A 115,343-nucleotide genomic window follows, 5' to 3' on the forward strand; every position below is an offset into this window, starting at 1 on the left:
GATAGCTGCTTTTCATTTCATTTGAATGACACATGCGTTATAACATTTGCATCATGATTGGCTTTTTATGGTCTATTCATACATGGCAATCTTATATAAAAAATGGTCAAATGAATCACGTATAAAAGTATGGATTCTTAAGTGGATTCATATAAAATAATTTCACATAACGTATTGATTTTATTGTGTTTTTTGATATTATATCTTACATTGTCTGTCCGATTGATTGGTATTAGTGCTGGTATTAGCTATGGACCACTCGGGGCGACGCATCATGCCATTTCTGATTTTGCTTCGCTTCGCGCTATTCCTAATATACATGTCATGGCTCCTGCTGATAATAAAGAAACAGAAGCTGCAATTCTTTATACTCTAAATAATCCTATGCCTGCTTATATACGTTTAGGAAAGCATGCTGTTACAAATATTCATAGTGATGCTTCAAAAATCGATATTCGTAAAGCTTCTGTGATAAGAGAGGGAAAAGATATTCTCTTGCTTGCAACCGGAGAAATCGTCCAGATTTGTCTCGATTCCGCTGAAGAACTCCAAAAATATGAAGTTATGCCAACAGTTGTCAGTGTACCAACAATACGACCTTTAGATGATGCATCTGTACTAAAGCTATGCCAATACCACCGATCTGTTGTTGTCTGTGAAGAACATAGCATAAATGGGGGACTTGGAGATGCAGTTGCAAAATTGCTTATGGAACGTAGCATTGCATGCAGATTTGTATCACTAGGAATACCGGACGAGCCAATTTGCAATGGAAGCCAATTAGACGTTTTAGCAAATTATGGAATCAGTAGAGATGGTATAACGAAAACCGTGTTAGCAATGCAGTAATATACAAAGAATAGCAGACTACATTCTAATGTACATCAACTAAAAGCATTACAAATCATTGAGAATCTAACAAAGATAAAACATACAAACACATGAAATCACACTCTTTCCATATTCAATAAACAAGATTCTTTTTTCAAAGGGATAAGTAAGTACAGATACATCTCCTTCATTGAATAAGAGCATCTGTACTTGCTAAACTCTCGCGTGTAATTTCTTTAATTGCGTGCACCCCAGTCAATGTCATAGCCACCCGCATTTCATTAGCAAAAAGATCAAGAAGATGAGCAACACCTTTCTCACCCGCTGCTGCAAGTGCATATACAAAAGCACGACCAATCATAACGGCATCCGCACCTTGTGCTATCATGCGTACAACATCAAGCCCAGAACGAATACCAGAATCAACTAAAATGGTCAAATTACCCTTTACCGCCTCCACAATTGCCGGCAGTGCTCGTGCAGTTGATAATACACCATCAAGTTGCCGCCCACCATGATTGGAGACAACAATACCATCAGCACCAAATTGCACCGCTTCTCGCGCATCTTGTGGATCGAGAATACCCTTCAGAACCATTTTTCCCTTCCAAAAATCTCGAATCCATTGCAGATCAGACCAACCAATTGAGGGATCAAAATTTGCCCCAAGCCAACCAACATAGTCTTCCAATGTTATCTTCTTTTGAAGATAAGTAGAAACATTTCCAAGATCATGCGGACGCCCCATAATACCAACATTCCAAGCCCAATGCGGATGGAGAAAAGCTTGTAAAATCCGGCGCAATCCAGCATAAGGCCCTGACATCCCTGAATGCGCATCACGATAACGCGCACCAGGAACCGGCATGTCAACTGTAAAAACCAATGTACGCACACCAGCTAACCACGACCGCTCTAATACATCACGCATGAACCCACGATCCTTGAGAACATAAAGTTGAAACCAAAATGCATTTCCAACCGCTTCTTGCACTTCTGCAATAGAACAAACTGAAACCGAAGATAATGTAAAAGGAATGCCTTTTGAAACTGCCGCACGCGCGGCCTTTACCTCACCACGACGCGCATACATACCAGTTAACCCAACTGGTGCAAGCACAATTGGCAAATCAAGTGTTTGATCAAAAAGCTGGGTTGAAAGATCAACTTCACCAACCTGCCTTAGAATCCTTTGACGCAGTGCAAGTGCTTGAAGATCTGTACAATTGCGCTGCAAGGTTTCCTCAGCATAAGCCCCACCATCAATATAATGAAAAAGAAAAGGGGGAAGCCGACGTTTTGCTGCTTTGCGATAATCACATGTTGAGCAAATAATCATTATGGCACCATTGTTCCTCAATGAAAAGAAAAAACACCCTAAAATCAATAAGCCCTAGCCCGCCGTTTCTTATTAAATGTTCCAAAAGAACACTCCGCTCAGTAAATGCAGACAACAGAGATTGCAACTTAAAAAAAATAACAGATAGAAACAACGTTTTTATTTCTCTTTCCAAAATTAAAAACTTGGTAAATGCAAAGCCTTAATAAATAATATATAATCCCATACTTCACGTGTATCTAAGTGAGGTCTTATACCCCGTTATGATTGATGCCCTCCCAAAAGGTATCACTTTAGTTATTCATTTCAATTTCAAAGCAATTCCATCTCTATAAAGAGGTATCACATTACAATCTGCAAGAATATACAACCAACCATATCCCCCCTTTTATAAAAACAAAAAAGCTATTAATAGAGCTAAATCAAACTGTTAAATGCATCTGACAATTTTCTCATATTGACATTCAAAATCTCGTATATTTATTGCTAACAATTCGGATTTTAAATATTAGTTGCCTCAACAGAAAAATTTTCACTTTTTTGAGCAATGTTGGTCATACTATAAATTACTTTATACGCAACAAGAATTGATTCAATAAGATCATCAACATGACATTTGAATCAGAAATGAGATACCTTAAAAAAGAATTATGGACAATATCAATTGAAAAGCACTGCAGTTTTTTTGAAAAAACTGTTAATGTATTGTATTTGAAAGCTTGTATATTTTTCTTTAGTGACATTTTATACAAAATAAAATGTACGATGTTGTTATTTAAATTCTCAGGAATCGAACGCGTAGTGGCAACCAATCTCATATATTCAGTTTGAAAAAGTAACAAACTAATGGTGTATCGTATTTGTAAGAATACTAAGCTTTCCTTTTAAGTAATAATATATTTATTTATAATAATAATTTATTATTTTGCATATTAAATGAGAGACTCAAATATCCTAAGATTCTCTCATTTCAAATCTCGTTACGTTGAATCAATCAAAATCATTCGCTTGCACATCACAAGCGGGGCTGGCGTGTGGGTAAAAATTGTATAAGAAAGGAATAAAAATGGCTCTTATGAACTGCCTTAATGCAAGGGCTGTAGCAACATTGGGAGCTGGCAAATAGTATGATGGTGCCGGCTTGTTACTCCATAAACGTAAAGATGGTGGTGCTCGATGGATTTACCGTTATACCATTCACGGGCGGCGTCGTGAGATGGGCTTAGAAGCATTGCGAGATGTCTCTAAAAAAAAGCCCGTGAATCTGCAACTGGGTGGCATTCTGTTTTGTATGAGGGGCGTGCTCACATTAAAGAACATAAGAAACAAAAACATGAGATAATGCGTAATCTCCATTATTTAAAAGACATTACTTTGGACACTTTTGAAAGTAGCTGAATTAAAGAATGATGCTAAAGATAGGAAGTGGTTTTCACCGTTACGGCTTTATATTCTTGCCAAATTAAGCTGCCTCCTCGTTTCAGAAATTATCCAAACCGATATACGCAATACGCTTGCCCCTATCTAGCAGCTGCAACAACGAATAGAGCTCTTATTCGCCTTAATCTTTGTCTCAAACATGCTGCTAGGTTGGAATTGGATGTTGATCTACAGGCAATGGCGAAAATGAAAGCTCTTTTAGAAAACAACGCCATAAAACGCAAAACTTACCAGCTATGGATTGGAGGGATGTGCCGGATTTTTACAAAACACTTTGCCAAACATCAATCATAACACAACTGGCTTTACGTTTACTTATCCTTATAGGGGTTCGTACATATCCTTTGCGTCATATTCATAAAGATCAGATTGATGGAGATATATGGACAATCCCTGCTGAGAATATGAAAGGACAACGCGATGCTACAACAGAATTTCGCGTTCCCTTATCATCAGAGGCATTAGAAATCTTAAAACAAGCGCGCCTGCTTTCTCGTAATGATTTCTTTTTCTCTGCTAGAGGTCGTGGTCCTCTTTCACATTCGATGATGGCTGCGTATATGAGAAAAAATAAACTTGAAGCCTGCCCGCATGGATTTCGTTCTAGTTTAGGCGATTGGCTCGCTGAAACAACCGATGCCCCCTATGAGGTTGCTGAAACAATTCTAAGTCATGCGGTAGGAGGACAAGTAGAGCGCGCTTATCGTCGTACTGACTATTTAGAACAGCGCCGTGTCTATATGGATAAATGGGCAGCTTATGTCACCGGTCAATCTTAAGATATGGGGTGTAATACCCCATTATCTGTGGATAACTTCCTCTCTCTTTTCTCATACAGTCTCTATAAAACTCCTAAAGTGTTAAATGAGAAAATATATGGTAATTGACTATTTTTATTAATAAAGTTACTTTTTAATGATTCAAAAATATGGTTAATAAATGCTTATGATTTGTTTCCATTTTTTATTATTGAAAGAATTTTATAATGACAGAAAATGATATTCTTCTTACAGACTGTGAAAATGCAAAATTGCTTTATATAAGTGTTTCAACTTTCCGCCGTCATGTGACCAATGTCTCTTTACCAAAACCCTTGAAATTTTGTCTTTGATCGCGCTGATTACAATCGGATTTGATAAATATAATTGAAAAAGCTAAAAACCAACGTCAAAGTGATGCTGCATAAAAAACCTTGTCATATAAATACGGACAAGGCTTTCCGAAATTGCAATCGAACAATAGCAAAACCTTTCCTGTGACGCAATATTACAGGATTACAAAGTGCATTTTCCCTACGTCATATTGCTTCACAGACAGTATTTTTATGAAAGATTGAGAAACAATTCCACCATTCTAAACGAACGCAAAGATAGGGATATTGTTATTAATTATCAGCAACGACACTTAAGGTTGGCATTCCGGTTGAGCTTTATTCTCTTTACAATAAGGACTATTTAAGCGTCTCTCAACACTTCGCTGAGGAATAACAGCATCAGGTTGACAAATGGGAAGATTATAAGCTTTATACTTCTCATCCTCACACCAATTAGGCTCTCCAAATTCATGATGAAATCCCGCTTGGATCATACAAGCATCAACAGATGCATCCATATTAAGCCTTTCACGGATGATCGATTCGCTTTCTGAAAAATCATCAGAAAAGGTCGTTCCACATTCCAACAACGCTTTTTTTATCTCAAGCTTATCTGCACCAGACTTTTTCCATACATCTACAGCCGTTCGAGGAGGCTGATCTTCAAAACACCCAGATATAACGAACAAAGCTATTCCGCTCAATAATTTTAAAATTTTCTTCATTTTATTCTCTATAAATAACTTTTCATACTATGAGATAATTCATATACTTTTTTACATCTTAGGTTTTCACTTCAAAAACAAATATGGATATTGCCGACGGTTATATAGGAAAATCCATCCTGTGATGCAATACCATAGAATGGAAAATGTTATCTTACTTCGAAAATGCTCAAAGCATTGCTTATGCCTTGCGTTGTATTTGATATGGGCATTATGGAATTGCCCGTTGTCCAGCCCATGATGATCGATTGCCTAGTCTATCTCTTTCTAATGATAGGCGTCGGTTGCTTTATTGATATGCTGGCTGTCCTTTTAGAGAAATCATACAAGCACTTACAAAAATAGGTCTTATCAGTCACAAGCTTTTGTTTATAAAGTATATGATCATAGGCTCTCTTTCTCAAAACAGTTTTGTTCTGATCTCAAACAAGCAAAACAGAAAGCAGAGAGAGCAAAGATTTGGAACCAAAGCCAATCAATCAAAAATACCTTAGTAGAAGCTTATTTACGCATTGCGGAATACCACTTGTGTCTTGCCTCCCGATTTTCGCCTTTCATAACAAATGTCCGCACCCTTTAGGGATTACACTACCCGCGTTGGTTGCTCTGGTTAAGGGCGCCTACTCCTTTGCAATCCATAGGATCTTTTCAAAAGCCAATGGATGCAAAATAGATCTATCCCCAGCAAAGACCATGTTAGATTCTGTGGTAGGCGGTGCGGTGCATTTAAGTCAAGCCAATGGATAGCATCTTGTTATTTGTGAGGGCGTTGAAACCGGTCTGGCTCTGCTATCTGGTTTGTTACCAAAGCCTGTGAGTTTGTGGGTATCCCTTTCAACCAGTGGCATGATGCGCGTGAATTTTCCAATATTAATACCAAAACACGTCTCACCATTGCAATGGATGGAGATGAAGCTGGTTGTAAAGCAGGTTTTACCCTAGCAACGCGTGCATACAAACACGGCTTTGATGTCTCTATGATGCAAGCACCTAAAGGAAGAGACTTTAATGATTTTTTATATTCTCAAAGGAGAGCAATATGAAACAAGATAAGAAGGCTGATTTAGCCCATAACACTGTAAATGATAACGATTAAGTGCTCTTTAAACGAAAATGCTTGTTTAAAAGCCATTCCTTATGAAGTAGTAGCAACAAAACGGTTGGGGGGAAATACAGCCAATCAGTGCTGCTCTGTTACCGGTCGAGCCTTTTCACCCTGCACAAATGCCTTTAACCTTAAGTCGCTATATTTATGACGTTGCCGATTGCCAATAATCCTCTCTCGATTTTATTGCTGTCTCTACTTTATGTGGTTTAGCTGCCATGATTGGCAATGAGGTTCGTATTGCTTCAAAACAGCATGATGATTGGCAAATTGTCCCTAATCCTGGGGGCCCCCTTATTGAAAACCCTTCTGCACTAAAAACACCTGCCATGCGCGCGGCACTTGCTCCACTTTATACACTTCAAAAGGAAAGGCGTAAAAATTGGCAACAACACAAAAAAACAAACGAAAGTTCATGATGCTTTCGAGATTTTGCGTAAAAAAGAAGAAAACAAAAAACAGAAAAAGCTTTCAAAAATGGCGATTATGAAGCAGCACGTGCCTTTTTAGCGAAGACCATGGACAAGGATAAAAAGGAAAACCGTAAAACTTCAATGCCGCGTCTTATTATCAATGATGCAACGATAGAAAAGCTTGGCGAATTATTACAAGAAAATCCGCGTGGCTTATTACTGGTTCGTGATGAATTTGCTGGATTTTTCGCAAAAATGGAAAACAAAGACTATGAAAGACCGTGCTTTTTATTTAGAAACTTTTAATGGGGATGGGGAATTTATTTATGATCGGATAAGATGGGGTACCCTTCATATTGAAAATGCAACTTTATCTAACATTGGAACAATCCAACCTTCACGCATTGCTTCTCTTATCCATGGTACTCTTTCTCATAAAAATGATGATGATTTAATCCAGCGTTTCCAAATAACGGTGTGGCTGGAGGATACAAAAGAGTAGAAATGGATAAACAGATCTCCAAATCATGATGCAAAAGAAGCTTATGAAACAGTTTTCCATTCCCTTTATGATAAACCGTTAGGCTCTCCTGATCACCCGATTGTGATGGCTTTTTCTGCCTATGCGCAAGAGAGGTTTCGTGAATGGATGGAAAGATTTTTACACAAGCAAAAGCAGAGAAAATCGTTTCAAGGGCTTGAGAATCGCATGTTTTAAAGATGCCCAAAACTATAGCAACCCTTGCTTTGATTTTTGAACTTGTCAAAGGCGGGCGTTTTGAAATCACTTTACTCCTCTCTTTCCATGGCATTGCGCTGATCAAACTATCTATTAAGTCATGCGAAACATCTTTATGCCGCTGGGGATACACTGGTAGAAGAACGTGCAAATTTGATTGTAGAGCGTTGTGATTGTCTACAAGATATTTTTACGGCAAGGGATATCTATAATAGACGGTGTTGAGCTCATTTAAAAGACAACAAAGCTGTCAAGCAAGCTTTAGAGCTTTTATGCCGTTCCAATCATATTTGTGAAATCTCTGAAAATAATAATCAAAAAGGAGATCGACCTACGATACGCTATGAATGGCATCCTTTAGTGAAAAATAACACAACAAAACAATGAACGAATTCTAAGTTCTTATAAAGCATTAAACCATTAGTTTTAAGGGGTTTGGAGATTTTGGAGGTGCTTTTTTCACCCTCTTTTAATTTTTTTCAGTAAAAAAATAAAAATCAATATATTTCAAATATGTTAAGATTTTTCAAATTCTTTAAAAACAATCTGTATTGACAATACAACATATAAATACAACCCATGAAATATGTTTTGAGGGGTTTTGAAGTTTTTGAAGGTGTCATAACCTCCTTCTATAAAGTGAGTGATTAAAACCTATCAAAATACTCTTTTTGATATTTTAAAGCACATATTGAATTTGTCTTTATCAATGCATAAAATGAACAGCAAATTCCACTCTTTTGCTGTTAATAAAGAGCTATGACGAGCGGGCACAAGAGCACGGGAAAGATGGGCGTGATATCAGCATTGATTTGGTCGCTAAAATCCGTGATGAAGGAGGTTATGCTGCTATTCAATGTAAGTGCTATGAAGCCTCTCACTGCATTAAAAAAGAAGATATTGATAGCTTTATTGCTGCCTCTGGGAAAAAGATTTTCACCCGTCGTATTCTTGTCGATAGCACCGAAACAGAGTGGAGTGATAATGTTTCTCATACCTGTAAAAGACAAGAAATCTTCATTCAACGGATTAATCTTTTTGATCTGAAAAACAGTTGAAATAGATGAGGAAACTTTTGAATCGAAAAGAGAGGCTGTCCTTAAAGAAGAAGCTCCCTTTAACGCGTCAGGAAGCAGCTATTAGAAATGTTTGTGAAGGTTAAAAAGCAGACCGTAGCAAACTTATTATAGCTTGTAGAACGAGGAAAATCTTTACCAGCTTAAGATAGAAAAATAAATAGCTGGTCAAGACAAACGTGTTTTGTTTCTGGCATCTTCTCTTGCTTTACTATGCAGACACTTTCCACACACTTTATCAAAATCTGCGTTTTAAACTCACTTAAAATGCTTAGATAATTTTAATCCCTGCGCTTGATAATGTGAGCCAACATCGTGCCCATAAAGTGCTAAAGGTCGATTAAGCATGTGCTCATACACTAAACGACCAATAATTTGCCCATGCTCCAAAATAAAGGGAACTTCATGGCTGCGTACCTCCAAAACTGCCTTTGCCCCTTTTCCACCCGCCTCCATATGCCCAAATCCCGGATCAAAAAAACCTGCATAGTGCACCCTAAACTCACCAACTAAGGGGTCAAAAGGCGTCATTTCAGCTGCATAAAGCGGAGGAACATGAACAGCTTCTCGAGAGACTAAAATGTAAAACTCATTAGGATCAAGCACCAATTCTCTTTGACCACGGTCAAAAAGAGGTTCCCAAAAATCTAAAACGTCAGCAACAGCACGCTTATCAATATCAATAACACTTGTATGACGTTTACCACGATACCCTACAAACCCGTTTTCGTTTCCTTTCAAATTAATAGAAAGCCCAATACCACCATCGCTAATATTAGGAAAATCATCCGATATAAGTGTTTCGTCCTTATGCAAAGCATATAGCTCAATTTCATTTAAGTAACTTTGCCCTCTGCGAAACCGAAGTTGAGATAAATGCGAACCGGTGCGTACTAAAATTGGAAATGTACGTGGACTAATTTCAAGATAAAGTGGACCATGATAACCTGCACAAACTTTATCAAACTCCTGTGCATTATCCGTAATCACACGCGTAAAAATATCTAATCGTCCTGTAGAACTTTTTGGATTCGCAATAGCAGATAAAATTTCTGGTAAAGCCAAACTTTCCAAAAGAGGAACAATATAAACACAACCCGTTTCTAAAACTGCCCCATCCCGCAAATCAAATTCGTGCAACTTTAACCGTTCGAGCTTATCTAAAACTTTTGCATCAGATCCCGGCATGAAAGAAGCACGGATACGATAGGCTTTCTCCCCTAAACGCAGATCAAGACTTGCAGGTTGTATTTGGGTTGCATCAAATGGCCAAAGAGCCTTAAGAACACCATTGTCAATTAAAGCCTGTATATCACTATCTGCCAAAATACCGCTCACACGTACCATATGATCTTGCCTTCCTCTTTACTTTAGACTTTAGTTATTTGGTCACCCAGATAATTGGTTGATGCAAACTGTTTTAAGATGATAAAAATTATTACCCTCTGATCTTTCCAGTCAATTTGCTTTCATAATCAATAATGGAATCTCACAAACAATGAAACAGTGCTTGATAAAACATTCTTTGAAAATAAATACAACTTTTGAGAATTATACCTTCACATTCTCTCATCCTTGAATGTTGTGTAAATGATGTTATCATAATTCGAAGTTTCTTTAGAGTCCGCAAAAATTCTGCTAGAATTTATCATGATCATACGCCATCTCAGCGAAAATATTATTAATCAGATTGCCGCCGGTGAAGTTATTGAACGGCCGGCAAATGTTGTCAAAGAACTGATTGAAAACGCTATTGACGCTGGTGCAACCCGTATTGAAATCGTTACAGCCAACGGGGGGAAAAATTTTATAAAGGTGAGTGATAATGGCTGTGGTATTCCTTCAGATCAGTTAACTTTAGCGGTTTCTCGCCATTGTACATCAAAAATTACGGATGACGTACACAATATCTGCTTCCTAGGGTTTAGAGGAGAAGCTTTACCCTCTATTGGTTCTGTTGCTAAACTTAAACTAACTTCACGAACGCAAGATGCTGAGAATGCTGCTGAAATTACTGTCACAGCAGGAAAAATTGTAGGACCCAAACCAGCTGCTGCCAATCTTGGTACTATCGTTGAAGTTCGTGACCTCTTCTTTGTTACACCAGCACGGCTAAAATTTATGAAAACCGATCGTGCTGAAACGAATGCTATCACCGATATGATTAAACGAATTGCTATCGCATTTCCACATATCCGTTTTTCTCTTTCTGGACCAGACCGGACTTCCCTAGAATTACCTGCCACGGAAAATAATACCCAAGGACAATTACAACGTATTACGCAGATCATGGGAAAAGAATTCGCTCCCAACAGCATCACACTTGATGCTGAGCGCGAGGCTGTTCGCTTAACCGGATTTGCTTGCTTGCCATCTTTTAACCGTAGCAATAGCCTTCATCAATTTGCTTATGTTAATGGGCGTCCAGTGCGCGATAAATTACTCTGGGGTGCAATTCGAGGAGCTTATGCCGATGTCATGGCTCGAGATCGCCATCCCGTATCCATTCTTTTCATTGATTTGCCGCCTGCTGATGTGGACGTCAATGTACACCCCGCAAAAGCTGATGTTCGATTCCGTGATCCAAGCTTAATCCGCGGCTTAATCATTGGGGCCATCCGTGAAGCCTTGCATCAAACTGGAATTCGCCCTACTTCAACAGGTTCTGAAGCAATGCTGGCTGCATTTAAAACACAACCGTTGGAAACTTTTAAAAGTACACACCGTCCTTTTTCTTACAAATCACAGCACCATCATCTTGCATCTGGATCAATGGTTCATCAACCATTAGACGCTACGAGCTCATTTAATTTAAGAGAAGAAAGCACGCCACTTATGGAGTGCCTAAATACACCCAGCGCTGATGTACGCACCGCAAGTACTACATCATCAACAGAAGAATTATCTTATCCCTTAGGAGCTGCTAGAGCACAAATCCATAAAAACTACATTATTGCTCAAACCCAAGATAGTTTGATCATTGTCGATCAGCATGCCGCTCACGAACGATTGGTTTATGAAGCACTCAAGAATGCGCTTTATTCTAAACCGCTTCCTTCACAATTATTGCTTATCCCTGAAATTGTAGAACTCTCTGAAGAAGACGCAACATGTCTTTTAATGCATAAAGATGCTTTGCAGAAATTTGGCTTGGGAATAGAACCATTTGGACCTGGTGCAATCGTTGTGCGTGAAACCCCCTCCATGTTAGGAGAAGTCAACGTACAAGCCCTCATTAAAGATCTCGCAGACGAAGCTGCTGAATATGATACAACAGATAATCTCAAAGCAATGCTTGATTATGTTGCAGCAACGATGGCTTGTCATGGCTCAATACGGTCTGGACGTCTTTTACACCCTGAAGAAATGAATGCACTGTTACGACAAATAGAAGCAACACCCAATACAGGTACATGTAACCACGGTCGTCCTACTTATATTGAACTCAAATTGGCTGATATAGAAAGGCTTTTTGGTAGAAAATAAGTCACCCCGTACTAGTTTGGCAAAAAAAATATTTTTTTAATTTATTCTCGACTTTATAATACACCTTATGGCACTTTACTTATATTATCTCTCATAAAAATAGAAAGGGAGTATAAAGAATGTTTTCCAATGATGAACGCGAAGCAAAAATTCATTATTCCAATAATGGATATAAAATTGTAGAATATGGAACGTATACTCTTTGTGCTGTTAGTGGACAAAAAATCCCAATAGACGATTTACAATATTGGAATCATCATCGCCAAGAAGCATATGCTAATTGTGAAATTTCCTATCATCGCGAGCTCGAATGCAATCCGTACCTCAGCCAATTGCTAAAAATGCAGAAAAATAACCAATTAGAACTGATAAAGCCCAAGATTTGCTTTTAAGATTGCATCTTAAAGAGAGGAGTGCGTTCTCTAAAACGTGTCATAACCTCCTTAAGGATCTTACGACAAAAATCTTTTTGAGCAAAATCGATGTTGACATCAAAGATAACAAGATTTTTTAAATCTTTTTGCACGCTACTTGTCTGTATGCGGACGTAATCCTTAGCCGTTGTAGCCAACCATAAGTTTTGCATTTTAGCCTTTTGTGCAAGATTTTTTAAATCAGTATCAGTAAAAAAATAGTGGTCAGGATAAGAGTAAGCTTGCACAACATAACCAGAGAGTTCTTTAATGGATTGAAAAAATTTATCTGGATTGCCAATGCCTGCAAATGCCAAAAATGATTTTCCTGCAACCTCATCAGATGCTAGTGATTTAAGGTGTGCATGATGCAAAGCTTTTCCAGTCCGTGTAACAAGAAAGGCAATCTTATCACACGCATCCGAATGCCCAATCAATAAAACACTGTCCATCAAAGAAAACTGTGTTTTTAAGGGTACACGCAAAGGCCCTGCTGGAAAAACAGCTTCGTTACCCAAACCACGCATTGCATCGACAACGAGCAACGCATAATCCATGTAAAGACGACGGCTTTGAAATCCGTCATCCATTAAAATGAGATTACATCCTTCTTGCTTGAGTTGTTGTGCCGCTGCATAACGGTCTGGTGATATAGCAACAAAAGCATGCCTCGCTAGTAAAAGTGCCTCATCACCAACATCGCGCGCATTATCACATTTCTCATTCACAAGATGGACCCCCTTAACCGCCCCACCATAACCACGCGATACAACGCCCGGCACAAAACCAAGCTCTTTAGCTATTTGCGCAAAAGCAATGACAACAGGCGTTTTTCCGGCACCGCCCAATGTAAAATTGCCAATACATAAAACCGGAAGATCAATAATAAGCGGTCGTCTTGCCATACGGCAACGAGAAAAATAACCATAACCCCACGAAACTGGAGCAAATAAAAAACGTAAAAAGCTTCTCTCTTTCCACCAAAAATGAGGTGCGCTAATACGCATATCTACCTCGATGCTGGCTTAAACTTGTCTGTATTACAAGAGGTTGCAAAAATGGATCAAGAACTTTTAGTGTGCGCTCGAGTGCTCCTGCCATACCTGTCGCTACTTCATGAGCCTTATCAACCATTTCTTGCCGTAATGCTTCATTTGTTAAAAGCCTATAAACCTGAGTAGCAAGCTGCTTTGTATCTTGAACCATACATGCTGCATCACGCTTTAAAAATTGTTCAAACATTTCTTGGAAATTTGAGACATGCGGTCCCGTTAAAATAGCTGAACCTAGCAAAGCCAACTCCAATGGATTGTGTCCACCTTGTCCACATAACGACTTCCCAAGGAAAGCAACCTTCGATAAACGAAGAAAAAGTCCCATTTCGCCAATCGTATCTCCCCACAAAATATCTGTTTTCGCATCTGGAACAGCATTTTTACTTCTACGAATAAAACACAAATCATTGTCACATTTTTTGATAAGATCTTCTAAACGTTCAGGATGACGAGGCACAATGATTGTCAATAAATCTGGCAAATAATTTTTAAGAATCTTATGAACCTCAAAAGCAATTTGCTCTTCCCCTTCATGGGTTGAAACAGCTGCCCAAACTGGACGGTTACCAATAGCATCACGATAACGCGCAAACACTGTTTTATCTTCAACCAGAAAAACATCAGCCTTCAGATTGCCAGAAAGCACAACAGATTTTACCCCAAGCGCATGGAAATAAGCTAAATCCCTTTCGTTCTGAGCAATAGCCAGATCAATATGCTTAAAAATATGTCTCGCAAGAACATGCCGTTTCTGCCAAGCTTTAAAAGAACGTTCAGACATATGCGCATTAACTAAAATCTGCGGAATACGCATTCTGGCAAGTTCTCTAATACGTAAAGGCCAAATTTCCGATTCACAAATCAGTGCTAAATCAGGCTTCCAATGGCTGATAAAACGGTGTACTGCCAAGTCTAAATCCAACGGAGCATATTGATGGATTAACCGACTCCCAAAATGCTTTTTCACAAGCGAAGAAGATGTTACAGTGCAGGTTGTGAGTAATATATTGATTTTCAATGATAAAATATAATTAATGAGCGGAACAAGAGCAAGTGTTTCTCCAACACTTGCTGCGTGTAACCAAATTAATGGACTTGGAGGACGTGCTTTATGGCTTTTACCTAGACGTTCTTTTTGGCGACTACGCTCTTCTTTTCCACGGACAGCACGTAAAAACAAATAAAAAGGGATCACAGGACGTAAGCAAAAACCAATCATTCGATAGATTAAAAGAGCTGCCCGTGCCTTTAGTTCCGACATTGAAAATCACCCCTGTTGCCTGTTTTGAGACATTTATAAGCTTCTTTTGTTAAACAATTCATCAACTCTGTTCTATCCATTGTATTTATTTTTTCTCATGAAACACTCTTTGCATTTTGGGCGACAAAAAATTCCTCACCTCTGAGATCAATTTGATATCCCAAAAGAAAAAAATCACAGTTTTATTCCATATTTTTTCAAGAAACTCTCCCCATAAAAATGCATGTACATAAAATATGATAGAGCAAGTCAATAATTTAGCGAATAAAATAATTCCTTTCTTATTTTATACGTTTTTCCCTATGAAATATCCACAATCATAATTATATTTTCTCAGACTTGAAAGCCTTTTAGTTAATAGCAGCCTTCTCCATTATTTTTATTCACATCATGCGTTTCATCTCGTCCCTACAAACCACACACAAAAATTTAAACCCTCACTTTTTTGCAAATTACGGATTTATTCCTAGATTAGCAGAATGAGAAAACATGGGAACAACTTCTTCACTTTGAGAACGAAAAAAGGTCTGATGATATGCCACTCATGCAAAAAAATGATCATAAATTGATTATAAATGCTCTGTGCCTTCGCAACATTATCTAAGCTTCTCAATCGTGGATTTATCCAATAAACAAAATCCAGATAATCCACCCATACAAAAAACTGTGCAAACCATGTCTTTATCGTTGAATGCTTCTCTTACCAAAAGCACTTTAAAGCGCACTGCTTCTTTTTCTGAATTATTTCACTCATCCTGATATTAAATTGAGAGAATTCAATCTCGCTACACTCGCATAAACCAAGAAAATAACAATCGAATATTCCAATTTTACTCTGTAGCACCCATTTCAAGATCAAGAAGCTTATGCAAATCTATGATATAATAACGTTGTAATGCGTTATCTACACTGCTTTGCGCTTTCGCCTGCCATGCTTCTTGCGCTGATTGGTAATCTGGAAAAATACCAACAACATCTAAATCATTGGGATTCTTAAACTGATTACTACTAAGATTTTTCAATTCCCCACCAAATACAAGATGTAAGTATTGTTTTTTTTCATTGGTTTCAATCATGTGTGCCTCCATATCATTCAGAGATTTTAGCGCGCTTGTATGTGATTAAACTAACTTTGCTTGACGAACAACATCTATCATATTTTGACAGCAATTATTTTTACCAGCAATTAACAGTCCATATTGATAAGGTTCAATCCCATACGATATAAAAGGCGCATCAAGTGATAGAAAACATCCCCCGCATTCCTGCAAAATAAGATCAGCAGCGGCAATATCCCATTCATGACAATTCGGACGAACCAACACGATATCGATCTCATCTTGAGCAACAAGAACAATACGATAAGCGAGAGAGGGAATGTATTGGTAAAAAATAACCTGATTACAAAAATCATCCGGCAATTTTTGAGCTAATGATTTATCAAGTGAAACTTTATATTTTCGATTAACCTGAGGCGCCAAAAGAGGAAGTTCTATGCCGTTTAATGTTGCCCCTCTACCCGTAACAGCTGCATAAACATCCCCCTGAGCCGGACACTGCAAAACACCTACGATAGGACGCCCATTCTCAATAATAGCAATCGAAACACACCAATAGATACTGCCAGAAAGAAAACCACGAGTCCCATCAATAGGGTCAACCACGAAATAACGTTCATAAACTCGTTGCCCGCGATTATCTCTTGTTTCCTCTGAAATCCATCCATAATCTGGGCGTGCTCCAAGAAGCTTTTCCTTTAAAAAGTGATCAACTGCAAAATCCGCCTCACTGACTGGTGAATTGCCATCTTTGATCCAAACATCCAATTCACATCCAAAATACTTCATTGCTAAATCCCCCGCCTCTCGACAAACATCAAGCAAAAGATTGAGATCAGAAGAATGATGGGTATTATTTTCCTGCAAGTGTCATCCCTTCAATTAACAATGTCGGAGCAGCTGTACCATAACGTCGATCAATATCGCTCGCAGGTGTTAAATGTGCTAACATATGAAGCAAATCAGAACCTAGCGTTACTTCACTCACCGGATAAGCAATTTCGCCATTTTCAATCCAAAAACCGGAAGCGCCACGACTATATTGTCCAGTAATAAAATCAATGCCGTGCCCAAATAATTCTGTAACATAAAAACCACTCCGCAAACTTTTTATCATATCATGAGGCGATACCAAACCCGGTTCAATAGCAAAATTTGTACTCGCCGGCTGAACTAACGACCCCGAACGCACACCGTGACCATTGGTTTTAAGACCCAGTTCACGCGCTGAAGATGAGGAAAGAAGCCAGTTTTTTAAGATACCATTTTCTATAATATTTAATGTTTGCCCCTCGACTCCCTCTCCATCAAAAGGACGAGAAGCATTCCCACGCAATCGCAAAGGTTGATCTGTCACATTAACATCCGGTTTCATCACCGCTTTTCCCAAAAGATTTTGTAAAAGACTCGTTTTGCGCGCCACGGATGCTCCATTCACCATAGATGCAATATGCCCAGCGACTCCACGAGCCGTACGCGTGTCAAAAATAACATCAACACTCCCAGTAGCAGCACGAACCGCTCCCAAACGTCTAACCGCCCTTACCCCCGCATTTCTTCCCACATTTTCTGCAGCTTCCAAATCAGAAAAATGTAAGGCTGTGGTATAATCATAATCCCGCTCCATCGCAGTCCCCTCACCAGAAAGAGCACTACAAGAACGTGAAAAATAACTAGAGCGATAAGCCCCACAAAAACCACCGCTTGTAACAAGAACAAATCCACTACGGCCATAAGTTGTCGCAGCTCCACCAGAGTTGCTTACCCCTTTAACATCAAGAGCCGCCGCTTCCATTTTTAAAGCATCTTCTGTTAAAAAATGACTGTCCGGAACAAAATTATCAAAAAGATCAAGATCTTTAGGATTCGTAGCTAAATACTCTTTCTCTGCCAAACCTTCAAATAAACTGTCTGGGGAAGCTTTAGCCATCGCAACAGCACGTTCTGCTAGTTCCTGCGGATAAGCCGCTAAATTAGCAGAAACACTCGCTACTTTCTTGCCAACAAAAACCCTCAATGCAAAATCATCGCTCTCTGAAGCTTCTGTCGATTCAACTTTTCCTAAACGAACCGATACACTGGTAGAATGCGCACGAATAATAACAGCATCAGCAGCATCTGCTCCAGAACGCTTCGCCGATTCAATCAACAAAGTGGCTTTATCAATCTGGCTTTTGTCAGTCATTATAGCTCCCTCAAATATTAATCATTTACATTGATAAACAATTTGGCAAAGATGTCACATCTCATATGCTCATTAATAAAAATTATGCACCATTCATGCACTCTGTTCTTTTAATGAGGCGAGAATTTTCTCTTTTAACTTCTTTTTAAAAAAACACAATATGTTGCATTTTTTGGCTTCAACCTTTTTAATTCGCTTTTGTTATTCCACAAACTCAATCCGCATGTACAATCGGATCAATAGAAGATTATGCAGTGATACTAGCTTTAAGCCCAATTTTTCAAGTGCTCAAACAACCAAAGAATGACCTAAACTTCCTGTTCATCTGCTACTGAGCGCTAAACCAATTTTCATGTTAGTCTGCCCAATTAGCATTCTCTAATTTGCAAGTAAGCATGAGAAAATGCTTCTCTCTCTATGGAACACTCCTTTGCTTTTGCGAACTCTCTTATCACGAACAAAAACCTTGTGAATGAAATAAATCTTAGACAGAATAAAAAATATCTTCTTGCGTTATGATTTTACCAAAATCAGCAGCCATAAGTTTTTTAGCTCCAAATGGGTATGAATAATGCCATCGCCAATTCTTTCTTTTATGACTGTCGAAAATAAGTCGCGATTGCGGCATTCTTTCTTGATGCTACTAGGTATAAACGATAAGATATTGTCTCTTTTTGTGCATCATAGTGAATTATCCGCTTTGTTATTAAGCCTGATCAACTGCCTCTTCTCGAAACACAAACCCGAGAGGACTGGAAAAATCTTGATTTTAAAATTGATCCGTTTTCCCTTAGCCTTTTACTGAAATGATAGTGCATAGTGCTATGCTGTCATAAGATAGCGCCATTATTATATTTTTATATTTACCAGCGCTCAATGCTGCGACAACTCTTGCATTGTAATGGCTCATAAGAGATATATTCACTCCTTCCATAAATGTTTTTTCCCCTTGTGACGTGCAAGAGAATGGTTGTTATTGATTCAAACATAAGGGGGATTGAAATGAGAGAATCTTACAATATTCAGGGGGGCTGATTTAATCCGAAAATGATCAATTATAAATCAACGTGTTGCAATAAATGGACAATAGTGAATTGAAACTTTTAGAAGAGTCTCAAATATTATTTCTCTCTTCCTCAATTCAATTTGCAAATTAGAGCTTCACCCAACTCATTTGGGGAAAATCATAGTCCATAATTTTTAACCTCTATAGAGGTATTTGCCATTAACGAAACATCTGTGCGTGTAAAAAACAATCATTTTTTGAACAAATATATTTATTGGAGGTAGGTTAGTTACTCTTTATGGTATAGTTATTTAGCTTATTTTATCATCTAGAACCTTTTAAATCGTACTCTTTAAAAGCAGAAAAAAAGACGTTTTTTGGCTTTACAAGCCTCTGTAGAACAATAATCAGCGGTAATTAGCAGTCTGCAACTCTCTTATTTCCAGCAAAAGAAATAGTTTATAAGCTTTATATGATAAGGTAGAATTCAGTAATTTCTATAAGAGCTTTAGTGTAGAATTAAGCCCATATTATAGTTTCATTAGACTTTAACGAGTTGTTGCAAAATACTCCGCGGATAATATAATCGGTTTGTCCAATACCAACAGTTCAAAGACATTCATTCTAATGTGGGCTATAATTCTTGCATCGTCTCTTTTTGAAAAAATCTGTTTTTTTCGTAAGTGAACGTAACTAAAGAAGCGTTTTATTTTTAGTAAGAGCACGGCGACTCATTTCCATCATTGCATCACGAAGATGCAATTTAATTTTTGATCCAATAATGACTCCAAATAAGGGAGAAAGTAAGCCAGACATTGTTACCGTATGACGAATTTTATTATTGGAAGAACCAGATTTCGTTGAACCAATATACTCATGATCAAAAATCATGCGTGTAAAAGGAAGTTTAGCATAATCAGAAAAGCAAACGTTTTTTATAACTTTATCAAGTGTAAAAGTTACTTTCGGTCCTTTTTTAGGCTTCATTTGTCCTACAGCTCCTGCTTTGAAAGCACCAGAAAGTTCTACCCACTCAAGTTCATGATCCCAACAAGGCCATGTTGAAACATCTTCCCACATGGCCCAAATTTGCTCAGCTAGAAATCCCCATTGCTTCACGAATTCTAACCGCATCATAAGCCGTAATTTCAAAAAAACCCTGTCGCGCTAACATTCCCCAATGAGGGTTGGTAAGAAATTCAAGTCCTTGAATCTCTTTTAAAACAACAGGTTGTGCTTGTTTATTAAAAACAACATCTTTTCGAAAAGGTGTAAATTGAGGTGCTTGTTCCACTTGATAAATATGGTTATCTTTAAATATACACTGAAATTCTATTGTTTGAAGCACCTTCCCAGCGCGCATTTCGCACCGCGGGCAGTAAATGAAGACTTCATCTCCCTTAGATGTTTTTCGAAGTGCTCCAGCTTTGCCGTGACAAACTTGTAGAAAGCCAAATTCAGCTGCAAGCCGCGCATGAGCTCTAGAAATCACCGCTATCGAATGTTTCATTTTATATTCACTCTTTCACAAGATAGGTAATCTTTTCTACAATACCTGAAATATCTCTTTCAAATTATCCAACAAATAAAGGTGAGAACAGTACACTGTTGAAGATATTAAGCTCCCTTCTAGTGTATTCTAAAAGCGATACATTCCATCACCACCAACCCTCTCGTTCTAAGCTTGCCATACCTTTAACGCATATGACCTAGAAAGTCTGATACGAAAAATAACAATACATGAGAAAATAATTTTATCTGGTATGATCGCAAAACCCTTGATAAAAAGATAAAGTTTTTATGGTTTCTTGTTCCGTAATTTACGTTCACAAAGCAAATCACTTTAAAAGAGAAGTACAATAAAGTTGTACAGAATGAATTATCCTATTGGATAAAAATCAGAACTTTCTCAACATCAAACCTGTGATCGCAGTTTATAAAAACGTATTGCCGTATCACCATAAAAACGTTCATCATCTAAATAAAACACATCAGGTAGATGAATAATTGTGTCTTTCTTTTCTTCAAGAACAAAAAGTGCATCAGATTTTGCCCATCCTCCATTTAGAGCCTCTACAAAAGCACGCTCACCTAAACAATAGCCGTAGGGAGGATCTGCGCAGATGATATCAAATGGAAACATTGTCCCAATACTACCAAGTTTGGTTGCATCACGACGCAAAATCCGTCCAATTCCTTGCAATTCAAACGATTCAATATTTTTTTGAATTAATCCGCGTCCTTCAACCGAATTTTCAACAAAAACAGCAGCCTTTGCACCACGCGAGAGTGCCTCAATGCCTAAAGCACCAGTACCAGCAAAAAGGTCAAGAATACGCTTATCTGTCCAAAATTGTTCTTCTCGGCTCGCAAGAATATTAAAAAGGCTTTCGCGCGTACGATCACTCGTTGGGCGAATCGACTGACCAGTAGGTGCAAACAAAACACGCCCAGCAAATTTACCGCCGATGACCCGCACGCGGCCCTCCAAATGGCTTTGATGTTTTTGCGCCACCACCATATGATTTGGATTTTTTCATGGCACCACCAAATGATTTCGTTTTTTGCTTATTCTCAAAAGAATGCCCATCATGATCGCCTTTCATAAACTTCCCTGCTTTACTAGAAAAATGATCATTCTTGCCAGAAACACGCGCCTCACCGTAAGATACTTTGCCCCGTTTTTGATCAAATCCCACACGCCTCTCTTTTCGCAATTGTTCTTCTGGTAGCTTTTCCTGACCTCTATTGAAAGACCTCTTACCAACCGAACCGCTCTTATGGTCATGAGGATTATCCTCACTATAGAAAGACTTCTTACGCGTACTCTGCGGGCGTGCACCAGGAGCCATCCAAACATTAGAACGGCGAGAACGTGGCAAAGAACGCTCTGTTTTTTCACCCTCGTTCTTATCTTTGCGCATAAATTTCTCATCAGGTTTTGTGTTCAACCGTGACCGACTATGCTCAGACGAACCGCCTCGTTGTCTGCGCTGTACTTCTCTTCCACTCGAACAAATCCAGCCATCATTTACGCCAGAAAAATCTTTACGACTTTGTTTTTCTGCAAAAACTGCAGAATTTGAAAATGGCTTAAGAATAGGAGCATCAAAATCTGCATTGGCTTGCATAATCAAACGCTCCCCCAATTGCTCACGTAACATCCGACCTTTTAGCTCACGAACTGCCCCTTCTTCTAAGTCAGATAACTGAAATGGACCATAAGATACACGAATTAAACGATTGACCGATAATCCTAATGCGCCAAAAATGTTTTTTATTTCACGATTTTTTCCTTCACGCAAAGCTACAGAAAGCCATACATTCGCCCCTTGTTCACGTTCAATCGATGCCTCTATCGAACCATAGAAAATACCATCAATTGCAATGCCATGTTTCAGCTTATCAAGTGCGCTTTGTTTTATTCTTCCATGAGCACGAACCCGATATTTTCGTACCCATCCTGTTAACGGAAGCTCTAATACACGTGCTAATCCACCATCATTGGTTAATAGCAAAAGCCCTTCTGTATTAATGTCAAGCCTGCCCACAGAAAGGACACGAGGCATTCCTTTCGGCAAATTGTCGAATACGGTCGGTCTGCCTTCGGGATCACGGTTAGTGGTAACAAGGCCTGCCGGCTTGTGATAGAGCCATAACCGCGTCCGTTCTATAGGAGACAAAGGTTTACCATCAACTGTAATAACATCAGAGCGGGTAACATTAAAAGCAGGCGTTGTCACAACTCTACCATTAACAACAATGCGACCTGCAACAATCATCATTTCTGCGTCACGCCGCGACGCAACACCAGCACGCGCTAATCTTTTGGCAATCCGTTCACTCTCACTCTTTTCATTCATTTGCTTTCACACCAATCTCTTCCAGCACGTTCAGCAAATTTTTCACACGCACTACATCGCTTATTCTGAAAGGATGGAGTAGCACAATCGTTTAGCATTTTCTATCCTTTGACAGCAATAATCTACCTATTTACTTGCAACTCATTTTTAAACACTTTAAAAAGCCATGTTATCCTCTGCACGTAATAATAGATTACCCACTTTACAAGCATCTCTCTATAAGCAAAGAGTCTTCTGACTCTTTAGGTTTTAAGTAGAAAAGGCACTATGATTTTGACTCCCATGGAAATAGCTCTTTTAGAAGCGCAATTAGCAGAAAAAAAAGAGGAAGTTCCTGTGGGAGCAGTTATAATCCGTGGAGCAACAATCATTGCACGCGCTGGTAATTACACAAAAACTGCACATGATCCTACAGGACACGCAGAAATGCGTGTTATCCGTATGGCCTGTGAAACGCTCCAAAGCGAAAGACTTCCTGATTGCGATCTTTATGTAACGCTTGAACCTTGTGCTATGTGTGCAACAGCTATTTCATATGCACGCATACGGCGCCTCTATTATGCAACAAGCGATCCCAAAGGTGGTGCTATCGAACATGGTCCACGCCTCTACCGACAGCCAACTTGTCATCACAAACCTGAAGTCTATTCTGGTTTTAAGGAAAAAGAAGCTGCTCAGATGCTTAAAGATTTTTTTACACAAAAGCGGCGTTAAAAAATATTGCTCTTTCTATTCAAAACACCTTCAACAATATTAAGTCTCCTTAAAAAGGCCACCAACTTTTTTTACCAGCAGCCTTTTTCGAAGCACTTTTTCTCTCACGCTCTTTTAATGCTTCGTCTTTACCCTGCTGACCAACAGGTGCAGTCTTGGCCGGCTGACGATAACTTAAAGGCGGCTCAGTGAGATACCGACGATACTCCGCACTTCCAGCTTGTGCTCTCTGACGACGCAAATATTCCTGCCGTTGCTTCGCATTCAACCGTGAAACATTTTCTGAACTATCAATAGATGATACTTTTTTTGGAAAAACAGGACCCCTGCTTCTATCAGGATGTTGTAGGGCATCCTGCGCTAGATCTTGTTGAGGTAGTGGTAAAATTACCCGCGAGCCAAGGCTTGGCACCACAAGTTTTGGACGAGGTTTCATAACAAGCTGACTAGCATTGTTTGTCGGTGTTAGAGAGGTAATGTTAGCGACATCTTCAAAAAACTGTAACGACGCCGGTTTACCTGTACCATAGGTAGGAGCAGATGAGCCACATCCCGTTAAGACAAGGCACATACCCAAAATGCTTGTTGAAAATATTTTTACTTCACGTTTTTTCACTGCTTATCCATTTTTCTAAGTATATGGCTGATAGATATTCCCGCGATTTATTGGAGATCAACCCCATACAAAAAATTACCCCCAAAGACAAAATAAACGGGACCCATCTCTACCATAAAAGACCCTACGCATCAATGACAGAATTCAAAGGTGAAAAATGCCATTTAAAATCTTGGATTTTTCTCTTCTGATCCAAAGTTTTTAAATTTTTCCAAGCATCTGCAATTCCCGCAAAGTAGCTGCATCGCGAGCAGATACATCAGGATAAGCAGGATCACTCCCAACATCTTGCGTATAACGCCATGATCGAGCACATTTTGTACCAAAAGCCTTACTCGGATATACACCAACGCCTTCAACATCGATGAGAGTAAAAGCATCTGAAGGCGGTACATCCTGAGTAATTGTTAGAGCACTGGTGATACAAATTTCCGCCATATCCAAATTTTCCAATGCTTCCAGTAAAACCGGATTAGAAATAAAAACAATAGGCGCTGCTTCTAACGATGATCCAATACGCTTGTCAGCGCGTTCAAGCTCTAAAGCTCCCGTCACAACTTTACGAACCTGCCGAACTTTTTTCCAGCGTTCAGCCAAAGATTCATTCTGCCATTCCCTTGGAGCAGACCGAAATTGTTCCAAATGCACTGAATGACTTTCTGGATAACGCTCCAACCAAGCTTCTTCCATGGTAAAAGGCAACATCGGAGCAAGCCATGTTACCATTCGCTCAAAAGTCTCACGGACAACTTGCAAGGAAGCCTTGCGCTTTTTTGATGAAGGCGCATCGCAATAAAGAGAATCTTTCCGGATATCAAAATAAAATGCCGATAACTCAGTAATCGAAAAATCCAATAACGCACGCATAATCTTCTTGAAATCAAATTCGTCATAGGCTCGATTAATCAACTGATCGAGTTCAAAAAGCCGATGCAATATAAGTTTTTCAAGATCTGGCAGTGCACAATAAGCTATTTCTTCTCCTTCATCATGTGCTAGCGTTCCAAGCATCCAGCGAATCGCATTACGCAATTTACGGTACGAATCCACATTCGTCTGAAGAATTTTTTTTCCTAAACGCTGATCTTCCCAATAATCAGTGGTCATCACCCAAAGACGAAAAATATCAGCACCAGATGTTTTAATGATCTCTTGCGGAACAACTGTATTCCCTAAAGATTTAGACATTTTTTTGCCATTTTCATCCAAAGTAAAGCCGTGTGTAATCACCGCTTTATAAGGTGAAGAAGCACGCGTACCACAACTTTCTAAAAGAGAAGATTGAAACCATCCACGATGTTGATCAGATCCTTCAAAATAAATATCAGCGGGCCATCTCAAATCATCCCGATCTTCCAACACAAAACTATGGCTCGCCCCAGAATCAAACCAAACATCAAGAATATCACGGACCTGAACCCAAGACTCATGCGCACGGTCACCTAAAAAACGTTCACGCGCTCCTTCTGCAAACCACGCATCCGCCCCTTCTGCTTCAAAAGCTCGTAAAATACGTTCATTCACTTTCTCATCTTTAAGAACGACACCATCTTCATTCGCAAAAATACAAATCGGAACACCCCAAGCCCGCTGACGAGAAAGAACCCAATCAGGACGATCCGCTATCATAGAAGCCAAACGATTTTGACCAGAAGAAGGAACAAAACGCGTCTTTGAAACAGCCTCTAAAGCTCGACTGCGTAGAGTTGAACCATCGCCAAGATCTTTATCCATCGAAATAAACCATTGCGGTGTATTGCGGAAAATAACAGGTTTTTTCGAACGCCAACTATGAGGATAGGAATGTTTTAAGCGACCGCGTGCAAACAATCGATCCGCTTTAATTAAAGCGTTAATAACCTCTTTATTAGCATCACCCATTTTTCCATTATCATCAATAACGCGTACAGCCCCTTCTTTACGGTCCGGTCCAAAACCGGGAACATCCTTCGTATAAAAACCAGCATCATCAACGGGAAATGGTATAGATGAATCAATACCAGCCTGCTCTAATAGAGGTTTATAAATATTCCAAATTTCAAAATCTTCACGTCCATGGCTAGGGGCGGTATGAACAAAACCTGTACCAGCACTTTCTGTTACGTGCGAACCATCAAGCATCGCAATCTTATAATGATAACCTCCAGCTAAACCTTTAAGTGGATGAGAAAGAAAGAGAGTTTTAAGCTCATCAGCAGAAACAACACGCAAATGCTTCAAAACAAGTTTTGCTTTTTCTGCACAACTCATCGCTAGCGCATCAGCAAAAAGAAGCTTTTCCCCAACTTGCGGCCCAAAATCATTTTCTGTACTTTCAACTTGGTACACACCGTAAGAAATTTGCGAAGAATAACTCACCGCACGGTTACCCGGAATTGTCCAAGGAGTCGTTGTCCAAATCACAACATAAGCACCATATAAATCATTAGAGGTGGCTTCAATAACAGGAAATTTAACCCAGATAACTTCTGATTCATGATCATGATATTCAATCTCTGCCTCAGCCAAAGCCGTGCGCTCAACTACAGACCACATTACAGGCTTTGACCCCCGATAAATCTGATCTGACATAGCAAATTTCATCAATTCACTGGCAATGCGTGCTTCTGCATGAAAAGCCATTGTAGTGTAGGGCGTGTTAAAATCTCCAACAACGCCAAGGCGTTTAAATTCTTCACTTTGAACAGTTATCCAATGTTGTGCAAATTCACGGCATTCTTGACGAAATTCGTTAAGAGGCACATCATCCTTATTTTTCCCTTGCGCACGATATTTTTCTTCAATCTTCCATTCAATTGGAAGTCCATGGCAATCCCAACCAGGAACATAATTTGCATTAAAACCGCGCATTTGGAATGAGCGAACAATGACATCCTTTAAAACTTTATTTAGAGCATGCCCGATATGAATATGGCCATTTGCATAAGGGGGACCATCATGAAGAATGTAAAGTGGGCGGTCTTTTGCTTGCTGGCGCAATTTAGCATAAAGCCCCATATCTTCCCATCGCGCCATTAGCTCAAGCTCTTTTTGTGGCAGCCCCGCACGCATAGGAAAACTAGTTTGTGGTAGATAAAGAGTTTTCGAATAATCTATTGTTTCATTTTTCACAGTCATTGTGAAACATTCCCGTCCACTTTTACGATTTCATTTTTGCATAACTTCCCTGAACCCTGCAACTCTGGTTTTTGATCTATAGGGAAAGCCAATCATTCGTATTAAGCAGCGATCAAGAAGATATATCATAACGTTTCATGGGCTTTATCACGAAACTATCAAGAAAGGAAACCTAAAAATGATGCTCTTTAAAAAATAAAGGCCCCACCACTGGTAGAGCCTTGTAATAACTTAACCTTAAAACAAATCAGAATTTGTAAGCTACACCAACACGGAAATCATTGATTTTGTAGTCAATTTCAAGCTTTTCCTTTGCAAATTTCTTTTTACCAAAGTCTGAGTAACGATATTCTGCACGGAGCAAAATATTGTCGGTCATTGCAAAGTCAACACCACCACCAAGAGTATAACCAACCATCGTCTTTGTTTCGTCAGTTAAGTTCTTAGAAGAAGCTGCTTCACCACCCTGTTTAAGTGTTATTGATATAGTGTCTTGGAACTGCCCATAAGCAATACCACCAGCAACATAGGGCATAAAGCGATCAGCAGCAAAACCGATACGCACTCGTGTAGCCCCACCCCAATTTTGTTTGAAGGTATGGCTCAAAGTTTCGACGTTTCCCTCTTGGTTCAAACCAAGACCTGCGATCTCCTTCTTCACTTGCTCTATACCATATGCACTCGTACCGCTTTCATCTGCAGCTTGTGTACCTTGCGCACTGCGCCCAGCCACATTCTGTGTGCCATGGGGATTAGAACCACGGGAAGAAGCAGCATGTGGATTAGAACTGTGCGGATGATGAATACCTTTCCCATGGGGATCAGCACCAGAGCCGTGTCCACTTCCGTGAGATGCACCATGCCCCTGAGCATGTTTCCCACCATCACTAGCAGTATTTTCTTCCGATCCGAACGATCCTGATCTCGCCAGTACCAGTGGTTGTTTCGGTACGGTCGCTTCCACTTTTGATGCCACTGATGCTGGTGTCGCCGTTGATTGCGTCGCCTGTGAAGATGAGGACATCAATACTCTTTGCCTTGTCTCTCCTGACTGCGCTTTCCCTGCTCCTGATGTAACAGCTTCAGCTTTTTTTCCTGAATCTCCTACCTTTTTCACAGAATTTGACGTCAATGATACTGAGCGTGCACCGGAAGACGCTGATCTACCTACAGAGGAGGTTTGAGGAGTCAATGATTGCAATACGACCGCTGCATCCGCTCCCCCGCTTGTTGCTGGCTTTGTTTGAGCTATCCCTGTTAGCTTTGTAGAAGCCGATGCCTTAGGAGTCGATGTTGTAGAGGTTGGTGAGGATGGTACTGTCGATGATCGCTGTGTGTTTCCTCCTGCATTTACTCCCGCTTCTGCCGCTGGCTTTGTTGGAGCTGATTCTGTTTGCTTTGTTTGAACTGATCCTTCTGAACTTGTTGGGGCTGATCCTGCTGGATTTGTAGAACTCGATGCCGTAGAATCAGGTTTTGCAGAGACTTGTGTCACAGAAGTTTGTTTTGCAGAAACTGTTTCCGTTGATCTGCGAGATCTTGATACTAAACTATCTACTGCAGTGTTTTCAGGTGCACCTATTGTTATAGTTTTTGTGTGTTTTTGTCCAGCCCAACTGAAATCCGTATCAATACTAAAAATGAAGTTATCGCCGAGATCAATATTCGCACCTGTGTAAAGACCACCTTCAAAACCTGAAAGTTTAGGTGACCAATCTTTGCTCAGTGGAATATTTTTGTCCTTACCAACAACACTCATATCAGTTTTACCCGAAAAACCACCAATTTGGCCACCGAGATAAAAACCTGCCCATGTGAAAGCCGGAACAACAATAGCTGGTTGAACAGCTCGTGCTGGCTGATGAGGAATCATCACATCCGCTGCCTGTGCCGCAGAAGCTGAAATTAAAGCAAAAATAGAAGCCGATATTAAACGTTTCGTGTTCATAAATTATCTCCAAATATACAAAACGGATTATATATAGGGCATCCGTTTTAAAATATCTGTAGCAAAAATGACACACTTAAAAAAAATCACAAAAAAATAAAGGCCCCGTCAAAGACAGGGCCTCTTAGTAATTAATTTTATATTAATAATTTATCTTTGTATTCAATTAGAATTTGTAAGCTACACCAACACGGAAGTCATTGGTTTTGTAGTTAAATTCAGCACCATCTTTCACGAATTTCTTTTTACCAAAGTCTGAGAAACGGTATTCCGCACGCAACAGAACATTGTCTGTCATTGCGAAATCAACACCACCACCAAGAGTATAACCAACCATTGTCATGGTTTTATCAGCTTCTTTAGTAGAAACTGTTTTACCTGATGCATCTGTTACTGAAGTCGATTGAATACCCTGCATTTGTGCATAAGCAATACCACCAGCGACATAAGGCATAATGCGATCAGCAGCCGCAAAACCAATACGTATCCGCGTAGCACCAGACCACTTTTCTTTAAAAGTAAAATTCTCCTTAGACGTGACATTCGGTAATGCTACGGTCCGAATAAGTGCAGACTTCTTACTTTCATCACCGCCACCAGGCTTCTTATCTTCGTCACCGCCACCAGGCTTCTTATCTTCGTCACCGCCACCAGGCTTCTTATCTTCACCACCACCACCAGGCTTCTTATCTTCGTCACCGCCACCAGGCTTCTTATCTTCACCACCACCACCAGGCTTCTTATCTTCGTCACCGCCAAACATAAAGATTGTTTTTGTTTCTCCACGGTCAGCCCAAACTGCATCCGTTTCAACACCTAAAATGAGACCATTTCCAAGATCAAAATTGGAGCCCGCATAAATGCCACCCATGAAACCAGAAGGCTTAGGTGTAAGGTCTTTAGTGAAAAGTTTATTTTTTGTAGCTGGATCTGTTATCTCAACCTTACTCGAAAAATTTCCAACTTGACCACCAATATAGAAACCTGTCCAAGAGAAAGTAGGGGCCGTAATAACTGGTGCAACCTCATGTGGAATTACAACATCAGCAGCCTGTACAGCAGTAGCTGAAATCAAAGCGATAACAGAGGTTGTCATTAAAGATTTTATATTCATAAATTTTGCTCCTAATTTATTTTATGGCGCAATGCTATACACCCAAGCAAAAAAAATCTGTAGTAAAAATGACACAGTCACATAAAATAGAGACTCCATTCAAAGAAAGAGCCTCTTAATAATTTAGTTTTGTACCAAAATTTGTAAGTTATCTTGCTGAAATCATTGGGTTTATAGTTAAATTCCTGCTTGTCATTTATGAATTTCCTTTTATAAAAATCAATGAACAATAACATTCTGCAGGCATAATAATATGAACCATGTGATAATATAGCAACAAAAATAAATGAGCCTCCGCCAAAGACGGAGCCCCTTCTTCATTGAAACTTATAGTACGTTAAAATTTATAAGCTACCCCAACGCGAAAATCATTGGTTTTGTAAGAAGTTTCATATTTATCGTTTGAGAATTTCTTTTTACCAAAGTCCGAGTAACGATATTCCGCACGCACAATAACATTATTGGTCATTGCTAAATCAACACCCGCACCAAGAGTGTAGCCAACAAATGTCTTTGTTTCATCAGACAAATTACCAGAAGCAATTACTTTACCTGTATCCTTGTCTGTTATTGATACCGACGCGATATCTTGAAGCTGTGTATAAGCAATACCACCAGCAACATAAGGCATAATGCGTTCAGCAGCAAAACCGATACGCACCCGCGTAGCCCCAGCCCACTTTTCTTTAAAAGTAAAACTGCTCACGCGTTTATCACCAGCCTTAAGTCCTTTTTCACCAATCTTAATCCCAGATTTGTCCAACATCTTCGTAATATATGCTATGTGATTTTTATCAATCGCATACACTTTCCCCGTTTTAGTGTCATTTTTATCGGTCCAAATGATATCTGTATCCACACCTAGAATAAGACCATTGCCAAGATCAATATTGGAACCACCATAAATACCACCCATGAAACCTGACAGTTTAGGCAAAGAGTCATCAGACACTGGAAAGGTTTTTCCATCACTGAGGATATCCATTTTCGTTTTACTCGAAAAACTCCCAATCTGGCCACCAATATAGAAACCTGTCCAAGAAAACGTAGAAGGAACAATAACTGGAGTAACGGGTGTGGGCTGAGGGGGAACAATAACATCTGCTGCCTGCGCTGCTGAAGCTGAAACAAAAGCGAAAGCAGAAGCCGTTATTAACCATTTTATATTCATAATTTTTCTCCATAGCTGATATTTGAACACGCAGTCTCATATAGAGCCCAAACTATAGATATCTGTAGTAAAAGTGACACACCCATAAAAAAAACAAGAAATCTACCAAATACCTTCCCTTTTAGTCATATAATTTGCAAAAAATGAGAATTGGTCAGTTATACTTACACAAAAATTATATCCTCGCATAAAATGTAATACTGTTCTTTATGAATTTTCACAAAAAGCACAAATCCTCCTCTCCGTGAAAAAGCAGTGTTAATTATTGCAAAAATGCAATCTCCCCTCACATCTACACAAACAATGACTTTAACAATGGTTTTGGCTTTAACCATGACATGCCCCAGTGCAACAACTTAACCTGCTAGATTTCTCTTCTCACAACTGAAAAAGAAAACCCACCTCCACACGTGAACTCCATCACAAAAAGCACCAAACACCATAGAAATCACCATCCATCAATCCAACCCATTTTTAAAAAATGGGACTCTTTACGCATTCATCACTTTTTGGAATACAGTCGCATCATTTTATTTTCTGCTTCTTCCAAAACGTTCTAGAAAATCTTTTTTTAGAGCGCCTGCACCGCTTTGCGTAATGTTTCACTATCTCTTTTGTGTCACCTTATTGGACAAACTGCCCCCTTAGCCACAACCTTTACTGAGATAAACGCTGAAACTTCCATAACAGCTTCCTCTGAAGCTTAAAATTGAAATATAAACTCTGCACTAAATAGGAAAATCTTCCCGCAATCTTTAACTCCAACGTTGCTCAAAAGTCATCACTCTATCCCAAAAACAACCAATGCTCACTCATGAAAAAAACAGCGGTCATCCTTAAACTTCTGTGGTAAAAATAACATACCACGATATAAAAAATAAAAACTCATTTAAAATACAACTTTGTAATGTGTTAAATCGTAAACAAGCTAAAATCTACAGATTACTTACGTACAAATGCACGGATTTTGTACTCTACATTGCCATACATCTCACTTGTTCATTCCAATTAAGATACCTGCATCTCACATCAAAGCCCCCACTCACCACAAAAACGCTATCACAACTAAAAGTGCAAACACACACTGCCATCCCCCCCACTTTTAAGCTCGAAAAACATCCACATTCTCCGAATTCTCCGATGACAGAAAGTAAACTTCATATTCCAATATCGCTTCAGCTTACTAAAAACTCATCGGACTTTTCGTAAATAGATTTGGTCGTTTTTTTCCTCCACGAGGAGGTCCTCGTCTTTTTTTATTCGAAGACGACGCTACAGGTACCAACTGAGCAGCCTGTCCCCGTTGATGATTACAGAATTTCGTTCGTAAAACTTCACCTAAAGGATTGCCAATCTGTGCATCAAAAAGTGAACTTTTAGAAGAAAAAATTCCCTCTACGAGCTTTTGAGCCCCTATAAGACTAGCGGCCTGAGCCATAGAGATTGAAGCGAAAGTAGCATAAGCTGTAATAAAATATATCATTTTCATAGATCTATCTCCTTGTAAATATCCGTAATGGATTTTACATAGTGCGCTCACTTCAAACTTCCATAGAAAAATGATGGTCTTATAGATAACAATAAAGTTCTTCCCCTGCAAAAGCAGAACTTTTTCGTATTTTTATTTTAAAAAAATAAAGATTTTAAGCTATACCAACACAAAAATAACTCGTTTTGTATCTAAATAAAAACAATTATAAACACCAAAAAGCGTGTATGCGCAAATGTACGTTTATTGTACAATCTTCAAATTAAACAACACTCATTCCATAAGAATCTTGTCATAAGATTTAAGAATCAAAACAGATGAAAGAACAAAAAATGCCCACAGAGTGTGGGCATTTTATTTTGTTATGTTGATATTCCTACTCTGATTTTAAAAGCGAGTTATTAAACTCAGCTATGCGCGAAAATATCAATCTCCGACCATCCTAAAAGATCGAGTTTCGCCCTCATAGGCAAAAATTCAAAACACGCCTTTGCAACATTTTCCCGTTCTTCACGTCTTAAGCGTTCTTCAAATATATCTTTTAAACGATGTAAATATAAAACATCTGACGCAGCATATTCAATTTGCGCACGTGATAACTTTTCAGCAGCCCAATCCGAAGATTGCTGCTGTTTAGAAATATTCACGTTCAGTAATTCACCACAAATTTCTTTTAATCCATGACGATCCGTGTAAGTACGCGTGAGTTTTGAAGCAATTTTTGTACAAAACACCACATCCGGCATAACACCAAATGTATGCGCCAAAATAGAAAGATCAAAACGCCCAAAATGAAATATTTTGGTGATTGCCTTATCTTCAAGCAATTTGACCAAATTGGGCGCACTCTTTTGTCCTTTAGCAATCTGTATAACGTCAGCAGTACCATCCCCAGAAGAAAGCTGAACAACACATAAACGATCACGATACGGTTGTAATCCTAAAGTTTCGGTATCAATCGCAACGGCATCAATTTGATAATTGTCTAAGTTGGGTAAATCACCTTGATGAACGCGAATTTCAGTCATTTACCCTCCTATTTGCTAAAGCCGCAAGAATACGCGCCCAAGACCGCTGCCCTTTATGAAATGATTTTAGATTATATTTTTCGTTAGGAGAATGAATACAGTCATCTGCCAGTCCAAAACCAACCAAAACAGTCTCCATATCAAGAATTGACTGAAAATCTGCAACAACTGGAATTGAACCACCCATAGCTGACAATACAGTAGGACATTCCCACTCTTGTGATAAAGCATCCTTTGCCGCCTTGATAAAAGAGGAATCATCAGAAAGCTGAAGTGCTGGAGAAGAACCATGATTCTTAAATTCAACTGTACAGTCAGTAGGAATAGAGCTGCGTACATAATCACGCAAAGCTTGACGTATTTTCTCTGGATCTTGCTTATGAACTAAACGACACGATACTTTTGCACTCGCTTGAGAAGCAATAACCGTTTTAAACCCTTCTCCCTCATAGCCACCACTAATACCATTAATTTCTGCTGTAGGGCGCGCCCATACAAGTTCTAAAATGCTCCGTCCTTTTTCACCAGCTGGGATAGAAAGTCCTATAGGACCAAGAAAATTTTCAGCAGTGCAATTAAGTGTATTCCATGATTGCAAAATATGTGGAGGTGTTTCATCTACTCCATCATAAAAACCTGGAAGTGTTACCCTATTGTTTTCGTCATGAATTCCTGCCAAAACTTTCGCTAAAATGCGAATGGGATTAGCTGCTACACCCCCAAAATAACCAGAATGCAAATCACGATTAGCTGCTGTGATAATAATCTCTTCTGCCATAATTCCCCGAAGAGAAAGAGCAATAGATGGTGTATTGGCATCCCACATAGATGTGTCACAAACCAATGCGCAATCAGCCTTAAGCTCATCCCTATTTGCTTTCAAAAACGGAATAAGAGAAGGAGAAGCACTTTCTTCTTCACCTTCACATAAAACCGTAACTTTAACAGGAAGCTGCCCTGTTTCCTTCTTAAATGCACGACACGCTTCAATAAACGTCATAAACTGACCTTTGTCATCTGAAGCCCCACGAGCACAAATAACTTTCTCTCCATCTCTCTCTTTTAAAGAAGGTGTAAATGGATCATCTTCCCATAAACTCAATGGATCAACAGGTTGAACATCATAATGTCCGTAAAACAAAACATGCAGACAATCATCTGAAGGCCCTGGATGATGCCCGACAACGACTGGATGACCTGGTGTATCGCGCCGTGAAGCCTCAAAGCCAATACTTTTTAAATCCTCCACTAACCAATCAGCTGTTTCACGACATGCATCCTTATAAGCCGAGTCTGTAGAAATCGATTGAAAACGTAAAAGAGAAAAAAGGCGTTCAAGGCTCTTTTCTATATTATCATCAAGATGTGTTAGTACTTTATTCAGCATAAAAAAACCTCCCAAGCCTTATACAAAGCCTTTTGTAATTGTGAATTATGACTTTAAGCCTCCCGTAGAATTTTGCAAGAGACCTTATTCATTTTTGACACTGTGAACAGTAAAAACTTGAACGCCCAGACTGCAAAATACGTACAATAGGCGTTCCACATTGCAAGCACTCCTTGCCTTCTCGTCCATAAACTGAAAAAGCATGTTGAAAATAACCAAGCGAGCCATCTACATGCATGTAATCACGTAAAGAAGATCCACCAGACAAAATTGCTTCAGCAATCACATTGCGTATATTCTGTGCCAAGGAATTAGCAAATTCGCGTGCATGTACAGTTTTCGATGCTAACGTAAATGCACTACGCTGTGGAGATAAGCGACTACGCCAAAGCGCTTCGCAAACATAAATATTCCCCAAACCCGCAACGACAGTCTGATCAAGTAAAATTCCCTTCAGGGATATTTTTTTATTAACAAAAACCTCTTGTAAATAACGACCACAAAACGCATCACTCATAGGCTCGATCCCTAACTTCCTTAAAAGCGGATGCTCATAAAGTTTGCTTGTGTCTACTAAAAGCATAAACCCAAAACGACGAACATCATTATAAGTGAGGTGATAAATTTTGCCGTCTTTTGCTTGAATATCCATGACAAAGTGATCATGCATAACAAATTTACCTGTAGCAGATGTTTCTTTTAAAAGATGATCCCCTACACGCCATGATCCTGACATTCCTAAATGGCTTAAAATCGTTTCATTTTGCGAAAGATGAAACAACAAATATTTCGCGCGCCGACCAAGTTCTAAGATCGTCTTCCCCACAAGTCGCTCAGAAAATGCTTCTGGAAAAGGAAATCGTAAATCTCTACGATTAAGCGTGACAGATAGTATCTTTGCACCAGTCACAACAGGTTCAAGTCCACGACGAACTGTTTCTACTTCAGGAAGCTCAGGCATCACTCTTCTTAAATAAATTATGTGCTTTCCAATAAAGTACCATTGAAAAAAACAATAATATTAAGCCCATTCCCCCTTACGAAATACAGGAACTTCTGTACCATCCTGCATAATGCCGTCTATATCGATTTCACCTGATCCAATCATCCAGTCAATATGAATTACACTTTTATTACCGCCACGCGCTGCAATCTCCTCTGCCGTCAATGATGCTCCATCTAAAAAGCACTTGGAATAACACTGCCCTAAAGCAATATGGCATGCAGCATTTTCATCAAATAAAGTATTATAAAAAAGGAGATCACTCTTAGAAATCGGTGAAGAATGTGGAACAAGGGCAACTTCACCCAACCGACTCGCACCCTCATCACTTTTCAAAACCTCTTGCAAAACTTCCTGTCCCGTCGAAGCACGTGCATCAACAATACGCCCTGCTTCAAAACGCATCTCAATATTATCAATGAGTGCTCCCTGATAGGAAAGTGGCTTCGTCGAACGAACAAAACCTTCAACCTTATGAGCATGAGGAGTAGTGAAGACTTCTTCTGTCGGAATATTAGGATTGCAGACAACACCATTTTGAGCAGCCGATGCACCACCATGCCATTCATGATCATCTGCCAAACCAACCGTTAAATCGGTTCCTGGGCCTGTAAAATGCAAAGCAGAAAAACGCTTCTCATTAAGCCAAGATGACCGTTGCTTCAAAGTTGCATTATGTACCATCCACGCATGCACTGGATCTTCTTCTGTAACACGTGAAGCAGAAAAAATCGCATCAGCTAACTTCTTAATCGCCTCATTAAGCGGTAAAGAAGGGAACATCGCTTCAGCCCATCCGGCTGTTGGATAAGCAACAATCGACCAGTTCATGACAAAATTTGATATTTTTTTGAGAGCTGGCTGGTAAGCCATTGAAGTGGCTTTATTTAAACGCGCAATCTTATCAAAATCCTGATTGGAAAGCAGCAAAGGATTATCACCTACAATAGCTAAACGCGCAGCCCCATTTTCAAAAGCCTTCGCCATTCCCTCATACAGCCAAGAAGGTGCACAATCAAAACTACCAGTATGTGCATTTTCAAAGCGCGTAAGTGATAACATATCATCACTAAAAAGTGGTGTAATCACACCAGCACCAACCTTATAGGCATGATATGCAATACGCCGAACAAAGGGTAATGCTGAAACTGGAGCAGTCAAAACAAGATCTTGCCCCTCTTGTAAATTCAGTCCAACTTTTACCGTAATTTCTGCAAGACGATTAAGTTTTTCAGGTGAAATCGTTTCATGAATATCAAAGTACATTACCAATACCCTTCCTTGATTATGAGAAAATTACCGGCTTCTGTACCGTTCTTCTAACACTGCAACAATTGCACTTAACTGATCTGATGAGGGTATAGTATATGCCTCAAAGGACTTGGTTTCCTCTTGCTTATCTATACGATGAGGCGCATATGTGGGAATCGGAACCTTATCAAGCTGTGCTATAACAAAAGGCGTGGTATGTACCCTGTTCACCTGCGCTACCTCTATTGAATCAGATGCATTTTGCCTTTTCTCTGCTTTTGTTTCCTTACTTGCTAAGCTTGTTGCATCCATGAAACTCGGCGCATTGCCAGAACGCTCTTGGGCAAAAGCGTAAGCAACATCATAAGGACGATTATTAGCAGGAACCTGAAGCGATCCATCACGCGCACGCTTTTCATAAAAGGCATTACCTCCCGCAACACGAACATAGTGCATATTTTTATAGGGGAAGGATAAACCAGCAGTATGAAAAAACATCGCATTTTTAATTTTCTTATCTCGTTCACCGCGTAAAACAGCATCAGCTGCTTCTTTAACACGAGCAACAGATGCCGGTTCCGTCATAGGACGCGTTAAAACACCGGGAGCAAACTGCTTATACTGACCAACAACACCACAAATCGTCTTTGGATAGGCCGTTGAATTAACACGATTCATAACAACGGTTCCAACTGCTATCATTCCTTCACGACTTGTGCGATTCGACTCAAAATACATTGCACGCATGAGACATTGGCGCTCTGTTAATGGATACATCACTGTTTTGCTCTGTTTATTATCATTCAATTTTCCAGCATCAAAATGATTGAAAGCACATCCCACAATAACCAACGGCGCTACACAACAGGTAATAAAAACAGTCCAATGATTTTTTTTCATCTTATGCAATACATTTCCACATATTTGATATTCAAAATTTTAATAAGTATTAAAGCTATTTTCACAGAAAGTATACAGTTAATTATTATCAATTAGTAAAATTTTAATACAAGTCGTAATTAAAATACATTTATGCAAAATAAAAAATAAAAAATTCTTAATTTACAGCATGAATCATTTCAGAAATTTTATAAATTAAATCAATATTTCCCTCCATTAATGACCAAATATAGCCGTAAGATATCAACCCTCATGCTTCTTTTAAAAAAAATACTATACCTTAAAAAAACTAGCCAATGACTATACATACGAAAAAAATTGGGGGACTAAAACTGTCTGCATTCGTACTGAAGCTCCCAACAAAATCCCTTTTGCTACCAATTTTAATAAAGTGATCAGAATGAAAATTCCCCTCTAACCAAAAGAGTAAATGATGACAGCACTCGATATAAAAACGTTTCAAACCAATCAATAAAAATCTGCACTATCAGATTTAAAAACCTCTTTGCTTTTTCACCATTGTTCAGAATGCGCAAATTATACCTCTCTCCCGATTGTATTGGAAAAAACACCCAATGTTTTCCCTCTTCAATAACAAAATTATCTTATGTGTCTGCGAAAAAAATTTTAATCTATTTTCTTCTCATCTATCCCAACCTTATATGTAAGATCATCGCGAGGACGATCAGGAGACATATGGTAACCTGTTATGATGTAGTGCAGTGTTTCAGCAATATTAGTAACATGATCACCAATGCGTTCAATATTTTTTAAACAAAAAAGTAGGTGCGTACAAACTGTAATATTGCGCGTATCTTCCATCATATAAGTTAAAAGTTCACGAAAAAGAGACGTATATAGAGCATCAATTTTACCATCTCGTTCGCGTACTGCATCAACACGATCCAATAAACGGCTCGTGTAAGCATTCAGTATCTCTTTTAACTGATTGAGTGCTAAAGCGGTAATCGTTTCTAGCCTAGAGTAAAAGGCTTTGGGTTGACGTATTTCTGAAAGTGCAACCGTCCGCTTAGCAATATTCTTGGCCATGTCTCCAATTCGTTCAAGATCAGAAGAAATGCGGATGGCACCAACAATTTCACGCAGATCAACAGCCATCGGTTGGCGTCTGCAAATAATGGCAATCGCTTTTTCATTGATGTCGCGTTCTGCTTCATCTAAAAATAAATCATCAGTAATAACTGTCGTAGCAAGCTGAAGATCATTACACACAATCGATGCTACAGAACGTTCAATCATGCTTTCTGCGTGATACCCCATTTCTGTAACTTTTTTTTCCAAATAGTTCAGTTCTTTATCATAAGAACGAACAGTATGGTTCATAGACATATCCTATACTCCTCAATTCCCCTATCCAAAACGCCCCGTAATATAATCTTGCGTACGTTGTTCTTTCGGTGAAGTAAATATCATTTCAGTTGCACCAACTTCTACCAAATGCCCCAAATGAAACATGGCTGTATATTGAGAAACACGAGCTGCCTGCTGCATGGAATGTGTTACTATGACAATTGTATAATCTTTTCGTAACGCATCAATAAGCTCTTCAATACGTGCCGTTGCAATTGGGTCAAGAGCTGAACAGGGCTCATCCATCAAAATAACTTCAGGACTAACCGCAATAGCACGCGCAATACATAAACGCTGCTGCTGCCCTCCTGACAAACTGGTTCCAGCCTCATGAAGACGATCCTTTACTTCTTCAAATAAACCCGCTTGCCTTAAACTCTTTTCAACCACATCATGCAACTCGGCACGCGATTTGACCAAACCATGAATGCGTGGCCCATAGGCAACATTCTCAAAAATAGATTTTGGAAAAGGACTAGGCTTTTGAAAAACCATACCTACACGCGCACGTAATTCTACAACATCGATTCGCGAGTCATAAATATTTTCTCCATCTAAAGTAATAAGACCCGTTATTTTTGCGCCTTCAATTGTATCATTCATACGATTAAAACAACGCAAAAAGGTCGACTTTCCGCACCCTGAAGGACCAATTAAGGCAGTGACTTGTTGTTCAGGGATATCAAGCGTAATACCATGGAGTGCTTCTTTGTCTCCATAAAAAACTTTTACATCCTGCCCACGCATTTTAATCTTCATTACAGACTTCACCTTACTTTAAAATACAAACTTTATCGAAGTGGCTAGTTTATCCAGGTTACTGGCGCCGTTCAAATCGTCGACGTAGAAAAACAGCAGAGATGTTCATGATAGCGAGAAAAATCATTAATACGATAATGGCACCTGACGTCTTTTCGACAAACGCGCGTTCTGCTTCACCCGCCCACATAAAAATTTGAACAGGCAAAGCTGTTGCCGGATCCATTGGAGTTGTAGGAATATTGACAACAAAAGCAACCATTCCAATCAAAAGCAAAGGTGCCGTTTCACCTAGAGCCTGAGCAATACCAATAATCGTACCAGTCAAAATACCAGGCGCGGCTAAAGGAACAACATGATGAAAAACCATTTGTGTTTTCGATGCCCCCAATCCTAAAGCTGCCGCACGAATAGAGAGAGGCACAGCCCGTAAAGCAGAACGTGTCGCAATAATGATCGTTGGAAGCGTCATAAGAGCCAAGACAAGCCCACCAACAAAAGGTACTGAACGCGGTAATCCGAAAAAATTAACAAAAACAGCAAGTCCTAAAAGACCAAAAACAATCGAAGGAACAGCTGCAAGGTTGTTGATATTAACCTCTATAAAATCTGTAAATTTATTTTTACGTGCATATTCTTCAAGATAAAGAGCTGTCGCTATTCCTATTGGTAGCGAAACTAATAAAACTATGGCGATCATGTAAAAAGAGCCGATTATCGCGACGCCTAATCCTGCTGTCTCAGCGCGACTTGAAGCACCAAATGTAAAAAAACCAAAATTGAATGTTTTATAAAGTGTACCATCATGCGCTAAGCGTTTCATCCATTCTAGTTGGCGATTAGAAACTTTGCGTTTCTTTTCTGCTACATTCAAATCAATCTGTCCTTTATAGGCGGAATCAATATCCGCCGCCGCCAAAACTTTGATTTTTTGCGTTGTTCCAATGAGTTTTGGATTCTTCGTTACCATTTCACGAAGTTGAACGCGTACACTGTTTGAAAACATGCGGTTAACATCCCGCAGTGATGCACGTTCATTTTGATCTAGACCAAGCTTTTTTGCTAAAGCATTGCGTACAAGAAGGGGATAATTGGCAGTTATTAAAAGCTGTGGATTGGTCTCACGTTGACCACTTGGATCGATTATCTTTTCATCTAAATAAACCGATAACGCCATTTCACTTTGAAAAAAAGCTGTGTAACCTTGGCTAAGGATAGACCATAAAAGAGCAGACAAGAAAAACAAACCAATAAAAATAGCAATCAGACCATATGCACGAAAGCGACGTTCGGCCCAATATCGGCGTTTGATGCCTATATTGCGACGAGGGCAAAGAAAATCCTCATTCATTCATATTGTTCCCGATATTTACGCACGATATAAAGAGCAAGAATATTCATCAAAAGAGTCACAATAAAGAGCGTCATTCCCAAAGCAAAAGCTACAAGAGTTTGTGGAGAATTAAACTCAAAATCACCGGTTAATTGATTAACAATCTTAACCGTCATTGTAGTCATTGCTTCGAATGGATTAAGTGTTAAATTTGCTGCAACACCTGCCGCCAAAACCACAATCATTGTTTCCCCAATTGCACGTGATGCTGTCAACAAAATTGCTCCCATAATCCCCGGAAGCGCTGCCGGTATAACGACTTTTTTAATCGTTTCAGATTGCGTTGCTCCTAACCCATAAGATCCTTCGCGCAAAAAACGTGGAACAGCTGTAATAACATCATCCGACAAGGAGGAAACAAAAGGAATCAACATAATTCCCATCACAGATCCAGCCGTCAAAACACTTTGAGCCATAATAAAACCAATACCACCAGAAAGAGAAGCAGAGAGATCCTGTAGAAATGGTCCTACAACCTTCAAAGCAAAAAAACCATAAACAATGGTCGGAATACCAGCAAGCACTTCCAACAATGGCTTCACAATTGACCGCAATCGAGCAGAGGCATATTCAGCCATGTAAATGGCAGAAAATAATCCTACAGGAACAGCAAAAAGCATTGCCACAAACGCAATATAAAGTGTGCCAGCGAGCAGCGGTATTAAACCGAATTGTCCTATTTCATTGCCTGAACCGCTGGCTGAAAAACGCGGATCCCAAACCGTTCCCAAAAAGAAATTTGAAAAGGATACAGACTGAAAAAAACTTATTGTCTGAAAAAACAGAGAGAGTGCAATAGCAGCTGTCGTCAAGACCGCAACTATAGACGCGCAAACCAACCCAATAACAATCAAACACTCAACTTTATTGCGCGCACGTTGGCGCGGAGCAACTTGCATAATCCCACTGATAAAACCACACAAAACAATTATAAAAAGTAACCCATGACCAATAAATTGCAGCTTTTGAGAGGAAGAAACCCATGACTGTGCTATCCTTAACACATCATTTGGTGCTTCATGAGGCAAAACAAATCCTTTCGCAAATAGTTGCGCCCGCACTTCTTCATACGAAGCCGTAATAAGATCCCCCTCAAAGTGATGAATAATTTTGACCAGACTGCGGATAGTTCCTAAAATAAGATCATGATCAATAACCTCTGTCATACGCGCACTATACGCCATAACCTCTCGCGAAGCGCTATATTCTAAATAAATTGCACACCCATTATTCCAAAAAATTAAAAAAACAAGCGCTGGGGCAACAGTTATTAAAAATGTCCACCAACCGTAGTAATATGCGCGAGAATGCATCTTGTATTGCGCGTACTCAAGAGCACGAGCCCGCAAATAAGAAACACAAAATCCAACAAAACCAAGAAAAACTAGTGGAAAAACAATGAAGGAAACGCGCATATTATCTTTCAATTTTTACAAGCAGCAGCTTAGAAAACTCTTACACCACAAATTTAGAAAATTATTTCAAAATCATCACCGTACCAGCAGAAAAAGCAGAACGCTGCGATTGCCGCTCCTTTTCAGAAGCAATAACCAAACCATATTCCGCCAATGGGCCATTTGGACCAATCATTTGATCAGAAAGAAAAAAATCAACATACTCCCGCAAACCTGGAACGATACCTAAATGCGCTTTTTTAACATAGAAAAAAAGTGGGCGAGAAACCGGATATTTGCCATGAGAGATTGTTTCAACGGTTGGCGCAAAACCATTAATATCTGCAACCTTTAGCTTATCAGCATTATTTTCATAAAAAGACAAACCAAAAACACCAACCCCTGTTTTATTAGAAGTTAAACGAGCAAAAGTTTCAGAATAATCACCATCAATATCTATAGCTTTTCCATCCTTACGCACTGCAACACATGCAGCATGAATCGCCTTATTATCCATCCCCATAGATTTCATCGCATCAACTGCTCCACTCGCTTCACAGCCTACAGCGAGCAACTTTTCTTCAAAAACTTCACGGGTTCCATGTTTTTCTCCAGGAATATAAGCGGCTATCGTCCAATCGGGAAGATCGCTATTAACTGCGTTCCATTTCGAAACGTTGTTGGACTGCAATTTCCCGTCCACAACAACCTGTGCAGCAAGCGCTCTATAAACATCCACTGGCTGCAATTTCCAATCAGGACCATTTATATCTGTTGCAAAAACAATGCCATCATACCCGATGCGTATTTCTTCAACATCTTTTACACCGGCATCAAAACAAGACTGCAATTCACTCGGCTTCATTGCCCGTGAAGCATTAACGATATCAACTGTGTTCTCTCCAATACCACGGCAAAATTCTTTAATACCAGCACCCGAACCACCCGATTCGATAACGGGAACCTTAAAATGAGGATAAGTTTCTCCAAATATTTCAGCAACAATTTTTTGATAAGGTAAAACGGTAGATGAACCAGTAATCTGAATTTGATCGCGTGCATTGCCAACATTCACTGATAACAAAACCGCGAAAACCAGTCCCACTCCAACTGATAACAATCTGCTCATCCATAAACTCCTTAAAATGTGAACCAAGATCTCTTGTTTCTATCATACGATGATTTGCATTTTACTTCACATTTGTATTATGATAAATATGAAAAGTGATATTTATGATTTTTCTTACAAAATCATGCGTGGCTTTTAGTTCAAGCAAATTTAACTTGAACGTTTCAACTCAACAACATCCCAAAAAAGATGTGCGATATCCGCACCACCAAAGTGTTTAATTTCACGAATTCCAGTGGGAGAAGTGACATTGATTTCTGTTATATAATCTCCAATCACATCGATCCCTACAAGAAGAAGTCCACGTTTGCGCAAAGCTGGAGCAATACGGTTACAAATTTCATGATCACGTTCTGTTAAATCAATATTTTCTGCACGCCCTCCAACATGCATATTAGAGCGCACATCCATTTCTACTGGAACACGATTAATCGCTCCAACAGGCGTACCATCAAGCAAAATAATCCGTTTATCCCCATTCCGCACTGCATCCAAATAACGCTGCACAATAAAAGGTTCACAATAACTTTTTGCAAACATTTCTAAGAGTGATGATAAATTGCGATCATCCTGTTTTAGATGAAAAACACCTGCCCCTCCATTGCCATAGAGTGGCTTAATAATGATATCGCCAAACGTTGCTCTAAAATCCGTTATTTCTTTAATATCTTTTGTAATTAATGTTTCTGGCATTAAATCAGAAAATTCAGTAACAAAAATCTTTTCTGGGCTATTGCGTACCCACATCGGATCATTCACAACTAATGTCTTAGGGTGAACGCGTTCTAGTAAATGCGTTGTGGTAATATAATTGAGATCAAAGGGGGGGTCTTGGCGTAAAAGAACCACATCCATATCCGTTAACTCAGTGCGTACAGACTCCCCTAATTGGTAGTGATGTCCCTCTTCATCGCGTACAATCAACGGCTCTAATCGTGTAATGACACAACCATCGCGCATCGATAAGCAATCTGGTGTATAATGAAAAAGTGTATGTCCGCGTTCTTGCGCTGCTAATGCAAGCGCAAATGTCGTATCTCCTTGAATTCGAAGCGTTGAAATATGATCCATTTGAATGGCAATTTTCATGAATAAAACCTCCTACGACTCACAGAGATTGATCTATGCGCCATAAACTTAGTAAACAATAAAAGAACTATGACAAGAGAAAGCCTATGATACAAGAAGCTGATAAAAAATTAAGCAACAAAGAAATTGAACGCTATGCACGCCATATCCTTTTGCCTGAAATTGGTGGCGTGGGTCAACAAAAGCTCAAAGTCGCACGTGTCCTTGTCGTTGGCGTGGGTGGTCTTGGTGCCCCTGTGCTAACCTATTTGGCTGCAGCAGGCGTTGGAACCCTTGGAATTGTTGATGATGACATCGTTTCGCTTTCAAATTTACAACGCCAAATTATTCACAAAACAAACGCAATTAACCAAAGAAAAACGGAGAGTGCTAAAGCCGCTATAAAAGAAATAAATCCCCATATTACAGTTGAAAAACACAATCTAAGGCTGGATAAAAGTAATGTGGATAAATTGTTAAATGCCTATGATATCATTGTTGATGGCAGTGATAATTTTGCCACACGCTACCTGCTTGCTGATCACGCTGCCCAATGCGCAAAGCCTTTAATAAGCGGTGCTGTAGAACGTTTCGATGGCTCACTAACGGTGCTCATGCCTTATAAAGACAATAATCCTCACTATCGCGATTTATTCCCAAACCCGCCTGCTCCAAATACTATCCCAACATGTGCTGAAATCGGAATCATAGGTGCTTTACCCGGTGTCATCGGGACACTACAAGCAATGGAAGCCATTAAACTGATCACAAATATTGGTGAACCTTTAGTGGGAAAAATTCTCCTCTACAATGGATTATTAGCGCAATTTCGTGTCATTGTCTACAAGAAATAATACATTGATTTATAAAGATAATTCATCGTTTTTTCATATTAAATGAGAGACCCGAATACCGTAAGATTCTCTCATTTCAAATCTCTTTATCTTGAATCAATCAAAACCACTCATTTGCACATAACAAGTGGGATGAGTGTGTGGATCAAATTTGTATAAGAAAGGAATAAAAATGGCTCTTATGAACCGTCTTAATGCAAGATCTGTCGCAACATTGGGGGCTGGCAAATATAATGATGGTGCCGGCTTGCTTCTTCACAAGCGGATTCCACTATGCAATAAAGGTAAATTTGAGTGGATTAAAAATTATGTTGAGACCCCAATCACCTCTCTTTTGAAAGTGCTTTACTTCTGAAATAGTTCATCTTTTGTCGGCTTTGGTTCACCTTCTTTATTATCCATTGGCAAAGGAACAGGATGATCGGATAAACTGCGTAAATAAAGTAAAAGATCGGCACGGTCTTGATCATTTTTAATCCCACGAAAAGACATAATTGTCCCTGGAAATGCTTTACGCGGTGATTGCAGATAACGATCTAAAGTCACAAAATCCCATTTTTTATCAGAATTCATACGCAACGCCCGTGAATAGGCAAAACCTTTTGCAAATGCCAAAGGGCGGTTAACTATCTCCCAAAGTGGTGGACCGACACGACCAGATTCATTCCGTCCAGAAGTGTGACATATGGCACATTGGCGAAAAACCTTACGTCCATTTTCAAAATTGCCTTGTTGAAGACGATCACTTAATGACAAAGAAGGAGAAGATGCCTGTTGTTTTTTCTTGAGCATATCATTTTCTGTAACTGTATGAGAAGGTTGAACTGATAGAGAATTATCGTAGACTATATCACTGAGTGTGGAGATCCCCACCACAATAAGCAACACAAAAAGACAAGCACAAATAAAAGAGATAACTGTTGAACGCTTCATAAAAATTCAAACATTTATATTTTCATTACCGCTTTTAGTTTAAGCTTTTTCCATATAATACACAACATTATAAACGTAACACATACGGCATTTGGAACTTTGCAATGGCGCTTGAACCAATTATTCTTATTCCCGCCCGTATGGGCTCAACCCGTCTATCCAAAAAAGCTCTCGCTGAGATCGCTGGAAAACCGATGATTGTTCATGTTGCTGAACGAGCAAAAAAAGCTGCAATAGGACGTACTATCGTTGCAACAGATCATAGGGATATAGCCAAAGTCGTTACAGATTATGGGCATGAATGTATCATAACACACCGTGATCATAAATCTGGATCTGATCGCATTTATGAAGCTTTAACCCATATCGATCCTGAACAACGCTATAATGCCATTTTGAATGTACAAGGTGATCTGCCAACAATAACGCCTCATGAAATCATCAGTACTTTACGTCCTTTAGAAAATAGCTTAACTGATATTGCAACTTTGGGCGCTAAAATCGTCGAGGAAGATGAAAAAAGAGAGCCGAATGTCGTCAAAATTATTGGTACACCGCTTTCTCAAAATCGCCTTCGTGCTCTTTATTTTACCCGTGCAACAGCGCCTTATGGAGATGGTCCTCTTTACCATCATATTGGCATATATGCCTATCGACGCAAAGCGTTGGAGCAATTTGTGGCGCTTAAACCCTCTCCACTCGAACAACGTGAAAAACTTGAACAATTACGCGCACTAGAGCATAATATGCGTATTGATGTAGAAATAGTGGATACAATTCCCTTAAGCGTTGACACGCAACGTGATCTTGAAAAAGTATGTAAGATTTTAGTATGAAAACAACAAACAAAACCAATAAAATCTCCTTCCAAGGAGAATATGGTGCAAATTCCCATATTGCTTGTTCTAATATGTTTCCCAATATGGATGCTGTACCTTCTACTACTTTTGAAGATGCGCTCAACTTAGTGGAAAATGAGCAAGCTGATCTTGCTATGATTCCTATCGAAAATACTCTTGCTGGCCGTGTTGCAGATATTCATCACCTTTTACCACAATCATCCCTCTACATTATTGGTGAATATTTTTTGCCTATCCATTTTCAACTTATGGTTTTACCCGGCGTTACACATGCTGAAATTAAAACCGTCCATAGCCATACACATGCCCTTGCACAATGCCGTAAAATCATACGAAGCAATGGTTGGATACCTGTCACTTCTGCTGATACCGCTGGAGCTGCAAAATTTATTAAAAAAAACGCAAAGCGTTCACAAGCAGCCTTAGCGCCTCTGATCGCAGCAGAACTCTATGGCTTGGATATTCTTGAAAAAAATGTTGAAGATAGTCCTCATAATATTACCCGTTTTGTCATCCTTTCACGTTCTCAACAACATGTGCCAAAACCCCAAAATGGCGAAAAAATTATCACGAGTCTTCTTTTTCGAGTGCGCAATGTGCCTGCTGCCCTTTATAAAGCCTTGGGAGGATTTGCCACAAACGGCATCAATATGACAAAATTAGAAAGCTACCAAATTGGTGGAAATTTCAATGCAACACAATTTTTCGTCGACATCGAAGGGCATCCTGAAGATCCCATGATGCAACTCGCCCTCGAAGAGCTCGCTTTCTTCTCTGCTGAATTTCGTATTATTGGCATTTATCCGGCTCAAAATGATCGAACACCTGTATAAGGACAATTAAATTACACTATTTTATTGACATCGAAGAGTATACTGAAAAACCCTATGATGCAACCTGCCCCAGAAGAGCTTGCTTTCTTTTCTGTTGAACTCTTTTTCATCAGAACACTCGTGAAAAACTTGAACAATTACGCGCACTAGAGCATAATATGCGTATTGATATAGAATAAGTGGATGCAATTCCCTTAAGCGTTGTTACACAACGTGATCTTGAAAGAGTACGGCTGATTTATAATTAATTTTATTTTTAGAATGAAAAGAGAAAATGTCATGAAAAAATTCTTCACTAAAGGATTATTAGCTGCAAATATTTTCATTTTCTCCACTGTTGCATTCGCTGGTTTTGGTGAAAGTGAATGGAATTTTGCGCTGGGTGAAAGTGTTAAAATTGGTAATCCAGAAAATGACATGCGTAGTGGTGTTGAATACGGTTGCAATAAATTTATGCCTGAGAAAGTATCATTTACTTTATCGTACTCTGCCCCTTCTGACTTAGAAAAGTTATACATTAAGACTGATGATAAAAATAAAATAACGCATGATAAAGAAAATAAAATCTTTACTCTGAAAGATATAAAATCCCTTGATATAGGCTTCCCTCCAGTAGGAAATTATATTTTTAAAAATATCACTGAGCAAAGAGTTATTGGAATAGATTGCGATACAGGGGATTTTTAATTAATGATATTCTAAGGGTGCCTGAGAGTGTATGAGAAGACCTGCGCCAATTGCTCAGGTAAACCTTTTTTCGAAATTAGGTGTAGTCAACTCTCAAGTCATGATTTTCTGTAGTACTGAGTTTTATACTTATACGATAACATCAAACTGTCTAACATAACTCAATAGTGAGCAGCTTTTGTAGCCAATGAAATTGTTTTATATTAGAGCGTTTTTTTAATAAGAACATCATATCCCCCCGCACAGGGATTGAATCATCTCAGAATTACTGCAAACCATACCATAATACATAAAAAAGAAATGACAAAAAGCCCTGCCTTCAGCTTGTACATGTATTTTATATCTTACCACCAAATATAATAACAATGGAAAATAGTAGATATGTTCCATTAACAGCAAAATGAATGCCACAACACACATGAACAATTATAGTCTCATTTTATTTTAACCATGCTCAAACCTATGACTGCATTGCGTTGTGCCCCTATTCATTTAAGCTTGTTCAAAGAAAACTAACTTTATTTTTTTCAAACTGTTAAAGAATTTATCAACTCTTTAAAATGATATAATGCCGATTACGCTACACTCATTTAGCAACAGTATTTTCCCCAATTTTCCACTTCCGACCAATTGAATGAGCTAGCTGCTTCAATAAAATTGATAAATCTCCAATCTCTTCGTCGTCCACAGCATAAAAATAAGTTCAAAGGAAAAATTCTTCGTTGTTCTTTCCATATTTTTCGTTTCTTAACTTGATTTTTCATTTTAAATCGACAATATGAGCTTGGGAGGTTGGTGGTGGACGAACTACTCGCCAACCGGGTCAGGTCTGGAAAGAAGCAGCCCCAACGAGTTTTGGTACGGGTCATCGTACCAGCCTCCTCTTTTTTAGATAAATCATATTTTTGTCGTTGTTCAGTGCAATATCTTTAGTCTTCATAACAGTGTTATGTGTGTAAATGACCAAAGGGATTTTTGGCTATCTTTAGGCAAATGATACCATTTCTTAAAAAAATAAATTGATTGAGAAAAAATCCTTTTATATTAAAGTGCAGTGTTAGCTCGTACCTGCGTGTTAGCGAAATGTACTCATAAAGAGCTTCAAAGTTGGAATCATTGATGAAAAATATGCCGATAGAAACAACCTATCGCGTTCTTGCTCGCAAATATCGACCTCAAAATTTCTCTGACCTTATTGGTCAAGAAGCAATGGTGCGGACTCTTACAAATGCCTTCGAAAAAGGACGTATTGCGCAAGCATGGATGCTAACGGGAATTCGCGGAGTAGGTAAAACCACAACAGCGCGTATTTTGGCACGTGCGCTCAACTACAAAACAAAAGATATCGATCAACCAAGTACCGTATTGAAAACGCTTGGTGAGCATTGCGCAGAAATCATTGAAGGACGCCATATCGATGTTATAGAAATGGATGCAGCTTCGCATACGGGTATCGATGATATTCGTGAAATTATTGAACAAATACGTTATCGTCCTGTTTCTGCACGCTATAAGGTTTATATTATTGATGAAGTGCATATGCTTTCAACGCAAGCATTTAACGGCTTATTGAAAACACTTGAAGAACCACCAGCGCATGTAAAATTTATTTTTGCAACGACAGAAATTCGCAAAGTTCCGATTACAATTCTTTCGCGTTGCCAGCGCTTTGACCTACGGCGTATTGAATCAACAGTTTTGGTCACTCATTTACGCCAAATTGCTCAACATGAAAACGTCGAAGTAGAAGATAAAGCGCTCTTTATGATTGCACGCGCTGCAGAAGGCTCTGTACGTGATGCACTGTCTATTTTTGACCAAGCGATTGCTCATAGCAATGGCAATGTCAGCGCTGTTGCAGTGCGCACAATGTTAGGATTAGCTGATCAAGCACGTATTATTGATCTTTTTGAATTCATCATGAAAGGTAACATTGTAAACGCATTGCATGAATTACGCAGCCAATATGATGCAGGTGCTGATCCTCTCACGATATTAACAGAATTAGCTGATTTTAATCATTTGGTCACGCGTTTACGTTTTACTCCAGAGATAGCCGAAGATCTCTCGCTTACTGAAGATGAGCGTTTGAGAAGCTTAGATTTTTCACAAAAACTTTCCGTTCCTGTTTTGTCCCAAAACTGGCAAATGTTACTCAAAGGCTTACAAGAAGTTAGTCAAACCACACGTCCCCTTCAAGCTGCTGAAATGCTCTTGATTCGTCTAGCTCATACTTCAGACCTTCCAACTCTTGGTGAAGTTTTAAAAAAGCTTGAGCAAGAAAAAACATCTCTCACAATTGTCGACAATTCTTCTCATCAAAAATCTGCAAATGCAAATGATACAACAAAAATAGCAGTTGTAGATACCCATCCTTTTCCACGTGTTTCAAATGCACCAATAAACCAACAAGATTTTAAAAAAACCTTGAAAAACCAATTGGACCACTCCTTGCAATCACAAGATTCATTGAAGGCACAAGATTCATTGAAGGTTCAAACTGCCCAAAACACCCCTTCCCCTAGAATGACAGAAGTTCTTGAAGTTTCTCCGTCTGTTTTCCCGTCTGAAAATATTGCAAATTTACCACATTCGTCTAAACAAACAGCAGAACAAATAACTGAACCCCAAACCATAGTTATTGATTCTCTACATGATATTATTAAATTAGCTGAGCAGTATAATGAGATCTCTTTTAAACTCCTTGTTAAAGAGTTTGTTCATCCCGTTTCTTTTGAACCGGAGCATATCACTTTAAGGCTTGCTAAAGATGCTCCACGTTCACTAGCTAATGATATCAAAAAAATGCTATCTCAATGGACTGAAAAACGCTGGAAGATAACCTTTGTCAACGAAGGAGGAGGACCAACCTTACAGGAAGAAAATGTAGCTATTCAAAAAAAACTGTTTTCTAATGCAGAAGCAGATCCTGATATAGCTAAAATTCTTAACTATTTTCCAGAAGCAAAAATTGTCGATATTCGTCTGAATAAACAAGAAAACAATCTTGATTTACTCCCCGATACCTTTAAAAATACTGATACCTTTGAAAATGAAAGTGATATCAATGATGAATAAGGATACCTGTTCCTATGCGTGATATGATGAGCATGATGAAAAAAGCCAAAGAAATGCAAGAAAAAATGCAGCAAATTCAAGAGGAAATGGCGAATTTGCAAGTGATTGGTATTGCCGGCGGAGGGCTTGTTAGCGTCACTTTAAATGGCAAGAATACCATAACCGCAGTCAAAATTGATCCTTCATTACTCAAACCCGAGGAAGCTGAAATTCTTGAAGATCTCGTTATGGCAGCCTATAATGAAGCCAAAACAAAAATTGAAACAGCTATGGAAGAAAAAACCAAAAGCATGACAGCAGGGCTACCACTCCCATCAGGTTTCAAACTTCCGTTCTAATGCGCTGAATTTTACTTAATTCCTTGGAATAAGAGCATGTCTAAACACATCGCAGGACCTGAGATTGAGCGTCTCATTCAGCTTTTAGCGCGGATACCAGGCCTGGGTCCGCGCTCAGCACGCCGAGCTGCACTTCATCTTATCAAGAAAAAAGAGACATTGCTGGAACCTTTAGGAGCAGCAATACAAGCTGCTGTAGACAAAGTCTGCATTTGCTCGGTTTGTGGTAATGTAGATACAACTGATCCTTGCTCGATTTGTACAGATCCGCGCCGCGATGATACAACAATTATTGTTGTTGAAGATATTGCCGATCTTTGGGCTCTTGAGCGTGCAAGAACTTTAGCAGCACGTTATCATGTCTTAGGGGGACGGCTTTCTCCACTCGATGGAATAGGACCTGATGAACTCAACATTACCTCCTTAGTACAACGTGTTGTACAAAATCCAATTACAGAAGTTATTCTAGCCGTAAATGCTACGATTGAAGGACAAACAACAGCGCACTACATCACTGATCAGCTCACCAATTTTTCAGTTAAAATTACCCGACTTGCCCATGGAGTCCCCGTGGGAGGCGAACTGGATTATCTTGATGATGGAACCTTAGCTGCTGCCTTACAAGCAAGGACGAATCTATAAAACTCGCTTCTAATGCCTGTTATCTCTTCTTACCTGTTACCTGCTCTTGTTTTTTTATGGGGGAATATCAAAATGCCAAAGAAAAAGCTTTCACTTGTGAACAATTTTGGTCCAGGTATCCTAGTATGTCTGCTCATATCCATCTTAGCTTATGGTTTAGAAGTGATAGAAAAACAGCTTTTCTCAGAAACGTGGCTCGAAAGCCTTGTTTTGGCAATCCTCTTAGGATCCATTACCCGTAGCTGTTTTAATCTGCCAAAATATTTCCAAAAAGGTATAACCTTTTGTGCAAAGACGCTTCTTGAAATCGCTATTGTTCTTCTAGGAGCAAGTATTAGTATCCACGCAGTTCTTTCAGCCGGTTGGAATTTACTTGCTAGCATCGTATTCGTTATATTTATAACTATCCTCATCAGTTTTGCTATAGGCAGACTTTTTGGACTTTCTGCAAATTTAGCAATGCTGGTCGCTTGTGGTAATGCCATTTGTGGCAATTCAGCTATCGTTGCAACTGCCCCTGTCATCCATGCTAGACATGAAGATGTCGCAGCATCAATTGCTTTTACGGCTCTTTTAGGGGTTCTTATTATTTTGCTTCTCCCTTTTTTACATCCACTTTTGAATTTGTCATTTAACCAATACGGTGTGCTTGCAGGCATGGTTGTTTATGCTGTACCACAAGTTTTGGCAGCAACAACCTCTGTCTCTTTTGTGAGCGTTCAAATTGCAACAATTGTCAAATTGGTGCGGGTTTTAATGTTGGGCCCTGTCATTTTTATCCTATCCATCATCTATCGCCGATCAGCACAAACACATTTTTATCTACACACGCTCGTCCCATGGTTTATCATCGGTTTTATTATCATGATGCTTATGCGTTCAAGTGGTCTTATCCCTGAAACGGCTATAAACCCGATCAGACTGATTGCTCAAGTGTTCACTGTCATTTCAATGGCAGCTTTGGGATTAGGTGTTGATATTCGTTCATTTAAAAAAACAGGGGGGCGTGTTATTTTAGCTTCAACCTCCTCCATACTCCTTCTCGGCGCTTGTAGCTTTATCATGATAAGGTTGATTGATCTGAACTCTATAACATTTTGAAATAGCAATCTTAAATGCTTTTTCTTTTTTCAACGTAGCATACGTTCAATCCCCAAATTTGCTAATATTGGAGCCATATTTTTACTAAACTTAAGTCAAAACACTAAGGACTTCTCTCTCATTCTATTCAAAAAATCGAATGCATTTTAATATTGACTGCACATAATAATATATTTCAAAAAATAGTGTTGTCTATTCGTTTTTTAGTTTCTTAAGATATGGCAAAATGCACCAGCAAAATAAAAAGAGTAAAAAATACAGCAGACCTTTTGTTTATCATATTATTCAACTACAATATATTTTATGCTTATCCTTGCCATAGACACTGCTTCAATCTATTGCGCTGTTGCGCTCATTCGTCATAAATCTATCATTGCACAGATCAGTGAACGTATGAACAAAGGACACGCCGAAAAACTTATTGGATACATTGCACAAGTCACTGACCAAGCCAATATTACTCTTAATCAAATTGAGCGTATTGCTGTCAATATTGGACCTGGATCATTCACCGGTGTGCGTGTGGGTGTTTCAACAGCAAGAGCTTTAGCACTAGCGCTAGAAATACCAGCTGTTGGAGTAAGTGCACTTGAAGCATTAGCAGCACAGGCAGCCAATAAAAATACTACGTTAGCAATAACCGTTGTCATAGAGGCTGGGAGAGAGATGTTTTACCATCAAAATTTTAACGAAGATCTCACCCCTTTGGGGGCACCTAGTTTAAAAACAATCGAAAATATCATCGAAGATTTACCTCAGCAAACGAGACTCACTGGTCCTGCTGCTCATATCGTTGCGCTGTATATTAAAAACAATCAGATAAACAAAAAAGTTGTACTAGATCAAAGCTTATGCGAAGCAGCTGATATTGTAAGCTATGCTCATCTTGCTGCAAGCAAACAACCACAAGAACGCCCCCATCCGCTTTATCTACGTAATGCTGATGCCAAACAACAAACCGGTTTTGCTCTACCACGAAAAAAATAATGTCCAAATGTTCATTAACAAAAAAGCATTTTCGGATTGCTCAGCTACAAGCAGATGACAGCGCCTCGCTTACGCAAATTCATCAGCATTGTTTTGTCCCTGCTTGGGAAAAACAAGCATTTGACCATTTTTTACAAGATCACTCTATCTTCGGATACAAAGCCTCTCTCATCCGACAACCTGATACAATCTTAGGCTTTTGTCTATGCCGTCTCATTCTTGACGAAGCAGAAATCATCACAATTGCTATCCAACCCCATTATCGTCGACAAGGAATCGGACACCTGCTGATCGAGAATACACTTCGCCATCTTCAGCACAAAAACGCTATTAAGCTATTCCTAGAAGTAGAAGAAACAAATGTTTCTGCTTTAAACCTTTATCAACGTTTCGAATTTCAAAAAATTTCCAAACGTCCTGCGTACTACCAATCTAAAAACAGCCGTATAGATGCAATCATCATGCAAAAAACTTTTAAGCAAATAGATTGAGATTTGCATAAAAAACATTTAGATATGCGTTATGAAACAAGAAAATCCTAAAAATACGCCCCCTGTTGCTCCTAAAAAGGTTTTTATCAAAACTTATGGGTGTCAAATGAATGTTTATGACAGCCAACGAATGACTGATAGTCTCAGTTCACAAGGTTATGTCGCTACCCAAACACCAAATGATGCCGACCTTATTCTTGTCAATACCTGCCATATCCGTGAAAAAGCAGCAGAAAAACTCTATTCTGATCTTGGTCGCTTGCGGGTCATGCGTCAAGAACGTACACCTGAAAACCCCTTGATGGTCGGTGTAACCGGTTGTGTTGCACAAGCGGAGGGAAATGAAATTCTACGTCGCGCACCAATAGTGGATCTCGTTATTGGACCGCAAATGTATCATCGCTTGCCGGACCTATTAGAACAAACCAAAAAAGGGAAAAAAATTGTCGCAACAGACTATGCTGTTGAAGATAAATTTGCGCATTTGCCACCTCATAATAAACGTGCTGTAAGAAAACGAGGCGTGAGTGCATTTTTAACAGTACAGGAAGGCTGTGATAAATTTTGCACTTTTTGTGTTGTTCCCTATACACGAGGTGCCGAAATATCGCGATCCGTCGAGCAAATTACCGAAGAAGCCCGCCAACTCATTGAAGCTGGTGTTAAAGAAATTACGCTGCTTGGACAAAATGTAAATGGTTGGCATGGACAAAGTGCTAATGGCAGAACTTGGCGCCTTGGTGATCTTCTCTATCATCTCGCCAAACTAGATGGTTTAAAGCGTCTACGTTACACAACAAGCCACCCACGTGATATGGATGACAGTCTTATTGCTGCACACCGGGACCTTGATATATTAATGCCTTATCTGCATCTCCCTGTCCAATCAGGTTCAGATCGCATCTTAAAAGCAATGAACCGCCAACACAAAAGCGTTCATTATCTTCATCTTATCGAAAAAATTCGTGCCGCACGACCCGATATTGCTTTTTCAGGCGATTTTATTGTAGGATTTCCAGGAGAAACAGATGAAGATTTTGAGGAAACCATTAAACTTATTAAACAAGTGCAATACAGTTCAGCCTATTCTTTCAAATATTCTCCTCGACCTGGAACAATCGGTGCAACAATGAAAAATCATGTTGATGAAGCTGTGAAAGATGCTCGGCTTCAACATTTACAAATCCTTCTTCTTGAACAGCAAAATGCGTTTTTGCACTCCAAAATTGGTCAAACAACCGATGTTCTCATCGAAAAAGCAGGTCGTCACTCTGGGCAAATGGTAGGTCGCTCACCTTGGCTTTTGCCTGTTGTTGTGGATACAGAGGCGGCTACAGGAACCGTAGTGCCAATTCATATTAAAAATGCAAGCTCAAATAGTTTTGTCGGTGAAACAGCAAATATATAGATGCATCTTGCACATCTTGTTTAAAACACAGATTTTAGAGAACTTTTTTATTTTTGAAATAAAATGATCACACTTCAAAGTTACACTCTATACTAAAGAGTGATTGTTTTTATGAAGTTTATTCGAAAAAGTGTGCAACATTTAGTAAATATGGGAGAATAGGTTGAAAAGTTCAACCGAAAAAGTAAAGCGTGTTAAAGAGAAAATGCATACTTTCTCTGAAAATGCTATTATCTCAGAAAAAGCAAACGCATCAGATGTTCATCATGTTGTTTTAATTTTTGAAAATAATAAATATGCGAAAGCAGTATTTGGTAAATTCGACGAAAATCTTACTTATATCGAACAAAAACTCGGACTTAGCATCCATCCACGCGGCAATGAAGTTTTAATCCATGGAAAAACTACCGCCACAAAGCATGCCCAATATGTGTTACAGCAGCTTTATGAACGCGTTAAAACACACCAAGAGCTCACTTTATCGGATATAGAAGGAGCGATTGCCATGGCAAACTTGCCACACAAACAACAAGAATCGCCAACAAAAAACCAATCTGCAACAAAACGTATACTAGCACGGTTGAATACCCATAAAAAAACTATCCATGCTCGAACTCCGACACAAGATGCTTACATACACGCAATGGAACACTCTGAACTTGTTTTTGGCATAGGACCAGCAGGAACAGGCAAAACATATCTTGCTGTTGCTCATGCTGCAATGCTTTTAGAGCGTGGTATCATTGAACGAATTATCCTCTCACGTCCAGCCGTTGAAGCTGGAGAACACCTTGGTTTTCTTCCCGGTGATCTCAAAGAAAAAGTTGACCCATATTTACGTCCACTTTATGATGCGCTCTATGATATGATACCTGTCGAAAAAGTAGAACGTATTTTAGCTTCTGGTATCATAGAAATTGCTCCTCTTGCTTTCATGCGTGGACGAACACTTACTCATGCGGCTATTATTCTTGATGAAGCGCAAAATACCACACCTATGCAAATGAAAATGTTCCTCACACGTCTTGGGGAAGGAGCACGTATGATCGTTACCGGTGATGTAAGCCAAATTGATTTGCCTACAGGACAAAAATCAGGTTTAACCGAAGCAATACGCATTCTTTCAAATGTAGAAAATATTGCAATTATTCGTTTTGATGAAAAAGATGTTGTACGTCATCCTCTTGTTAGCGCTATTGTCCGTGCTTATGATCGTGATTCTGGAGCACAAAACAAAGAACACTTTCATACGGTACATCAGGAAAGTGAATTTGATTTGTCATGATTACTATTGATATAATAGTTGAAAGCACGGGGTGGAATGATAAAAAAATGCTTTATAATATCACTGAAAAAGCATTAAAAACGACAATGCATCATGTTTCATTGGGGAATGTTGTAAGCGAAATCAGCCTGCTTTTTACGGATGACAAACATATGGCAAAAATAAATGCGCTCTGGCGCAATAAAAACCAACCTACAAATGTGCTATCTTTTCCTGCTTTTCCCCTTAAAGCTGGAGATTCTCCTAAAAACATGCTTGGTGATATCATCATTGCGCGAGAAACTGTTGTTCTTGAAGCAGAAAAAGAAGGAAAATCATTTCAGGACCACTTAACGCATATGATTGTCCATGGCGTCCTCCATCTTCTTGGCTATAATCATGAAACAGATGATGAAGCATATCACATGGAAAAACTCGAAAGAGAAATTCTCCAAAAGCTTTCCATAAAGGATCCTTATGCTGAATTATCTTAACAAGATCACAATTCTAAAATTTAAAGTACCTTATGCCTCTATTATAAAAAAAGTCTAGAAAATTTAAAACTATGGCAAACAAAGTAAATGCACCCAATAATAGTCAAACGTCTTCTAATATTGAAGAACATCCTTCTTCAAAGACAAATCATACGGAAAAAAATTCTCTGATGAGCCATTTGTTTTCGTTCTTACGTGGACGCAATTCGTCACTGCGCGATGATCTCACCGTTGCACTCACTGCTGATAATGAAAAAGATACAGCTCTCTTCTCACTTGAAGAACGCACTATGCTGCATAACATCTTACGTTTGCGTGAAGCACGCGTTGATGATGTTATGATTCCACGTTCTGAAATCGAGGCTTTGGAAATAAACACCCCTCTTGAGGAAGCCCTTAAATGTTTTGCCAAAATTGGCCATTCTCGCATCCCTGTTTATGCTGAAACCTTAGATGATCCGCGAGGTATGATCCATATTCGTGATATCCTAAGTTATATAACGCGCTTTATTATACAATCAGTCCAGACAGAGCAAACATCCGATTCATTGCAGTTAAACCACACAGATTTACATACTCCAATCGGTGAATTAGACCTGATTCGAACAGTTCTCTTCGTTCCTAGCTCCATGCTTGCAAGCCAATTACTGACACGAATGCAAGCCACACGAACACAAATGGCTTTGGTAATTGATGAACATGGGGGGACAGATGGTTTAGTTTCTATGGAAGATATTGTCGAATTGGTCGTTGGTGATATCGAAGATGAACACGATAATGTCGATAACGCTATCGTACGTGAACCCAACAATAAATGGCTCGTTGACGCAAGAACCGAACTAGAAGATGTAGAAAAAGCTCTCGGTCCTGATTTTATCGTAGGGGAATATGGTGATGAAGTCGATACTATCGGTGGTTTGATTGTCTCCATTCTTGATCGCATTCCTGCAAAAGGTGAAGTTATTGAGGCGGTACCAGGCTATCGATTCCGTATTCTAGAAGCTGATAAACGTCGAATTAAGCGATTGCGCATTTTTCGTATCTCGGAGAATGAAAATTTTAAATAAAATATCATCTACAAGGAATAGCCTAGTATTTTCAAAAAGTTTCATACTTTGCTTACTTTCCTTCACTGGTTGGAAACGACAAGCCGTGCTATTTCTGTGTGGTGCCTTTACCGCTCTTGCACTTCCACCCTTTTATTTAATACCTCTCTGCTTTTTAACTTTTCCTATCTTCATTGTTTTACTTGATGAAATAAATACCATCCAAAACAATAAAAAACGCCTTCTAACCTATGCTTTAAGCTGTGGAATCTTTGGCTTCGGTTATTTTCTTTGCGGCCTTTGGTGGCTATGCAATGCGTTATTGACAGATCCCGTTGCTTTTGGTTGGGCAGTGCCATTTGCCATTTTGGGCCCTCCCCTCTATCTTTCTCTTTACTGGTTTTTTGCGGGCTTTATTGCCTGTTTGTTATGGACAAAGGGAATAGCGCGCTTTTTTGTTCTGGCCTTTGCGCTAGGACTAGCAGAATGGATGCGCGCACTCCTGTTCACAGGCTTTCCATGGAATGCTCTTGGCTATACAGTTATGCCAACTCCTATGCTCATGCAATCAGATGCAATCGTGGGACTTTACGGAATGAATATTCTTGCCGTCTTAGTCTACAGTTTACCTACTGTTTTATTAACAGGTGAAAAAAAGAAAAACGCACTTTCTCTTTGCTTAGCGCTTCTATTACTTCACAGTGGTTTTGGATTATATCGTCTCAAAACCGCACCTAATATGGCTGATTATCAAAAAAGTAGTTATTGGGTGCGTATTGTTCAGCCTTCTATCCCACAAAACACAAAATTGAGCAATACTACACGAGAAGCTATATTTACAGCCCATATGAATTTGACTGCATCATCCACAGCGGATCAGAATCCAGAACCCGACCTTATCGTATGGCCTGAAGCATCTCTTCCTTACCTTCTCGGTGATAACTCTGATAATATCACAATGCGTATTGCCTCTCTTCTTAAGCCAAAACAATGGGCTATTATTGGTGCTATACGTGCCAGTAATGATCCTGCCAATGCACAAACGCAATATTTTAATACAATTGCAGTCATTAACGCTAAGGGTAATGTTTTAAATACTTCTGATAAACTTCACTTGGTTCCTTTTGGTGAATATCTTCCCTATCAAAATTTGTTGAAAAAAATTGGATTGCATATCCTTTCTGATACTATTGGTGGATATAGTGCTGCGAGTGTACGCAAAACTGTCATGATACCGAACGGATTTTCTTATCTTCCGCTGATTTGTTATGAAGCAATATTTCCCAATGAAATGACTTTTAAAGGCCCCTCTCCTCAAGCAATCATTAATGTTACAAATGATGCATGGTTTGGCATAACACCTGGTCCATACCAACATCTTCAACAAGCGCGACTTCGTGCCGTGGAACTGGGAATCCCCCTCATTCGAGCAGCTAATAATGGAATATCGGCTGTTATTGATTCTTATGGACGAATCGTTGTAGCTCTCCAACAGAATGCTGTTGACATTATTGATTCGCCAATTCCATCATCAATCGCCACCATAGGAAGCAATGGATACAAAATATTCTCTACTTTTATCTTATTCATTCTTATGCTATTGTGCCGTGTTTGTTTTGGTTCTACAAAACAGCTTCAATGATCGAATGCCCATGTACGGTATCATGTTATATGTGCCACGAGCGTCGGGAAAAAGTGTTACATATTATTTTATTGTATGATAAATCAACCTCACATAAATCTGGTGTTGATTTAGAAGTGAAGTGTTTGGAAATTTAGAAGAGTTGCATTATGACCGAAACTAGAAAAAAACCCGATCCTATAGATATCTATGTCGGAACTCGTATTCGTTTACGTCGTAATATTTTAGGACTCACCCAAGAGAAACTGGGGGAAAAATTAGGTATCACTTTCCAGCAAATCCAAAAATATGAAAAAGGTACAAACCGCATTGGAGCAAGTCGTCTTCAAGCGATCGCGGAGATTATGGATGTACCTGTTTCGTATTTTTTTGATAAAGGCATTAATACCCAACAGGTAGAAGGCTTTGCTGAAAGCGATAACAGTTTTATGGATTTTTGCTCTAGCAGTGAAGGAATCCAGCTTATGCGTGCTTTCACAAATATATCTGATACTAGAGTGCGTCGAAAAATCATTGATTTAGCAAAAGCACTTTCTGAAGAAGATCTGACAAACAAGCTATAAAGTTATCTCTTTTCTTTCATTCACCTTATAAATCAGCATTGACGATTTGCTACGAGATTGGCAAATAGGAGCAGCTTTAATAAACAATAAATTGTTGGTTTTCTTTTTGAAGGAGTTCCTATGCCGCATCAAGATTATCTTTTTACAAGTGAATCAGTATCGGAGGGACATCCTGATAAAATTTGCGATCGTATTTCCGATGAGATCGTTGATATGATCTATAAGGAAGCTCAAAAAACTGGTACTGATCCATGGCTTATACGAATCGCTTGCGAAACTTTAGTAAGTGTAAATCGCGTTGTTATTGCCGGTGAAGTACGTGTTCCTGATACACTCTTAAAAAAGGATAAAAATAAGCAATTTATCTATGATGAAGCTGGTTTTCCACTCATTAATCCTACTCCTTTTCGTACAGCAGCGCGCCGTGCTATTCGTGCAATTGGTTATGAACAAGTAGGCTTCCATTGGAAAACCGCAAAAATTGATGTTCTTTTGCGCCCCCAATCGGCTGATATTGCACAGGGAGTTGATAACGCTTCAGATCGGAATGGCGAAGAAGGTGCAGGAGATCAAGGTATCATGTTCGGATATGCTTGCCGTGAAACACCAGATCTCATGCCCGCGCCCATTTATTATGCACATAAGATTCTCAAACTTCTTGCCGAAGCCCGCCATAAAAAAGAAGGTGAAACTGGAAAATTAGGACCAGACGCTAAAAGCCAAATAACAATCCGGTATACAAATGGAAAACCAACAGAGGTAACATCCATTGTTCTTTCAACACAGCATTTAGATGAGAGCTGGGATTCCAATAAAGTACGTGCGGTGGTTGAGCCTTATATTCGTCAAGCTTTACATGATATTCCTATTTCTGATCAATGCAGTTGGTACATTAATCCAACAGGAAAATTTGTCATCGGTGGTCCTCAAAGCGATGCAGGGCTGACGGGGCGCAAGATTATTGTTGACACTTACGGAGGCGCTGCACCCCATGGTGGAGGCGCTTTTTCAGGAAAAGATACAACAAAAGTTGATCGTTCTGCAGCTTATGCTGCACGCTATCTGGCTAAAAATATTGTGGCAGCTGATTTAGCAGAACGATGCACCATTCAACTCTCCTATGCAATTGGTGTTGCGCAACCCTTGTCCATTTATCTTAATCTCCATGGAACAGGAAAAGTCGATGAAAGTGTTCTTGAAGCCGCAATCCGTAAAATAATGGACCTTTCACCAACAGGCATCCGAAAACATCTTAACCTCAATAAACCGATTTATGCAAAAACAGCTGCTTATGGTCATTTTGGACGTAAGCCAAAACATGATGGTTCGTTTTCATGGGAAAAAACCGATCTCATTCAAACGCTTCAAACAACGATTAAAATGCCATGATTGTACAAAATGCGCGTACATGTGAAGCCTTTTTTGGTCGCCGAAAAGGAAAACGGTTACGAAACAGCCAGCTTACGCGTATAAAAATGCTTCTTCCAGCTCTTAGCATTGATTTAAATAACTCTGCACCTTTAGACCTAACGTCCTTATTTCCCAGCAAAGTAAATGAAATCCGGCTTGAAATTGGCTTTGGTGGCGGTGAACATTTGCTCCATGAAATGGAGCATTTTCCACAAACTGGTTTTATTGGCATCGAACCCTTTATCAATGGCATGGCAAAAATGCTGATGTCTCTTGAACAGCATAAACAGCATCAAAATCATCTTCGCCTCTATGATGATGATGCTACACATCTCCTTGATTGGCTCCCAAATGCATCACTTGACGGAATAGACCTTTTCTATCCTGATCCATGGCCTAAAAAAAAGCATTGGAAACGACGCTTCATTAACATCAAAAATCTTAACCGTTTTGCACGCGTTCTTAAAACAGGCAAAAAATTTCGCTTTGCCAGCGATATAGAAAGCTATATAAACTGGACACTATACCATTGTATCCACCATCACAGCTTTGAATGGGAAGCAGAAAACCCGCAAGATTGGAAAACACCTTATCCGCTATGGACAAGCACCCGCTATGAAGCAAAAGCTTTACGTGAAGGTCGAACTCCTGCCTATCTTACTTTCATTAAAAAATAAATGATGAAACGCTTTTCTTATAAATAACTTGAAAAACTTTGAATTTAAGAGTATCAATGGGTAAATTCTTGGTCTTATGATGAGGAGTGGGCCGTCTGGACCCGCTCTTTTTTATGTCATAGCATCGATGAAGCTAACTTGGATAAAGTGTATGAGCGAAACTGAAAGAATGCGTGATATTGATGAGCCGCGTTTGTTTGAAGAAAACGGCATAGAAGCACAAGTTGCTGCTCTTGTTACACCATTGCTTAAGCCTTTAGGTTTTCGTTTGGTCCGCATAAAACTCCTTGGACAAAATGGTTTAACACTTCAAATTATGGTCGAACGTGCTGATGGCTCTATGACAATAGAAGATTGCGAAACTGTTAGTCGAACCGTTTCACCCCTTCTTGATGTACAAAATGTTATTGAACGCAAATATCATTTAGAAATTTCCTCTCCTGGAATTGATCGTCCACTGGTAAGAAAATCTGACTTTTTTCATTGGCAAGGACATGTAGCAAAAATTGAAACGAAAATAACAATTGATGGACGCCGAAAATTTCGTGGAATGCTCACAAATATTACGCAAGATGGCTTTACCTTAAACACCGATAAAGCGGCCTATGGAGAAGCCATGTATACTTCTATTCTTTTTGATGACATCATTGATGCCCACTTGGTACTTACCGATGAACTTATTCGCGATGCGTTGAAAAAAAATAAAGATTTAAGTCAACAGTTTATTCCAGAAGATAACCCTAACGGCTCAAAACAGGCACAAAATCACAAGAATTAATATCACTGGATATCAATGCCCATCGTGTGGCACAAAGAAGGAGAAAATCGATGGCTACAAGCGCTAACAGGCTTGAAATTCTGCAAATTGCAGATGCTGTTGCACGTGAAAAGTCGATTGACCGTGAAATTGTTATTTCTGCAATGGCCGATGCTATTCAGAAAGCGGCGCGTTCTCGCTATGGTCAAGAAACCAATATCCGTGCTGAGATCAATTCAAAAACAGGCGAAATTAAATTACAACGTTTGCTTAAAATTGTTGATGTCGTTGAAGATTATACCACTGAAATTACTTTATCTGATGCGCTTAAACGTCAAGCGGACGCAAAAATTGGGGAGTTTTTTTTCGACCTTTTGCCTCCCATGGATTTTGGACGTATTGCAGCGCAATCTGCTAAACAGGTTATTGTACAAAAGGTACGTGATGCAGAGCGTGATCAACAATACGAAGAATTCAAAAATAAAATTGGTGAAATTATTTCCGGTACAGTAAAACGTGTGGAATATGGCAATGTTATCGTCGATCTAGGACGTGGTGAAGCTATTGTACGACGCGATGAATTAATTCCACGTGAAGCCTTCCGCTATGGAGATCGTATTCGTGCCTTTGTTAATGATGTGCACCGCGAATCGCGGGGGCCACAAATTTTCCTTTCACGCACACATCCTCAATTTATGGTAAAACTTTTTACCATGGAAGTGCCAGAAATCTATGATGGTATTATAGAAATTAAATCTGTTGCTCGTGATCCAGGTTCGCGTGCTAAAATTGCTGTTGTTTCACGTGATGGTTCCATTGATCCCGTTGGAGCATGCGTCGGGATGCGCGGAAGTCGCGTTCAAGCTGTTGTTGCAGAATTACAAGGTGAAAAAATTGATATTATTCCTTGGTCACCTGATGCCGCAACATTTATCGTCAATGCACTCCAACCTGCTGAAGTTTCCAAAGTCGTCCTCGATGAAGATGCAGAACGTATCGAAGTTGTTGTCCCTAATGATCAGCTCAGTCTTGCTATTGGTCGGCGTGGACAAAATGTTCGTTTAGCTTCGCAACTAACAGGCTGGAACATTGATATTTTAACGGAACAAGAAGAATCTGAAAACCGTCAAAAAGAATTTACTAAACGCAGTAAGCTGTTTATGGAATCTTTAGATGTTGACGAAATGATCGGGCAGGTTATGGCGTCAGAAGGCTTCTCTTCTATTGAAGAGATTGCTTATATTGATCTTGAAGAAATCGCTTCCATTGATGGTTTTGATCATGAAACTGCTACTGAAATCCAAAGCCGTGCGCGTGAATATCTAGAACACAAAGAAAAAGAACTTGATGAAAAACGCAAACAACTCGGTGTTTCTGATGCATTGCGAATACTTCCTGGAATGACAAATGCTATGTTGGTTGCTGTTGGTGAAGATGGTGTAAAAACAATGGAAGATTTTGCAGGCTATGCAGTCGATGATTTGGTTGGCTGGAGAGAACGTAAGGATGGTCAAACACAGAATTTTTCTGGTATTCTGACTCCATTTGAGATTACACGGGCTGATGCAGAAGCTATGGTTTTAGCTGCACGTGTGCAAGCAGGCTGGATAGACCAAGCCGATCTTATTACAGAAAATTCTGCCGAAAGTAAAAGTTCTGCCGAAAACGAAAAAATAGATAATTTGGATATGGATACACTTTAAATGAATGAACGGACCTGCATTGTGACAAGAAAAAATGCTTCAGCAAAAACGCTGATCCGTTTTGTTATTGGTCCCAATAATCAAATCGTCCCTGACCTTAAATCCAATCTTCCTGGACGCGGTGTCTGGGTTTCCTCACACCGCTCTGTAATTGAGGAAGCGATCAAACGTAAAGCTTTTAACAAAAGTTTTAAAACAGATGTTGAAGTTGCGTCAAATCTTGCGCATATTGTTGATACACTTTTGCTAAAAGCCGCTCTTTCAAGCCTTTCCATGGCACGAAAAGCAGGTGCCGTTGTCATGGGAGCAACCAAAGTTGATACTGCTATCCGTTCTGGTAAAGTTATCTTCGTACTTCATGCTAAAGAAACTACAGAAGATGGGAAACGAAAAATTGCACAAGCCATCCATACAATACAACAACAAACAAATCGGAATATAAAAACAATATCTTTATTTACAAGTGATGAAATGCGGATGGCTTTTGGCTCTAATCCTGTGATGCATGCGGCCTTATTGGACACCAAGGCTGCCGAAGGGTTTATCAAAGCGATACACAGGCTGCTCGCCTATCGTGATGACAAGCATAGCAAGCCTAGTGAGATGACGGCAAAAGCCGTGAAGGAAGTACAATGAGTGAAAATAATAATGACAAAACAACAGTCAAGAGGACACTAACCCTAAAACGGTCAGTCCTAGAAACGAGCACGGTCAAACAAAACTTTAGCCATGGCCGTACGAAGGCTGTGGTTGTCGAAACCAAGCGACGCAAAATTACGCGACCTGATGAAAAAACTGAAATATCACAGCCAATTACGAAACCACATGTGGCCCAGCAACGCTCTAAACCACGATTTGAAGAAGCTAAGCCTAGCGAACCTATGGCCAAAAACAATCTTTCATCAGCTGAAATGGAAGCAAGACTTCGCGCATTAGAAGAAGCACATATCCAAGAAAGGATAACGCGTGAAAAAGCCGAAGAGCAAGCAAGGCGCGCCAAAGAGCGTGAAGAAAGTTTGCAGCAGGCAATTCAAGAAACCGAAATACATCAAGAAGAAGAACAAAGCTCTACGGTGCAAACTTCACCTCTTCCCCTTGCTCACCCTCAAATAGAACCGATAGATATTCCTATTACGCCTAAAAATACAACTGTAATTGAAAAACGTAAAGCAGATGAAACTAAAGATGACGATCGACATAGCCGACGCGCTACTCCTGCTAAGTCAGAAGTGCGTGCACCAAAAGTGATAAAAGGTGCCGATGAGCGACGTCGTGGAAAGCTCACCCTCAATAGTGCACTAGACGAAGAAGGAAGTGCACGTGGGCGTTCGATGGCTGCAATGCGCCGTAGGCAAGAAAAATTTAAACGTGCGCAAAACCAAGAACCAAAAGAAAAAATTTCTCGCGAGGTTGTTCTTCCAGAAACTATTACCATTCAAGAACTCGCACAGCGCATGACTGAACGTTCCGTTGATGTGATTAAATTTCTCATGAAACAGGGACAAATGATGAAACCTGGAGACGTTATTGATGCAGATGTTGCCGAGCTTATTGCCGTTGAATTCGGCCACACTGTTAAACGTGTTTTAGAATCTGATGTAGAAGAAGGCATCTTTAATATAACTGATAATCCTCAAAAAATGCAGCAGCGTCCACCAGTCGTAACAATTATGGGCCATGTTGACCACGGAAAAACTTCTCTTCTCGATGCTATTCGAAAAGCAAATGTTGTTTCTGGTGAAGCAGGAGGTATTACACAGCATATTGGTGCTTATCAAGTAGAACAAAATGGTCAAAAGATTACCTTTATTGATACGCCTGGGCATGCCGCATTTACAGCAATGCGCGCTCGTGGAGCCCGTGTTACAGATATTGCCATTCTGGTTGTAGCTGCTGATGATAGTGTCATGCCGCAAACAATTGAATCAATCAATCATGCAAAAGCCGCTGGTGTGCCTATTATCGTTGCGATCAATAAAATTGATAAACCAGCTGCTGATGCCCAAAAAGTGCGTACAGAACTTTTGCAACACGAAGTGTTTGTTGAAACTATGGGCGGAGAAACTTTGGAGGTCGAAGTTTCTGCTAAAACGGGACAAAATCTTGATAAACTTCTCGAAGCTATTCTCCTTCAAGCTGAAATTCTTGATCTCAAAGCAGATCCAAAACGAACCGCAGAAGGCGTTGTCATTGAAGCCAAATTGGATCGGGGTCGTGGATCTGTTGCAACAGTTCTTGTTCAAAAAGGCACATTGCATCCTTCTGATATTATCGTTGCAGGCAATGAATGGGGCCGTGTACGCGCCTTGATTGATGATCATGGTCGCCATATTAAAGAAGCACTCCCCTCTACACCCATCGAAATTTTGGGCATGCAAGGAACACCACAAGCTGGTGACCGTTTTGCTGTCGTCACACATGAAGCAAAGGCGCGGGAAATTTCTGAATATCGTCAGCGATTAGCACGTGATAAAGCTGTAGCACGCCAAACAAGTTCTCGCGGTTCTCTTGAACAGATGATGACCAAATTACAAACCACGGGTGTCAAAGAATTTCCCCTTATTATTAAAGGAGATGTGCAGGGATCAATTGAAGCAATCGCCTCAGCATTAGAAAAACTAGGAAATGAAGAGGTACGTGCACGCATTGTCCATTCTGGTGCTGGAGGTATTACTGAAAGTGATATTTCTCTTGCTGAAGCTTCCAACTCTGCTGTAATTGGCTTTAATGTTCGAGCTAATAAACAAGCACGTGATTGTGCTAAAATACAAGGAATTGAAATTCGCTATTATAACATCATTTATGACCTTGTTGATGATATAAAAGCTGCTATGTCAGGATTACTCTCACCAGAGCAGCGCGAGACTTTCCTTGGTAATGCCGAAATTCTGGAAGTCTTTAACATTACAAAAATTGGAAAAGTTGCTGGATGCCGCGTTACAGAAGGTAAAATAGAAAGAGGAGCGGGTGTCCGCCTTATCCGCGATAATATTGTCATTCATGAAGGAAAGCTTAAAACACTCAAGCGCTTCAAAGATGAAGTCAATGAGGTCCAAAGTGGTCAAGAATGTGGAATCGCATTCGAAAACTATGAAGATATGCGTGCAGGAGACATTATTGAAATCTTCCGCGTCGAACATATTAATCGCACATTATAAAATAATCCAATGCCTTTACTCTTTCGTAAAATGAGAAAAAGTGGGAGTTATAGGCTATTGTTCTTTCTTATCCTTTAAAGTGATAGAGGGAAGAGGAATTGTAATAAGGATAAAGCTTTTATGAAAAATGCAAATCCATCACAACGGCAATTAAGAATCGGAGAGCAAGTACGCCACGCATTAGCTCATATATTGCAGCGCGGTATTTTACTTGACGATGTCTTGAAAAATATGGTGATTTCTATCTCTGAAGTACGCATGTCACCAGATTTGAAAATTGCCACCTGCTTTGTGTCTCCTCTCAGCACTCTTGATCACACTTCTCATGGTGATGTTGTTGATATCCTCAATAAACATAGTCGCTTTATCCGTGGAGAAATCAGTCATTCGTTGCGACAAATGAAATATATGCCTGAACTGCGTTTTCGGCTTGATAGCAGTTTTGATAATTTTTCAAAAATTGATACCCTGCTCCGCTCTCCTGAGGTAGCACGTGATCTTCACCGTGTTGATGAACATGAGGATTAAAAAAACATGACACGGCAACGCAAAAAAAAAGGCCGATCTGTTTCTGGCTGGGTCATATTTGATAAACCAAAAGGAATGAGATCAACAGAAGCTGTCTCACAAATCAAATGGCTCTTTCATGCACAAAAAGCAGGACATGCTGGTACACTTGATCCCCTTGCTTCTGGTCTCCTACCCATTGCACTAGGCGAAGCAACCAAAACTGTTCCCTACGTTATGCAAGGCACAAAAACCTATCGTTTTAAAATTGTCTGGGGAGAAGAACGCTCAACAGACGATCTAGAAGGGGAAATAACGAAAACATCTCTCAAACGTCCAACTCAAGAAGAGATACTCGCCCTTCTGCCTAAATATACGGGGGTTATTTTGCAAACACCCCCACAATTTTCAGCAATCAAAATTGCTGGTAACCGTGCCTACGATTTAGCGCGTGAAGGTAAAGTTGTTGAAATTTCTCCCCGTCAAGTGGAAATAGAAACTTTTAAATTGATCGAAAACACCAGCAAAAAACATTCCGTCTTTGAAATAACCTGCGGAAAAGGAACCTATGTGCGCTCCTTAGCACGCGATATGGGACGTGATCTCGGTTGTTATGGGTATATTGCCGATTTAAGGCGTATTGCAGTTGCACCTTTTTATGAAGATGATCTCATTACATGGGATGAGCTAAAAGCGGTAATACTGGATCAAAGTACAACAAATGAAAATAACCTTCCTCCCCAAAAAAAATTCACAATACTTGATGAATTCTTAATTGAAACAGGCGCTGCTCTGGATTGTCTTTCTCATTATGCCCTTAGTGGAACTCAAGCACAGCGAGTCATGAGGGGTAATCCTGTGTTTCTCTGTGAGAGCAATGCTCCCGTTGATGAAGATGAGGTTTGTGTAACCTACAAAAGCCAACTTCTTGCTATAGGTACTCTTGAGAAAAATCAGTTCAAACCAAAGCGTATTTTCACAATTTAAGCTGTTCTTTCTCACAAAAATCTCTCGTGGAAAGATATGTTCCTATATCGATAAAGAGAATGAAGTTCTTCTCATTTCTCTACATTTCACCTCTTATCATCAAGGTAACTGATCAGCAGAAGGCTTTAAATGCATCTCATTGGCATGCGGTATCGTTTGCCGCTCAATCATACGGTGTACTCTTATACCGTTAGGTGCACGATTTAAGTGACGCAGAAGCTTATTCACCTCTGCATCTGCTTTTATGCGACGGTGATTATGACGCAAGTAATCTACCCATGTTGGCATATGATAAGCTTCTGTCCAATACTCAGGCCTTTCAAGATCACGTAAAAGAACCCATTGACGAGCGCCATCACGTAAACGAATATGGCGACGGCGTGTCATTACTTTGAGAAATTCTTCAAGATCATTTTCATGAATTTGATAATCGATCATAATCATGATCGGACCGCTTTGCGCTTTTAGATCAAGTAAAAGCTCTGGTTCTCTGAAATGATCAAGAGGATCCAGATCTATCTGGGGAATTTCCTGAATTCTAAACTTTACCCCCGCAAGAGCTCCAAAAATGAGAAATAGAGAACAAATACTCAAAGCAACTGTTGGAGAATAACCATCAGCCAGCCCCCCCCAAATTGCACTTCCAACAGCCATCCCCCCATAAGATGACGTTTGATAAAGAGCTAAAGCACGTGCAACAACCCAACGCGGCGTAGAAAGTTGTACGGATGTATTAAACAGTGACAACGCCAAAACCCAACATAAACCTGCAGGAAATAAGGCAATATGACTTACAATCAACGAACGGCTGATTGCTAAAAAAAAGCAGGAAAAAGCAAACCCAATAAATGCACTTGCAATAATCGTCTCTAAACGAAAATAATGCCGTACAGATGAGTTAATAATACCAGCGGTCATTGCTCCCAGACCAAAACATCCCAGCAATGTACCATAAAGAAGCGCACTTCCCTCGAGAACTCTATGCACAACAATCGGTAAGAGTGCCAAAATCGAAATCGCCCCAATACCAAAAAGGAACGCTCTGACCATAATATTAAGCAGATTAGGTGACATCGCAACATAACGCAAACCATCCGAGACAGCTCCTAAAAGTCTCTCCCGTGGCAATGGGTTATTTTTATAGCTTTGTTTCCATAAAAACAAAGCACCAATTAAAGGAATGTAACTTATTGCATTGAATAAAAAGGCAGCGGCTGCACCTAAAGTAGCAATGACAGCACCACCAATAGCAGGACCTACACTACGCATCAAATTAAAACCGACACTATTCAGACTCACAGCAGCAGGAATATTTTCCCTACTCACAATATCTCCTATTGTTGCTTGCCAAGAAGGATTATAGAATGCAGTGCCGCACCCAATCAAAAACGTAAAGCACAACAAAAGCCAAGGTGTTAGAACCCCCATATAGGCTAAAACAGCTAAAATCGTTGATATAACCATCATTATAATCTGCGCACACAACATAATTTGACGCCGATTAAAATTGTCAGCTAATGCGCCTGCCATCAGAGAAAAGATAACAAGTGGTAATGTTGTAGCACTTTGAACAAGCCCAACCATGGCATGCGAAGAACTAATCAACGCCATTAACCAACCCGCTCCTACAGCCTGTATGAGCCCACCTAAATTAGAAATGAGAGTGGATGCCCATAAATTTCGAAATACCGAATTACGAAAAAGCTTTAATATTGAAATGCTTTGCATCTTTTTCCTCCAAATCGGTATTCTATCGTTTTTTGTTACCCAACACACTCTGTAAAACAGCAATCTTTGTATCAAAAGGATGCATAATTCTTTAAAAAATTCCTATAAAGCACCCTTAAAATCAATCTTTCAAAACATACCCCTTTACGAAAGAAGCTCTTCAAGTTGCCTTCAAGGACTAGTATTTTAACCTTCTTTCCTATATAAATGCCAGAGCAAGTGAGAGTCTTGGACTCTTCTTGTTCTATCACAGACCCTGGCTGAACGACATCTCGGCTATGGGTGGCTTTTGTTTCTTCGTTTTTTGAAAGGATAATGCGATGTCGATTACAGCTGAACGTAAACAAGCTCTTGTCGCAGAATACGCAAATAAAGTTGGTGATACAGGATCACCAGAAGTGCAGGTCGCTGTACTTTCTGAACGTATTTCTAATTTGACTAACCATTTCAAATCTCACAAAAAGGATAACCATTCTCGTCGTGGTCTTTTGAAGATGGTATCTCAGCGCCGTCGCCTGCTTGATTACCTTAAAGGAATTGACCAAAATCGTTACCAGACACTTATCAGGAAGTTAGGTTTGCGTCGCTAAAAGAAAAATGGGTGGATAGTGTTTCTAAACAAATCCACCCTTTTTTTTAATTTGCTACTTTTCGTTAAAGACTTTAAAAACTGATGAGTAACCATCATGGGGCAGGATTGCTAGTTGCTTCGCGTTTAAATTGCGATTTATTCTTCTCTTTTCGTGAAAAAACAGAAGTGTCTTGTTGTCCTGCCCATAGCTTTAAAATATGCTACGCAAAACCAGAATGTGAGCACTTAAAGATGTGAACACTGGTCATTAAGGATAAAAAATGTTCAAAACACACAAAATAGAAATTGAATGGGCTGGTCGGCCACTCACCCTTGAAACAGGGAAAATAGCACGTCAAGCTGATGGTGCAGTAATTGCCACCTACGGTGAAACCATTGTCCTAGCAACCGTTGTTTCAGCCAAAACTCCAAAACCAGATCAAGATTTTTTTCCACTTACCGTTAATTACCAAGAAAAATCCTATGCTGTTGGTAGAATACCCGGTGGTTATTTAAAACGTGAAAGCAGGCCGAGTGAAAGTGAAACTTTGATTTCACGTTTGATCGATCGTCCAATTCGTCCCCTCTTCGCCGACGGTTATAAAAATGATACGCAAGTCATCGTTTCCGTTATACAGCATGATCTCGAAAATAATCCCGATATCCTCGCGCTGATTGCAGCTTCTGCCGCATTAACCCTGTCAGGTGTTCCTTTCATGGGCCCCATTGCTGGTGCTCGTGTCGGTTACTGTAACGGACAATATGTTCTTAACCCCCACATCGATGAAATGCCTGAATCAAAACTTGATCTTGTTGTTGCCGGAACAGAAAGTGCTGTTTTGATGGTTGAATCAGAAGCTCAAGAATTGCCCGAAGACATCATGTTAGGTGCAGTGATGTTTGGGCACAAAGGCTTTCAACCGGTTCTTGATGCCATTATCAAACTTGCCGAAGTTGCTGCAAAAGATCCACGTGAGTTCATTCCGGAAGATCTCTCCGATCTTGAAAAAGCTATGCTCGAAATGGCTGAACAAGACATACGAAAAGCTTACACAATTACTGATAAACAGGAACGTTATGCTGCAATTGATACACTTAAAACAGAAGTGCTCAATAAATTTATGCCGGAAACAGAAGAAGACTGTAAATTCAGTGCAGATCAAATCGCAACCGTTTTCAAACAGTTGCAAGCAAAAATTGTTCGCTGGAATATTCTTGATACGAAAAAGCGTATTGATGGACGCGACCTTTCAACAGTGCGTCCCATTCAATCAGAAGTTGGTATTTTACCCCGAACACATGGATCAGCTCTCTTTACCCGTGGAGAAACACAAGCAATTGTCGTTGCAACACTAGGAACTGGAGAAGATGAACAATATGTTGACTCCTTAACGGGTATGTATAAGGAAACATTTCTCCTCCATTACAATTTCCCACCATTTTCAGTGGGTGAAACAGGACGCCTTGGTTCTCCTGGCCGTCGTGAAATCGGGCATGGCAAACTGGCATGGCGTGCAATTCACCCTATGTTGCCAACTAAGGAATCTTTTCCTTATACCATTCGTGCTGTCTCAGAAATTACAGAATCCAATGGATCCTCTTCAATGGCAACTGTTTGCGGCACTTCACTTGCTCTTATGGATGCCGGTGTTCCTCTGGCACGACCTGTCGCAGGTATTGCCATGGGATTGATTAAAGAAGGTGAACGCTTTGCTGTTCTGTCTGATATTTTAGGGGATGAAGATCATCTTGGAGATATGGATTTTAAAGTAGCGGGAACAGAAAATGGTATTACTGCCTTGCAAATGGATATCAAAATTGATGGTATTACCGAAGAGATTATGAAAATCGCACTTGAACAAGCCAAAGGTGGTCGAGTTCATATTCTTAACGAAATGGCTAAGGCTTTAACCAGCGCACGTGCTGAACTCAGCGAATTTTCTCCACGCATCGAAGTTATGAAAATTTCCGTTGATAAAATTCGTGAGGTTATCGGCTCTGGCGGTAAAGTTATTCGAGAAATCGTTGAACAAACTGGAGCAAAAATTAATATTGAAGATGATGGAACAATTAAAATCGCTTCTGCCGATGCTAAAACCATCGAAGCGGCAAAGCGCTGGATCCATTCAATTGTTGATGAACCTGAAGTGGGTGTTATCTATCAAGGAACAGTTGTAAAAACAGCAGAATTTGGCGCATTTGTAAACTTTTTTGGCTCACGTGATGGACTCGTTCACATTTCGCAACTTACATCAGAACGCGTCACAAAAACCACGGATGTTGTTAAAGAAGGCGATAAAGTTTGGGTTAAATTAATGGGCTTTGATGAGCGTGGTAAAGTTCGCTTATCGATGAAAATTGTTGATCAACAGACCGGAAAAGAAATGGCTGCTGATGATTCGATAAAAATAGAAAAAGAAAAAAACACTGATGAAAAAAATAAATCCGAAAACAAGCGCCGTCATAAGAAAAAAGAAGAGTGATTTTTCCCTCTTGTCATGAAATAAAAATGCCATCCCAATATTGGAATGGCATTTTTCTTTGAAAGAGCCACATGTGTTACTGTTTTTACCTTTTGAAAACCATGCACTCCCCTTTCCTGATTCAAGCCAATCTTGGCTGAGTTTTGGTTTAACTGAACTTCCCGCTCTAAAATGGGCACAAAACTTAGAAGTTATAACGCCTTGGCGACCAAACTTTTTAAAATTTGCCAATGCTCAATTTCGCTGTTCTCCTCAAATAGATCAAACTGTCACCTATGATGGTGCGCTTTTGCATTTAAGCAAATATCGTGGTTTTAACCAAAATTGTTTTCTTGATCTATTAGAACGTGTTAAACCTAGGGGATGGATTGTTATCGGTGGAAACAAAACTACCGGTGCTGCTTCAATGATGAAATGGGTCAAAACAATCGTCCCCATCACTGATAAATTATCCAAAAATCATGGTCTTGTATTCTGGCTTCAAGTCCCGCAACAGATGGATAGACAAAACATTGCATGCTTGCGCTCACCACCTCTTACTTTTGAAAATAAATTTCAAACCACTTCTGGCATGTTCTCGCACGGCCGTATTGATCTAGGCTCTGCTGCGCTTGCTCTACACATGCCCCAAATTATTTCCGGAAAGACTGCCGATTTTGGTGCTGGTTGGGGTTTCCTTTCTCACGCTGCACTTGAAAGAAGTGAAAAACTCACTGCTCTCGACCTCTATGAGGCCGACTACAACGCTTTGAGAGCAGCCAAACAGCATCTCAAGCACATAACAACTTCTTGTCCGATTCATTTTTATTGGCATGATCTTGTGCAGGAGCCAATCATAGATCTCTATGATACAATTATTTCAAACCCACCGTTTCACACGCAACAAACGACAGATGTTTCATTAGGACAGCATTTTATTATAAATGCTGCAAAATACCTAAAGCCAGGTGGCAACCTGCTTCTTGTTGCTAACCGCCACCTTCCTTATGAAACATTGTTAAAAAAACTTTTCCGTACAGTATTGATACATGAAAAAGCTCATGGCTTCAAAGTTATCGAAGCACGTCGATAGACGAAAATAAGCAATCACTTTAAAGAATGAAACGCGAAAGATCGATATCAGCAGCAAGATCGCCTATAGATTGTCTGACATAAGCAGCATCAATTTTAAATGATGTTCCAGCTTTATCGGGTGCTGTAAAAGAAATCTCATCTAAAACGCGCTCCATCACCGTTTGTAAACGACGTGCCCCTATATTTTCAATCCTTGCGTTTAAATCTACGGCAATATCCGCTAAAGCATCAATCGCATCATCAGTAATTTCTAAATGAACCTCTTCTGTTGCCATTAAAGCGATATATTGCTTAATCAAACTCGCTTCAGGTTCGGTTAGAATACGCCGTAAATCTTCCCTTGTTAGAGCATTTAGCTCCACGCGGATAGGCAAACGTCCTTGCAATTCTGGTAATAAATCAGAGGGCTTGGAAACATGAAACGCACCTGAAGCAATAAAAAGGATATGGTCTGTTTTAACTTGACCATATTTTGTAGCAATTGTTGTCCCTTCAACCAAAGGTAAAAGATCTCGTTGAACACCTTCACGCGAAACAGCAGCACTTGCCCCACCATCTCGGGTTGCAATTTTATCAATCTCATCGATAAAAACGATTCCGTCATTTTCAGTAACACGGAGTGCTTCTTGAATAATTTGATCCTGATCAAGGAGCTTTTCAGATTCATCATCAATGAGAGGCTTAAAAGCATCCTTTACTGTCGTTTTGCGAACCTTTGTACGACTCCCCATTTTGCCAAAAATATCTGATAAATTCATAATTCCCATTTGCGCACCAGGCATACCAGGAATATCAAAGGTCGAAGCGCTATTGCTGTTATTATCGGCTACTTCAATTTCAATTTCTTTCTCATCCAATTCACCTTCGCGCAATTTTTTGCGAAAACTGTCACGGGTAGCAGGACTTGCTGTCTTACCAACAAGGGCATCTAAAACACGCTCTTCAGCATTAATATGAGCCTTGACTTTGACTTCATCCCGTTTTTTTTCACGGACAAGAGAAATGGCAATCTCAACAAGATCACGAATAATTTGCTCAACATCACGTCCCACATAACCAACTTCAGTAAATTTAGTCGCTTCTACTTTAACGAAAGGTGCTCCGGCAAGTTTTGCTAATCGACGCGCTATACCCGTTTTACCAACACCTGTTGGCCCTATCATCAAAATATTTTTTGGCATAACCTCTTCACGCATTGGAGCATCAAGCTGTTGTCTACGCCATCGATTGCGCAGTGCAATAGCAACAGAACGTTTGGCATCATTTTGGCCAATAATAAAACGATCAAGTTCAGAAACAGTCTCACGAGGGGAAAATACAATACACATTCAAATAGCTTTCTCTAAAGAAGATAATTCTGCATCCAATGTTTCAATTGTAAAATGATCATTGGTGTAAACACAAATTTTAGCGGCAATATCCATAGCTTTACGGGCAATGCTTTCCGCATCCAAATCCATATCCATAAGTACTCGAGCAGCCGAAAGAGCAAAATTGCCCCCAGAACCAATTGCCATAACCCCATCTTCTGGTTCTAAGACATCACCAAGCCCTGTTAAAGCTAAAGTTATTTTCTTATCAGCCACGAGCATCATTGCTTCGAGACGACGCAAATAACGGTCTGTTCGCCAATCTTTTGCAAGTTCTACACATGCACGCATAAGCTGATCAGGATATTGCTCAAGCTTTGTTTCCAATCTTTCCAGCAATGTGAAAGCATCTGCTGTAGCACCTGCAAAACCAGCAATAACCGCTCCGCCCTTTCCAAGACGACGGACTTTGCGTGCATTGCCTTTCATAATCGTCTGCCCAAGTGAAACCTGACCATCACCGGCCATCACGACTTTGCCACCTTTTCGTACCGTAATAATAGTTGTACCATACATTATGTCTGGCTTATGTTCTGCCATAAAGAAACTCCTTAATATTGATTTCTTTTCATCAAACGTAAAATCCAATCGCTATTGTCTTTATTATCGCTATTGTCTTTATTTAAGAACATATACAGCAAAACACAATGATTTAGCACAATTCAATTTGTTGCAATAAAAAATGATATCATTGTTATCAATGCAAATTGTTGCTAAATAACTTTTGTAAATAGTTTGCGTCTTTTAAAGGAAAAATTATGAAAAAAATAGCAATAGGAACATTGGGAGGCACAATTGCAATGGCTGCTGACAATCTTGGTCAAATGCAACCGACATTAACCTCAGATATCCTCATCAAAACTGTTCCTGATTTAAATAAAGTTGCTAATATTCATGCGCAAACGCTTACACAATTACCAAGCGGATCTTTATCTTTTAAAATTCTTTTTGAAATAATAGAGTGGGCAAAACAACAAATAAAGGCTGGTGCAGAAGGTATTGTTTTAACCCAAGGTACTGATACACTGGAGGAAACAGCTTTTTTTCTTTCCCTTTATTGGAATAAAGCAGAACCGCTCATTGTAACTGGCGCTATGCGTATACCCTGTGAAGCAGGCGCCGATGGACCTGCTAATATCTTAGCAGCAACCCGTGTCGCTGTTCATCCACAAAGTCGAAACAGAGGCGTTTTAGTTCTCATCAATGATACCATTCACTCACCTTATTGGGTCCAGAAAAGCCATACCGTCAAAATTGAAACATTTCAGTCAGGTCTAACTGGTACTTTAGGAACTATTTTGGAAGGAAAACCGATTTATTTCAATGATCGCAATTTCTTCCCAACAACATTTGATCTTCCAAAAAACAAAAACCACCAAGTTGCACTCCTACACTCCTCTTTATCCTCTGATACCCAATTAATGAAGTTCTGCCTTGAAAGTGGGAATTATGCTGGACTTGTTATCGCTGGTTTCGGATCAGGGCACTGCAGTTTTGAAGAAGCAGATATCGTGCGACAATATACACAAAAAATGCCTATCATTATTGCTAGCCGTATCTGTAATGGCTCCACAACCCGCGCAACTTATGGCTATAAAGGTTCAGAAGTCGATATGATTGCTGCCGGTGCTCTCATGTCTGGTTATTTATCAGCAGTAAAAGCACGTTTACTTTTATGGGCTTTTTTGGCACAAGGACATTCATTGGCACAAATCCGTGCACACTGGAATGACTGGACTATAAGCTAACCAAAGATTATATACTATTTAAAAGAAGAGAATATGCAAAATAAAATTCGTTTGAATACAAAACAGCCCGCCTCTCCAGCCTTAATTAATGACTGCGGCAAAAAAAACTCTCGACCAATAAAATGATTGATACGATTCTTTCAAAAATTGATCAGGAAGATAACTTGGTCAAATCTACTTCTGATCGATATTCACCCTATCGTGTTTTTACTGCACAAGAATGGTCTCAGTTCCGTGCGGATACACCACTTACTTTGACCTTTGATGAAATTAAACGTTTACGCTCAATTGATGATCCAATTGATCTTGAAGAAGTACAACGTATTTATCTTTCCTTATCACGTCTTTTATCATGCCATGTTGAAGCAGTACAGGAGCTTTTTCACAAGCGTCAGCAATTTTTACATCAAGAAGGAACGAGGAAAACTCCTTTTATCATTGGGATTGCGGGCTCTGTAGCGGTAGGAAAGTCAACCACCGCTCGCATTCTTCAAGAACTTTTGAAACGTTGGGCATCCAGTCTTAAAGTTGATCTGATTACAACAGATGGTTTTCTTTATCCTAACGCTGTATTACAGCAAAAAAATCGTCTGAATCGTAAAGGATTTCCTGATTCTTATGACATCAAAAAATTGCTGTGCTTTCTTTCTGCTATAAAAGCAGGAATTGGTAACGTTAGTGCCCCACTTTATTCGCATATGACCTATGATGTTCTGGAAAATAAAACTATTACTATTGATCGTCCTGATATCTTAATTGTTGAAGGTATTAATGTGTTACAAGTCAGTGATCTTCCCAAAGATGGAAAAATCATTCCTTTCGTTTCCGATTTTTTTGATTTTTCCATCTATGTAGATGCTGAAACAGAAGTCATTCGTCGCTGGTACTTGGAACGCTTTAAACGTTTGCGTAAAACAGCTTTTCAAAATCCTGAATCCTACTTCCATCGTTATGCACACCTCAATGAAAAGGAAGCTTCAAAAATCGCTGAAGATCTTTGGCAAACGATTAATTTAAAAAATTTACAAGAGAATATATTGCCAACACGTCCACGCTCTAATCTCATATTACGCAAGGGAAAAAACCATTTGGTTGAATATGTTGCACTTCGACGACTATAAGGATTTCATAAATATGCATTTACATTACATCCATTTTAGCTCAAAACGTATTGATAATAGCTGTCCTATCTTCTTGGTAAATCAAAGAAACTTCGCTGATTTATCGCTTGATGCATCAACAATAGCATGGATGAAAGTTAATGATTTCACCGGAAAAGCGGGACAAATACTCTTCATTCCTCATGAAAATGGGCATTTAAAAAAAGTTTTCTTTGGACTTGGTAATGGTGATGAACCTTTTATCACAGGACTCCTCGCTAAAAAACTTCCTGCTGGCCATTGGCATTTAGAAGGAACAGCCTCCCATGAAATAAATAGCTATCTTGGATTGGCATTTGGAAGTTATCAATTCAACCTCTATCGCAAAAATTCTTCCTCCAAATCGTTATCGATTTATGTCAACGATACGATTGATCTCGATGAACTTCAGCGAATTTATAAAACTGTCTTTTTTGTCCGTGATCTCATCAATATTCCAGCCAATGACATGAATCCTGATACCCTTGAGAAAGAAGCACATCAACTGGGAGAAACCTATCGTGCTCATGTCCAAAGCATTTGTGGAGATGAGCTCTTAACACATAATTTTCCAATGATCCATGCCGTAGGGCGAGCCAGCAGTACTGCACCACGACTGATTGAACTGCTTTGGGGACAAGAAAATCACCCTAAAATAACGTTGGTTGGCAAAGGCGTAACCTTTGATACTGGGGGACTCGATATTAAATCAGCCAATAACATGTCACTCATGAAAAAAGATATGGGGGGTGGCGCACATGTCTTAGGATTGGCTAAACTGATTATGGATGCCAAACTACCCTTTCGTCTACGTGTTTTAATTCCAGCTGTTGAAAATGCAATTTCTGCCAATGCTTACCGACCAGGCGATATTCTCCAAAGTCGTAAGGGTTTAAATGTTGAAGTTGGCAATACAGACGCTGAAGGGCGGCTTATTCTTGCCGATGCGCTCGCCTATGGTGACGAAGAAAGCCCACAATTCATGCTTTGTATGGCTACTTTAACAGGAGCAGCGCGTATAGCATTAGGACCAGATCTACCCGCATTTTATTGTAATGATTCAACATGGGCACAACAAATTTCTCAATCTGCCCATTCTGTCTCCGATCCTGTTTGGCAAATGCCACTTTGGAAACCCTATCAGGAGATGTTATCATCACCAATCGCTGACCTTAACAATATAACTGGAAATAATTTTGCTGGCTCTATAGTCGCTGCTTTATTTCTTAACACGTTTGTTGAAAAAGCTGAGCATTTTGCGCATTTTGATCTTTATGGGTGGGTTCCAAAAGAAAAACCTGGCTACCCTATCGGTGGATCTGCACAAGTTATTCGAGCTCTTTATAATCTCTTTAAAAATCAAGTCTGACACAAAATATTCACAAAGATGTGCAATTCTGAAGTTTCAAGAGTGATTGTTTATTGCTTTAGATTGTGGTTTTGTGCTGAGGATACAAGAAATTGATTTGTAAAGATAATTTGGCGTTTTGCATATGGATGTGAGAGTTCCGAATACCGTAAGATTCTCTCATTTTAAATCCTTTTATTGTGAATCAAAAAAGCATTTTAGAAAGCATAAATCTGCCTCTTATGGACAGTTTCAATGCGAGAGCTGTAGCAATATTGGGAACTGGTTTGTTATTTCATCAACGTAAAGATGATGGTGCACAATGGGTAACAAGTTCTACAAATAGAATTTTCATGAGCCCATTTAAAGGTAAAAAAATGTTCCCTAAAGATTCGAGATTACATGCATTCAGAGAAGATCTAGCAGACAAACGTCTTGAAGGAGAAGTTACAGCTAAGCGCTTTGTGCAAGGTGAAAAAAGACGCGTTAATGTACCTGTTGCTGGACTGTTTAAAGAAAATAATAAAAAAAGTGAAATGCAAACAGAGTGCTTATTAGGGGAAGAACTTCTCATCTTTGAACAAGGAGAATCTATGTCGTGGGGACAATCTCTCAAAGATGGTTATGTTGGCTATATTGATACAAAAGCGCTTTGTACATCAACCGTAAAGCAAACACATATTGTTTCAGCACCACGTACTTTTCAATACTTCCAAGCTGACTTGCGTGGACCAGTGGAATATTCTTTATCCATAGGAAGTAAGGTAAGCGTTGTTAGTGAAGTTGAAACCCGTGGAACCAAGTATTCTATACTTGACAGTGGGAGCGCAGTCGTTAGCAATCATCTCAGTCCGATTGACCACGTTGCGTATAAAGATTATGTTACGGTTGCCGAAAATCTTGTCCACACACCTTACCTTTGGGGTGGAGCCAGTGGTTTTGGAATTGATTGCTCAGGACTGGTCCAGCTTTCTATGATGATGGCTGGTCACGTGGTTTTACGCGATACTGACATGCAACAAAAAACTATAGGAAATCCACTCTCAGAAAGTGATGAGCTTCAACGAGGTGATTTGGTTTTTTGGAAAGGTCATGTCGCTATTATGGTTGATCGTAAAAATATCATTCATGCAAATGGTTCTTCTATGGATGTTACGGTCGAGCCACTGGAAGAAGCAACTACACGTATTGCTCAAAAATGTCAGCGATATCCCATAGAAAGACGACGTCCAGCACTGGGAATATAGTACGTGGTTTTACATGAATATGACAATGTAGGCTATTGTTAGCTGTGTGCTTCGTATCGACTAAGAACACTTTTATAAGTTGAATTTATGTCAAATGGGATACATTACTCAGTCATTTTCTAAGCTTTAGTATTTCAGGAGTATTGTACTTTTTATACATAAACTTATTAGTTTTATGTGTTTTTTAAAGTGGTGGACGTGCGAATAGAGGTTAGAGAATAAGATTTTCCAATATACGCTCTACAGAGCGCGTCCTTTTTTACCAATTTTCTCTATTCTTTCTCTATGAATGTTTGGAATTTTACTAAGTTATCGTGTGAAAAATATTCAGCATTTGTGCAAAAATTTTTATCAATATTCACTGTTTTTTTGGATATTGTAAAAATTTGTCAACCAGCTTCCCGAATAGCTTTTTTAAAAACATTGTATTTTACATGTAATATATTGATATTAAAAATAAAATAGCATTATGCAACTCGAATTATATCTCTCGATATTAGCATTTTTCACTGTTCCACATATCCTCACTTTGAATCAAAAAATTATTTAATGGCAGTTTGATAAATAGGTTTTCGTATAATTGGAAAAGTAGTTGTAAGATAGAAAACTCATAAACTGTTGTAATATAAGAGTAAGTGTAAGATTTAAGGATAGAAAAATATCATGAAGTTAACCGATAATTTTACAAACATAAAAATAGCAACTCTCAGTGTATTTTGTATTATACATTCATAGATAATGCTAAGAGATGCGTTGAAAAAAGTAAAATTCTTCCAATAAATACGCGAATAAATAATATGTAGTAGCGTGAGACTATCTATGAATATCTAGATTACATCATAGAATACAAGAAAACACACACCATAAGGCACTACGTAAGCTTTATTATTAAAAAATATTACTGTGCATCATTTTGAAAACTATGACACTGAACAAAAAATGGATAGACTACGTAATAATTTATGGCTTTTGCTTTTTCCTTCCAAAACCAATATACTTATCACTTTCATTACTTGTTATTGAAAAGTTTTTTGATTTAGAAAAAGAGTATTTAAAGCAATGAAATAGTACAGTGTTAAGGGAAATAGTTTAACACGAAAAGATAATACATGATTGTAAATTAATGTATTGATTTTAATATACATAATAATAACCAATAAGCAGTTTGTTATGCAAAAAAATCCTCTTGAAGCATCCTCATCGTCAATGTTTTATGAAATACACACTACTTATCTGTACACAGTATTTTCTTCTCACAAATCCATTAAAGAAGGAGTTTTTTCAATGCTTGAACCAACGGCTTATCAGCATCAGGCATAGGATATTTATCAAGATCACCAATAAAAACCCACTTTAAACTTTGTCCTTCTCGCCCTTGCACAGTACCCTCATAATGGTAACAAAGATATAACGGCATTAAGAGATGAAATGCTTCATAACTATGACTGGCAAATGTTAAAGGTAATAAATTATTTGCCTGAACATGAATACCAAGCTCTTCCTCTAACTCACGAATCAAAGAAGCTTCTGGCGTTTCATCTTGCTCAACCTTTCCACCAGGAAACTCCCATAAACCAGCCAGTGATTTTCCCTGGGGACGTTCTGTAAGCAAAACACGATTGTCTTGATCCAATAACGCACATGCAACGACAAGAAGAAGTGAACTTTTCATACGCATACCGCTCTCCAACCAGGATAATAAAAAGAACTCTTCTTTCTATCATCCTCCTCCAAAACAGAAAAGTTCACGTACCCAAGCCTCTCTGAGAAAATATACAGATACCCAATGTCAAATTTATGGTGCATCAATTTAACTTCTATAATCACTGTTGATCATAACGTACTCCTTCGTTAAATCGCAAGACCAAACCGTTGCCTTACCAAGGCCTAAGCCGATATCAACACGAATTGTGATGTGTTTACCTTGCATATAAGTACCTATTGTCTCTTCACAATACTCAGGATCTCGTTCACCATTGACCGCCAAACGATGTTCACCAAACCAAATCGCCAAAAGATCACGGTCTACTTCAACACCTGCCTTGCCAACAGCCATAACCACCCGCCCCCAGTTAGCATCTTCACCCGCAATGGCCGTTTTTACAAGTGGTGAATTTGCAATTGACAAAGCAATAGTCTTAGCGGCATCGTCGGTCGTAGCGCCAATCACATTAACCTCAATTAAATGGCGAGCACCTTCACCGTCACAAACAACTTGTAATGCCAGCTCATGCAAAAGCGCACTCAATTGCTTTAAAAACACCTCATAACGCGGATCGGATTTACTCATGAGAGGCGGCAAATCTCCCTTTGCTTTGCCTGTCGCAAACATCATCAATGTATCTGATGTTGAAGTATCACTATCAACAGTGATCGAATTGAAAGACCCTTGGACTGCTTCTGGTAACATGGATTGAAGTATATCCGAAGAAATATCTGCATCACTCACCACAAAGGAGAGCATCGTCGCCATATCTGGTGCAATCATACCAGCACCTTTTGCAATCCCGTTAATGGTGACAGTCTCTCCTCCACAATCAAATCTGCGCGTAGCAAGTTTCGGAAATGTATCAGTTGTCATAATAGCTTTTGCAGCTTCCAACCAGTTTCCTTCTTTTGCTGTTGCCGCCATACTTGGTAAAAGATTTACAACGCAGGCAGCATCCATCGGCTCACCAATAACACCCGTAGAAGCTATAAAAATTTCATTTTCTCCAACCTTCAAAGCACTCGCTGCTGCACGTGCTATTGCATTTGTTGTTTGCTTTCCTTTGTACCCCGTAAAAGCATTTGCATTCCCAGAATTAACAATAACCCCCCGTGCAATTCCGTGAGGAAGTGATGCGCGGCAATGCTCCACAGGAGCAGAAGGGCATTTTGAGCGCGTAAAAACACCTGCCACACGCGCTGGCTCGTCGAATACGATGAAAAGAAGATCCGTACGTCCTTTATATTTAATCCCAGCTTCGGCCGTCGCTATCCGCACACCAGATAATAGCGGAAGCTCCTGTATGTTCTGAGGAGACAAAGGAGATATTTTTAAAGCCACAGTATATTTTCCATAAAAACAGAGGAAATTTCATGCAATAAAACAAAAATAATTGTGAACCAACGACTTCTCGCAAAAATGCTCGGCTTTTTGAACAAAACTAATCTATCAAATTGCACAGATAAAAAAATACTATTCCGTTTCTTCTTCATCAGATGTCTCATCCGGAAGTGGCGTTTCATTTTTATTAAGTGATTGCATAAGTTTTTTCACATTAGGATCAAGATATTTCACATCTACCTTGCCACGCAAATCAGCAATCAATTCTTGGTAGCGCTCTTTTATCAACTGTGTACGCAACATCTCTTTAACATCATCAAATGCAGGAGGTTGTTTTAAACGATGGTCTTCCACCTTAATCACATGCCAACCAAACGGACTTTCAATGGGGTTTTTTGTATATTCGCCAACTTTCAAACCAAATGCAGCATCTTCGAAAGGCTTGACCATTTGACCACGACTGAAATAACCAAGGTCGCCTCCCACAGCGGCTGAACCATCTGTTGAATTCTTTTTTGCAACCTCTTCAAAACTTTCTCCCTTATTTAAACGCTTAATGACAGCTTCTGCCTCTTTTCTCGTTTTGACCAAAATATGACGTGCTTTAATCTCCTCCTCTTTGGGTAAAGCAGCAACTTTCTTATTGTAAAATGTTTCCAAATCAGTGTCTGAAATCTGATCAACGACCATCTGTTTAAAATAAAGCTGCTGAAGAACATTGTCACGCATAACTGCCATACGTCTATTGTAAGCTTCACTCTTATCAAGCCCCTTGCTTATTGCTGCTTTAGCAAGTACTTGCATATCCACGTAAGCTTGTAAGACGGTTATACGGCGTTGTTCATCAGAAAAATGCGCTAAATTAGGATTTATTTCGAGCGCTAACTCATTCAATTGCCCTACTGTAACATTCTTCCCATCAATCACTGCTATAACATGAGAGGGATCATCTGTTTTTTCAGAAGTTTTCTCCAAAGTCTTTAAATCATTCGACGCCGACTTACCACTTTCTTGGGCCATGGCCCCCAAACTCGTGCTCGCCAATAAAGTTGATGTCAAAAACAGTGTGATAAAGTTGAATTTCATAAATATACTCCTTTATAATAAAGACATGCCCAAGATCGCAATTTGCTTTATCATAACATTTTAAACTTTAAACATAGAGAAATAAACTGATAATTTCGTTTAAAAAACACAAACTTTTCCTTGCATCTTAGTTTGTCGCACCCCACTTCATGATGCTGAAAAAAAATGATAATGAGAAAAAATGTCATATTACACTCTAAATTACTCTGTAATATGCCAACTAAACAGCATTACTAAAGTTGACATAGTGCGCTTATCCCCTTATCTCTACCTTACAATTGAAGTGAAAAATTGCACACCGATAAGTATAATGATACCATCTGCGTTTGGTTATTAAATACTTTAAGGGATGTGGAATATGGGGATAGCATATGAAGTACCCGACAATAGTGACAACAAATAAAAGAAAGGGCCAAGAATGGTCGGTTTAGGTGTTTTTGCACGTAAATTTTTTGGTTCAGCTCATGAACGGCGCCTCAAGGCTCTTCGCCAAAAAGTCGTAAAAATTAATGCTTTGGAAGAACAGTTCCAAAAATTAAACGATACACAACTCTGCCAAAAAACCGATGAGTTTCGTAAACGTCTGACGGAAGGTGAAACCGTTGATTTGCTCCTACCAGAAGCTTTTGCAACTGTCCGTGAAGCAGCAAAACGTGTTTATGATATGCGTCCTTTTGATGTACAGCTCATTGGTGGAATGGTGCTTCATGATTGTGGCATTGCGGAAATGCGCACTGGTGAAGGTAAAACATTAATGGCAACTTTGCCAATTTATCTCAATGCATTGGAAGGAAAAGGCGTTCATGTCGTTACGGTAAATGATTATCTTGCCAAGCGTGATGCTGAAACAATGGGAGAAATCTTCGGGTTTCTAGGACTGACAACAGGGGTGATTCTGCATGATCTTGATAGTGATGCTCGCCGAGCAGCCTATGCATGTGACATCACTTATGCAACAAATAATGAATTGGGTTTTGACTATTTGCGCGATAATATGGCTTTTGATTGTAGTCAAATGGTCCAGCGTGGACATCATTATGCAATTGTCGATGAAGTGGATTCGATCCTTATTGACGAAGCACGTACCCCCCTTATTATTTCTGGTCCTCTAGAAGATCGTACCGATTTTTACAACCTTATTGATACATTTATTCCTGCCTTAACTCCAGAAGATTACGAAATAGACGAAAAACAAAAAACAACGACCTTCACTGAAGTTGGTACGGAAAAAATTGAGAAAATGCTTGAACAGGCAGGGCATCTTAAAGGTGAAAGTCTCTATGATATAGAAAATGTTGCTATCGTCCATCATATCAATAACGCCCTAAAAGCCCATAAGCTGTTTGTCCGTGATAAGGATTATATTGTTCGCAATGGTGAAATCGTTATTATTGATGAATTTACAGGTCGTATGATGCCAGGACGGCGTTATTCTGAAGGACTTCATCAAGCATTAGAAGCCAAAGAACATGTTGCTATTCAACCAGAAAGTCAGACATTAGCTTCTATCACTTTCCAAAATTATTTCCGTATGTATAGAAAATTGTCTGGTATGACTGGTACTGCCGCAACAGAAGCAGAAGAATTCAGTAATATTTATGGTCTTAATGTTTTCGAAGTCCCAACAAATTTACCAGTACAGCGTCGTGATGAAGATGATGAAATCTATCGAACAGCAGAAGAAAAATATCGTGCTATCGTGCGTGATATTCGTCAAGCGCACGAAAGAGAACAACCTATTCTTGTGGGAACAACTTCTATTGAAAAATCGGAACAATTAGCAGAACGTTTACGAAAAGAGGGTATTACTGACTTTAGAGTTCTAAATGCCCGCTATCATGAGCAAGAAGCGTATATTATTGCGCAAGCAGGGGTTCCTGGTGCATTAACCATCGCAACAAACATGGCTGGTCGCGGTACGGATATACAGCTTGGTGGTAATGTCGAAATGCGCATTCGACAAGAATTACAGGATATGCCTGAGGGGCTAGAGCGAACTGCTAAAATTGAAGAAATTAAAAAAGATGTCAAGACACTCAAAGAGAAAGCATTAGCTGCTGGTGGTCTTTACGTCATCGCCACAGAACGTCATGAAAGTCGTCGTATTGATAACCAACTGCGTGGCCGCTCTGGCCGACAAGGTGATCCTGGTCGCTCAAAATTCTTTCTCTCCCTTCAAGACGATCTCATGCGTATCTTCGGCTCTAACCGTATGGACAGCATGCTGCAAAAGCTCGGATTGAAGGAAGATGAAGCTATTATCCATCCATGGATTAATAAAGCCCTCGAAAAAGCGCAAAAGAAAGTTGAAGGACGAAATTTCGAAATTCGTAAAAATTTATTAAAATACGATGATGTGATGAATGATCAACGTAAAGTTATTTTTGAGCAACGTATGGAGGTCCTAAACGCAGACGATCTCAGTGAAATGATCCTTGAAATGCGTAACGAAGTGGTTGAAGATCTTGTAGAAAACTACATCCCAGCTGGAACATATTCTGAAAAATGGAATGTGAAAGCTCTCCAAGAGGAACTTCAGCAACTCTTCAATCTTGAACTTCCAATAGAAGAATGGGCTAAAGAAGAGGGAATTGCTGAAGAACAGATCTTAGAATGCGTATCAGATGCTGTCACTAAACTCGAAAACGAACGTACTGAACGCTACTCTCCAGAAGTTATGGCTTATTTCCACAAAGCTATATTACTTGAAACCATTGACACGCTATGGCGTGAACATTTGGTAAGTTTAGACCATTTACGTTCTGTTGTTGGTTTTCGTGGTTATGCGCAACGGGATCCACTCAATGAATACAAGACAGAATCATTTGAACTCTTTCAGACCATGCTCATAAATCTACGCAGAAACGTTATTTCTAAGCTTATGCGTTTCGAGATTATTCAGCAACCCACAGAACCACTCCTTGGGCAAACAAATGCTGATGACTCTGTCTTAAACAATAAAGGTGAAGAAAATGCTCCCAGCTTGTGGGCACAAACACAAGAAAATAAGCTTGTTAATCCAAAAGATCGTGATCCAAATGATGTAACCACATGGGGAAAAGTTGGACGTAATGAGCGTTGCCCTTGCGGTTCAGAAAAAAAATACAAACACTGTCATGGAGCCTTTGTCTAAAAAGCAAATAGTTCAGATGAATAAAAAACGAAATTATGAACAAGAATTACGTACTGCGGGTTTGAGAATTACGCGCCAAAGACGTATTATTCTTGATATTTTGACCGATACAAACGATCATCCAAACGCGTTTGAAATTTTTCAGCGCGCCAACAAAGTAGATTCTAGCATTTCGTTGTCAACTGTTTACCGAACCATGAAAACATTAGAAGGAAATGGGACGATTCATCGCCATACTTTTAGTGGTGGACCGTCTCGTTTTGAACAGGCAGATGGGCAACACCATGACCATCTCATTGATGTAGACACTGGAAAGGTCATTGAATTTCAATCGGATATCATTGAAAAAATGCAGGAAGAAATTGCTAAATCTCTTGGTTATGATATCATTCACCACCGTCTTGAACTTTATGGAAAAAAACGCAATTCTTAAATTAATGATTTCGTACATATAATCAAAAAGCTCTTCATGAAAACCAGACTTTATCACCTTAATAACTTGTAGTTTTCATTGGCAAGAAAGCTTTTCTGCTTTATTACCCCTTTTTATAGGATGCTATAAAGCAATCAATCATTAAGTATTATTAACAAATTAGGCCAACATTGTCATGGTTTCTTTGCCACAAGATCGTATGAGACAGCTTGAAAAGCGCTTTGAAATAATTGAAAGCCAAATGGCTGAAAATCCCAATGCTGAAACATATGTAAAATTAGCTTCTGAATATGCCGAATTAGAGTCAATTGTTGCACCCATAAAAATATTAAATGCTCTCTATAAAGAAAAAGTAGAGCTTAAAACCATGATCAGTGATACGCAAATAGATATGGAAATGCGTAATCTCGCCCAAGAAGAATTACCACTCTTATGTCAAAAAATTGAACAACTCGAGCAAGAGCTTCAAATTCTTCTTTTGCCCAAAGATGTTGCTGATGAAAAAAATGCCATTATTGAAATTCGAGCAGGTACAGGCGGATCAGAAGCAGCGCTTTTTGCTGGTGATCTTTTCCGCATGTATGAACGTTATGCTCATACGCATAAATGGAAAGTCGAAATTGTCTCTCTTAGTGAGGGTGACGTTGGCGGATATAAAGAAATTATTGCCACTATTTCAGGAAAAGGTGTATTTTCTAAACTGAAGTTTGAATCAGGTGTCCATCGTGTGCAACGCATCCCTGATACAGAGACAAATGGGCGTATCCATACATCCGCTGCTACCGTTGCAGTTCTTCCAGAGGCGGAAGAAATTGATATTGAAATTCGACCAGAAGATATTCGCATCGATACAATGCGCGCATCAGGTGCAGGAGGACAGCATGTCAATACAACAGATTCAGCTGTTCGTATCACGCATATTCCAACAGGAATTATGGTTGTGCAAGCAGAAAAATCACAGCATCAAAACCGAGCACGTGCGCTCCAAATTTTGCGTGCGCGCTTATTCGACATCGAAAGACAAAAAGCAGAAAGCGAACGCTCCGCATCCCGTAAAAACCAAGTGGGCTCTGGTGATCGTTCAGAGCGTATTCGTACCTATAATTTCCCGCAAGGACGTGTTACTGACCATCGTATTAATCTCACATTGTATAAACTCGACCGAATCCTAGAAGGAGATCTCAATGAGATTATACATGCACTCATATCCGATCATCAGACAGCACTCCTTACTGAAATGGCTGATAATGGATGAATGATTACTATTCTCTCAACAATATCATTCACAAAACACAAGAACAATTGCGCACCCAAGGGATTTCTCAAGCCAACCTTGATGCAAGGATACTCGTTGAATGGATAACAGGTACAAATGCATCTGACAGAATTTGCCAACCAGATATGTGCCTTTCTTCTGAGCAAATTATACAATTAGAAAAAGCTGTACAACGACGTATTGCTGGTGAACCCGTCCACCGTATTATCGGAACTCGGGAATTTTATGGCATATCTTTTATATTATCTGAAGATACCTTAGAACCACGTCCTGATACAGAAACGTTGGTAGATCTTGTTTTGCCACTCCTCACGAAACATGTAGAAAACGCGAGAAAAACAACATTTCTTGATATGGGAACAGGAAGTGGCGCCATTGCCATTACAATTCTTAAACAAATTCCCCAATCCTACGCGGTCGCTGTCGATATTTCTGAAGATGCCCTCAACACAGCCACAAAAAATGCAAAAAATGCGGGGGTTATACAACGCTTCACACCTCTTCTTAGCGATTGGTTTAATTCCGTCACAGATCGGTTTGATCTCATTATTTCCAACCCCCCTTATATTCCAGAAACAGATATTCAAAACCTTGCAAAAGAAGTGCGTTTACATGATCCATTGCGCGCTCTTATCGGTGGAAAAGATGGTCTTGATTTCTATAGAAAACTTGCCCATGAAGCAAAAAATTACTTAAAAGCAAAAGGTTCTATCGCTGTCGAAATCGGCTATTCTCAAGAAAAAGAAGTCCGCAACTTGTTTGAAAAAAATGGCTTTCAGTGTTTAGAAATGCGCAGAGATTTGAATGGTATACCGCGTGCACTTCTGTTTGCATGCAATCATTAAAATTCCCAATCATCATCCGTGGTAGCAACCGCCTTGCCAATAACATAGGAAGAACCCGATCCTGAAAAGAAGTCATGATTTTCATCAGAGCTCGGTGACAAAGCTGCCAAAATAGCGGGATTAACACGACAAACCTCGGATGGGAAAAGAGCTTCAAACCCCAAATTCATGAGAGCTTTGTTGGCATTATAATGAAGAAAAACTTTAACATCTTCTGTCAATCCAATAGCATCATAGAGATCCTCAGTATATTTGCATTCAATATTATAAAGGTCAAAAAGCAAGTTAAAAGCAAAATCTTTAATTTCCTGCTTTTTGACTTCATCAAGTTTCGCAAATCCTAATTGGAATTTATAGCCGATATAATAACCATGTACAGCTTCATCACGAATAATAAGCCGAATGAGATCCGCTGTATTGCTCAATTTGGCGCGGCTAGCCCAATACATAGGTAAATAAAAACCAGAATAAAACAAAAAACTCTCAAGTAAAGTCGAAGCAATTTTCTTCTTTAGTGGATCATTGGCTTCATAACGCTCAAGTACTAATCTGGCCTTTTTTTGTAAGTGAACATTTTCTTCTGACCATCTAAACGCATCATCGACTTCTACCGTCGAACACAAAGTTGAAAAAATAGAAGAATAAGACCGTGCATGAACCGCTTCCATGAACGCAATATTCGTCAATACGGCCTCCTCATGCTCTGTTATTGCATCAGCCATAAGCGAAATGGCTCCTACGGTATTCTGAATCGTATCTAGGAGAGTTAATCCCGTAAAAACACGAATCGTTAGCTGACGTTCTTCTTCCGTCAAACTTGCCCATGAAGGAATATCATTGGAAAGCGGAACCTTCTCAGGCAACCAAAAATTGCCAGTCAAGCGATTCCAAACTTCAAGATCTTTCTCATCATGCAATCTATTCCAATTGACAGCGGAAACAACAGGATTTTTGGTTGTAATCTTTGTCATATGATTATCTCCTATAGACTACATGAAACACAGCCATCCACTTCTGTTCCATTCAACGCTACTTGTCGCAATCGTATATAATAAATACTTTTTATACCCTTTTTCCAAGCATAAATTTGCGCGCGGTTAATATCACGCGTGGTGGCCGTATCCGGAAAAAACAAGGTTAACGAAAGTCCTTGATCAACATGCTGTGTGGCTGCGGCATAGGTATCAATAATTTTTTCAGGACCAATCTCATAGGCATCCTGATAGAAATGCAAATTCGTATTATCCATATAAGGAGCGGGATAATAAACGCGTCCAATTTTTCCTTCTTTGCGAATCTCAATCTTTGAAGCAATCGGATGAATAGAAGATGTCGCATTATTAATATAGGAAATAGACCCCGTGGGTGGCACTGCTTGAAGATTGCGATTATAAAGCCCGTACTCAATAACTAGTTTCTTGAGTTCTTGCCAATCCTTTTGGTCCGGTATAACGATATTATTACGTGCAAAAAGTTCTTGTACAAGCGCAAATTGCGGTTTCCATTCTTTCTCAATATATTTTGCAAAAAAACTGCCATCTGCGTAAGTAGATTTTTCAAATCCTGCAAACACTTTTTGACGTTCACGTGCGATCAAATTGGAAGCACGTATTGCGTGATACGTCACGGTATAAAAATAGATATTGGTGAAATCAATCGCTTCTGGAGACCCATAATAGATCTGTTCACGTGCTAAAAAACCATGCAAATTCATTTGTCCCAAACCAATCGCATGACTTTCGGCATTGCCCTTTGCAATGGAAGGCACACAAGCAATATCGCTCATATCAGAAACAGCAGTCAAAGCACGAACAGCCACTTCCACCGTCCGCTCAAAATCATCACTTTCCATTGCTTTTGCAATATTCATTGAACCAAGGTTACAAGATATATCACTTCCAACAGTACGATAAGTTAAATCGGTTTCTAATTCACTCGCCTCACTCACTTGCAAAATTTCTGAACATAAGTTGCTCATACTTATACGCCCAGCTATCGGATTGGCTCGATTAGCGGTATCTTCAAACAAAATATAGGGGTAACCTGATTCAAACTGAATTTCCGCTAATGTCTGGAAAAAAACGCGTGCACTTATTTTCTTTTTACGAATCTTTGCATTATCAACAAAAGAGCGATAATGCTCCGTCAAAGAAATATCGCTAAAAGGTTTTCCTGTGACGTGCTCAATATCATAAGGTGAGAACAGATACATATCTTCATTATTACGTGCAAGTTCAAAAGTAATATCAGGAATAACCACACCAAGCGAAAGCGTTTTGATTCTAACCTTTTCATCAGCATTCTCGCGCTTTGTATCCAAAAACTTCATAATATCTAAATGATGTGCATGCAAATAAACAGCACCAGCACCTTGCCGCGCACCCAGTTGATTAGCATAAGAAAAAGAATCTTCTAAGAGTTTCATCACAGGTAATACACCTGAAGACTGGTTTTCTATTTTCTTGATCGGTGCTCCAGCTTCGCGTAAATTCGTCAAACAAAGTGCTACACCTCCCCCACGTTTTGAAAGTTGTAAAGCTGAATTGATCGAACGACCTATCGATTCCATATTGTCTTCAACCCGCAACAAAAAGCACGATACTAATTCGCCACGTTGTTTTTTTCCCGCATTCAAAAATGTCGGCGTTGCAGGTTGAAACCGTCCTGTAATAATTTCATCTACGAGATTCTCAGCAAGAGACTTCTTTCCTTGTGCTAAATATAAAGCCACAAGGCAAATACGATCCTCATAACGCTCAAGATAGCGCTTCCCATCAAAAGTCTTCAGTGTATAGCTGGTATAATACTTAAATGCACCCAAAAAAGTAGGAAAGCGAAACTTAAATGCGTAAGCGCGCTTAAAAAGCCTCTTGATAAAAGAAAAGTCATAAAGCTCAAACAAAGCCTTTTCATAGTAACCTTCCTCTATCAAATAGTCTATTTTTTCTTTAAGATTATGAAAAAAAACCGTGTTTTGATTAACATGCTGGAGAAAATACTGCCGTGCCGCAAGCCGATCCATATCAAATTGGATATGACCATTTTCATCATAAAGATTAAGCATTGCATTCAGCGCATGATAATCCGTGATCTGATCCGATTTCTGCGATTGTTCTATACCAACTGTTTCCAAAATCTTTCCAATCCCTTCTTTACACAAATAACGTCTTCATCAGTTCCACGTAGCTCAAAACGATAAAGGCAAGGCACAAAACACTTTTCAGCAATCACCTTGCTCGCTAAATTATAATAGCGACCGAAATTACGATTCCCACCACCAATGACACCACGAATTAATTTGCGATTCTCACTTTCATTGAGAAAATGAATAACTGCTTTCGGCACAGCCATTCTTCCTTCACCATCTGCGTACGTAGGAACGACCAATACATAAGGCTCATCAACTAACACAGATGGCTTTTTTTTATCAATTTTGAAGAGTCGTTGACCCAGCTGAGAAACAAAATGTTCCGTATTACCCGTCGCGCTCGAATAATAAACAATAAGTCCCATTAAGCACAAAGACCACTAATCATATCTGGTCTAAAACCAGACCAATGATTTTCACCACAAACGACTACGGGAACCTGACGATACCCCAAGGATTGAACAAAACTGTATGCCTGTTCATCACGGGAAATATCAATGACACGATAATGAATACCCTTAGCATCAAAGGCGCGACGGGTAGCGTCACATTGGACGCAAGATGGTTTGCTATAAATAGTGATCGGCATTTTCTTCAACTTTCACAATTCCAAAAAAATCAACCCTAAAAGAGTTAATTCTGACAATTTTATAGATACTCAAGAATAACAAAAAAACAGCAATCGTACGCAAACACGGATGGCTATACTCTCATTCAAATAATATATAGCTTTCTGAATGTAACAGAAATCCTCATAAAATAATTCTAGAATTATAACGAGAATAAACGATTATCCTACAATCTAAGTTGTACCCCCTCGTTATAAAACAATCTTCTGCTTGCACTACAATTCCCTCCTGCTGCCTAAAAAACTAACGACCCCTAAAACACTTCCAGCAGCCGCTCCTCAATACTTTAACGCTTTTTACCCTTTTATAACAAAAATCAACACAAAAAAACGAAAGGAAACCCCTTCTCAAGAGATCTCAGCAGAAATACTGCTCTCCTCTTACTGAATAAAATTCTTGCTATCAAATTATGGAAATAACTTAGACACCAAACGAAACACACTATACCCTCACTTGTGCTTATTTAGAATCATCAATCATTTTGATACTATATATAGTATACACGCTCTCTCTTTCGTCAAGGAAAATTCAACCATTATTTTGAATTTTCCACGATCTTCCTACCAAAGTACCTAATTCCCAAAACATGTAATAATATAACATTTTATTGACAAATGTAATTATATAACATAACTATCTGAAGCAAAATAATTAAAGATGGTATAGATCATGGGGCTGCATTTCGATAGCGTAACATTAGGCTACTTGAATAGGATAGCAATAAACAGCTTTTCAGCAAAGCTGAGAGCGGGCTCTTTGGTTGCAATAACAGGTGACAATGGTTCTGGAAAATCCACATTGCTTAAAGCTATTGCTGGTTTCATTAAACCTATGAGTGGTAAAATTACAAAACCGAAGAAAAATCGTATTTCTTATCTTCCTCAACAATGCGACATTGACCGAACATTTCCTATTAATGTAGAAACTCTCATAAAAACAGGGCTATGGTCTTTCTGTGGATTGTGGAAAAGCCAGCGCCCGTATCAGTATAAGATTCAAAATGCACTTGAAATGGTTGGGCTTACAGAACTCGCCACCCGATCCCTTGACACGCTATCAGGTGGTCAATTACAGCGCGCGCTTTTTGCACGTATCATTGTACAAGATGCCAATATTATCTTACTCGATGAACCTTTTAATGGTGTGGATGATAATACCCAAAAAGATCTTCTTGCTTTGATCGCTCATTGGCGACAACAGGGCCGAACAATTCTTACGGCACTCCATAATCCCCTCATTGTGCAAAAACATTTTCCTCAAATGATTCAAATTAAGAAAAAAAACGCCTTTTATGGGGAAACAACACAGTTTTTCAACGATAGTACTTATCATGTTATGCCACCTCTCATATCTAACTCTTTTCGTATCAGCTCGCTAAAACAATGTCTTCCCATTTATGATTCTAGCACTATTGGATCGTAAGACGTGTACGCATTTTTCCTTGCCCCCTTCGTTGATTTCCATTTTATGCAAAGCGCCTTAATCGGTTCGATTCTTTTGTCCATCAGTGCTTGTCCCATTGGCGTATTTTTGATGCTCCGCGGAATGAGTCTTACAGGAGATGCTATATCCCACGCCATTCTTCCCGGTGTTGCGGCTGCGTTTCTTTTTTGTGGCTTTTCCCTCATCTCTATGACACTTGGTGGTATCTTAGCAGGTCTTATTGTTGCGGTAGCAACTGCCTTGACTTCACGAAATAGCGTTCAGAAAGAAGATGCATCAATGACAGTTTTTTATCTTATTGCGCTAGCGGCAGGCATCATTATTGTTTCACTCAAAGATTCGAAAATTGATCTCCTTCATCTCTTATTTGGCTCAGTACTTGCAATTGATACACAAGCTCTCTGGCTGATAACCACTATAATGCTGATCACATTGTGTAGTCTCTGTATTTTCTGGCGCGCACTCGTGGTAGAAAGCTTTGATCCCCTCTTTTTTAAATCACTCTCTCCCTTAAGCAAATATGTTCATATATCATTGCTCGGACTTGTCGTGCTGAATCTGGTTGGCGGTTTCCAGTCATTGGGAACATTGCTCTCTGTCGGCATTATGATGATTCCAGCCATTACAGCCCGTTTTTGGCTTTCGCGTCTTGGCCCTATTTGTATACTTTCCACCTTTTTAGGAATCATTGCGAGCACATGTGGACTCTTGCTTTCTTTTCATCTTTCACTTCCCTCCGGTCCAGCTATCATTATTGTCGCAGGAGTTATTTATCTTCTTTCCTGCTTAGTAAGTCCACGCGGTTTTATTGCGGCACGGTTTCCACACCTTTTTCAGATTTTCCCTTTATCTTAAGGATAACAACATGCCTAAATTTGTTCAAAAATTTGTTTTGCTTGGGACTTTCTTGTTGCTTGCCTATTCCCCACTTTTTGCTTCTGCACATAATAAGATCAGAGTCGTCGCGAGCTTTTCTATCCTTGCAGATTTAATAAAAAACGTAGGAGGCGACCATATTTCTATGACCACTTTTGTCGGTCCCAATGCTAATACGCACATTTATGAACCCACCCCCCATGATGCCAAAACTCTTAAAAATGCTCATATTATTTTCATCAACGGACTTCATTTAGAAGGTTTTATAGATAGACTCATTAAAGCAAGCGGCACAAAAGCACTGCTTGTTGAAGTTAGTACCAACATTGCTCCTCTCGAAATTAAAAATAATGACCATAGTACCCAACATCTCCACCATAGCAGTATTGATCCACATGCTTGGCAAACTATCCCTAATGTCGTGATTTATGTCAAAAATATCGCCACTGCTTTATGTGAAATCGATCAACAATCCTGTGCAAACTACAGAAAAAATGCCAACACCTATATCCAAAAACTTAATGAAATGCAGACAATAATCACAAAACAGATTTCTACTATCCCAAACGATAAGCGTATTATTATTACATCTCATGATGCATTTGGCTATTTTGCTCAGGAATATGGCTTCACCATACTTGCACCCCAAGGTGCCTCAACAGAAGCTGAAGCTACCGCAGCCGACGTCGCAAAACTTATCAAACAAATTAAAACAAATAAAGCAGCCGCATTGTTTATTGAAAATATCTCTAATCCTCGTCTCATAGAACAAATTTCAAAAGAAACGGGTTTAAAAATTGGCGGAACACTATACTCTGATGCATTGTCAGATGAAAACGGTCCCGCTGCAACTTATCTCGATATGATGGAACATAATGTTAAGGCTATCATCGACGCGATAACAAAGCACTAAAATACATCATTATAATAAAGACATTCTCCTGCAAACAGTAAATCCGAATACTGTACTGTCCCAGTCAAATAATATTTACTGTTTGTATCCTTGAGTTTCTCCTCTGCTTCCCTCATTTTCCGCCTCTTAGTTCTCTATCAGATGTCTACAGTGACTGCATAAACACACGATAGCACTCATAAAAGAAAAACTGGATAGATCTAAACAAATTCGTTTGACCTTTTGGTGGTTCCTGTTTAAATGAGCCAATGTGTTTCTGTAATAAAATTGTCATGGCATGTTCATGTGTAATACCATAAATCTAAGGAAAATCTAAATTCCATCACTTCAGAAAGGGTGAACCATGAGTCGTTTTTATCTTTCTATAGCAGCATTTTCGATTGCTATCAGCATGACAACATCAGGTTTTGCGCAAACGAAAATTAGCTTTTGGCACTCTATGAGCGGCGAGCTAGGAAAACAAACTGAAAGTCTTATTAACGACTTTAATGCCAGTCAATCTAAGTACAAAGTTGTTCCTTCATTTCGTGGTGAATATGAAGAAGGCATGATTTCACTCATTTCAGCATTTCGCGGAAAACAACAACCGGTCCTCGCCCAAATCTATGAAATTGGCACTGGAACCATGATGGCTGCAAAAGGTGCAGTTTATCCAATTTATCAACTTATGGCTGACACAAAAGAAGAATTCGATACTACAAATTATTTACCTGCTATCAGTGGTTATTACTCCGATGTTCAGGGACGAATGTTGTCTATGCCATTCAATGCTTCAACACCGATCCTTTATTATAATAAAGATATCTTTAAAAAAGCAGGACTTGATCCAGAACAACCACCAAAAACATGGCAAGATGTTGAAAATTTCTCCAAAAAAATTCTTGAAACTAAAGCAGCAAGCTGTGGTTTTACAATGGCTTACACATCTCAGTGGATTGGTATGGAAAATTTTTCAGCTTTGCACAATATTCCTTTTGGGACGAAAGAAAATGGGTTTGGCGGTCTTGATTCAGAGCTTACCTTTAATGGGCCTTTACAAGTGCGTATGTGGACCGACCTTAAAAAATGGTCTGATCAAGGTATTTTCCGCTATGGTGGACCTGCCGGCGCATTAGATGCAACCCCAATGTTTATGACACAAAATTGTGCAATCTTTATGCAATCTTCAGGATCACATGCTGGTATCGTTTCCGAAGCTCAATTTAATGTTGGATTTGGGATGTTACCATACTATGATGATGTAGAAGGCGCACCACAAAATTCAATTATTGGTGGCGCTTCTATATGGGCTTTAAAAGGTCATACTCCTGAAGAATACGCAGGTGCTGCTGCTTTCCTTAAGTTTCTCTCGAGAGCCGATAATCAAGCTAAATGGCACCAGATGACAGGTTACCTTCCAACTACACAAGCTGCTTATGAACTGAGCAAAGAGCAACATTACTACGATAAAAACGTCGGTACGGATATTGCTATTAAACAGATCACTCTCAACCCACCAACTGTTAATTCAAAGGGTATAAGATTTGGTAATATGCCGCAAATTCGTTCTATTCTTGATCAAGAACTAGAAGCTGTTCTTAGCGGCTCAAAAACACCGAAAAATGGATTAGATGAAGCCATTAAACGTGGTAATAAACTTTTACGTGAATTTGAGAAAGCTAATCATTAAGATTTTGTTATGGTCATTAAACAGTAAAAACTCAACCAAGCAGTTGAGTTTTTTAGATTTTTTTTGTTCACCCTTCTAAAGACTCTCTATATTTTAAAGAGCCCCTACGAATGCAAGAAAAACATGCATATTTCAAAAATAGTCTACTTTCTTACTGGCTGCTTTTTCCTCAGCTCATTGTGACTTTTTTGTTTTTCTTTTGGCCTGCTTCCCAAGCAATAAAATCATCTTTCGAGCGTGAAGATCCTTTTGGCTTTACGACAACCTTCATCGGTTTTGAAAATTATGTGACTATTCTTTCTGATCCTACTTATATCCAATCACTGTTCACGACTGCGATATTTTCCATCTCTGTCACTGTTGTTGCAATGGCGATATCGCTTCTTTTAGCTGCCTGTGTTGATCGTGTTATCCGTGCAAAAAAGGCCTACACAACGCTCTTGCTCTGGCCCTATGCTGTTGCTCCAGTATTGGCAGGTATATTATGGTTGTTTATCTTTCATCCAACCATTGGAACCATCCCTTTTCTTCTTAGGGAAATAGGTATTATATGGAATTATCGTATCAATGGCACTCAAGCAATGATCCTTATTGTGATTGCAGCCAGTTGGAAACAAATCTCCTACAATTTTCTTTTTTTTCTTGCAGGTCTTCAATCCGTTCCACGTTCTCAAATAGAGGCAGCAGCTATTGATGGTGCTGGTCCTTTTAAACGGTTTTGGACTGTGGTTTTTCCGCAAATCTCACCAACTACCTTTTTTCTTCTTATCGTCAATATCCAATATGTTATGTTTGATACGTTTGGTATTATTGACAACATAACCTCTGGAGGTCCTGCACGTGCAACAAACACTCTCGTCTATAAAGTGTATGATGATGGTTTTAAAAACCAAATGATTGGTGCATCATCAGCACAATCAACGATATTAATGTTGATGGTTATTGTCCTAACGTTTATCCAGTTCCGCTGGCTTGAGCGTCGTGTACAATATTAGGAAGCAAATCATGGTTGAAAATCGCCCTATTTTGAAATTTTTAACCCATACCATCCTTATTGTCGGTATTATCATTATTTGCTTTCCGGTTTATGTTGCTATCATTGCATCAACTCATAGTTCAGCGGCGTTTAATTCCGGAACACTTCCTCTTTTACCGGGAAAGCATGCTCTGGAAAACTATAAAACGATCTTTGGTGATGGCCTTATGCAGCTCGGACTACCTAACCTCTGGCCACTTTTAGTGAATTCGCTCATTATGGCACTTGGTATTAGTATTGGAAAAATTATTATTTCGCTCTTATCGGCTTATGCAATTGTTTATATGCGCTTCCCTTTCCGAAAAACTGCTTTTGCCCTCATCTTTGTCACTCTGATGCTGCCTGTCGAAGTTCGTATTATCCCAACATATGCAGTGGTCGCACAGTTGGGCATGATAAACACTTATGGCGGGATGATTATTCCACTCATTGCATCCGCAACGGCTACATTTTTATTTCGCCAGTTTTTTTTAACTGTTCCTGATGAACTTTTAGAAGCTGCTCGTGTTGATGGTGCAGGACCATTTAAATTTTTTAAAGATATTCTTCTCCCTCTCAGCAAAAGTAATATTGCCGCTTTATTTATCATTATGTTTATTTATGGATGGATACAATATCTCTGGCCTCTTATAGTTACCACTGATCAAAATCATCAAACTGTTCTTATTATTCTAAAGCAGCTTGTCGTAGAATCACTCCAACATGATCCTCAATGGAATATACTCATGGCAGTCTCGGTCATGGCTATGGTCCCGCCTGTTCTTGTCGTTATTTGCATGCAGCGGCTTTTTATCAAAGGTCTTATTGAAACGGAGAAATGATTGTGGCCACAATCCAGTTATCAAATATAAAAAAACAATATGACAACGGTATTTTGGTCATTGACGATTTAAATTTAACTGTTGCTGATGGCGAGCTTCTTGTCCTTGTCGGTCCTTCAGGATGTGGAAAATCGACCTTATTACGCATCATCGCAGGACTCGAGCAAGTTACTTCAGGTGAACTCACTATTGATAATGAGCGTATCAATGATCGTGAACCTGCTGATCGCGATATTGCTATGGTTTTTCAGAATTACGCTCTTTATCCCCATATGACAGTTCGTGGAAACTTAGAATATGGTCTCAAAAATCGTAAAACACCTAAGGACGAAATAAATAAGCGTATCGCGCATGCTGCAAAACTTTTGGAGATAGAGTCGTTTCTTGACCGTAAACCACGACAATTATCAGGAGGACAACGCCAACGTGTTGCAATGGGACGCGTGATTGTTCGTCAACCACGCGTCTTTCTCTTTGATGAACCTCTCTCAAATCTTGATGCAAAATTGCGTGCGCAAATGTGTATTGAAATTAAAACACTCCAGCGCTCATTGGGAACAACCAGCCTCTATGTCACCCATGATCAACTAGAGGCCATGACATTAGCCGATAGAATAGTGGTTATGAATAAAGGGGCTATCGAGCAAATTGGAACGCCAATGGAAATTTACGACACCCCAGCAACGACATTTGTTGCTGATTTTATTGGCTCTCCCCCTATGAACTTTCTTGATCGCCAAATCTTAGAACAACACTTAGGTCATTCATTTTCTTATAGTGAAGAAACTGACCTTTTAGCATTCAGACCAGAAATAATCTTGTTGGGCGAATATCCAGATAAAGGACCCGTCTTCCACACACAAATTGAGCTTATTAAACCTGTCGGGACAGGATGTCATGTTTTAACGTGTTGGAATAATATTATTTTTACTGTTGAAATAAAAGAACGTCTTACAAATGATCATGGTAAAAAATTAAGCTTTACTGTTGCTCATCAGAGTTTTCATACTTTTAATAAAAACACTGGAAAACGCACAATTAACAAGTAAATAAAGTAAAAATCCCGCCCTTCTTAGCTCCCTAAGAAAATGTTCTTTACTTTCTCCTATAAACTTTATTTTGTTAAAATATATAGTTTCTTTTGTGTTACAGATGTATGTTATCTTTGTGCGCGTAATTGTAAAGCAAGGTCAGGTTGATCTGTTGTGATATAGTGTACAGGCATACCAAGCCAATGCGATAACCGAGCTCTTCCGTTGATTGTCCACACTCCCACAGTAAAGCCAGCTTCAAGCGCAGATTCAATAAAATCTTGTGAGACAATGGAGCCATCTAAACTCAGATCAGAATACCCCAATTGTTTCCATTCAGAAAAATAACAGTACATATCTCCTTCAAAACTATCAATACATGGACCAGATGGTATTCCTGCTTCAATGAAGGGACGAAGGCTTGTAGGATCAAAACTTATGGCAGAAACCCGTTTGTCTAAATTTCGGCTTTTTATCAACGCAAGCGCTTTTTGAGATAAAATTGTTTCACGCTCAACTTCACCACATGTTTTGATTTCAAGATGCAACGCAACATTTGTTGGTTCTAAAAGATCAAGCACTTCTTCTAATAAAGGAGGAGCTTCCGTACTTCCTTTCACACAGAGTTGTTTGCGTGCTTCATTATCAATATCATGAATATATCCGCTTTTCCCAACCAATTGTTCTAAACGAAAATCATGAAATACAACCACTTCACCGCTTTTAAGTAAATGAACGTCGCATTCAATTTCATCAACTCCCAACGCAACTGCATGGCGAAATGCCGAAAGTGTATTTTCAGGATAAAGATGAGCTCCACCACGATGTGCAACAATTTTTTTCTCAGACATGCAAAACTTCATACTCCTCAATTTTAAACGATATTCGCAAACAGAAGATCAAATAATAATTTTTAAAAATCACACAAAATGCAAAATACTCTCTTAAAAAATTATTTTCTCTATCTACTCTCCTGAATATCAAATTTTAAACAATATTCTCTTCTTAAAAGGTTTGTAACGTCACTTCAATTATTCCCACTCAATCGTACCAGGAGGCTTTGAAGTTACATCATAAACAACACGATTAATACCCTTAACTTCATTAATAATACGTGCTGCTGCCTTGCTTAAAAACTCCATAGTATACGGATAGAAATCAGCGGTCATTCCGTCTACAGAGGTTACCGCACGAAGAGCACAAACAAATTCATACGTGCGTCCATCACCCATAACACCGACAGTCTGAACAGGAAGAAGAACAGCAAAAGCCTGCCAAATTTCATCATAAAGACCGGCTTTACGGATTTCATCAAGATAAATGGCATCTGCCTCACGTAAAATTTCTAGCTTTTCACGTGTAACTGCACCTGGACACCGAATTGCAAGACCAGGACCTGGAAAAGGATGACGGCCAATAAACTGCTCCGGTAATCCTAACTCTCGCCCTAGCGAGCGAACCTCATCTTTAAATAGCTCACGTAACGGCTCTACAAGTTTCATATTCATCCGTTCTGGCAAGCCTCCTACATTATGATGGCTTTTAATTGTTACTGACTTACCAATAGCTGATACACTCTCAATGACATCTGGATAAAGCGTGCCCTGTGCTAAAAACTCCGCCCCTCCTATTTTTTTCGTTTCTTCTTCAAAAACTTCAATAAAAAGGCGGCCAATCGTTTTGCGCTTTTTCTCTGGATCTGTCTCACCCTCTAGAGCATTGAGAAACATATCGGCAGCATCCACGTGAATAAGCTCTATATTATAATGATCTCTGAATAATGTAAGAACTTCCTTAGCCTCATTTTTGCGCATCAATCCATGATCCACCAAAATACATGTCAATTGATCTCCTATTGCTTCATGGAGAAGCACCGCCACAACTGATGAATCCACACCACCTGAAAGACCACAGATAACACGACTTTTTCCAACTTCCTGCTGTATCTTAGCGATTGCCTGCTCACGATAAGAAGCCATTGACCAATCACCTTTAAGACCAGAGATTTTATGAACAAAATTTTGCAACAGCTTTTCACCATCTGGTGTATGGACAACTTCAGGATGAAACTGCAATGCGTAAAGGCGCCTTTTTTCATCAGCAATGGCAGCATAAGGAGCACCTTTTGATGTTCCTATTACACGAAAACCTTTTGGCAAAGCCGTTACACGATCACCATGACTCATCCATACTTGATAACAGTAGCCTTTTTCCCAAATACCATCAAAAAGTGGACTCTCTTCTTGCACTTCCAAAAAAGCCCGCCCAAATTCACGCTCATGTCCAACTTCAACCTTTCCACCAAGCTGAACACACATGACTTGTTCACCATAACAAATCCCAAGTACTGGAACACCAATTTCAAAAATTTCTATTGGAGCACGTGGGGAACCGTCATCATTAACGGAATAAGGACTACCTGATAAAATAACAGCTTTAGGCCTTATTCGCTTGATGCCTTCTAAAGCGAATTGAAAAGGAATAATTTCACAATAGACACCCATTGCTCGCACCCGACGTGCAATAAGTTGTGTAACTTGTGAACCAAAATCAATAATAAGAACAGTGTCTAGATGTGATATGTTCATAGAAAACCAATCAGTAATTGTAAAAGAGAACTAATGAGATTTATTAATCAATCTTTCACTTTTCACAAGCCTATTCGTTTAAGAAAAAGGTTATTCTCGTAAAGTTTAAGATAAAAAATGCGAAAAATATGTTTTAATGTTTTTTTTGTAACACAGATAAAAAGAAACCATCTGTTTTTGTTGTCGCTGGCGATAAAGTAAGTCCATAATTTGAAAAGTTCGGTTGCACAGGCGAAAAACTAAAATGTTGCTGCCAAAGTGCACGCATATTTATTGGATAAAAATTAGAATGCTGTTGAAGAAAATGAGAAATTTGTTCCTCATTTTCATCTACAAAAAGAGAGCATGTAATATAAACTAAGCGCCCGTTTGGTTTAAGATAATCTATCGCCTCATGCAAAATCGCCCTTTGTTCTACTTGGCGCTGTCTTACCTGCTCTAATGTCAAACGCCATTTCGTATCGGGACGCCGCCGCCATGTTCCTGTACCACTACATGGTGCGTCTAGCAAAACGATATCCATCTGGCCTATTAATGGTTTCAATTCTTCTCTCTGTACCCGTGGTTGTACATTACTAACACCAGCGCGTCGAAGACGATCAAAAATAGGAGCTAAACGGACTTTATCTGAATCATAAGCATAAATTTGTCCCTGATTTTTCATATTAGCAGCTAAAGCTAATGTTTTTCCACCAGCTCCGGCACAATAATCCAATACCTGCATGCCGGCTTTTGCTTCTACAAGGTGGGCAACAATTTGAGATCCCAAATCCTGGATTTCAAAGTGCCCCTTTTGAAAAGCAAACTCAACCTGAACATTGGGATGACGGTCAAACTTTTCAATCGGTGCAATCCTCAAGGCTTGCGGAAACCATGACAAAGATTGAACTTTGGTTTTTTCTAATTCCTGAAAAACCTTTTCTGGTGTTGCCTTCAAGCTATTCACACGTAAATCTAAAGAAGGGCGTGTTGCTAACGCAGCAGCTTCAACGACCAAATTATCGACAAACAAAGGATGTAAATGCGCTTGACACCATTGAGGAATATCACCACGAATATAGTCTGGCGCATCGACTAATTGTCGTTTTTGCCATGATTGGCGCTGTCGCGCCCCTAATAACTGAGGTGCAAATCGATCTCCTTCTAATTCCCCATCAATTTGTTCAATCGTCATTTTTCCAGCGTCTAATAAGGTGCCAAAAACGACATCCTTCATATCATCACTCTCCATACGCCATTGTAAAGAATAACGCCGTCTCAAGACATCATAAACAATTGTAGCAATTGCTGCGCGATCACCTGCTCCAGCAAAGCGATGAGAAAGCCCCCAAGCTTTTAAAGCTTCACCTACTGGGCGATGCCGCGTTTCTATCTCTTTTAAAATATCTATCGCCGCCTGCAAACGCCCACCTAAGCGCATTCATTTCTCCTATTGAATTTCTATAAAATTCTAAACAATTTTAGCAGAAAAAAATTATTTTTCTTACTGCCAGTGGAACCTTCTCAAAATCATTCCCTCTTTGCATTAAAAAACCGAGTGATTCTGATTATGCTTTTCCATAATATGCAAATTCTTCATTTTATATGCTGCACATCCGCATTTTGCATTCTTCTAAAAGATACGAGATCTCTCTGGCGCCTGCAAAACAGGCTGTCATCCATAAAGCAACTTCCTCTCGTTAATGAACTACGCAAAAAAGTATAAAATCCTCATTATTCGGTAAAATAAGTGTTTAGCAACTTTATATAAACAGTACTCAGTATCAAATATTTCACATTTGAAAAATGCTTTCTTCTTTAAAGTCTAGAAAAATACTTCACCCAAGGCTAGGCACATTCACCTGATTGTCAACAAAACAGAAGGCAACTTTTTAGAAAATGCTTGGAACTACTAATTGGTATGACCGTTTTATTGTACTGGCTCTCTGCCAGATAATTTAAAAGGAGAAAATAATGAATACTTACAATAATGGGAAAACAACACCATCTAAAAGTCGCCACAATACAATACCCTCAAACAATGGCAAGAAATCCGTCCAAAGTGATCCGGCAAATACTCGCCAACGCGCGTCAAAGACGGGACGGAAAACGACAAAAAGTTAATCTTTTTAATTTCCTATAACGCACAGAAGAAATTGGAGCGTTAACCTCCAATTTCTTCCTTTGTGCTTTTGAAATTATTGTAATAAAAAATCACAAAGAGCAAAAAGAGTAATTTCCGAACATATCCTAAAAGTTTTTTATGCTCTTGCAAAACAGCTCTACGCTTTTATGTATTAAACAGGACGCCGGTAATTTGGACTTTCTCGCGTAATAGAAACATCATGCGTATGGCTTTCGTGAAGTCCAGCATTTGTAATACGAACAAACGTTGCTTTTTCACGAAATTCCGCTAAATTTTTTGCCCCCACATAACCCATCGAAGCACGTAACCCACCAGACAGTTGGTGTAGAACCGATGCTATAGGCCCCTTATAAGCAACTTGCCCCTCAACTCCCTCTGGAACCAATTTGAGCACATCAAGAACTTCATCCTGAAAATAACGATCTGCCGATCCCCTCGCCATAGCACCAACTGATCCCATGCCGCGATAAGCTTTAAAGGACCGCCCTTGATACAAATAAACTTCGCCAGGGCTCTCTTCCGTACCAGCTAAAAGAGAGCCAATCATAGCCGCACAAGCCCCACCTGCCAAGGCTTTTGCAAAATCACCCGAAGCTTTTATCCCCCCATCAGCAATAACGGGAATACCTACCTTATCAGCAATTTCTGCAGCACTCATAATGGCTGCAAGCTGCGGAACACCAACACCTGCAACAATTCGCGTCGTACAAATAGAACCGGGACCAATACCAACTTTTACAGCATCTGCACCACTATCAATCAAAGCCTGTGTTGCTTGCGGAGTCGCAACATTACCAGCAATAATAGCTGGAGAGAATGTCATTTTTTTAATACGCTCAACTGTATCTAATACACGCTGAGAATGTCCATGAGCCGTATCAATTACTAGAACATCAACACCTGCATCTATTAATCGTTCAGCCCGCTCAAACCCATCGTTCCCTACACTACTGGCCGCTGCAACACGCAAGCGACCTTGCGAATCTTTGGCAGCATTTGGATTTAATTGTGCTTTCTCAATATCTTTGACTGTTATCAAACCAACACAGCGATTTTGTTCATCTACAACCAATAACTTTTCAATACGATGATGATGTAAAAGATATTTGGCTTCTTGGAGTTGAACATTTTCACGCACTGTAATCAAATTTTCATGCGTCATTAATTCATAAATTTTTTGTTGTGGATTTGATGCAAAACGCACATCCCTATTGGTCAAAATGCCAACAAGCCGACCAACAATTCCACCTTTAGTACCATCTTCAACAACTGGAATACCAGAAATACCATGAGAGCGCATCAAAGATTTAGCCTCTTCAAGTGTTGCATCTGGTCCAATTGTCACCGGATTAACAACCATCCCAGATTCAAATTTTTTCACTTGACGGACTTCCTCAGCTTGCTCTGCGGGAGACATATTGCGATGGATAACACCAAGACCACCTGCTTGAGCCATAGCAATTGCCAAACGTGATTCCGTCACAGTATCCATTGCAGCAGAAAGCAACGGTAAATTCAGTTCAATATCAGCTGCGACACGCGTTTTAAGATCTACTTGGCTAGGCATAACAAGAGAATGCCCCGGCTGTAAAAGCACATCATCAAAAGTCAGTGCCAATGCACCCGTCCCTGTTTCAACAATCTTTGCCATAGCCAAATTCCTTTAATAAAAAATCACCGCAAGTGACTTTGAATACAACTGCGGCTCTCATACGTTGCGAATTGGCAGTGAATTATGCCACGCTAAAAATAAAATGAAAAGAAAAATAATTTTTTGATGTGTGATTTGTAAGGTTTATAATTGCGATTCAATGGGTAACCAACTCATTACTTTTGCAAACGCCCGACGCCAAAAATTGCTTTCTGGTTCACAATCAATGCTGTAGTGTCTTTCATTTTCTATAAAATCCCAATAAATACGGTTATTATCACCAAGGCGGAGATGATAACTCATTTCACCTGTCGTTTCCTCAGAAAAAAGCAAATCTAACCTCGCTGTAATCGGTGCACATTCAAATAGAATCCCCATTTCTGTATTCAGCGCAGCTGACCGAGGATCAAAATTTAAGGATCCAATAAAAGCAGTTTTACAATCAACTAAAAAAGCTTTTGTATGTAAACTTGCCCTGCTTGATCTAAACAAACGCAATCCATGATGATCCCCATTCGGTTTTAACTCGTAGAGTTTAACACCACCTTTCAATAAGGCCTTACGATACGACACATAGCCACCATGCACAACTGCCACATCAGTGGCTGCTAAAGAATTCGTAAGAATTTTGACATCAACACCTTTTGAAACCAAGTTATTAAAACTCCGCGTACCTACCTTACCTGGAACAAAGTAAGGTGATGTAATTTGAACTGTTTTTTTTGCATCTCCAATAACTTGGGAAAGTGCCTTCATAAGCCAATTTCCTGCTTTTTTACGCAATGCTTTTTCCGGAGGATCAGAAAGAACAACAACTTTATCTGCTAAAAATAATCGCTTGCCTGTTTCAATAAAACATTTAAAATTAATATGTTCGTTGACATAGTCCAGATAAACTTTTGCAACTTTGGAATCACGAAATTTCTGCAATTTATCCTTCCAATAGCCAAGATCGCTTGCACTTTTAGAAGAAACCAAAGTATGAATCGGTAAAACGACAACACTATTCCAAAAGTCATCAAAGATGTTTTCCACCTTTTTAACTGAGGGACCGATTAACATCAGATCTAAATCTCGAAAATGTGATTCTTTACCAGCATCAAAATAAGAATCTGCAAGATTGCGCCCACCTACAAAAGCCACTCGGCCATCCACAATAAAAGCTTTATTATGCATTCTGCGCGTTACAGTGATTGCTCGTAATATAATCTCTAAACCACGGCGTAAACCACCCTTACGTGATCGCCCAGGATTAAACACTCTTACTTCAATATTAGGATGTTTATCCAGCGCAATATAAGCTGGATCACGTGCCTGAGCATTAATATCATCCAAAAGAAGGCGTACCCGAACACCACGATCTGCTGCCTCCACTATTTCGCTTAATAACAAACGGCCCGTTAAATCATCGTCCCAAATATAGTACATTAGATCAAGACTACGTCCAGCTTGTGCTGCTCCTATTGCACGAACACAAAACGCATCCAAATTGCTAATGATGAGTGAAAGGGCATCTTTATCAACCCCTAGTCCACCAGTTTCCTCCGCTAACTGACTTACTATATGGTCAAGCTTGGTTTCATCCTTTTTAACATTAAACGCATAAGAACACTCTCCCTTAGCATTTTTAACAAAACGTCCATATGTATAGATCGCTAACATAGACGCAATAAAAAAAAATAGGATAAAACTGATAAAAATCTGTAACAGAGTCAAAGAGGATTAACTTTCCATTTTTAAGCCGCCGCACTACCATAGATATGAACCACCACACTAAAACCAATGTCATCAATGATTCTATCTTAATCACGCAACAAGTAGAATGCCATCTCTTGCTTAAGAGAATATAAACCCAACATCACTGTCCCAGAATTTTAGCTGTCATGCCTAAAAAGCGTAAAAGCTATCCCCCTCATCTTAAGTGCAAACCGAGCTAAAGTCATGAAAATTAAAACAAGATCAAAGAGAGTTGAAAATAATTCTATCTCATAAAATTCGCACACATTGATTTTACAAAATTATCCTCAATGGTAAAGCTATACAATACACGACATTCTTTCTAAACACTCAAACCCCTCCTCTGCTTCACCAAAAGCACGATACTTTTTCTGAAAATTATGCTTCTTATAAATAGAGATTTGTCATGGATTTTACTTCCGTTCTTTAGTGTTTCCCGCTCTCAAACCCTCTATTTTACGATAAAGCGTGGAGCGCCCTATATGAAGACGACGAGCAATTTCACTCATATGTCCCTTATAATGTTTCACCGCTTTCTCAATAATATCACGTTCCATCTCAGAAAAAGTACGAACATGGCCATCAGTATCCAAAAATTTTACCACTTCTTGTTCATGATCTTCCAGCACATTATTTTCAATGATATTTGGAACACTCGTTAATGCACTTCCCATTAATTGTGGGAAGTCTCGAACAGTTAACAATGGCCCTTCACTGAGTAAAATCGCACGAAATAAAAAATTCTCAAGTTCACCCCGATTACCAGGCCAATCATACTGCATAAGC

General features: G+C 39.3%; 95 protein-coding genes, 1 other RNA gene and 7 pseudogenes (1 of these 103 running past the window's edge). 57 read left to right on the forward strand and 46 right to left on the reverse strand.

What is annotated here, in order from left to right:
- Positions 1 to 210 precede the first annotated feature (210 nt).
- Positions 211 to 849 carry a transketolase family protein gene (locus ABD915_RS02665; RefSeq protein ID WP_345114799.1) on the forward strand — a complete coding sequence of 213 codons (639 nt, stop codon included), beginning with the start codon at positions 211 to 213 and terminating at the stop codon, positions 847 to 849.
- A 169-nt stretch (positions 850 to 1,018) separates the two neighbouring features.
- Here the strand turns inward: ABD915_RS02665 and lldD are convergent, their stop codons facing one another.
- Positions 1,019 to 2,170 carry an FMN-dependent L-lactate dehydrogenase LldD gene (gene lldD / locus ABD915_RS02670; RefSeq protein WP_345114802.1) on the reverse strand — a complete coding sequence of 384 codons (1,152 nt, stop codon included), beginning with the start codon at positions 2,168 to 2,170 and terminating at the stop codon, positions 1,019 to 1,021.
- Positions 2,171 to 3,386: 1,216 nt separating this feature from the next.
- Between lldD and ABD915_RS02675 the strand changes: the two are divergent.
- Together ABD915_RS02675 and ABD915_RS02680 are read left to right on the forward strand one after the other, a co-directional pair.
- A pseudogene (locus ABD915_RS02675) lies at positions 3,387 to 4,389 on the forward strand (tyrosine-type recombinase/integrase).
- Between the two features lie 206 nt (positions 4,390 to 4,595).
- Positions 4,596 to 4,796, forward strand: a pseudogene (locus ABD915_RS02680) (helix-turn-helix transcriptional regulator).
- 218 nt (positions 4,797 to 5,014) lie between these two features.
- Here the strand turns inward: ABD915_RS02680 and ABD915_RS02685 are convergent.
- On the reverse strand, positions 5,015 to 5,428 hold the full coding sequence (locus tag ABD915_RS02685; RefSeq protein WP_345114805.1) for a hypothetical protein: 414 nt from the start codon (positions 5,426 to 5,428) through the stop codon (positions 5,015 to 5,017).
- Positions 5,429 to 5,956: 528 nt separating this feature from the next.
- On the opposite strand from ABD915_RS02685, the gene ABD915_RS10255 reads away from it, so the two are divergent.
- From ABD915_RS10255 to ABD915_RS02705, 5 genes and pseudogenes are all read left to right on the forward strand, one after another.
- On the forward strand, positions 5,957 to 6,175 hold the full coding sequence (locus ABD915_RS10255) for a DUF7146 domain-containing protein (protein ID WP_425548177.1): 219 nt from the start codon (positions 5,957 to 5,959) through the stop codon (positions 6,173 to 6,175).
- A gap of 74 nt (positions 6,176 to 6,249) precedes the next feature.
- The gene (locus ABD915_RS02690; protein WP_345114808.1) at positions 6,250 to 6,471 is read left to right on the forward strand and encodes a toprim domain-containing protein; all 222 of its coding nucleotides are present in this window, start codon (positions 6,250 to 6,252) and stop codon (positions 6,469 to 6,471) included.
- A gap of 280 nt (positions 6,472 to 6,751) precedes the next feature.
- Positions 6,752 to 7,252: pseudogene (locus ABD915_RS02695) on the forward strand (DUF3987 domain-containing protein).
- The gene (locus ABD915_RS02700) at positions 7,218 to 7,448 is read left to right on the forward strand and encodes a DUF3987 domain-containing protein (RefSeq protein ID WP_345114811.1); all 231 of its coding nucleotides are present in this window, start codon (positions 7,218 to 7,220) and stop codon (positions 7,446 to 7,448) included. The pseudogene ABD915_RS02695 and the gene ABD915_RS02700 overlap by 35 nt, the downstream one beginning before the upstream one ends.
- 986 nt (positions 7,449 to 8,434) lie before the next feature.
- A pseudogene (locus tag ABD915_RS02705) lies at positions 8,435 to 8,918 on the forward strand (restriction endonuclease); the annotation flags it as partial.
- 101 nt (positions 8,919 to 9,019) lie between these two features.
- Here the strand turns inward: ABD915_RS02705 and ABD915_RS02710 are convergent.
- Entirely contained in the window at positions 9,020 to 10,108 is a 1,089-nt protein-coding gene (locus ABD915_RS02710) for a 2'-deoxycytidine 5'-triphosphate deaminase (RefSeq protein WP_345114813.1), read from the reverse strand.
- 303 nt (positions 10,109 to 10,411) lie between these two features.
- Between ABD915_RS02710 and mutL the strand changes: the two genes are divergently transcribed.
- Both mutL and ABD915_RS02720 read left to right on the forward strand, forming a co-directional pair.
- Complete coding sequence (gene mutL, locus ABD915_RS02715; RefSeq protein WP_345114816.1) at positions 10,412 to 12,247, forward strand: DNA mismatch repair endonuclease MutL; 1,836 nt, start codon at positions 10,412 to 10,414, stop codon at positions 12,245 to 12,247.
- A gap of 119 nt (positions 12,248 to 12,366) precedes the next feature.
- The gene (locus ABD915_RS02720) at positions 12,367 to 12,639 is read left to right on the forward strand and encodes a DUF2093 domain-containing protein (protein ID WP_345114819.1); all 273 of its coding nucleotides are present in this window, start codon (positions 12,367 to 12,369) and stop codon (positions 12,637 to 12,639) included.
- On the opposite strand, the gene lpxK is transcribed toward ABD915_RS02720, so the two are convergent.
- The 9 genes from lpxK to ABD915_RS02765 all read right to left on the reverse strand — a co-directional run bounded on the left by lpxK (position 12,636) and on the right by ABD915_RS02765 (position 23,088).
- On the reverse strand, positions 12,636 to 13,667 hold the full coding sequence (gene lpxK, locus ABD915_RS02725; RefSeq protein WP_345114822.1) for a tetraacyldisaccharide 4'-kinase: 1,032 nt from the start codon (positions 13,665 to 13,667) through the stop codon (positions 12,636 to 12,638). The genes ABD915_RS02720 and lpxK overlap by 4 nt on opposite strands.
- Positions 13,657 to 14,976, reverse strand: a complete 1,320-nt coding sequence (gene waaA / locus ABD915_RS02730) for a lipid IV(A) 3-deoxy-D-manno-octulosonic acid transferase (protein ID WP_345114825.1) — start codon at positions 14,974 to 14,976, stop codon at positions 13,657 to 13,659. The genes lpxK and waaA overlap by 11 nt, the downstream gene beginning before the upstream one ends.
- An 830-nt stretch (positions 14,977 to 15,806) precedes the next feature.
- Positions 15,807 to 16,052 carry a DUF4170 domain-containing protein gene (locus ABD915_RS02735; protein ID WP_345114828.1) on the reverse strand — a complete coding sequence of 82 codons (246 nt, stop codon included), beginning with the start codon at positions 16,050 to 16,052 and terminating at the stop codon, positions 15,807 to 15,809.
- Between the two features lie 45 nt (positions 16,053 to 16,097).
- Positions 16,098 to 16,901: a 3'(2'),5'-bisphosphate nucleotidase CysQ gene (locus ABD915_RS02740; protein WP_345114831.1), complete on the reverse strand. Its 804-nt coding sequence runs from the start codon at positions 16,899 to 16,901 to the stop codon at positions 16,098 to 16,100.
- Positions 16,888 to 18,219 carry a TldD/PmbA family protein gene (locus ABD915_RS02745; protein WP_345114834.1) on the reverse strand — a complete coding sequence of 444 codons (1,332 nt, stop codon included), beginning with the start codon at positions 18,217 to 18,219 and terminating at the stop codon, positions 16,888 to 16,890. The genes ABD915_RS02740 and ABD915_RS02745 overlap by 14 nt, the downstream gene beginning before the upstream one ends.
- Positions 18,220 to 19,918: 1,699 nt before the next feature.
- Positions 19,919 to 20,362 (reverse strand): SRPBCC family protein, encoded by a 444-nt coding sequence (locus tag ABD915_RS02750; RefSeq protein WP_345114837.1) that lies wholly within the window; start codon positions 20,360 to 20,362, stop codon positions 19,919 to 19,921.
- Positions 20,319 to 20,735: an EVE domain-containing protein gene (locus tag ABD915_RS02755; RefSeq protein WP_345114840.1), complete on the reverse strand. Its 417-nt coding sequence runs from the start codon at positions 20,733 to 20,735 to the stop codon at positions 20,319 to 20,321. Before ABD915_RS02755 ends, ABD915_RS02750 begins: the two co-directional genes overlap by 44 nt.
- Positions 20,736 to 21,140: 405 nt before the next feature.
- A complete protein-coding gene (gene rsmD / locus ABD915_RS02760) occupies positions 21,141 to 21,704 on the reverse strand; it encodes a 16S rRNA (guanine(966)-N(2))-methyltransferase RsmD (protein WP_345114843.1) in 564 nt (187 codons plus the stop codon).
- Positions 21,685 to 23,088 (reverse strand): pseudouridine synthase, encoded by a 1,404-nt coding sequence (locus ABD915_RS02765; protein ID WP_345114846.1) that lies wholly within the window; start codon positions 23,086 to 23,088, stop codon positions 21,685 to 21,687. The genes rsmD and ABD915_RS02765 overlap by 20 nt, the downstream gene beginning before the upstream one ends.
- Before the next feature lie 267 nt (positions 23,089 to 23,355).
- On the opposite strand from ABD915_RS02765, the gene ABD915_RS02770 reads away from it, so the two are divergent.
- The gene (locus ABD915_RS02770) at positions 23,356 to 23,802 is read left to right on the forward strand and encodes a nucleoside deaminase (protein ID WP_345114849.1); all 447 of its coding nucleotides are present in this window, start codon (positions 23,356 to 23,358) and stop codon (positions 23,800 to 23,802) included.
- A 49-nt stretch (positions 23,803 to 23,851) separates the two neighbouring features.
- On the opposite strand, the gene ABD915_RS02775 is transcribed toward ABD915_RS02770, so the two are convergent.
- The 17 genes from ABD915_RS02775 to gshB form a co-directional block, all read right to left on the reverse strand.
- Positions 23,852 to 24,418, reverse strand: coding sequence for a hypothetical protein (locus ABD915_RS02775; RefSeq protein WP_345114852.1), 567 nt, complete (start codon positions 24,416 to 24,418; stop codon positions 23,852 to 23,854).
- 201 nt (positions 24,419 to 24,619) lie between these two features.
- The gene (ileS, locus tag ABD915_RS02780; protein WP_345114855.1) at positions 24,620 to 27,535 is read right to left on the reverse strand and encodes an isoleucine--tRNA ligase; all 2,916 of its coding nucleotides are present in this window, start codon (positions 27,533 to 27,535) and stop codon (positions 24,620 to 24,622) included.
- 247 nt (positions 27,536 to 27,782) lie between these two features.
- A complete protein-coding gene (locus ABD915_RS02785) occupies positions 27,783 to 29,483 on the reverse strand; it encodes an outer membrane beta-barrel protein (RefSeq protein WP_345114858.1) in 1,701 nt (566 codons plus the stop codon).
- Positions 29,484 to 29,649: 166 nt separating this feature from the next.
- Entirely contained in the window at positions 29,650 to 30,597 is a 948-nt protein-coding gene (locus ABD915_RS02790; protein WP_345114861.1) for a porin, read from the reverse strand.
- A gap of 337 nt (positions 30,598 to 30,934) precedes the next feature.
- On the reverse strand, positions 30,935 to 31,768 hold the full coding sequence (locus tag ABD915_RS02795; protein ID WP_345114863.1) for an outer membrane protein: 834 nt from the start codon (positions 31,766 to 31,768) through the stop codon (positions 30,935 to 30,937).
- A gap of 1,183 nt (positions 31,769 to 32,951) precedes the next feature.
- On the reverse strand, positions 32,952 to 33,257 hold the full coding sequence (locus ABD915_RS02800; protein WP_345114866.1) for a hypothetical protein: 306 nt from the start codon (positions 33,255 to 33,257) through the stop codon (positions 32,952 to 32,954).
- 407 nt (positions 33,258 to 33,664) lie between these two features.
- On the reverse strand, positions 33,665 to 34,285 hold the full coding sequence (locus ABD915_RS02805) for a ribonuclease D (protein ID WP_345114868.1): 621 nt from the start codon (positions 34,283 to 34,285) through the stop codon (positions 33,665 to 33,667).
- On the reverse strand, positions 34,278 to 35,672 hold the full coding sequence (locus tag ABD915_RS02810; RefSeq protein ID WP_345114870.1) for a M20/M25/M40 family metallo-hydrolase: 1,395 nt from the start codon (positions 35,670 to 35,672) through the stop codon (positions 34,278 to 34,280). The genes ABD915_RS02805 and ABD915_RS02810 overlap by 8 nt, the downstream gene beginning before the upstream one ends.
- A gap of 88 nt (positions 35,673 to 35,760) precedes the next feature.
- On the reverse strand, positions 35,761 to 36,633 hold the full coding sequence (mutM, locus tag ABD915_RS02815; RefSeq protein ID WP_345114873.1) for a bifunctional DNA-formamidopyrimidine glycosylase/DNA-(apurinic or apyrimidinic site) lyase: 873 nt from the start codon (positions 36,631 to 36,633) through the stop codon (positions 35,761 to 35,763).
- A 60-nt stretch (positions 36,634 to 36,693) separates the two neighbouring features.
- On the reverse strand, positions 36,694 to 37,941 hold the full coding sequence (locus ABD915_RS02820) for an aminopeptidase (protein ID WP_345114876.1): 1,248 nt from the start codon (positions 37,939 to 37,941) through the stop codon (positions 36,694 to 36,696).
- Between the two features lie 30 nt (positions 37,942 to 37,971).
- On the reverse strand, positions 37,972 to 38,826 hold the full coding sequence (locus tag ABD915_RS02825) for a cell wall hydrolase (protein WP_345114879.1): 855 nt from the start codon (positions 38,824 to 38,826) through the stop codon (positions 37,972 to 37,974).
- Positions 38,827 to 39,453: 627 nt separating this feature from the next.
- Positions 39,454 to 40,176: a phosphate signaling complex protein PhoU gene (gene phoU / locus ABD915_RS02830; RefSeq protein WP_345114882.1), complete on the reverse strand. Its 723-nt coding sequence runs from the start codon at positions 40,174 to 40,176 to the stop codon at positions 39,454 to 39,456.
- A gap of 21 nt (positions 40,177 to 40,197) precedes the next feature.
- A complete protein-coding gene (pstB, locus tag ABD915_RS02835; RefSeq protein WP_345114884.1) occupies positions 40,198 to 40,956 on the reverse strand; it encodes a phosphate ABC transporter ATP-binding protein PstB in 759 nt (252 codons plus the stop codon).
- A gap of 58 nt (positions 40,957 to 41,014) precedes the next feature.
- Positions 41,015 to 42,307 (reverse strand): phosphate ABC transporter permease PstA, encoded by a 1,293-nt coding sequence (pstA, locus tag ABD915_RS02840; protein WP_345114886.1) that lies wholly within the window; start codon positions 42,305 to 42,307, stop codon positions 41,015 to 41,017.
- Positions 42,304 to 43,764, reverse strand: a complete 1,461-nt coding sequence (gene pstC, locus ABD915_RS02845; RefSeq protein WP_345114888.1) for a phosphate ABC transporter permease subunit PstC — start codon at positions 43,762 to 43,764, stop codon at positions 42,304 to 42,306. The genes pstA and pstC overlap by 4 nt, the downstream gene beginning before the upstream one ends.
- Positions 43,765 to 43,825: 61 nt before the next feature.
- The gene (locus ABD915_RS02850) at positions 43,826 to 44,872 is read right to left on the reverse strand and encodes a substrate-binding domain-containing protein (RefSeq protein WP_345114891.1); all 1,047 of its coding nucleotides are present in this window, start codon (positions 44,870 to 44,872) and stop codon (positions 43,826 to 43,828) included.
- Positions 44,873 to 45,022: 150 nt separating this feature from the next.
- On the reverse strand, positions 45,023 to 45,961 hold the full coding sequence (gene gshB / locus ABD915_RS02855; protein ID WP_345114894.1) for a glutathione synthase: 939 nt from the start codon (positions 45,959 to 45,961) through the stop codon (positions 45,023 to 45,025).
- Between the two features lie 86 nt (positions 45,962 to 46,047).
- On the opposite strand from gshB, the gene ABD915_RS02860 reads away from it, so the two are divergent.
- Positions 46,048 to 46,794, forward strand: coding sequence for a molybdopterin-synthase adenylyltransferase MoeB (locus ABD915_RS02860; RefSeq protein WP_345114897.1), 747 nt, complete (start codon positions 46,048 to 46,050; stop codon positions 46,792 to 46,794).
- A 172-nt stretch (positions 46,795 to 46,966) separates the two neighbouring features.
- Positions 46,967 to 47,104 (forward strand): annotated as a pseudogene (locus ABD915_RS02865) (integrase); the annotation flags it as partial.
- A gap of 35 nt (positions 47,105 to 47,139) precedes the next feature.
- On the opposite strand, the gene ABD915_RS02870 reads toward ABD915_RS02865, so the two are convergent.
- Positions 47,140 to 47,727 carry a c-type cytochrome gene (locus ABD915_RS02870; protein ID WP_345114899.1) on the reverse strand — a complete coding sequence of 196 codons (588 nt, stop codon included), beginning with the start codon at positions 47,725 to 47,727 and terminating at the stop codon, positions 47,140 to 47,142.
- Between the two features lie 104 nt (positions 47,728 to 47,831).
- Here ABD915_RS02870 and ABD915_RS02875 point away from each other — a divergent pair, with 104 nt between their 5' ends.
- From ABD915_RS02875 to truB, 25 genes and pseudogenes are all read left to right on the forward strand, one after another.
- Positions 47,832 to 48,563, forward strand: a complete 732-nt coding sequence (locus ABD915_RS02875) for a 3-deoxy-manno-octulosonate cytidylyltransferase (RefSeq protein ID WP_345114902.1) — start codon at positions 47,832 to 47,834, stop codon at positions 48,561 to 48,563.
- Complete coding sequence (locus ABD915_RS02880; RefSeq protein ID WP_345114905.1) at positions 48,560 to 49,420, forward strand: prephenate dehydratase; 861 nt, start codon at positions 48,560 to 48,562, stop codon at positions 49,418 to 49,420. Before ABD915_RS02875 ends, ABD915_RS02880 begins: the two co-directional genes overlap by 4 nt.
- A 119-nt stretch (positions 49,421 to 49,539) precedes the next feature.
- Positions 49,540 to 49,668, forward strand: a pseudogene (locus ABD915_RS02885) (3-deoxy-manno-octulosonate cytidylyltransferase); the annotation flags it as partial.
- Between the two features lie 31 nt (positions 49,669 to 49,699).
- Positions 49,700 to 50,107: a hypothetical protein gene (locus ABD915_RS02890; RefSeq protein WP_345114907.1), complete on the forward strand. Its 408-nt coding sequence runs from the start codon at positions 49,700 to 49,702 to the stop codon at positions 50,105 to 50,107.
- Between the two features lie 787 nt (positions 50,108 to 50,894).
- An RNA gene (gene ffs / locus ABD915_RS02895) (signal recognition particle sRNA small type) lies at positions 50,895 to 50,992 on the forward strand.
- A 234-nt stretch (positions 50,993 to 51,226) separates the two neighbouring features.
- Complete coding sequence (locus tag ABD915_RS02900; RefSeq protein WP_345114910.1) at positions 51,227 to 53,185, forward strand: DNA polymerase III subunit gamma/tau; 1,959 nt, start codon at positions 51,227 to 51,229, stop codon at positions 53,183 to 53,185.
- A 14-nt stretch (positions 53,186 to 53,199) separates the two neighbouring features.
- Positions 53,200 to 53,523, forward strand: coding sequence for a YbaB/EbfC family nucleoid-associated protein (locus ABD915_RS02905; RefSeq protein ID WP_345114912.1), 324 nt, complete (start codon positions 53,200 to 53,202; stop codon positions 53,521 to 53,523).
- Positions 53,524 to 53,559: 36 nt separating this feature from the next.
- Positions 53,560 to 54,165 carry a recombination mediator RecR gene (gene recR / locus ABD915_RS02910; protein WP_345114915.1) on the forward strand — a complete coding sequence of 202 codons (606 nt, stop codon included), beginning with the start codon at positions 53,560 to 53,562 and terminating at the stop codon, positions 54,163 to 54,165.
- A 72-nt stretch (positions 54,166 to 54,237) separates the two neighbouring features.
- The gene (locus ABD915_RS02915; RefSeq protein ID WP_345114918.1) at positions 54,238 to 55,266 is read left to right on the forward strand and encodes a YeiH family protein; all 1,029 of its coding nucleotides are present in this window, start codon (positions 54,238 to 54,240) and stop codon (positions 55,264 to 55,266) included.
- Between the two features lie 303 nt (positions 55,267 to 55,569).
- A complete protein-coding gene (gene tsaB, locus ABD915_RS02920) occupies positions 55,570 to 56,253 on the forward strand; it encodes a tRNA (adenosine(37)-N6)-threonylcarbamoyltransferase complex dimerization subunit type 1 TsaB (protein WP_345114921.1) in 684 nt (227 codons plus the stop codon).
- On the forward strand, positions 56,253 to 56,744 hold the full coding sequence (rimI, locus tag ABD915_RS02925; protein WP_345114924.1) for a ribosomal protein S18-alanine N-acetyltransferase: 492 nt from the start codon (positions 56,253 to 56,255) through the stop codon (positions 56,742 to 56,744). The genes tsaB and rimI overlap by 1 nt, the downstream gene beginning before the upstream one ends.
- 31 nt (positions 56,745 to 56,775) lie before the next feature.
- Positions 56,776 to 58,152, forward strand: a complete 1,377-nt coding sequence (gene miaB, locus ABD915_RS02930) for a tRNA (N6-isopentenyl adenosine(37)-C2)-methylthiotransferase MiaB (protein WP_345114927.1) — start codon at positions 56,776 to 56,778, stop codon at positions 58,150 to 58,152.
- A 163-nt stretch (positions 58,153 to 58,315) separates the two neighbouring features.
- A complete protein-coding gene (locus ABD915_RS02935; protein WP_345114930.1) occupies positions 58,316 to 59,437 on the forward strand; it encodes a PhoH family protein in 1,122 nt (373 codons plus the stop codon).
- A complete protein-coding gene (ybeY, locus tag ABD915_RS02940; protein WP_345114933.1) occupies positions 59,434 to 59,910 on the forward strand; it encodes an rRNA maturation RNase YbeY in 477 nt (158 codons plus the stop codon). Before ABD915_RS02935 ends, ybeY begins: the two co-directional genes overlap by 4 nt.
- Before the next feature lie 71 nt (positions 59,911 to 59,981).
- Positions 59,982 to 60,977: a hemolysin family protein gene (locus tag ABD915_RS02945; protein WP_345114936.1), complete on the forward strand. Its 996-nt coding sequence runs from the start codon at positions 59,982 to 59,984 to the stop codon at positions 60,975 to 60,977.
- Positions 60,961 to 62,598, forward strand: coding sequence for an apolipoprotein N-acyltransferase (gene lnt, locus ABD915_RS02950; protein WP_345114939.1), 1,638 nt, complete (start codon positions 60,961 to 60,963; stop codon positions 62,596 to 62,598). Before ABD915_RS02945 ends, lnt begins: the two co-directional genes overlap by 17 nt.
- A gap of 149 nt (positions 62,599 to 62,747) precedes the next feature.
- A complete protein-coding gene (locus ABD915_RS02955) occupies positions 62,748 to 63,161 on the forward strand; it encodes a helix-turn-helix domain-containing protein (protein ID WP_345114942.1) in 414 nt (137 codons plus the stop codon).
- Between the two features lie 120 nt (positions 63,162 to 63,281).
- Positions 63,282 to 64,550, forward strand: coding sequence for a methionine adenosyltransferase (gene metK, locus ABD915_RS02960; RefSeq protein ID WP_345114945.1), 1,269 nt, complete (start codon positions 63,282 to 63,284; stop codon positions 64,548 to 64,550).
- Positions 64,547 to 65,248, forward strand: coding sequence for a tRNA (guanine(46)-N(7))-methyltransferase TrmB (locus tag ABD915_RS02965; RefSeq protein WP_345114952.1), 702 nt, complete (start codon positions 64,547 to 64,549; stop codon positions 65,246 to 65,248). The genes metK and ABD915_RS02965 overlap by 4 nt, the downstream gene beginning before the upstream one ends.
- Positions 65,249 to 65,375: 127 nt before the next feature.
- The gene (rimP, locus tag ABD915_RS02970) at positions 65,376 to 66,026 is read left to right on the forward strand and encodes a ribosome maturation factor RimP (RefSeq protein ID WP_345115114.1); all 651 of its coding nucleotides are present in this window, start codon (positions 65,376 to 65,378) and stop codon (positions 66,024 to 66,026) included.
- 50 nt (positions 66,027 to 66,076) lie between these two features.
- Positions 66,077 to 67,708 carry a transcription termination factor NusA gene (gene nusA / locus ABD915_RS02975; protein WP_345114955.1) on the forward strand — a complete coding sequence of 544 codons (1,632 nt, stop codon included), beginning with the start codon at positions 66,077 to 66,079 and terminating at the stop codon, positions 67,706 to 67,708.
- Positions 67,709 to 68,344 carry an RNA-binding protein gene (locus ABD915_RS02980; RefSeq protein WP_345114957.1) on the forward strand — a complete coding sequence of 212 codons (636 nt, stop codon included), beginning with the start codon at positions 67,709 to 67,711 and terminating at the stop codon, positions 68,342 to 68,344. It begins immediately after the preceding gene.
- Entirely contained in the window at positions 68,341 to 70,866 is a 2,526-nt protein-coding gene (gene infB, locus ABD915_RS02985) for a translation initiation factor IF-2 (protein WP_345114960.1), read from the forward strand. Before ABD915_RS02980 ends, infB begins: the two co-directional genes overlap by 4 nt.
- A gap of 117 nt (positions 70,867 to 70,983) precedes the next feature.
- Positions 70,984 to 71,394: pseudogene (rbfA, locus tag ABD915_RS02990) on the forward strand (30S ribosome-binding factor RbfA); the annotation flags it as partial.
- A 6-nt stretch (positions 71,395 to 71,400) separates the two neighbouring features.
- Positions 71,401 to 72,360, forward strand: a complete 960-nt coding sequence (gene truB, locus ABD915_RS02995) for a tRNA pseudouridine(55) synthase TruB (RefSeq protein ID WP_345114963.1) — start codon at positions 71,401 to 71,403, stop codon at positions 72,358 to 72,360.
- Positions 72,361 to 72,459: 99 nt separating this feature from the next.
- Here truB and ABD915_RS03000 read toward each other — a convergent pair whose 3' ends face one another.
- Positions 72,460 to 74,088 carry an MFS transporter gene (locus ABD915_RS03000; protein WP_345114965.1) on the reverse strand — a complete coding sequence of 543 codons (1,629 nt, stop codon included), beginning with the start codon at positions 74,086 to 74,088 and terminating at the stop codon, positions 72,460 to 72,462.
- Between the two features lie 320 nt (positions 74,089 to 74,408).
- On the opposite strand from ABD915_RS03000, the gene rpsO reads away from it, so the two are divergent.
- From rpsO to ABD915_RS03015, 3 genes are all read left to right on the forward strand, one after another.
- The gene (gene rpsO, locus ABD915_RS03005; RefSeq protein WP_004864305.1) at positions 74,409 to 74,678 is read left to right on the forward strand and encodes a 30S ribosomal protein S15; all 270 of its coding nucleotides are present in this window, start codon (positions 74,409 to 74,411) and stop codon (positions 74,676 to 74,678) included.
- Between the two features lie 262 nt (positions 74,679 to 74,940).
- A complete protein-coding gene (gene pnp / locus ABD915_RS03010; protein ID WP_345114969.1) occupies positions 74,941 to 77,142 on the forward strand; it encodes a polyribonucleotide nucleotidyltransferase in 2,202 nt (733 codons plus the stop codon).
- A 73-nt stretch (positions 77,143 to 77,215) separates the two neighbouring features.
- Positions 77,216 to 78,214 carry a class I SAM-dependent methyltransferase gene (locus tag ABD915_RS03015; protein WP_345114972.1) on the forward strand — a complete coding sequence of 333 codons (999 nt, stop codon included), beginning with the start codon at positions 77,216 to 77,218 and terminating at the stop codon, positions 78,212 to 78,214.
- A gap of 19 nt (positions 78,215 to 78,233) precedes the next feature.
- Here the strand turns inward: ABD915_RS03015 and hslU are convergent, their stop codons facing one another.
- Both hslU and hslV read right to left on the reverse strand, forming a co-directional pair.
- Positions 78,234 to 79,544 (reverse strand): ATP-dependent protease ATPase subunit HslU, encoded by a 1,311-nt coding sequence (hslU, locus tag ABD915_RS03020; RefSeq protein ID WP_345114974.1) that lies wholly within the window; start codon positions 79,542 to 79,544, stop codon positions 78,234 to 78,236.
- Positions 79,545 to 80,126: an ATP-dependent protease subunit HslV gene (gene hslV / locus ABD915_RS03025; RefSeq protein WP_345114976.1), complete on the reverse strand. Its 582-nt coding sequence runs from the start codon at positions 80,124 to 80,126 to the stop codon at positions 79,545 to 79,547.
- Positions 80,127 to 80,344: 218 nt separating this feature from the next.
- Here hslV and ABD915_RS03030 point away from each other — a divergent pair, with 218 nt between their 5' ends.
- The 4 genes from ABD915_RS03030 to ABD915_RS03045 all read left to right on the forward strand — a co-directional run bounded on the left by ABD915_RS03030 (position 80,345) and on the right by ABD915_RS03045 (position 85,068).
- Entirely contained in the window at positions 80,345 to 81,334 is a 990-nt protein-coding gene (locus ABD915_RS03030; protein ID WP_345114979.1) for an asparaginase, read from the forward strand.
- A gap of 122 nt (positions 81,335 to 81,456) precedes the next feature.
- Positions 81,457 to 82,455, forward strand: coding sequence for a type I pantothenate kinase (gene coaA, locus ABD915_RS03035; protein WP_345114982.1), 999 nt, complete (start codon positions 81,457 to 81,459; stop codon positions 82,453 to 82,455).
- Between the two features lie 13 nt (positions 82,456 to 82,468).
- Positions 82,469 to 83,842 carry a leucyl aminopeptidase family protein gene (locus ABD915_RS03040; RefSeq protein WP_345114985.1) on the forward strand — a complete coding sequence of 458 codons (1,374 nt, stop codon included), beginning with the start codon at positions 82,469 to 82,471 and terminating at the stop codon, positions 83,840 to 83,842.
- A 356-nt stretch (positions 83,843 to 84,198) separates the two neighbouring features.
- Positions 84,199 to 85,068, forward strand: a complete 870-nt coding sequence (locus tag ABD915_RS03045) for a C40 family peptidase (protein WP_345115116.1) — start codon at positions 84,199 to 84,201, stop codon at positions 85,066 to 85,068.
- A gap of 1,264 nt (positions 85,069 to 86,332) precedes the next feature.
- Here the strand turns inward: ABD915_RS03045 and mutT are convergent.
- The 3 genes from mutT to ABD915_RS03060 form a co-directional block, all read right to left on the reverse strand.
- On the reverse strand, positions 86,333 to 86,746 hold the full coding sequence (mutT, locus tag ABD915_RS03050) for an 8-oxo-dGTP diphosphatase MutT (RefSeq protein ID WP_345114988.1): 414 nt from the start codon (positions 86,744 to 86,746) through the stop codon (positions 86,333 to 86,335).
- 132 nt (positions 86,747 to 86,878) lie between these two features.
- The gene (gene argJ / locus ABD915_RS03055; protein ID WP_345114991.1) at positions 86,879 to 88,117 is read right to left on the reverse strand and encodes a bifunctional glutamate N-acetyltransferase/amino-acid acetyltransferase ArgJ; all 1,239 of its coding nucleotides are present in this window, start codon (positions 88,115 to 88,117) and stop codon (positions 86,879 to 86,881) included.
- Between the two features lie 132 nt (positions 88,118 to 88,249).
- On the reverse strand, positions 88,250 to 89,203 hold the full coding sequence (locus ABD915_RS03060) for a peptidylprolyl isomerase (protein WP_345114994.1): 954 nt from the start codon (positions 89,201 to 89,203) through the stop codon (positions 88,250 to 88,252).
- A gap of 418 nt (positions 89,204 to 89,621) precedes the next feature.
- On the opposite strand from ABD915_RS03060, the gene secA reads away from it, so the two are divergent.
- From secA to prmC, 4 genes are all read left to right on the forward strand, one after another.
- Positions 89,622 to 92,336, forward strand: coding sequence for a preprotein translocase subunit SecA (secA, locus tag ABD915_RS03065; RefSeq protein WP_345114997.1), 2,715 nt, complete (start codon positions 89,622 to 89,624; stop codon positions 92,334 to 92,336).
- Entirely contained in the window at positions 92,275 to 92,769 is a 495-nt protein-coding gene (locus ABD915_RS03070) for a Fur family transcriptional regulator (protein WP_345115119.1), read from the forward strand. The genes secA and ABD915_RS03070 overlap by 62 nt, the downstream gene beginning before the upstream one ends.
- A gap of 175 nt (positions 92,770 to 92,944) precedes the next feature.
- The gene (gene prfA, locus ABD915_RS03075; protein WP_345115000.1) at positions 92,945 to 94,024 is read left to right on the forward strand and encodes a peptide chain release factor 1; all 1,080 of its coding nucleotides are present in this window, start codon (positions 92,945 to 92,947) and stop codon (positions 94,022 to 94,024) included.
- Positions 94,021 to 94,890, forward strand: a complete 870-nt coding sequence (prmC, locus tag ABD915_RS03080; RefSeq protein WP_345115003.1) for a peptide chain release factor N(5)-glutamine methyltransferase — start codon at positions 94,021 to 94,023, stop codon at positions 94,888 to 94,890. The genes prfA and prmC overlap by 4 nt, the downstream gene beginning before the upstream one ends.
- Here the strand turns inward: prmC and nrdF are convergent.
- Genes nrdF through nrdH form a run of 4 tightly spaced genes read right to left on the reverse strand, consistent with a single transcriptional unit; the run spans position 94,887 to position 98,627 of the window.
- A complete protein-coding gene (gene nrdF, locus ABD915_RS03085; RefSeq protein WP_345115007.1) occupies positions 94,887 to 95,861 on the reverse strand; it encodes a class 1b ribonucleoside-diphosphate reductase subunit beta in 975 nt (324 codons plus the stop codon). The two genes, prmC and nrdF, sit on opposite strands and share 4 nt — an antisense overlap.
- 11 nt (positions 95,862 to 95,872) lie before the next feature.
- Positions 95,873 to 98,023, reverse strand: coding sequence for a class 1b ribonucleoside-diphosphate reductase subunit alpha (nrdE, locus tag ABD915_RS03090; protein ID WP_345115010.1), 2,151 nt, complete (start codon positions 98,021 to 98,023; stop codon positions 95,873 to 95,875).
- Complete coding sequence (gene nrdI / locus ABD915_RS03095) at positions 98,005 to 98,403, reverse strand: class Ib ribonucleoside-diphosphate reductase assembly flavoprotein NrdI (RefSeq protein WP_345115013.1); 399 nt, start codon at positions 98,401 to 98,403, stop codon at positions 98,005 to 98,007. Before nrdI ends, nrdE begins: the two co-directional genes overlap by 19 nt.
- Complete coding sequence (gene nrdH, locus ABD915_RS03100; protein ID WP_345115121.1) at positions 98,403 to 98,627, reverse strand: glutaredoxin-like protein NrdH; 225 nt, start codon at positions 98,625 to 98,627, stop codon at positions 98,403 to 98,405. The genes nrdI and nrdH overlap by 1 nt, the downstream gene beginning before the upstream one ends.
- 709 nt (positions 98,628 to 99,336) lie before the next feature.
- On the opposite strand from nrdH, the gene ABD915_RS03105 reads away from it, so the two are divergent.
- The 7 genes from ABD915_RS03105 to ABD915_RS03135 all read left to right on the forward strand — a co-directional run bounded on the left by ABD915_RS03105 (position 99,337) and on the right by ABD915_RS03135 (position 106,474).
- Positions 99,337 to 100,089 (forward strand): ABC transporter ATP-binding protein, encoded by a 753-nt coding sequence (locus ABD915_RS03105; protein ID WP_345115016.1) that lies wholly within the window; start codon positions 99,337 to 99,339, stop codon positions 100,087 to 100,089.
- Between the two features lie 3 nt (positions 100,090 to 100,092).
- On the forward strand, positions 100,093 to 100,965 hold the full coding sequence (locus ABD915_RS03110) for a metal ABC transporter permease (RefSeq protein WP_345115019.1): 873 nt from the start codon (positions 100,093 to 100,095) through the stop codon (positions 100,963 to 100,965).
- Positions 100,966 to 100,975: 10 nt separating this feature from the next.
- Positions 100,976 to 101,899: a metal ABC transporter solute-binding protein, Zn/Mn family gene (locus ABD915_RS03115; RefSeq protein ID WP_345115022.1), complete on the forward strand. Its 924-nt coding sequence runs from the start codon at positions 100,976 to 100,978 to the stop codon at positions 101,897 to 101,899.
- Positions 101,900 to 102,242: 343 nt separating this feature from the next.
- On the forward strand, positions 102,243 to 103,568 hold the full coding sequence (gene ugpB / locus ABD915_RS03120; protein WP_345115025.1) for a sn-glycerol-3-phosphate ABC transporter substrate-binding protein UgpB: 1,326 nt from the start codon (positions 102,243 to 102,245) through the stop codon (positions 103,566 to 103,568).
- Positions 103,569 to 103,678: 110 nt separating this feature from the next.
- Positions 103,679 to 104,563, forward strand: a complete 885-nt coding sequence (ugpA, locus tag ABD915_RS03125) for a sn-glycerol-3-phosphate ABC transporter permease UgpA (RefSeq protein ID WP_345115027.1) — start codon at positions 103,679 to 103,681, stop codon at positions 104,561 to 104,563.
- Positions 104,564 to 104,573: 10 nt separating this feature from the next.
- Positions 104,574 to 105,425, forward strand: a complete 852-nt coding sequence (ugpE, locus tag ABD915_RS03130) for a sn-glycerol-3-phosphate ABC transporter permease UgpE (protein WP_345115030.1) — start codon at positions 104,574 to 104,576, stop codon at positions 105,423 to 105,425.
- A 2-nt stretch (positions 105,426 to 105,427) separates the two neighbouring features.
- Positions 105,428 to 106,474 (forward strand): sn-glycerol-3-phosphate import ATP-binding protein UgpC, encoded by a 1,047-nt coding sequence (locus ABD915_RS03135; protein WP_345115124.1) that lies wholly within the window; start codon positions 105,428 to 105,430, stop codon positions 106,472 to 106,474.
- A gap of 110 nt (positions 106,475 to 106,584) precedes the next feature.
- Here ABD915_RS03135 and ABD915_RS03140 read toward each other — a convergent pair whose 3' ends face one another.
- The 3 genes from ABD915_RS03140 to ABD915_RS03150 form a co-directional block, all read right to left on the reverse strand.
- Complete coding sequence (locus ABD915_RS03140; RefSeq protein ID WP_345115033.1) at positions 106,585 to 107,307, reverse strand: glycerophosphodiester phosphodiesterase; 723 nt, start codon at positions 107,305 to 107,307, stop codon at positions 106,585 to 106,587.
- 180 nt (positions 107,308 to 107,487) lie between these two features.
- Positions 107,488 to 109,044, reverse strand: a complete 1,557-nt coding sequence (gene guaA, locus ABD915_RS03145) for a glutamine-hydrolyzing GMP synthase (protein ID WP_345115036.1) — start codon at positions 109,042 to 109,044, stop codon at positions 107,488 to 107,490.
- 133 nt (positions 109,045 to 109,177) lie between these two features.
- Positions 109,178 to 110,464 (reverse strand): RsmB/NOP family class I SAM-dependent RNA methyltransferase, encoded by a 1,287-nt coding sequence (locus ABD915_RS03150; RefSeq protein WP_345115039.1) that lies wholly within the window; start codon positions 110,462 to 110,464, stop codon positions 109,178 to 109,180.
- A gap of 533 nt (positions 110,465 to 110,997) precedes the next feature.
- Here ABD915_RS03150 and ABD915_RS03155 point away from each other — a divergent pair.
- Positions 110,998 to 111,147, forward strand: coding sequence for a hypothetical protein (locus ABD915_RS03155; protein ID WP_345115042.1), 150 nt, complete (start codon positions 110,998 to 111,000; stop codon positions 111,145 to 111,147).
- 173 nt (positions 111,148 to 111,320) lie between these two features.
- Here ABD915_RS03155 and guaB read toward each other — a convergent pair whose 3' ends face one another.
- From guaB to ABD915_RS03170, 3 genes are all read right to left on the reverse strand, one after another.
- Positions 111,321 to 112,820 (reverse strand): IMP dehydrogenase, encoded by a 1,500-nt coding sequence (gene guaB / locus ABD915_RS03160; protein WP_345115045.1) that lies wholly within the window; start codon positions 112,818 to 112,820, stop codon positions 111,321 to 111,323.
- 144 nt (positions 112,821 to 112,964) lie between these two features.
- On the reverse strand, positions 112,965 to 114,536 hold the full coding sequence (locus ABD915_RS03165) for a phospholipase D family protein (protein WP_345115048.1): 1,572 nt from the start codon (positions 114,534 to 114,536) through the stop codon (positions 112,965 to 112,967).
- Between the two features lie 434 nt (positions 114,537 to 114,970).
- Positions 114,971 to 115,343: the end of a sigma-54-dependent transcriptional regulator gene (locus tag ABD915_RS03170; protein WP_345115051.1), read on the reverse strand. The gene runs 1,013 nt beyond the window's last position; 373 of the gene's 1,386 nt are visible here — the last part of the coding sequence; its start codon lies beyond the right edge, outside the window; it ends in the stop codon at positions 114,971 to 114,973.

Source organism: Bartonella jaculi (genome assembly GCF_039543045.1).
In the GTDB taxonomy this organism is placed as follows: Bacteria; Pseudomonadota; Alphaproteobacteria; order Rhizobiales; family Rhizobiaceae; genus Bartonella; species Bartonella jaculi.

What these genes read in the sequence shown, in the direction of transcription:
- secA (WP_345114997.1), top strand. Translation starts at nt 89,622, where the DNA reads ATGGTCGGTTTAGGTGTTTTTGCACGTAAATTTTTTGGTTCAGCTCAT.
- hslU (WP_345114974.1), bottom strand. Translation starts at nt 79,544, where the DNA reads ATGTGTATTGTATTTTCCCCTCGTGAGACTGTTTCTGAACTTGATCGT.
- ABD915_RS02700 (WP_345114811.1), top strand. Translation starts at nt 7,218, where the DNA reads ATGAAAGACCGTGCTTTTTATTTAGAAACTTTTAATGGGGATGGGGAA.
- ABD915_RS02980 (WP_345114957.1), top strand. Translation starts at nt 67,709, where the DNA reads ATGAATGAACGGACCTGCATTGTGACAAGAAAAAATGCTTCAGCAAAA.
- nrdH (WP_345115121.1), bottom strand. Translation starts at nt 98,627, where the DNA reads ATGCCGATCACTATTTATAGCAAACCATCTTGCGTCCAATGTGACGCT.
- recR (WP_345114915.1), top strand. Translation starts at nt 53,560, where the DNA reads ATGTCTAAACACATCGCAGGACCTGAGATTGAGCGTCTCATTCAGCTT.
- ABD915_RS02825 (WP_345114879.1), bottom strand. Translation starts at nt 38,826, where the DNA reads ATGAAAAAAAATCATTGGACTGTTTTTATTACCTGTTGTGTAGCGCCG.
- ABD915_RS02905 (WP_345114912.1), top strand. Translation starts at nt 53,200, where the DNA reads ATGCGTGATATGATGAGCATGATGAAAAAAGCCAAAGAAATGCAAGAA.
- ABD915_RS02770 (WP_345114849.1), top strand. Translation starts at nt 23,356, where the DNA reads ATGATTTTGACTCCCATGGAAATAGCTCTTTTAGAAGCGCAATTAGCA.
- hslV (WP_345114976.1), bottom strand. Translation starts at nt 80,126, where the DNA reads ATGGCAGAACATAAGCCAGACATAATGTATGGTACAACTATTATTACG.
- ABD915_RS02685 (WP_345114805.1), bottom strand. Translation starts at nt 5,428, where the DNA reads ATGAAGAAAATTTTAAAATTATTGAGCGGAATAGCTTTGTTCGTTATA.
- nrdF (WP_345115007.1), bottom strand. Translation starts at nt 95,861, where the DNA reads ATGACAAAGATTACAACCAAAAATCCTGTTGTTTCCGCTGTCAATTGG.
- ABD915_RS03115 (WP_345115022.1), top strand. Translation starts at nt 100,976, where the DNA reads ATGCCTAAATTTGTTCAAAAATTTGTTTTGCTTGGGACTTTCTTGTTG.
- ABD915_RS02945 (WP_345114936.1), top strand. Translation starts at nt 59,982, where the DNA reads ATGGCAAACAAAGTAAATGCACCCAATAATAGTCAAACGTCTTCTAAT.
- prmC (WP_345115003.1), top strand. Translation starts at nt 94,021, where the DNA reads ATGAATGATTACTATTCTCTCAACAATATCATTCACAAAACACAAGAA.
- metK (WP_345114945.1), top strand. Translation starts at nt 63,282, where the DNA reads ATGCCGCATCAAGATTATCTTTTTACAAGTGAATCAGTATCGGAGGGA.
- ABD915_RS02755 (WP_345114840.1), bottom strand. Translation starts at nt 20,735, where the DNA reads ATGAAACATTCGATAGCGGTGATTTCTAGAGCTCATGCGCGGCTTGCA.
- phoU (WP_345114882.1), bottom strand. Translation starts at nt 40,176, where the DNA reads ATGTCTATGAACCATACTGTTCGTTCTTATGATAAAGAACTGAACTAT.
- rimP (WP_345115114.1), top strand. Translation starts at nt 65,376, where the DNA reads ATGAAGCTAACTTGGATAAAGTGTATGAGCGAAACTGAAAGAATGCGT.
- ABD915_RS02965 (WP_345114952.1), top strand. Translation starts at nt 64,547, where the DNA reads ATGATTGTACAAAATGCGCGTACATGTGAAGCCTTTTTTGGTCGCCGA.
- ABD915_RS02785 (WP_345114858.1), bottom strand. Translation starts at nt 29,483, where the DNA reads ATGAACACGAAACGTTTAATATCGGCTTCTATTTTTGCTTTAATTTCA.
- ABD915_RS03030 (WP_345114979.1), top strand. Translation starts at nt 80,345, where the DNA reads ATGAAAAAAATAGCAATAGGAACATTGGGAGGCACAATTGCAATGGCT.
- ABD915_RS02915 (WP_345114918.1), top strand. Translation starts at nt 54,238, where the DNA reads ATGCCAAAGAAAAAGCTTTCACTTGTGAACAATTTTGGTCCAGGTATC.
- ABD915_RS02955 (WP_345114942.1), top strand. Translation starts at nt 62,748, where the DNA reads ATGACCGAAACTAGAAAAAAACCCGATCCTATAGATATCTATGTCGGA.
- pstB (WP_345114884.1), bottom strand. Translation starts at nt 40,956, where the DNA reads ATGAAGATTAAAATGCGTGGGCAGGATGTAAAAGTTTTTTATGGAGAC.
- ABD915_RS02720 (WP_345114819.1), top strand. Translation starts at nt 12,367, where the DNA reads ATGTTTTCCAATGATGAACGCGAAGCAAAAATTCATTATTCCAATAAT.
- ABD915_RS02860 (WP_345114897.1), top strand. Translation starts at nt 46,048, where the DNA reads ATGATACAAGAAGCTGATAAAAAATTAAGCAACAAAGAAATTGAACGC.
- guaA (WP_345115036.1), bottom strand. Translation starts at nt 109,044, where the DNA reads ATGAACATATCACATCTAGACACTGTTCTTATTATTGATTTTGGTTCA.
- pnp (WP_345114969.1), top strand. Translation starts at nt 74,941, where the DNA reads ATGTTCAAAACACACAAAATAGAAATTGAATGGGCTGGTCGGCCACTC.
- mutT (WP_345114988.1), bottom strand. Translation starts at nt 86,746, where the DNA reads ATGCGTATGAAAAGTTCACTTCTTCTTGTCGTTGCATGTGCGTTATTG.
- guaB (WP_345115045.1), bottom strand. Translation starts at nt 112,820, where the DNA reads ATGGCAAAGATTGTTGAAACAGGGACGGGTGCATTGGCACTGACTTTT.
- truB (WP_345114963.1), top strand. Translation starts at nt 71,401, where the DNA reads ATGACACGGCAACGCAAAAAAAAAGGCCGATCTGTTTCTGGCTGGGTC.
- ybeY (WP_345114933.1), top strand. Translation starts at nt 59,434, where the DNA reads ATGATTACTATTGATATAATAGTTGAAAGCACGGGGTGGAATGATAAA.
- ABD915_RS02765 (WP_345114846.1), bottom strand. Translation starts at nt 23,088, where the DNA reads ATGAATGAAAAGAGTGAGAGTGAACGGATTGCCAAAAGATTAGCGCGT.
- ABD915_RS02710 (WP_345114813.1), bottom strand. Translation starts at nt 10,108, where the DNA reads ATGGTACGTGTGAGCGGTATTTTGGCAGATAGTGATATACAGGCTTTA.
- lpxK (WP_345114822.1), bottom strand. Translation starts at nt 13,667, where the DNA reads ATGCGTATTAGCGCACCTCATTTTTGGTGGAAAGAGAGAAGCTTTTTA.
- ugpA (WP_345115027.1), top strand. Translation starts at nt 103,679, where the DNA reads ATGCAAGAAAAACATGCATATTTCAAAAATAGTCTACTTTCTTACTGG.
- tsaB (WP_345114921.1), top strand. Translation starts at nt 55,570, where the DNA reads ATGCTTATCCTTGCCATAGACACTGCTTCAATCTATTGCGCTGTTGCG.
- pstA (WP_345114886.1), bottom strand. Translation starts at nt 42,307, where the DNA reads ATGAATGAGGATTTTCTTTGCCCTCGTCGCAATATAGGCATCAAACGC.
- ABD915_RS02745 (WP_345114834.1), bottom strand. Translation starts at nt 18,219, where the DNA reads ATGACTGACAAAAGCCAGATTGATAAAGCCACTTTGTTGATTGAATCG.
- miaB (WP_345114927.1), top strand. Translation starts at nt 56,776, where the DNA reads ATGAAACAAGAAAATCCTAAAAATACGCCCCCTGTTGCTCCTAAAAAG.
- ABD915_RS03105 (WP_345115016.1), top strand. Translation starts at nt 99,337, where the DNA reads ATGGGGCTGCATTTCGATAGCGTAACATTAGGCTACTTGAATAGGATA.
- ABD915_RS02805 (WP_345114868.1), bottom strand. Translation starts at nt 34,285, where the DNA reads ATGACTGAAATTCGCGTTCATCAAGGTGATTTACCCAACTTAGACAAT.
- ABD915_RS03040 (WP_345114985.1), top strand. Translation starts at nt 82,469, where the DNA reads ATGCATTTACATTACATCCATTTTAGCTCAAAACGTATTGATAATAGC.
- ABD915_RS02795 (WP_345114863.1), bottom strand. Translation starts at nt 31,768, where the DNA reads ATGAATATAAAATGGTTAATAACGGCTTCTGCTTTCGCTTTTGTTTCA.
- ABD915_RS02870 (WP_345114899.1), bottom strand. Translation starts at nt 47,727, where the DNA reads ATGAAGCGTTCAACAGTTATCTCTTTTATTTGTGCTTGTCTTTTTGTG.
- gshB (WP_345114894.1), bottom strand. Translation starts at nt 45,961, where the DNA reads ATGAAAATTGCCATTCAAATGGATCATATTTCAACGCTTCGAATTCAA.
- mutM (WP_345114873.1), bottom strand. Translation starts at nt 36,633, where the DNA reads ATGCCTGAGCTTCCTGAAGTAGAAACAGTTCGTCGTGGACTTGAACCT.
- ugpE (WP_345115030.1), top strand. Translation starts at nt 104,574, where the DNA reads ATGGTTGAAAATCGCCCTATTTTGAAATTTTTAACCCATACCATCCTT.
- mutL (WP_345114816.1), top strand. Translation starts at nt 10,412, where the DNA reads ATGATCATACGCCATCTCAGCGAAAATATTATTAATCAGATTGCCGCC.
- rpsO (WP_004864305.1), top strand. Translation starts at nt 74,409, where the DNA reads ATGTCGATTACAGCTGAACGTAAACAAGCTCTTGTCGCAGAATACGCA.
- ABD915_RS03060 (WP_345114994.1), bottom strand. Translation starts at nt 89,203, where the DNA reads ATGAAATTCAACTTTATCACACTGTTTTTGACATCAACTTTATTGGCG.
- ABD915_RS03000 (WP_345114965.1), bottom strand. Translation starts at nt 74,088, where the DNA reads ATGCAAAGCATTTCAATATTAAAGCTTTTTCGTAATTCGGTATTTCGA.
- infB (WP_345114960.1), top strand. Translation starts at nt 68,341, where the DNA reads ATGAGTGAAAATAATAATGACAAAACAACAGTCAAGAGGACACTAACC.
- ABD915_RS03150 (WP_345115039.1), bottom strand. Translation starts at nt 110,464, where the DNA reads ATGCGCTTAGGTGGGCGTTTGCAGGCGGCGATAGATATTTTAAAAGAG.
- ABD915_RS03070 (WP_345115119.1), top strand. Translation starts at nt 92,275, where the DNA reads ATGAGCGTTGCCCTTGCGGTTCAGAAAAAAAATACAAACACTGTCATG.
- ABD915_RS02790 (WP_345114861.1), bottom strand. Translation starts at nt 30,597, where the DNA reads ATGAATATAAAATCTTTAATGACAACCTCTGTTATCGCTTTGATTTCA.
- ABD915_RS03140 (WP_345115033.1), bottom strand. Translation starts at nt 107,307, where the DNA reads ATGTCTGAGAAAAAAATTGTTGCACATCGTGGTGGAGCTCATCTTTAT.
- ABD915_RS02875 (WP_345114902.1), top strand. Translation starts at nt 47,832, where the DNA reads ATGGCGCTTGAACCAATTATTCTTATTCCCGCCCGTATGGGCTCAACC.
- ileS (WP_345114855.1), bottom strand. Translation starts at nt 27,535, where the DNA reads ATGACTGTGAAAAATGAAACAATAGATTATTCGAAAACTCTTTATCTA.
- coaA (WP_345114982.1), top strand. Translation starts at nt 81,457, where the DNA reads ATGATTGATACGATTCTTTCAAAAATTGATCAGGAAGATAACTTGGTC.
- nrdI (WP_345115013.1), bottom strand. Translation starts at nt 98,403, where the DNA reads ATGGGACTTATTGTTTATTATTCGAGCGCGACGGGTAATACGGAACAT.
- waaA (WP_345114825.1), bottom strand. Translation starts at nt 14,976, where the DNA reads ATGTCGGAACTAAAGGCACGGGCAGCTCTTTTAATCTATCGAATGATT.
- ABD915_RS02800 (WP_345114866.1), bottom strand. Translation starts at nt 33,257, where the DNA reads ATGAAAATGATATATTTTATTACAGCTTATGCTACTTTCGCTTCAATC.
- ugpB (WP_345115025.1), top strand. Translation starts at nt 102,243, where the DNA reads ATGAGTCGTTTTTATCTTTCTATAGCAGCATTTTCGATTGCTATCAGC.
- ABD915_RS02735 (WP_345114828.1), bottom strand. Translation starts at nt 16,052, where the DNA reads ATGATTGAAACCAATGAAAAAAAACAATACTTACATCTTGTATTTGGT.
- ABD915_RS02820 (WP_345114876.1), bottom strand. Translation starts at nt 37,941, where the DNA reads ATGTACTTTGATATTCATGAAACGATTTCACCTGAAAAACTTAATCGT.
- ABD915_RS02750 (WP_345114837.1), bottom strand. Translation starts at nt 20,362, where the DNA reads ATGATGCGGTTAGAATTCGTGAAGCAATGGGGATTTCTAGCTGAGCAA.
- nusA (WP_345114955.1), top strand. Translation starts at nt 66,077, where the DNA reads ATGGCTACAAGCGCTAACAGGCTTGAAATTCTGCAAATTGCAGATGCT.
- prfA (WP_345115000.1), top strand. Translation starts at nt 92,945, where the DNA reads ATGGTTTCTTTGCCACAAGATCGTATGAGACAGCTTGAAAAGCGCTTT.
- ABD915_RS02900 (WP_345114910.1), top strand. Translation starts at nt 51,227, where the DNA reads ATGAAAAATATGCCGATAGAAACAACCTATCGCGTTCTTGCTCGCAAA.
- ABD915_RS03045 (WP_345115116.1), top strand. Translation starts at nt 84,199, where the DNA reads ATGTTCCCTAAAGATTCGAGATTACATGCATTCAGAGAAGATCTAGCA.
- lldD (WP_345114802.1), bottom strand. Translation starts at nt 2,170, where the DNA reads ATGATTATTTGCTCAACATGTGATTATCGCAAAGCAGCAAAACGTCGG.
- ABD915_RS02810 (WP_345114870.1), bottom strand. Translation starts at nt 35,672, where the DNA reads ATGCTGAATAAAGTACTAACACATCTTGATGATAATATAGAAAAGAGC.
- pstC (WP_345114888.1), bottom strand. Translation starts at nt 43,764, where the DNA reads ATGCGCGTTTCCTTCATTGTTTTTCCACTAGTTTTTCTTGGTTTTGTT.
- ABD915_RS02850 (WP_345114891.1), bottom strand. Translation starts at nt 44,872, where the DNA reads ATGAGCAGATTGTTATCAGTTGGAGTGGGACTGGTTTTCGCGGTTTTG.
- ABD915_RS03155 (WP_345115042.1), top strand. Translation starts at nt 110,998, where the DNA reads ATGAATACTTACAATAATGGGAAAACAACACCATCTAAAAGTCGCCAC.
- rimI (WP_345114924.1), top strand. Translation starts at nt 56,253, where the DNA reads ATGTCCAAATGTTCATTAACAAAAAAGCATTTTCGGATTGCTCAGCTA.
- ABD915_RS02880 (WP_345114905.1), top strand. Translation starts at nt 48,560, where the DNA reads ATGAAAACAACAAACAAAACCAATAAAATCTCCTTCCAAGGAGAATAT.
- lnt (WP_345114939.1), top strand. Translation starts at nt 60,961, where the DNA reads ATGAAAATTTTAAATAAAATATCATCTACAAGGAATAGCCTAGTATTT.
- ABD915_RS02890 (WP_345114907.1), top strand. Translation starts at nt 49,700, where the DNA reads ATGAAAAAATTCTTCACTAAAGGATTATTAGCTGCAAATATTTTCATT.